The sequence below is a fragment of the Promicromonospora sp. Marseille-Q5078 genome, from assembly GCF_050315395.1.
GTDB lineage: Bacteria > Actinomycetota > Actinomycetes > Actinomycetales > Cellulomonadaceae > Isoptericola.
In genome coordinates this window covers 1750585-1862799 of sequence record NZ_JBNPQG010000001.1, presented here as the reverse complement: position 1 = coordinate 1862799, position 112215 = coordinate 1750585, and the positions used below count along the sequence as shown (strand labels likewise).

Genomic DNA, 112215 nt, shown 5'->3' with positions numbered 1-112215 from the left:
GGTCGTCGGCGCGGGCGAGCCCGACGAGGCGCCGCAGCACGGCCTGGTGGCCGCGGTGCACGCCGTCGAAGTTGCCGATCGTGACGACCGACGGGCCGAACCCGTCGGGGACCTGGTCCAGGTCCGTGAACACCTGCACGGGTCGCGCTCCGTCTCGTCGATGGCCGGCTGGTCGGCACCCGCGCCGGGTGCCGACCGTCAAGGATAGACCGACGCCGGCCGCGCGGACCGCCTCACCCGGGGAGCATCGCCGCGGCGGCCCGGAGGTACCGCTCGGGTCGAAGTCGTCGAGCAGGGCACGCTGCATGAGGAAGCCCTGGCCGAGGCCCAGCATCACCGGGATAGGCAGCCCCGCGGCGGGCCGGGTGCGCAACCACGCACGGAGGGCGTCCCTCTCACCCGGAGACCGCCATGTCGTCGACCACCGACGCCCCCGCTCCCGCACCGGCCGGCCCGCCGCGCCCTGTCCCGCACACGCCCTGGGGCCGGGTCGTCGCTCTGGCGCTCGGCGTCTCCGCCGTCGTCGGCGTCCTGGTGCTCGCCTTCTCCTGGCCCGCCGTCACCGCCGAGCCGAGGGACCTCCCCGTCGCCGTCGCGGGGCCGCCCCAGGCCGTCGCCGGGCTGGGGGCGACCCTCGACGAGGCGCAGCCGGGCGCCGTCGACCTCCTGCCGGTCGCCGACCGGGACGCCGCCGTCACCGCGGTCGAGGCCCGCGACGCCTCCGGCGCGATCGTCCTCGGCACGTCGCCCGAGGTGCTGACCGCCTCGGCCGCGAGCTCTGCCACGAACCAGCTCCTCACTTCGGTCGCCGCTCAGCTGCAGGCCGGGCTCGCCCAGCAGACGCAGGCCGCCGGCCAGGACTCGGGCCAGGGCGCCGCGGCCGCCCCGCCCACCGTGACGGTGACCGACGTCGGCCCCCCTGTCCCCCGACGACCCGCGCGGCACCGGCCTGACGGCGGCCATGTTCCCGCTCCTGCTCGGCGGGCTCGCCGGCGGCGTCGCCATCTCGCTCCTGGTCGTCGGCGCGCTGCGCCGCGTCCTCGCCGTGGCGGTCTACTCGGCCGTGGGCGGCCTCGTCCTCGTCGCCGTGCTGCAGTCGTGGTTCGGGGCGCTGCAGGGCGACTGGTGGACGAACGCGGCGGCCGCCGCGCTCGCGCTGGCCGCCGTCGCAGCGCCGATCACGGGCCTCGTCGCCGTGCTCGGCCGCGCGGGGATCGCCTTGGGCGCGGTGACGATGATGCTCGTGGCCAACCCGATCTCCGGAGCCACCGTGCCGCCCGAGTTCCTGCCCTGGCACTGGGGCGCGATCGGCCAGTGGTTCCCGCCCGGGGCGGGCGCCACCCTCCTGCGCGACCTGTCCTACGTCCCGGCCGCCGACGCGGGCGCCGCGTGGCTGGCCCTCGGCCTCTGGGCCGGCGCCGGCGTGGTCCTGTCGCTCGTGGGACACCTGCGGACCGCCGGCGGCGCCGAGCCCGACGAGGACGCCGCGCGCGACGAGGCCCTGGAGCGCGGTGCTCGGCACCGCGAGCCCGCCCTGCAGGCCTGAGGCGGCGAGGTCAGCCGCCCGCGGGCGCGAGGACGAGCACGGGCTTCGCCAGCGCCTCGCCCCGGCGCCGGGTGTCCTCCAGCAGCGCGACGAGCGCGCCGTCCGGCCCGATCGCCGCGACGGTGCCGCGCTCCCCGCTCTCGGGCACCCACTGCCCGTACCCGAGCGCACGGGCCTCGTCCTCGGTGAGGTCGCGCACGGGGAACGTCGCGCGGGCCGCGTCGGCGAGCGGCAGCGTGGCGAGCACGCCGTCGGCGTCGGCCTGCGCCTCCAGCTGCTCGAGCGTGCGAGCCCCCGCCAGGTCGTAGCCGCCCACCCGGGTGCGCCGCAGGGCCGTGAGGTGGCCGCCCGTGCCGAGCGCGGCGCCCAGGTCGCGCGCGAGCGCGCGGACGTACGTCCCCGAGGAGACGACGACCGACACGTCGACGTCGAGCACGGCGACGCCCCCCGCCGTCGTCCCGGCCCGCGTCGCGAGCACGTCGAAGCGGCTCACCGTGACGGGGCGCGCCTCGAGGACGACGTCCTCCCCCGCCCGGGCGCGCGCGTAGGCCCGCTTCCCGTCCACCTTGATCGCGCTGACCGTGGTGGGCACCTGCCGGATGTCCCCGGTGAGCACCGCGACCTCGCGCGCGAGGTCCTCGCCCGGCACGCCCCCGCCGACGCCGGCCGAGGCGACGACCTCGCCCTCCGCGTCGTCGGTCGTGGTCACCACGCCGAGCCGGATCGTCGCGTCGTACGCCTTGTCGGCGCCGACCACGTACGTCAGGAGCCGGGTGGCCCGGCCCACCCCGACGACGAGCACGCCCGTCGCCATGGGGTCGAGCGTGCCGGCGTGCCCCACCTTGCGCGTGCCCGCCAGGCGGCGGCAGCGCCCGACGACGTCGTGGCTGGTCCAGCCCGAGGGCTTGTCGACCACCAGGAACCCGTCGGGCGCGGTAGGGCGGCGGTGCGGCGCGGGGTGTGCCGGAACGGTCATCGGGTCTCCGTCGTCATGGATCGCGTGGTCGTGGACCGGGTGGTGGTCGCGGGTCGGGCCCGCACGGCGTCGAGCTGTGCCCTGATGAGCACGGCCCGTACCTCGAGGCCCAGGTCGGCCAGCGGCGCGACGTCGGCCGGACTGCGGTCGATCGCGCACAGCACCGTCTCGACGACGGCACCCTCGGCACGCAGCGCGAGGGTCGCATCACGGACGGCGCCGCCCGTGGTGATGACGTCCTCGACCAGGGTGACCCTCCGCCCGGCGACGGGCGGCCCCTCCACCAGCTTCGCCGTGCCGTAGCGCTTGGCCTCCTTGCGCACGAACAGCGCCGGGAGGGCCGTGACCGAGCTGAGCACCGTCACGATCGGGATGCCGCCGAGCTCGAGGCCGCCGAGCTGCTCCGTGCCGGGCGGGACGAGCGGCGCCATCTGACGCGCCACCCGGGCGAGCAGCGCCGGGTCCGTCTCGAACAGGTACTTGTCGAAGTACTCGGTGGCCTGCCGGCCGCTGCGCAGCGTGAAGGTGCCGGTGAGCCGACAGGCCCGGTCGACGTCGCGGGCGAGGTCAGGATCGGGATCGGTCATGACCCCATCCTGGCCCAGGCCCGCGACGGCGACGGGAGCGGGTCAGACCTCGCCGGCGTCGTCCTCGCCCGGCTTGCGGTACGGGTCCGCCTCGCCGGCGAAGCCCTTGCCCTCGCGCAGCGCGGCGAGCTCGGCGTCGCGGCGCCGCGCCTCGATGAGCGCGGCGTCCAGGTGCGCGGCGTTCTCCGGCATCGAGTCCAGGAAGAACTCGAGGGTCGGTGTGAGCCGCACGCCCGTCTGCTTGCCGACCTCCGAACGGATCACGCCCTTGGCGCTCTCCAGCGCCGCCGCGGTGCCCGCCCGCTCCTCGTCGGTGCCGAGCACCGTGTAGAACACCGAGGCGTTCTGCAGGTCCCCCGTCACGCGCACGTCGGTGACGGTCACGAACCCGAGGCGCGGGTCCTTGATCCGGGTGTCGAGCATCTGCGCGACGATCTCCTTGATGCGGTCCGCCAGCTTGCGGGCGCGCGGGTTCTCGGGCCTGTCGCCCTTCTGACCAGGCATTGCGTCTCCCTCTCTCACGCCGACGGCGCCCCGCCCCGCCCCCTGCTCGTCTCGAGCGGGGCGGGGCGGGGCGCCGTCAGGCTGTACCTAGCAGCGCGACCGTCAGGCGCGCGGCTTCTCGCGCATCTCGAAGGTCTCGATGATGTCACCCTCGGTGACGTCGTTGAACGACCCGAGACCGATACCGCACTCGAAGCCCTCGCGGACCTCGGTGACGTCGTCCTTCTCGCGGCGCAGCGACTCGATCGTGAGGTCGTCCCCGACGATCTTGCCGTTGCGCAGGACGCGCGCCTTGGTGTTGCGGCGGATGGTGCCCGACCGGATGATCGAGCCCGCGATGTTGCCGAACTTCGAGGAGCGGAAGACCTGGCGGATTTCCGCCGTGCCCAGCTGGGCCTCCTCGTACTCCGGCTTGAGCATGCCCTTGAGGGCCGCCTCGACGTCGTCGATCGCCTGGTAGATGACCGAGTAGAACTTGACCTCGACGCCCTCGCGGTCCGCGAGGTCCTCGACACGCTCACCGAACTTCACGTTGAAGCCGATGATGATCGCGTTGTCGACCGTGGCCAGGTTGACGTCGTTCTGCGTGATCGCACCGACACCGCGGTGGATGACGCGCAGCTCGACCTCGTCGCCGACGTCGATCTTGAGCAGCGCGTCCTCCAGCGCCTCGACGGCACCGGAGACGTCGCCCTTGAGGACCAGGTTGAGGGTCTCGACCTTGCCCTGCTCGAGCGCCTTGGTGAAGTCCTCCAGGCTGATGCGCTTGCGGCGCTTGGCCAGGAGGGCGGCACGCTCGGCAGCCTCGCGCTTCTCGGCGATCTGACGGGCGGTGCGCTCGTCCGGCGCCACCAGGAAGGTGTCGCCGGCGCTCGGCACCGAGGCGAGGCCCAGGACGAGGACCGGACGCGCCGGGCCTGCCTCCTTCAGCGACTCGCCGTGCTCGTCGAACATCGCACGGACGCGGCCGTGGGCCGTGCCCGCGACGATCGCGTCGCCGACGCGCAGGGTGCCCGACTGGACGAGGACGGTCGCGACGGCGCCGCGGCCCTTGTCGAGGTTGGCCTCGATGGCCACACCGCGCGCGTCCTTGTCCGGGTTCGCCCGCAGGTCGAGCGACGCGTCGGCCGTGAGCAGCACGGCCTCGAGCAGCTGCTCGATGCCCTGGTTCTGCTTGGCGGAGACGTCGACGAACATCGTCTCGCCGCCGTACTCCTCGGCCACCAGGTTGTACTCGGTGAGCTGCTGGCGGATCTTGTCGGGGTTGGCCCCCTCCTTGTCCACCTTGTTCACCGCGACCACGATCGGCACGTTCGCCGCCTGGGCGTGGTTGAGCGCCTCCACCGTCTGCGGCATGACGCCGTCGTCGGCGGCGACCACGAGGATCGCGATGTCCGTCACCTGGGCACCACGGGCACGCATGGCGGTGAACGCCTCGTGACCCGGGGTGTCGATGAAGGTGATCGGGCGGTCGACGCCCTCGTGCTCGCGGCGCACCTGGTAGGCACCGATGTGCTGGGTGATGCCGCCGGCCTCGCCGGAGACGACGTCGGTCTGGCGGATCGCGTCGAGAAGACGCGTCTTGCCGTGGTCGACGTGACCCATGACGGTGACCACCGGCGGACGCGGCATGAGGTCCTCGTCCGACTCCTCGGCCTGCTCGGCCTCGAGGTCGATGTCGAAGGCCCCGAGCAGCTCCCGGTCCTCCTCCTCGGCCGACACCATCTCGATGACGTAGCCGAGCTCCGTCGCGAGCGTGCCGAACGTGTCCTCGTCGAGCGACTGCGTGGCGGTGGCCATCTCACCGAGGTGGAACAGCACCGTCACCAGGCTGGCGGGGTTCGCGTCGATCTTGTCCGCGAAGTCGTTCAGGGACGAGCCGTGACGCAGACGGACGACGGTCGTGCCGTTGCCGCGAGGGACCTGCACGCCGCCGAGCGACGGCGCCTGCATCTGCTCGAACTCCTGGCGCTTCGCCCGCTTCGACTTGCGGCCGCGGACGGGACGACCGCCCGCACGACCGAACGCACCCTGCGTGGCGCCACGGCCGGCGCCACCGCGCCCGCCGGGACGGCCGCCGAAGCCGCCGCCGCCACCGGGGCGGAAACCACCGCCGCCGCCGGGGCCACCACCGGGGCCACCGCCACGGCCGCCACGGCCGCCGCCGGCAGGTGCCGGCCGCTCACCGGGACGCGGCATCGAGGTCTTGCCGGGCATCATGCCCGGGTTCGGGCGCGGACCGCCCGGACGCGGCGCCGCGGGGCGGGGACCGCCCGGACGGGGACCGCCGGGACGGGGACCGCCGGGACGCTCGCCCGTGCGCTCGGTCGCGGCGGCGTCGCCGCCGCGCTCGGGGCGCTGCCCCGGGCGGGGCATGCCCTGGCTGGACGCGAACGGGTTGTTGCCCGGGCGCGGCGCACCGCCGGAGCCGGCGCCGGAGCGCTGACCCTGGCGCGGCATGCCCTGGCTGGACGCGAACGGGTTGTTGCCAGGACGCGGGGAACGACCGCCCTTGCCGTCACGGCCGTCACGGCCGTCACGGCCGTCACGGCCGTCACGCTGCTCGCGTGCGGCCGGGGCCGGCTTGGGGGCCGCAGGGCGCGGACCGGGGGTCGGAGCGCCGGGGCGCGAGGCCGCCGGCTGCGCGGGCGCCTGCTCGGCGGGCGCGGCCGGGGCTGCCTCTGCCGCCGGAGCGGCGGGCGCCTCTGCCACGGGAGCAGGGGTGGCCTTCGGGGCCGGCTTGGGAGCGGGCTTCGCCGGAGCGGCCTTCTGCTCGGCGCGCGGCGCCGCAGCCCTGGGCTCGGCAGACCTCGCCCCCGAGGACGCGGGAGCCGCGTCCTTGTACTTGTCGCGCATCATGCGCTCGACCGGTGCCTCGAGCGTCGAGGACGCCGACCGGACGAACTCACCCGACGTCTTCAGGTCGGCCAGCAGGGTCTTGCTCTCCACTCCGAGCTGCTTTGCCAGCTCGTGAACGCGGATCTTCGGCACGTCTCTCCTGTCTCGGCCCTCCTGCGGGACAGGGAGGCCGTCGTTAGTGCTGAGTACTCATCGCACGGAACTCATCGGGTGCCCATCGGCTTCTGACCCGCTTCCTTGTCGACATGGTGTGTGTGCGGCCGAGCAACGCTCGGTCGCGATGGCCCGTCCGCCGGGCGGCGGCGCGGGCCGGAGGGACTCAACGGTCCTGCTGCTCCAGGTGTTCCCGGACGTCCGTCAGGTCGACCGGTCCCGTGACGCGCAACGCGCGCGGCACGGCCCGACGACGCTCGGCGAGCGCCAGGCAGGCTGGCGTCGGATGGATCCAGGCGCCACGCCCCGGCAGACACCCTCGCACGTCGACCGCGAGACGTTCCTCGCGTCCCGACGGCTCGAGCACCAACCGCAGGAGAGCGGACCGCTGGTCACGCCCCCTGCACCCGACGCACGTCCGTACCGGTCCGGCGCTTTCCGGCGCGGTACGTGGGGAGGTCGAGGGCTGGGCGCGTGGCCCGGTCCCCGACAGTCTAGCGCGACGACCCACGTGCCGTGACCGGCCTCAGCCCACGGCGCCGCGGGACACCGCGGCGCCACCTGCGTCGTCACCCGTCGCGCCGCCGTCGGCCGGGGCCGCCTCGTCGGAACGGATGTCGATCCGCCACCCCGTCAGCTTCGCGGCGAGGCGGGCGTTCTGCCCCTCCTTGCCGATCGCGAGGGAGAGCTGGTAGTCGGGCACGACCGCCCGGGCCGCCTTCGCGTCCGCGTCGACCACCGTGACCGAGCTCACACGGGCGGGCGAGAGCGCGTTGGCCACGAACCGGGCAGGGTCGTCGCTGTGGTCGACGATGTCGATCTTCTCGCCGTGCAGCTCCGCCATGACGGCGCGCACACGCGCTCCCATCGGGCCGATGCAGGCGCCCTTGGCGTTCAGGCCGGCCACCTTGGAGCGGACCGCGACCTTGGAGCGGTGCCCCGCCTCGCGGGCGATCGCGGTGATCTCGACGGCGCCGTCGGCGATCTCCGGGACCTCCAGCTCAAAGAGCTTGCGCACGAGGCCAGGGTGGGTGCGGCTCAGCACGACCTGGGCGCCCTTCATCCCGCGGGAGACCTCGACGACGTACGCGCGCAGCCGCTCGCCGTGCACGTAGTCCTCGGTGGGCACCTGCTCGTGCGGGGGCAGCACGGCCTCCGTGCCGCCCACGTCCACGAGCACGACGCGCGGGTCGCGGCCCTGCTGGATGACGCCCGCGAGGACCTCGCCCTCCTTGCCGCGGAACATGCCGAGCACCTGGTCGTCCTCGGCGTCGCGCAGGCGCTGCACGATGACCTGGCGGGCGGTGGCAGTGGCGATGCGGCCGAAGTCGGCGGGCGTGTGGTCGAACTCGGGCCCGAGCTCGATCGTGGGCCGCGCCTCCGGGTCCTCGGGGTCGGGCGTGCGGATCTCCTCGCGGGCCCACACGGCGACGTGGCCGGACTTGCGGTCCACCTCGACGCGGGCGTGCTGGTAGGCGTCCGGCGTGCGGTGGTAGGCCGACAGCAGCGCCTGCTCGATGGCCGCGACGAGGACGTCAAGGCTGATGTCCCGCTCCCGCTCCAGCAGCCGAAGCGTGCTCATGTCGATGTCCATGGTCAGCCCTCCTCGTGACGGGCGGTGCCCGTGGTGTCGTCCCGGGCGTCGCCCGCGTCCGTGTGGTCCTCGTCGAGACGCTTGAGCTCGACCTCGATCTTCCCCTTGCGCACGTCGGCCATGGGCAGCCGCGCGCCGCCCTCGAGCACGAGCTCGGCCCCGTCGGCCCCGTCGGCCTCTCGGGCGTCCGTGAGGTCGACGTCGACCAGCCGGCCGGCCGCCGTCCCGCCGTCGCGCAGCTGCAGCGTCACGAGGCGGCCGCGGGCGCGCCGGAAGTGGCGCAGCTCCGTCAGCGGCCGGGACGTGCCGGGGGTCGAGGTCTCGAGCGTGTACGCGCCGGGCACGACGTCGTCGGCGTCGAGCGCCGCGGAGATCGCGCGCGAGGCGTCGCCGAGCGTGTCGGAGTCGAGGCTGCCCACCTGGTCCTCGGGCAGGTCCACCGTGATGCGCACGACCGACTTCTTGCCGGCCTGCGTCACGACCACGTCCTCCAGGAACAGGCCCGCCGCGTCGACCGCCGGGGCGACGACCCGCCGCACCGCCTCGGCCTTGGACCCGGCCGCCGTCGTGCGGCCGTGCTGCGCTGCCATCGCTGCCTCCCGTGGGTCACGTCGTTGAACTGCCGTGTGCTCCCCGCGCCGGGACGTCCCGCGGCCGGTGTGTCGTTGTGTGTGCAGCGTCAAGCGTAACGAACGACCGGCCCGGCTCGCGCCGCACGGCGTCCTGCACCGCCGGGCGAACGTCACACCGGCGGCGGCGCCCGCGTGGCATCATCGGCCACGATGGAACTGCACCCCGCTCCCGCCCGGACCACCGCGGCCGCGCCCCTGGCGCGACGCCGCCGCCGGACCGCCGTTGCAGGGGCGGTGCTCGCCGCCGGGCTGCTCGCGGGGTGCGGCGTGCGGCTGGAGGCGCCTCCCGCGGCCGAGCCCGTGCCCGACTCCCTCGAGGTGGTGCGCCGGACCGCGGTGTCCGACGCCCTGCTCGTGGCCGACGGCGCGGAGGCCGCCCTCGAGCAGGTCCCGGCCAGGCGGGAGCGGCTCGTCACGGAGCTCACCCGCATCGCCGCGTCGTCGCGCGCGCAGGCGGAGGCGCTGGGCGGCGAGTACGACTCCGGGCTCGTGACCGACGAGCCGACGAGCACGCAGTCCTCCGCCTGGGACATGGCCTCGCCGGCCGACGTGGTCCTGGCTCTCGACGACGCCGCGGCGCGCTCGCGCACCGCGGCGGGCACCACCACCGACGGGCCGCTCGCGCGGCTGCTCGCGTCGGTGGGCGCGGCCCAGACCGTGTCGGCCGAGCGCCTCGCCGCCCTGGCGGACGTCGCCGGGCCCGACGTCGTCGACCCCGAGGTCCCGGCGCCGACCGGGACCGGGCGCGCGGCCGAAAAGGCGTCGCCCTCCCCGTCGGGGTCGCGCACCGAGGACGCCGGGCAGGACGGCGCCGACGGCGCCGACGGGCAGGACCGCGACGGCGTCGTCCCCGAGGGGCTCTCCGCGCACGACCTGAGCACGCTGGTGGTGTCCGAGGACGCGACCCGGTACGCCCTGCAGCTGCGGGCGGCGCTCGGCGAGGGCGACGAGCGCGAGAAGCTGCTGGTGCGCGTCGCGGAGCACGCCGAGCGCGCCGACGCGTGGGCCGCGGTCGCGGGCACGCAGGCCACCGCGCAGGACCCGCGGCGCGCGGCCTACGCGGTGCCGCGGGCGGCCGACGTGCAGGACGAAGCCCTGGTGGTCGACCTCGAGAACGACCTCGCCACCGACTACGCCACCCTCGTCGGCACGACGACGGCCGGCACCCGCGGGGTGCTCGTCGACCTGCTCGTCGACGCGGCCGTCACGCTCGACGACTGGGGCGCCGACCCGGTGCCGTTCCCCGGCCTGCCGGAGCAGGCCGAGGACGACGCCGCGAAGGGCTAGCTGTGATGTCCAGGGAGGTTGGTCAGCCGGGTGATCGGTGGCTGGCCGCCGATGGCGGAGTGGGCTCGATGGTGATTGTAGAAGTGGAGCCATCCGGGCAGGGCAGCGTTGCGCTGGCTGGTTGAGTCGTAGAAGCGGGCGTAGGCCCATCCGTCAGCCAGGGTCCGGTGGAATCGCTCGATCTTGCCGTTCGTCTGCGGGCGGTAGGGGCGGGTGCGCTTGTGCACGATTCCGAGGTCCGTGCATGCGTGGGCCCAGGCGTGGGACTTGTAGGCGGCGCCGTTGTCGGACAGGACTCGCTCGATGGTGATGCCGTGATCGGCGAACCAGGTCTGGGCGCGTTGCAGGACGCCGATCGCGGTCGGGGCCTTCTCGTCGGCGTGGATCTCGGCGTAGGCGACACGGGAGTGGTCGTCGATCACGGTGTGCACGAATGCGGTGCCGACCAGCGGTCCCCGCACGCGACCCTTGCGGCGTTCGGTCACGGTCGCGGCACGGTTGCGGTCGCCCTGCGACTTGCCGACATACCGCCACCCGCCGCCGTCGGGGATGTTGCCGAACTTGGTCACGTCCACATGGATCAACGATCCGGGGTGATCGTGCTCGTAGCGGCGCAACGGTTCTCCGGTGACCCGGTCGATGCGCCAGAGCCGGTTGATCCGGCAGCGCACGAGGACGGCATGCACGGTCGCGGCCGGGATGCCGAGCCGGCCAGCGATCTGAACCGGGCCGAGCCGGTGGCGCCAACGCAGTCGCACGATCGCCTTGACGACCGGCTGCGGAGTGCGGGTCGGGCTGTGGTGCGGGCGCGAGCTGCGGTCGGCCATGCCGGCCGTGCCCTCGGCCCGGTATCGATCGGCCCATTTCTTCGCAGTGCGCGGCGAGACCATGAACATCTTCGCCGCGGCGGCGTGGGTCCAGCCCGACTCGACGATCAGCAGCGCCAGACGCAGCCGCGTCTTCGGAGTCAGCAGGGCGTTAGCGTGGGACACGAAGGCCTCCGGTGGGTGGAAGTGGTTCCTCGACAGCTCCACTTCACAACCGGAGGCCTTCGTCTGTCAGACAGGCTCACCGGATCCGAACGGGACAACGTCCCTGGACATCACAGCTAGCCGGGCCGACGTCGCCGACGTCGAGCCGGGCCCCAAGAGTCAGCCGGCCAGCAGGTCCGCCACGCGCTCGGTCACGACGCGCGCCGCGTCGGCCACCGGCACCTGCTCGGACGCGCCGGCGCGCGGGCGCACCTCCACGACGCCGTCCGCCAGGCCCCGGCCGACCACGACGATGAGCGGCACGCCGAACAGCTCGGCGTCGGCGAACTTCACGCCCGGCGACACCTTCGGGCGGTCGTCGTAGATGACCTCGACCCCGGCCTCGACGAGCGACGTGGCGAGCTTCTCGGCGGCATCGAAGACCTCCGCGCCCTTGCCCGTCGCGACGACGTGCACGTGCGCCGGGGCCACCTGGACCGGCCAGGCGAGGCCCTTCTCGTCGTGGTTGTCCTCGGCGATCGCGGCGACGGCGCGCGTGACGCCCACGCCGTAGGACCCCATGGTGACGGTGACGGCCTTGCCGTTCTCGTCCAGCACCTTGAGGTCGAGCGCCTCCGCGAACTTCCGGCCGAGCTGGAACACGTGCCCCATCTCGATGCCGCGGGCCGTCTCGAGGATCCCGTCGCCGTTCGGGCACGGGTCGCCGGGGAAGACCTCGGCCACCTCGATGGTGCCGTCGGCGCCGAAGTCGCGGCCGGCGACGAGGTCGAGCACGTGCTGACCGGGCCGGTTCGCGCCGGTGACCCAGCGGGTGCCCTCGACCACGCGCGGGTCGAGCAGGTAGCGCACCTTCGAGGGGGACTCCTCGCCCAGCGCGCCGGGGCCGATGTAGCCCTTGACCAGCTCCGGGTGTGCGGCGAAGTCCTCCTCGCCGAACGGCGTGAACTCGGCCGGGTAGAAGGCCGCCTCCATCCGCTTGACGTCCACCTCGCGGTCGCCGGGGACGCCGATCGCGACGGCGTCGGAGGTGCCGTCGGGGTGGTCCAGCCGGAAGAGGACGTTCTTCAGCGTGTCCCCGGCCTGCCAGGGCCGGTCGTCGCGCGGGAAGCGCTCGTTGAGGTGGTCCACGAGCGACTCGATCGTGGGCGTGCCCGGCGTGTCCTCGGCGTGCGCCTCGGCCGTCCCCTCGAAGGGGATCGGGTCCGGCACGGGCGCCCGCGCGGCCTCGACGTTCGCCGCGTAGCCGCAGGCGCGGCACTCGACGTACGTGTCCTCGCCGATCGGCGACTTGGCGAGGAACTCCTCCGACTTGGAGCCACCCATCGCGCCGGCGTGCGCCGAGACGATCACGTACTCGAAGCCGAACCGGTCGAAGATCCGCTGGTAGGCCGCGCGGTGCTTCGCGTAGCTGGCGTCGAGGCCGGCGTCGTCCACGTCGAAGGAGTACGAGTCCTTCATGATGAACTCGCGCCCGCGGATGAGACCCGCGCGGGGCCGCGCCTCGTCGCGGTACTTCGTCTGGATCTGGTACAGCGCCAGGGGCAGGTCCTTGTACGAGGAGTACAGGTCCTTCACCAGGAGGGTGAACATCTCCTCGTGCGTGGGCGCCAGGAGGTAGTCGGAGCCCTTGCGGTCCTGCAGGCGGAAGATGTTCGGGCCGTACTCGGTCCAGCGACCCGTGGCCTCGTAGGGCTCGCGGGGCAGGAGCGCCGGGAAGTGCACCTCCTGCGCGCCGATCGACGCCATCTCCTCGCGCACCACGGCCTCGACCTTCGCGAGGACGCGCAGGCCGAGCGGCAGCCAGGAGTAGACGCCGGGGGCCGCGCGGCGGATGTAGCCGGCGCGGACGAGCAGCCGGTGGCTCGCGACCTCGGCGTCGGCCGGGTCCTCACGCAGCGTGCGGACGAAGAGCTGGGACAGGCGGAGCAGGTCGCCCTGGGGCTGACGGGCGGACACGATCGACATGGGGGCCAGCCTAGCGGCGCCGGGCCCCTCCCCCGCCCGCACGCCCGGCCGCACCGGCCGCACGCCTGGTCGCACGCCTGGTCGGCGTCGTGCCCTGCTGGCACCATGGCGGCATGCCCGAGCTTCCCGAGGTGCAGGCACTGGCGGAGTTCCTCGACGCGCGCGCGTCGGGACACCGGGTGGTCGCCGCCGACGTCGCGGCGATCGCCGCGCTCAAGACGTTCGACCCGCCCGTGACCGCCCTCGTCGGGCGCGAGGTCCGCGGCGTGGCCCGCCACGGCAAGTGGGTGGACGTGCGGCTGTCGGGGGCCGGGGAGCGGGGTGACGACGGCGCCGAGTCCCCGGGCCTGCACCTGCTGTTCCACCTCTCCCGCGGCGGGTGGGTGCGCTGGTCGGACCAGGCGCCGACGACCCCGGTCCGCCCGCGCATGGGCGGCTCGTCGCGAGGGGCCGCGCTGGCGCTGCGCGTGCGGCTCGACGACGGCTCCGGCTTCGACCTCACCGAGGCCGGCACCCGCAAGCGCCTGGCGGTGCACGTGGTGCGCGACCCGCAGGAGGTGGAGCAGGTCGCCACGCTGGGGGTCGACCCGCTGTCGCCGGGCTTCACGGTCGAGGCCCTGGCCGAGCTCCTGCGGGGGAAGAACCAGCAGGTCAAGGGCCTGCTGCGCGACCAGCACGCGATCGCCGGCATCGGCAACGCGTACTCCGACGAGATCCTGCACGTGGCGCGCACGTCGCCGTTCAAGCTGACCCGGTCGTTCACCGAGGCCGAGGTCGCCGCCCTGCACGAGGCCGTCGTCGCCACCCTGCACGACGCCGTCGCGGCGTCGACGGGCAAGCCCGCCAAGGAGCTCAAGGACGCCAAGCGTGCGGGCATGCGGGTGCACGGCCGCACGGGCGAGGCGTGCCCGGTGTGCGGGGACGTCGTGCGCGAGGTCAGCTTCGCCGACCGGTCGCTGCAGTACTGCGCGACCTGCCAGACCGGCGGCCAGGTGCTCGCCGACCGGCGGATGTCGAAGCTGCTCAAGTAGCCGGTTCCGCGCCTGTCAGGCGCTCGCGACCGCCTCCCGCGACGCCACGAAGGCGTCCACGCACGCCCGGACCTGCTCGGGCGTGTGCGCGGCGGAGAGCTGCACCCGGATGCGGGCCTCGCCGCGCGGCACCACGGGGAAGCTGAACGCGGTGACGTACACGCCGCGCTCCCCCATCGCCGCGGCCACCCGCGCCGCGAGGACGGCGTCGCCGAACATCACGGGCACGATCGGGTGCTCGCCCGGCAGCAGGTCGAAGCCGGCCTCGGTCATGAGGCGCCGGAACAGCTCCGCGTTCGCGACCAGGCGCTCGCGCAGGTCGCCCGCGCGCTCCACGAGGTCGAGGGCGGTGAGCGTGCCGGCCACGATCGTCGGCGCGAGCGTGTTCGAGAAGAGGTACGGCCGGGCCCGCTGGCGCAGCAGGTCGACGATCTCCTGGTGCGCCGCGACGTAGCCGCCCGACGCGCCGCCGAGCGCCTTGCCGAACGTGCCCGTGAGGATGTCGACCCGGTCGGCGACGCCGCACAGCTCGGGCGTGCCCCGCCCGTGGGCGCCCATGAAGCCCACGGCGTGCGAGTCGTCGACGAGCACCAGGGCGGAGAAGCGGTCCGCCAGGTCGCAGATCTCGCGCAGCGGGGCGAGGTAGCCGTCCATCGAGAAGACGCCGTCGGTGACGATCACGACGTGGCGGGCGCCGCCGTCGCGCGCCGCGCGCAGCTGGTCCTCGAGGTCGGCCATGTCGCGGTTGCGGTACCGGAACCGCGACGCCTTCGACAGCCGGATCCCGTCGATGAGCGAGGCGTGGTTGAGCGCGTCGGAGACGATCGCGTCCCCGGCGCCGAACAGCGTCTCGAAGACGCCGCCGTTCGCGTCGAAGCAGGACGAGAACAGGATCGAGTCGTCCGTCTCGAGGAAGCCCGCCAGCCGCTGCTCGAGGGCGCGGTGCTGGTCCTGCGTACCGCAGATGAAGCGCACGCTCGCCAGCCCGTAGCCCCAGGTGTCGAGGGCGTCGCGCGCCGCCGTGACGATGCGCGGGTCGTCGGCGAGGCCCAGGTAGTTGTTCGCGCAGAAGTTGAGCAGCTCGGCGCCGTCGGCGCGGATGAGCGCGCCCTGCGGCCCGGCGATGCCGCGCTCGTGCTTCGTCAGGCCCGCGCGCTCGATCTCGGCGAGCTCCCCCGCCACGTGCTCCCGGAACGTCCCGTACATCGCTATGCCTCCGTTCCCGCGGCCACCCCGTCGTGCGGGCCGCCGTCCGTCCAGCCCGTCCAGTCGAGGACCACCTTGCCGCCGTGCGCCGAGGCCGCGGCCTCGAAGCCCTCGCGCCACCGGCTCGCGGGGAGCCGGTCCGTCACGACCGACGCGATCGCCGCGCGCAGCGTCCCGCTGGTGCGCAGCATGGCGTCCATCGCCTGCCACGTCTCGAACATCTCGCGGCCGTAGATGCCCTTGAGCGTGAGCATGTGCGTCACCACGGTGCCCCAGTCGACGGCGATCGGCTCCGACGGGAGGCCGAGCATCGCGATCCGGCCGCCGTGGTTCATGTTCGCGATCATCTCGGGCAGCGCGCTCGGCGCGCCGCTCATCTCGAATCCGACGTCGAAGCCCTCGCGCAGCCCGAGCTCGCGCTGGGCCTCCGCGACCCGCGCCGTGCGCACGTCGAGGGCCGCGTCGGCGCCCATGGCGCGCGCCATCTCCAGCCGGGCCGGGCTCACGTCCGTGCCCACCACCAGGTGCGCGCCCGCGTGCCGGGCGACGGCGATCGCCATGAGGCCGATCGGCCCGCAGCCCGAGACGAGCACGTCCTCGCCGATCACCGGGAACGCCAGCGCGGTGTGCACCGCGTTGCCGAGCGGGTCGAAGATCGCCGCGACGTCCAGGTCGACCGCGGCGTGGTGCACCCACACGTTGGTCGCGGGCAGCACCACGTACTCGGCGAACGCCCCGTCGCGGTGCAGGCCGAGGCCCTCGGTGCGGATGCACATCTGCCGGCGCCCGGCGCGGCAGTTGCGGCACGTGCCGCACACGACGTGCCCCTCACCGGACACGAGGTCGCCCACCGCGACGTCGTGCACCAGCTCGCCGACCTCGACGACCTCGCCGACGAACTCGTGGCCCGGCACCAACGGCGCCTTGATCGTCGAGGCGGCCCAGTCGTCCCAGCGGTCGATGTGCAGGTCGGTGCCGCAGATGCCGGTGCGCAGCACGCGGATCTTCACGTCGCCGATCCCGGCCTCCGGCTCCGGCCGGTCCACGAGCTCCAGGCCCGGCCCCGGGCCCGGCTTGAACAGCGCCTTCACTCAGCTCTCCTTGACACCTGTCGTCCCCCGGCCGCACGCGTCGTCGCGCGCACCGTCACCGCGGGAACTGTCTCACGATTCGGAACCCCGGCGGCAACTCGCGGGGGCGTCACACCGCCGGGAGGGGGCGGGCGGGCGACGCCCGTCCGCCCCTCCCGGATCGCTTGCTCAGGAGCAGGTGACCTCGGTGCGGTAGATCTGCATGTCGCCGCCCGCAGCGTGCGGGGTCATGCACTCCGTGTGCGCGACGTACATCACCTGCTGGTACAGCGGCTGGATCACCTGGTCGGCGAGGATGCGGTCCTCCGCCTTCTTCCAGAGGACGTCGGCGTCCTCCTGGTTCGGCGCGGCGAGCGCGGCGTCGACGGCGGCCTGCCCCTCGGGATCGGTGTACTTCAGGCGGTAGTTCGCGTCGACGTACACCGAGGCGATCCACTCGGACGCCGCGGGGAACGACGAGCCCCACAGCTGGATCACGGGGCCGTCCAGCTCGTAGGAGTTGATCGTCTCCGACAGGGCTGCGGCGGGCACCGGCTTGGGCTCGACGGACAGGCCGATCTCCTTGGCGGAGTTCGAGACGGCGAGGGCGGTCGCCGCGTCCGTGGTGCTGTCCGCGGAGTAGCTCAGCGGGATGGTCCCGGTGAAGCCCGACTTCGCGACGAGGTCCTTGGCGGCCTCCGGGTCGAACGTGCAGTACTGCCCGCAGGCGTCCTCCCGGTACGCCGACACCGAGTTCGGCATCAGCGACCCGGCCGGGACGGTCGCGTCCTTGAACAGGTCCTTCGAGATGGTCGCCCGGTCGACGATCATCGAGAACGCCTGGCGGACCTCGAGCGGGTACTTCTTGTCGAGGTACGTCGGCCAGGTGAAGTACGTCTCCAGCGTGTTGCGGTCGATGGCGGTGAGCCCGTCCTCTCCCAACGCGTTGCGCCCCTGCGCGATGAGCCCCGGCGGCAGGCTGCGCAGCACGTCGGCGTTGCCCGCGACCACGTCCTGGTAGGCCGTGTTGGTGTCGGTGTAGACGCGGAAGGTGATCTGGTCGGCCGCACCGTCGGGCACCCAGCCCTGGTACTTCGGGTCCTTCGTCAGCACCGCCTCGACCTGCGGGTCGAGCTTCTCCAGCGTGTAGACGCCGTTGCCGACCGGCTTCTTGTCGTACGCGACCGGGTCGGCGAACGCGCTCTGGGGCATCGGGCAGAAGGCGAGCTGCGACAGGATGAACGGCACGTCGTTGTTGGGCGACTTCATCTCGATCGTGAACGTGCTGTCGTCGACGAGCGTGATGCCGGAGAGCTTCGTCGCCTTCGCCTTGCCCTGGGCAGGGTTGAGCTCGTCGTAGCCCTTGATCGGCCCGTACGCGTAGTTCGACGGCATCGCGTTCGCCCCGGCGCCGACGAAGTTGAACGTGTCGACGTACGTCTTCGCGGTGATCGGAGTGCCGTCCGAGAAGGTGTGGCCGGCGGCCACCTTCACCGTCCAGGTGACCTGGTCGTCGCTCTCGAGCGACTCGGCACCGCGCATGAAGACCGCACCGTCCTCGTCGATGCCCGTCAGCGGCTCGCACAGCGCCATGGCGATCTGGCTGCCGGGGTTCTGGGCGCCGGTGATGCGGCCGATCTCGCCGTCGTTGACGGCGACGATGGACGTCGTCCCGTCGGCGGACTCGGCGGGATCGCCGAGACAGCCGGACAGGGTCGCTGCGCATGCAGCGGCGGCGACGATGCCGACCGCGATGCGGGTGCTCCTTCGGTTCATCAGTGGTTCCTTTCGGACAGGGTGAGGGGGGAGGGAAGGGTGGACACGGTGGAGACCATGCCGACGCGCGAGCGGGTGATCTGCTCGGCGAGGTGGCAGGAGGCGCGGTGCGCGGGCCGCGCGCCCGGGACGGGCGCGAGGTCGGGTACGTCGGTGGCGCACCGCTCGACCGCCGCGTAGCAGCGGGTGTGGAACGGGCAGCCCGGCGGCGGGTCGATCGGGGACGGCGGGTCGCCCTCGAGCACCACCCGCTCGAGGTGCTCGCCCGGCGCGAGCTTGCGCGGGATCGCCGAGAGCAGCGCGCGGGTGTAAGGGTGCGCGGTGGCGGCGTACACGTCGTCGCAGCCGCCCTGCTCGACGACCTTGCCGAGGTACATCGTCACGATCCGGTCGGACATGTGCTGGACGACGTCGAGGTCGTGCGCGATGAAGACGATCGACAGCCCCAGCTCGCGCTTCAGCCGGTTGAGCAGGTTGAGCACCTGCGCGCGCACCGAGATGTCGAGGGCCGAGACCGGCTCGTCGCACACCAGCAGCTTCGGCTCGACGGCCAGCGCCCGCGCGATGCCGATCCGCTGCAGCTGCCCGCCGGAGAACTCGTGCGGGTACCGGTGCGCGTGCTCGGGGTTCAGCCCGACCTGGGTGAGCAGCTCGCCCACCCGCGCGTCGACCCCCGACGCCGGCAGCAGCCGGTGGGTCGTGACACCCTCCGCGATCGACTGACCGACCGACCGCCGCGGGTCCAGCGAGGCGTGCGGGTCCTGGAACACCATCTGCACCTCCCGGTGCAGCAGCGTCTTGCGGTCGGCGTGCGACATCGCGGCGACGTCGGCGCCGTTCCAGCGGACGGTGCCCTCACTGGGCGCCTCCAGGCCGCAGATGATGCGCGCGAGCGTGGACTTCCCGCACCCCGACTCCCCCACCAGGCCCACGGTCTCGCCCTCGGCGACCGTGAAGTCCACGCCGTCGACGGCCCGGACCTGCCCGTGCGCCCCGCGCGAGAACATCGTGTGCTTCTGCTTGTAGAAGCGGCGCACCGACTCAAGCTCCAACAGCGGCACCGGCGATCACCTCCTCCTTGTGGTGGCAGGCGGCGGCCCGGTCCGGCGCGAACGGATCGAGGACCGGCAGCACCGTGCGGCACTCCTCGGTGGCGTACCCGCAGCGCGGGTTGAAGCTGCAGCCGGGCGGACGCCGCGCGATGTCGGGCGGCAGCCCCTGGATCGTCGGCAGGTCGCCGCCGCGGTGCGCGGCGCTCGGGATCGAGCCCAGCAGGCCCTGGGTGTACGGGTGCGCGGGGCTGTCGAACATGCTCCCGATCGGGCCGGACTCGGCGACCCGCCCGGCGTACATCACCAGCGCGCGGTCCGCGAGCTGCCCGGCGACGCCCAGGTCGTGGGTGATCATCAGCAGCGCCATCCGGCGGCGCTCGGTGATCTCGCCCAGCAGCTCCAGGATCTGGGCCTGGACGGTCGCGTCCAGGGCGGTGGTCGGCTCGTCCGCGATCAGGACGTCGGGGTCCAGCGCCAGCGCCATCGCGATCATGATGCGCTGCCGCATCCCGCCGGAGAACTGGAACGGGTAGTCGTCGGCGCGGTGCGCTGCGTCGGGGATCCGCACCACGCGCATCATCTCCACCGCGGCCGCGTGCGCCTGTTTCTTCGCCATCCCGCGGTGCACGCGATAGAGCTCGGCGATCTGGGTCGACACCGTCTGCACCGGGTTGAGGGCGCTCAGCGCGTCCTGGAACACCATCGCGATGCGGGCACCCTGCACCCGGCGCAGCCGCGGTGCGGGAAGGGAGAGCAGGTCGTCGCCGTCGAACATGATCCGGCCGCCGGTGATGCGCGACGCCGGCTTGGGCAGGATGCCCATGATCGCCTTGGCGGTGATGCTCTTGCCGGACCCCGACTCGCCGAGGACGGCGAGCGTCTCTCCCCGGTCGAGCGTGAAGCTCACGTCCTGCAGCGCGGCGATCGGCGGGTTCCCGGGCGAGCGGAACTCGAGGGAGAGGTTCTGGACGTCCAGGAGGGCGGTCATCGGCGGGCCTTCGGGTCGAGGGCGTCGCGCAGGCTCTCGCCGAGCACGACGAAGGCGAGCGTGGTGAGCCCGAGCATCAGCGCGGGGAAGAACATCAGGAGCGGCGCGATCTGCCAGTTGCCGTCCTGGCTCGCGAGCGCGATCTGGATGCCCCAGGAGAACGCGGGCAGCTTGAGCCCGACGCCGAGGATGGAGAAGCCCGCCTCGGCGGCCATGCCCGCGCCGACGGAGAGGGTGGTCATGACGATCAGCGGCGTGACCGCGTTGGGGATCACGTGCGAGCCGAGGATGCGCCACGGGCCGACACCCAGACCACGGGCCGCCTGGATGTACTCCAGGTTCTTGACCTGCATGACCGAGCTGCGCATGTAGCGCATGGTGGCGGCCCAGCTGAACAGCACGAGGACCAGGACGATCGTCCACACCGTGCGGGAGCGGAACTGGTACAGGATCACCAGGCTGGCGATGCCGACCGGGATGCCCAGGATCACGTTCGAGGTCCAGGAGATGACCGAGTCCACGACGCCGCCGAAGTAGCCGGCGAGCGAACCGGCGACGAGGGCGATCAGGAACGAGATCGCCGCGGTGTAGACGCCGACCTCGAGCGAGGTGCGCGCGCCGTAGACGATGTTCGACCAGTAGTCGCAGCCCTGGATGTCGAAGCCCATGACGTGGCCGGGCTCCGGCCCCAGCCTGGACATCGACAGGTCGCAGTCGCGCGGGTCGATCTGCGTGAACAGGGACGGGAACAGCGCCATGAGGGTGACGACGACGATGATGAGGGCCGCGAGGTCGAACCACGGGCTCTTCCACAGGGCGCGCAGGCCGCTTCTCGGACGGCCTCGGCGTGCCCTCGCCGCAGGCATCGCGATGGTGGACTCAGGCATGGCGCACCCTCGGGTCGATGATCGGGTAGAGCAGGTCGACGACGAGGGCCGCGACCAGATAGAAGAGCAGCAGGAACACGGAGACGCCGACGACGACCGGACCGTTCTGGGTGTCGATCGCCCGGGCGAGCGTGCCGCCGAGGCCGGGCAGGTTGAAGATCGTCTCGATGAGCACCGAGCCGCCCAGCAGCGCCGCCATGCTCAGCCCGAGGTACGTCACGACCGGCATGAACGCGTTGCGCAGCGCGTGGACCCACATGATCCGGCGCGGGGCAAGCCCCTTCGCCGTCGCGGTGACGATGTAGTCCGACCGCATCGTGTCGACGAGGCTGGTCCGGCTCAGCCGCGCGAGCGGGGACGCGGTCTCGAGCGCGAGCACGAGCGCCGGCATGACGAACGCGAGCGGGAACCCCGCCTGCACCCCTGAGATCGGTAACCAGTGCAGCTTGATGCCGAACACGTACTGGGAGAAGTACGCGATGATGAAGCCGGGCACCGCGAGGAAGAAGATCGTGAAGAACAGGTTGAACTTGTCCGGCAACCTCCCCTGCCGCAGCCCCGCCCAGACGCCGAGGCACACGCCGATGGCGAGCTTGAGCACGAATGCCGACAGCGCCAGCACCACGGTGTACGGCAGGGCGGTCGCGATCAGCGCGGAGACGGAGTTCCCGTTGAAGTCGTGCCCGAAGTCGCCGTGCAGCACGCCCCACAGGTACTTCGCGTACTGGACGACGAACGGGTCGTCGAGGTTGTACTGGTCCCGGATGGCCGAGATCGTCGAGTCCGAGAGCCGCTTCTCGCCACCCGCCAGCCGGGTGACCGGGTCCCCCGGGATGAGGAACACCAGCAGGTAGACCAGGAACGTCGACCCGACGAGCGTCGGGATCATCATGAGGATGCGCCGCAGCGCGTACCGGAACATCAGCGCCGGGAGGGCTGGTGCGCCGCGTAGTAGTCGAGCAGCTCGGCGGGCAGCTGGGGGATCTCGAAGGGCGTGGAGTCCGCGCGGATCGACAGCGCGCCGCCGATGCCCGCGGCGACCGCGTCGCGCGCCGCGACCGGGCTCGTGTCGGTCGGGGTGCCGCGCCGCACGAACTCGACGAACTCGGCGACCGTGAGCGGGTCGGCGCCGCCGTGCCCGCCATCGCCGCCGTCCTCGATCGGGTAGCGCACGTGCCCCTTCTCGAGGTAGTCGCTGCGGGCGTTCCACACCCGGATCTCGCCGCCGGCGTCGTCGTCGAAGTTCTCGATGCGCCCCTCGGTGCCGATCACCGTGTAGTTGCGCCAGTAGTCCGGGGTGAAGTGGCACTGCTGGTAGCTCATCAGCACGCCGGAGTCGGTACGCATCATGATCATCGAGATGTCCTCGACGTCGATGACGGGGTTGAGGTCCTGCTGCGCCGCGGGCGGCCAGTTCTGCATGGAGAACCAGTCCCCCATGCGGCGGTCGGAGTTGTCCCGACGGGACTCGACCTTGTCGTAGACCGCGAGGTCGCCGACGCCGACGACCGAGCGGGTGGCCGTCCCGGCGATCCAGTGCATGACGTCGATGTCGTGCGCGCCCTTCTGCAGCAGCAGGCTCATCGCCTTGTCGCGCTCGGCGTGCCAGTCCTTGAAGTAGTAGTCGCCGCCGTGCCCCACGAAGTGCCGGCACCAGATCGCCTTGACCTCGCCGATCTCGCCCCGGTCGACGATGTCCTTCATCATCCGGACGACCTGCATGTGCCTCATGTTGTGGCCGACGTAGACCTTGGCCCCGGTGCGGTGACCGGCCTCGAGGATCCGGTCGGCGTCCTCGATCGAGATGGCGAGGGGCTTCTCGATGTAGGTGGCGACACCGGCTTCGAGCAGCTCGACGGCCACGTCCGCGTGGGTGAAGTCCGGCGTGGTCACGAACGCTCCGTCGACCTCGATACCGGACGCCAGGAGCTCCTTGACCGACGAGAACATCGGGACGTCCCCGAACAGGCGCTCCGCGCGGGCTCGGGTTCGCTCGTCGGGGTCGACCGTCGCGACGATGCTCCCGCCGGCCTCCTTCACGTGCAGCGCGACGCCGGCTCGGGCGCCGACGCCGATCACGGCTGCTCGGAACGGGTTCGTCTCGGGGGCGGTGCCGGTAGTCATCAGGTCGTTCTCCGGATCGATGGTGACGACGGGTGCCGGGACGTCCGGCACCCCGTAGATACGGGTGGAGTGCTGGGTGAAGGCCAGGCCGAGGGCCCCGAGGACCGCGGCGTCCGCGCCCAGCTCGCCGCCGCGGATGAGCCGCTGGCCGGTCTCGATGCCGGTCACCGCGGTGCGGATGCCGTCGGCGAGGGGTCCGGCCACGAGGTCGGCGTACTCGCCGAGCTCGCCGCCGAGGACGATCACGTCCGGGTCCACCGTGAGCAGCAGGGCCGCCAGCGCCGGCGCCATCGCCGCGCTGAGCGCCTCCAGCGCCGCGAGCCCGGACAGGTCGGCGGGGTCGTCGCGCAGCCGGCGCAGCTGGGCGCCCACCTTCGGGGCCGCCTCGAGCAGCGTGCCGGCCGGCACCTCCACGTCGCTGAACGCGCGGAGCAGGCCGACCTCCCCGGCGCGACCGCGGCGTCCGCGGAGCACGTGGCCGTCCGCCGTGACCCGTGCGGACACGTGGTGCCAGGTGAGCGCGTACACGCCCGTCTCGGCGTCGGCGAGCGCGCCGCCGCGGGACTCGGCCTCGGCAGCGAGGGACAGGTCGTTGTCCACCACGACCGGCGCCCCGAGGTACTCGGTGAACATCGCGGAGAGGTTCGCGCCGTTCCAGGCGGTGGTCTGGGGGGCGGAGATCAGGATGCCCTCCTCGTCGATCAGCCCGGCGACGGCGACGCCGATCGCCGCGACGTCGGACGGCCGATGGCCGACCCGCTCGAGGGTCTGCCGCAGGAGGGCTCGGACCGGTGCGAGCGAGGCCTGGCCGGTGGTCGGCGGCGCGATCTCGGAGACCTGGTGGCCGAGCACCCGCCCGGTGCGGTCGGCGACCACGATGCGGACGGTGCTGCGGGTCAGGTCGATGCCCACGACCACCGGCGCACCAGCGACCGGCGAGAAGGCGCGCGCAGGTCGACCCGTGGAGGCCCGGGCCGGGAGCTCGACGGCGAGCCCGGACTCCATCAGCGCGGTGAGCGCCGCGGTGACCGTGGGACGTGACAGGCCGGTGTGCTCGACCAGGTCCGAGATGGTCGCCAGCCCTCGGTCCCGCACGCTCGCCAGGCACTGAGCGACGAGCTTCACGTCGATGGCGGACATCGTCGAACCCCATTTCCAAAACAGCTTTCATCTCCGTTGTGAAAGCAGTTTCGCCATTCTGGAGCCGCACCACAGCGGTGTCAAGACCGTCGATGACTTATTTCTGGCCCAAACGATCACGACCGATCATCGGCCTGCGCGGGACCTGGCGAGCGGGGCGGGGGCGCGACCGCCCCCCCTCGCGGCGGACGACCCGTCGTCGCCCCGCCGCGCCTCAGAAGAGGACGGTCGTGAAGGTCCCGACCTGCTCGAAGCCGACGCGGCGGTACGTGGCCAGGGCCGGCGCGTTGAACGCGTTGACGTACAGGGACACGACCGGCGCCACGTCGCGCCGCGTCGCGACCACGACGGCCGCCATCCCGGGCGCCGCCAGGCCGCGGCCGCGGCGCAGCGGGTCCACCCACACGCCCTGCACCTGCGCGACCCCGCCGGCCACGGCCCCGAGCTCCGCCTTGAACGTCACGAGCGGATCGGCGCGCGGGCCGGCGTCGGGGGCGGGCTGCTCCGTCCGCACGAAGGACCGGCCCTCGGCGACGAGCGAGCGCACGCGCAGCGCGTACGCGCTCCCGGGCGACGCCGCCGGCGCGTACCCGACCTCCTCGGCGAACATCCGCACGCACGCGGGCAGCACCACTCCCACCTCGTCGAGGGTGGAGCGGCGCACGAGCAGGTCCGGCTCCACGTCGGGATCGCGCGCGATGGCGAGCGACGGCTGGTCGGCGCGCACCTCCCGGGCCGGCGGCCAGCGGGGGGCGAGCAGGTCCCACAGCGCCAGCGCCGCCGCCCGGTCGCCCACGATCGACGACGACCGCCGGCCCTGCGCCCGCGCCATCGCGGCGAAGGCGGCGACCGCGTCGTCGGCGTCGCGCCCCGCCAGGTCCGGCGCGAGGACGGGGACGAGGTTGGCCCCCGACCAGCAGACCGCGACGAGCGGCCCCGCCGCGGGGAAGCCCCACGCCTGCCCGCCCGCGGCGGCGAACCCTGCCCGGGCCACGACCTCGAGCCGCGCGGCGGCGAGCACCGACGTCACCGGGTCCAGGGCGCACAGGGCGCGCGCCTCGTCGACGTCCTCCTGGCCGAGCACGCGAGCTCGGGGCCGCCGCGCGTCCAGGCCGCGCGCGGACTCGCCGCGCGCCCGCACCGCCGGTCGCCAGCCGCCCATCACGCCCCCTTCGCCGTGGGCCCCACCCTCATCGTGCCCGGATGCGGCGCCGTCAGCCGACCGAGACCACGGGGGTGCCGGCCTGCGCGTCGTTCTCGGGGGCCGGCATCGTCTCCGCGATGCGCATGGCCTCCTCGATGAGGGTCTCGACGATCATCGCCTCGGGGACGGTCTTGATGACCTCGCCCTTGACGAAGATCTGGCCCTTGCCGTTGCCGGACGCGACGCCGAGGTCCGCCTCGCGTGCCTCGCCCGGACCGTTGACGACGCAGCCCATGACCGCGACGCGCAGCGGGACCGTCATGCCCTCCAGGCCCGCGGTGACCTTCTCCGCCAGCGTGTAGACGTCCACCTGGGCGCGGCCGCACGACGGGCAGGAGACGATCTCGAGCTTGCGGGGGCGCAGGTTGAGGGCCTGCAGGATCTGCGTGCCGACCTTGACCTCCTCGACCGGAGGCGCGGACAGGGAGACGCGGATCGTGTCGCCGATGCCCTGGCTCAGCAGGGCCCCGAACGCCGTGGCCGACTTGATGGTGCCCTGGAACGACGGCCCCGCCTCGGTGACGCCGAGGTGCAGCGGCCAGTCGCCGCGCTGGGCGAGCAGCTCGTAGGCGCGCACCATGACCACCGGGTCGTTGTGCTTGACGGAGATCTTGAAGTCGTGGAAGCCGTGCTCCTCGAAGAGGCTCGCCTCCCACACGGCCGACTCGACGAGCGCCTCGGCGGTCGGCTTGCCGTACTTCTCGAGCAGGCGCTTGTCGAGCGACCCGGCGTTGACGCCGATCCGCAGCGAGACCCCGGCGTCGGAGGCCGCCTTCGCGATCTCCTTGACCTGGTCGTCGAACTTGCGGATGTTGCCGGGGTTGACGCGCACGGCCGCGCAGCCGGCGTCGATCGCGGCGAACACGTACTTGGGCTGGAAGTGGATGTCGGCGATGACCGGGATCTGCGACTTCTTCGCGATCGCGGGCAGCGCGTCCGCGTCGTCGATGGTCGGCACCGCGACGCGCACGATGTCGCAGCCCGCGGCCGTCAGCTCGGCGATCTGCTGGAGCGTCGCGTTGATGTCGGTGGTCGGGGTCGTCGTCATGGACTGGATGCTGATCGGCGCGTCTCCGCCGACGGCCACCTTGCCCACCTGGATCTTGCGGGACTTGCGGCGCGGGGCCAGCGTGGGCGCGGGCGGGGTCGGCATGCCGAGGTTCACTGCAGTCACGGTGCCAGTATCGCGCGTCCCGGGCCGAGTGCCGCACCCGGAGGCCGGACACGCACCGGATCGCCGCATCCGCTGCGCACGAAGGCCATCCGCTTCCCCGGCACCCGCTGGGGCGGGACCTGGCATCACGCACGAGGTCGGCGACCATTCGTGCGCGGTTCATGGCAGACTTGATCATGTTCACGCACTCTCGGGGAGGATCACAGACATGACCGGATTCCACGTCGACGCGGAGATCGCGAGCCAGCCGCACATCTGGCGCCGGGTGGCGGCCGTCGCCCGCGAACAGGCCGAGCTGCTGCCGTCCGCCGGCGCGCGCGTCGCCGTCGTCGGGTGCGGCACCTCGTGGTTCGTCGCCCAGGCCTACGCGGCGCGTCGTGAGGGGCTCGGCCTCGGCGAGACCGACGCGTTCGCCGGGAGCGAGTTCCCGTACGGACGGCAGTACGACCTGGTCGTCGCCGTCACTCGCTCGGGCACGACGACGGAGGTCCGCGAGCTGCTGGACCGCGTGCGCGGCACGCAGCCGACGCTCGTGATCGCCGGGGACCCCGGCTCCCCCGCCGTCACGGAGGCGGACCACGCCGTCGTCCTCGACTTCGCGGACGAGGCCTCCGTGGTGCAGACGCGTTTCGCCACCTCCGCCCTCGGTCTCCTGCGCGCAGGGCTGGGAGACGACCTCGAGGCTCTCGCCGACGCGGCCGAGCCCGCGGTCGCCGAGCCGCTGCCGGCCGAGTGGGTCGGCCGCCGGCAGTACGTCTTCCTGGGGCGGGGGCCCGCGGTCGGGATCGCGAACGAGGCCGCACTGAAGATGCGGGAGGCCTCGCTCGCCTGGGCGGAGTCCTACCCGTCGATGGACTATCGCCACGGGCCGATCTCCGTCGCGGACGCCGACAGCGTCGTGTTCCTGCTCGGCGACGAGGTCCCGGGCCTGGCCGAGGACGTCGCCCGGACCGGCGCGCTGGTCGTGCGCCTGGACGAGGACCCGCAGGTCGCCCTGGTGCGGCTGCAGCGACTCGCCGTCGCGAACGCGGCGCACCAGGGCCTCGACCCCGACGCCCCCCGCAACCTCACGCGGTCGGTCGTCCTGGGACCCGTCGCGCCATGACCGGGGCGGCACGCGAGCCGCTCGTCGTCGCGCTCGACGTCGGGGGCACGGACATCAAGGCGGTGCTGGCAGGCCGCGACGGCGTCCGCGAGCGCCGCACCGTCCCCACGCGCGCCGACAAGGGCCCCGACGCGGCCGTCCGGTCGGTCCTCGACGTGGTCGCCGACCTGCGCGCGGCCGCACCCGGCGACGGCGAGGTCGTGGCCGTCGGGCTCGCCGTCCCCGGCGCCGTGGACGACGCCCGGGGGTTGGTGCTCCAGGCGGAGAACCTCGGCTGGACCGACCTCCCGGTGCGCGACCTCGTCGCGAGCGCGACCGGCCTGCCGGTCGGTTTCGGGCACGACGTGCGCGCGGGCGCCCTCGCCGAGTGGCGGTCGGGCGCGTCGCGCGGCGCCGCGGACCACGCGTACCTGTCCGTCGGCACGGGGATCGCCGCCGCCCTGGTGCTGCGCGGCCAGCATTACGCGGGCGGCGGGTACGCGGGCGAGGTCGGGCACGGCGGGCCGCAGCGCGGCGCTCCCTGCGCCTGCGGCGGGCGTGGCTGCCCGGAGACCGACGCCTCGGCCGCGGGCATCGCCCGGCACTACCGCGAGCGCACCGGGGCGAGCGTCACCGACGTCCGCGGGTCGGCCGAGGTGCTCCGGCGCGCGAAGGCGGGTGACGAGGTCGCGCGTCAGGTCTGGGACCACGGCGTCGAGCGGCTCGGCGGAATCGTCGCTGACCTCGTCCGCGTGCTGGCGCTGCCCCTCGTCGTGGTCGGCGGCGGCCTCGTCCGCGCAGGGGACGACCTCTTCGACCCGCTGCGCGCCGTCGTGGGTCGGCGCCTCACGTACCACCCGTTGCCGCAGGTGGTTCCCGCGCAGCTCGGCGCCGAGGCCGGCGTGCGCGGCGCGGAGCTGTTGGCGTGGTCCGCGGCCCCGGAGGCCCGGCCGTGACCCGCGTGGTCGCGGTGACCCCCAACCCTGCCTGGGACGTCACCTACGGGGTGGCCCGGCTGGTGCCCGGCGAGTCGCTCCGCGTGCGGACCGCGACGGGGCGCGCCGGCGGCAAGGGCGTGAACGTCGCCCGCGTCGTGCGTGCTCTCGGCCACGACTCCGTCGCCGTGAGCACCGCGGGCGGCCCACTCGGTGCGGCGTTCCGGGACGACCTGGCCGACGGCGGGCAGGACGCGGTCCTGGTCCCGGTCGCCGGGCACACCCGGCAGAGCGTGACCGTCGTGCCCGACGACGGCGCGCACCCCACGGTCCTCAACGAGTCCGGCCCCGCGCTGGACGCCGCGGAGTGGTCGGCCCTCGTCGCCGCGGTGACCGGGGCTGCCGGCCCCGACGACGTCGTCACGGTCTCGGGCTCCCTGCCCCCGGGCACCACGCGGGACCGGTTCGTGGACCTGGTCGCCGCGGCCCGCCGCGGCGGCGCCCGGGTCGTCGTCGACACGTCCGGCGCCGCCCTGTGCTGGGCCGCGCAGGCCGGCGCCGACCTGCTCAAGCCCAACCGCGCCGAGCTCGCGGCCGCGACCGGGCTGGACGACCCGGCGGGCGCCGTCGCCCTGCTGCAGTCACTCGGCGCCCGGGACGTGGTCGTCACCGACGGGGCCGCCGGGATGACCGCGTACGGCCCCGGCGCCGAGGGGCCGCGCGTCGTCGGCCGGGCCCGGCTCCTCGGGCCTCCGCTCGCCGGCAACCCGACCGGTGCCGGGGACGCCGCGACCGCTGCGCTCGCGGTCAGCCTCCGGGACCCCTGGTCCGAGTGCCTCGCGCTCGCCGTCGCGACGTCCGCCGCCGCCGTGCTGCGCCCGGTCGCGGGCGACGTCGACCCGGCGGACGTCGCGACGCTGCGCGAGCGCCTGGCCCCGCCGGGCTGACCCTCCCGGCGACGATCGTCGTCATGCCTCCCCCGACCCCCGACCTCCACCCGAGAATCGAGACCCCGTGCCCCTCGTCACCACCGACGCCCTGCTCGCCCCCGCCCGCGACGCCCGCCGGGGCGTCGGCGCGTTCAACGTCGTCCAGCTCGAGCACGCCGAGGCGTTCGTCGCCGCAGCCGAGCGCGTCGGCGCGGGTGTCGTGCTGCAGGTGAGCCAGAACGCGGTCCGTTACCACGGGTCGCTCGCGCCGGTGGGCGCGGCGTGCCTCGCCCTCGCCCGGGACACGACGGCCCTCGTGGCGGTCCACCTCGACCACGCGGACGACCGCGCCCTGGTGGCGGAGGCGATCGGCCTCGGGTTCTCGTCGGTCATGTACGACGGCTCCGCCCTGTCCTACGACGAGAACGTCGCGTCCACCGCCGAGGTCGTGCGCGCCGCGCACGCCGAGGGCGTCGTCGTGGAGGCGGAGCTCGGCGAGGTCGGCGGCAAGGACGGGGTGCACGCCCCCGGGGTGCGCACCGACCCGGGCGAGGCCGCCGCGTTCGTCGCCGCCACCGGCGTGGACTCGCTCGCCGTCGCCGTCGGGTCCTCCCACGCGATGACGACCCGGACGGCCGCGCTCGACCTCGAGCTGATCGCGCGGCTGCGCGAGGCCGTCGACGTCCCGCTCGTGCTGCACGGGTCCTCGGGGGTGCCCGACGACGAGCTGGTGCGCGCCGTGCGCGCCGGGATGACCAAGATCAACGTCTCCACGCACCTCAACGGCGTGTTCACCCGCGCGGTGCGCGACCGCCTCGACGCGGACCCGCACCTGGTCGACCCGCGCAGGTACGTCGGGCCGGCGCGCGACGCCGTCGCCGACGAGGTGGCGCGCCTGCTGCGGCTGCTCGGGGGCACGGCCGACTGACGGCGGGCGTCAGACGACGGCCACCTCGATGCCCGCGGCCCGGAGCGCGGCGACCTGCTCCGGGTCGGCCTCCGTCGTCGTGACGACGAGGCCGATCGCCCCGGCGTCGACGAACGGCGCCAGGGCGCGCTCGCCGAGCTTGGTCGAGTCGGCGACGACGACCGTCCGGCGCGCCGCCCTGCTCATCAGCCGGCTGATCTCCGCCTCGCCCTCGTGGAAGGCCATCCCCCCGTGCTCGGCGTCGAGCGCGTCCACCCCGAGGAAGGCCACGTCGATCGTGACCTGGGAGAGCGTGTGCACGGCGAGCGGGCCGACGAGCTCGTAGGAGCGCGTCCGCGCCGTGCCGCCGGTCACGATGATCCGCACGTGCGACCGGACGGTGAGGTCGTGCGCGATGTTCACCGCGTTCGTCACCACGGTGAGGCGCTCGCCGTCGCGCAGCCCCTGCAGGTCGGGGTCCGTGGCGATCCCTTCGGCCACCATCGTGGTCGTGGTGCCGCCGTTGAGGCCGACGACGTCACCCGGCCGCAGCAGCGACACCGCGTGCGCGGCGATCCGGCGCTTCTCCTCGGCGCGGCGCGCCGTCTTGTACCGCAGGGGCAGGTCGTAGGCCACGGCGGTGGTGCGCGCGCCGCCGCGCGTGCGGGTCACGAGCTGCTGGTTGGCCAGCTCGACCAGGTCGCGCCGCACCGTGGCGGGCGACGTGTCCAGCTCGGTGACGAGCTCGTCCACCGTGACCTCGCCCCGTTCCGCGGCGAGCTCCAGGATGCGTGTGTGGCGGCTGTGCCGTGTCATCGGTCCCCATCCTTGCTCCCAGCCGTTCGACGGCACGGCGCGGCCGCAGCGGCACGGTGCCGCTCCGGACCCTACTGGACGACAAGCCGTCACATGAGGCGGACGGGGTCCACGAGGTCGGCGACGATGAGGATCGCGCCGGTACCGACCAGCACCACGAACATCACGTAGGCCACCGGCATCATCCGCGCGACGTCCGCCGGGCCCGGCCGCGGCAGGCCCCGCAGGCGCGCCACGCTGCGCTTCGCGCCCTCGTACAGGGCGTTCACGACGTGCCCGCCGTCCAGCGGCAGCAGCGGGATGAGGTTGAAGACGAACAGTGCCACGTTGAGCGCGGCGAGGATGCTCAGCAGGTACTGCAGGGTGGTGACGACCGGGGCGTCCGCCGCGACGACGTCCACCGCCATGCGACCCACTCCGACGACGGAGACGACGGAGTCCTGCGACCGCGGCTCGTTCGTGAACGCCTGCACCGCGGCGTCGCCGACCCGCACCGGCAGCGTGACGATCATGCCCGCCGTGCCCGAGACCTGCTGCCACACCGCCTCCGGCACCGTGGACACCGGCATCGGCTGGTACTCCTGGGTGGGGGTCACGCCCAGGAACCCGGCCGTCTCGGTCACGGGCTCGCCGTCCGCGCCCACGGTCGCGTTGCCCTCCGCGTCCACGACGGGGACCTGCCGGTCCGCCGTCGTGACGGTCAGCGGCACCTCGGCGCCGTCGCGCTCCACGACCACCGGGACCTCCTGGTCGGGGGCGTCGGCGATCGCGCCGGACAGCTGCTCCCACGACGTCGCGGCGGCGCCGTCCCACTCCACGATCTCGTCGCCCGGCTGCAGGCCCGCCTCGGCGGCGGGCGACGCCGGGTCGCCCGCGCCGCACACGGGCGCGCCCTCGGTCGTCGTGGACGTCGGGGTGCACGCCGTCACGGAGCCGACGGTGGTGGTGACGGTCGCCTGGCCGATCCCCACGAGCACGACGAAGGTCAGCACGATCGCGATGAGGAGGTTCATCACCGGCCCGCCGAGCATGACGACGAGCTTCTTCGGCGTGGACAGGTGGTAGAAGGCGCGGCGCTCCTCGCCGGGGAGGATCTCGCTCACGGACTGGTCGCGCGCGTCGGCGATGACCTGCCCGAAGAACCCCCCTCGCCGGGGCGTGCCCTCCGGCGCGGGCGGCATCATGCCGACCATCCGCACGTAGCCGCCCAGCGGGATCGCCTTGACGCCGTACTCGGTCTCGCCCTTGACCCGCGACCAGAGCGTCGGCCCGAAGCCCACCATGTACTGGCTCACCCGCACGCCGAACTTCTTGGCGGGCACCATGTGACCCACCTCGTGCAGGCCGATGGAGACGGCGAGGCCCACCACCATCACGGCGATGCCGACCACCCAGGAGAGAACGTCCACGTCGTCGAGCCTAGGTCACCGGGGACCTCCCGCCGCACGGCCGACGGCGGGCGCCCGTGGAGGGTTCGTCAGGAGCGCGCGAGGATCTCGTCGGCGCGTGCGCGCGCCCAGCGCTCGGCGCCCTCGACCGCGTCCAGCGTGACGTCGGCGGCGGCCACGCCCTCGTGCTCCGCGAGCACCCGCTCCACCGTCTCGACGATGTCGAGGAAGCCGATCCGCCCGGCGAGGAACGCGGCCACGCCCTGCTCGTTCGCCGCGTTGTACACCGCGGGGTGGGTGGCCGACGCCGCGGCCGCGGACCGGGCGAGGCCGACGGCGGGGAACGTGGCCTCGTCGAGGGGCTCGAACGTCCACGACGCGGCGCGCGTCCAGTCGCACGGCGGCGAGACGACGTCGAGCCGCTCGGGCCACGACAGGCCGAGCGCGATGGGCAGGCGCATGTCCGGCGGGGAGGCCTGCGCGATCGTCGACCCGTCGCGGAACTCGACCATGCTGTGCACCACCGACTGCGGGTGCACCACCACGGTGATGTCGTCGACCGGGACGTCGAAGAGCAGGTGCGCCTCGATGAGCTCCAGCCCCTTGTTCATGAGCGAGGCGGAGTTCACGGTGACGACGGGGCCCATCGACCAGGTGGGATGGGTGAGCGCCTCGTCGGCGGTGACTTTCTTGATGTCGTCGCGGCTCCGCCCTCGGAAGGGCCCGCCCGACGCCGTGAGCACGAGGCGCCGCACCTCGTCGCGCGCCCCGCCGCGCAGCGCCTGCGCGATCGCCGAGTGCTCGGAGTCCACGGGCACGATCTGCCCGGGGGCCGCCGCGGCCTTGACCAGCGAGCCGCCCACCACGAGCGACTCCTTGTTCGCGAGCGCGAGCGTGGAGCCGCCCGCGAGCGCCGCGAGCGTGGGTCGCAGGCCGACGGACCCGGTGATGCCGTTGAGCACGACGTCGCTGCCGCGCCCGGCGAGCTCGGTGGCCGCGTCGGGGCCGCCGAGCACCTCGACGTCCGCCGCCGCCGGGCCGGGCCGGGCGTCCAGCGCCGCCCGCAGGTCGTCGGCGCGCGAGGCGTCGGCCACCGCGACCGCCCGGACCCCGAGCGTCGCGGCCTGCTCCGCGAGCAGGCCGACGTCCGACCCGCCCGCGCTCAGCGCCTCCACCCGGAACCGCCCGGGATGCGCCAGGACGACGTCGATCGCCTGCGTGCCGATGGAGCCGGTGGAGCCGAGGAGGGTGACGGTGCGGGGGGTCGTGGCGGGCATGGCGTCCATCATCCCAGGCGCCGCCGCGCGGGCGGCGCGCCGCGGAGATCACCGGAATTCACCCGCGTCGGTGCTTGACTTCGTCTCGGCGCGCACTCCCGCCCGGTCGCGCCCCTGTGTGAGGCCGGTTACGTTCGCACACATGCGTACTTATCGCGCGATAGTCGGAAAGCGACCCGTGGCCGCTCTCGCCGGGCTCGTCGCACTCGTGACCGGTGCGGTCGTGGGCGTGGCGTCGCCGGCCGCCGCCGACGGTGACGGCGAGACGCACCGGATCTACGCGACCCGCGAGGGACTGGTGGGCAAGCACACCGCCAACGGGCACAAGATCACCAAGCGCGACCACTTCGTCGCCCTCCCCTCGCGCCGGGCGCTCTCCGCGAAGGGCTCCGGCGCCTACAGCGTCCGGGTCTGCCGGGCGGGCACCACCCGCTGCGAGTACGCGCCGGTGTGGGACGTCGGCCCGTGGAACACGACCGACGACTACTGGAGCGCCACCCGGCACGCCGCCCGGGACCTGCCGAAGGGCACGCCCCAGGCGTCGGCCGCGTACCGGCTGGGGTATCACGGCGGCAAGGACCTGTTCGGCCGCAAGGTCACCAACCCGGCGGGCATCGACCTGGCGGACGGCACCTACTGGGACGGCCTGGGCCTGCGGCAGAACGCCTGGATCGACGTGACCTACCTGTGGCAGGGATCCGCCCGCACCGGGATCGTCGTGACCGACGGCCGCACCCTCAACGTCCGTAGCGGACCCAGCACGACGAAGGCCCGCGCCGGGCTGGCCGCGAACACCGCCCGGGTCCCGCTGCTGTGCGCGAAGCGCGGGCAGTGGGTCACCGGCAGCCGCGGCACGACCAACCTCTGGTACCGGGTCGGGGCCGGGAACTGGGTGTCGGACGCCTACCTGAACACCGGCACCGGCGCGGCGGTCGCGCCCGCCTGCTGATCCCGGCCGGCGGCGCTCAGACCCCGGCGGCGAGCGCGACCGCGGTCACCGCCACCACGACGGCCGCGGGGACCGGCAGCGACGCGACTCCCCCGCGCGCCACGACGAGGGACGCGAGCGCCGCCCCGACCGCGATCCCGCCGTTGAAGACGACGGGGATGAGCGCGGCCGCCGTGGACCGCCGCGCGGGTCCGCCGAGGCGCAGGATCAGGGTCTGGGCCAGGGGCGGCAGCGCGCCGGAGGCCACGCCCCAGAGCACGACGACGGCCGCGCCGAGCGCCGGGTGCACGTCGACCACCAGGAGCCCGAGCAGCGCGAGCGCCGTGCCGGCCGCGCTCACCGCGAGGGCGGGCGCGGTGCGTGCGCCGAACCGGCCGGCGAGCACCACGCCCAGCGCGGACGAGAGGCCGAACACCAGGAGCAGCGCGCTCACCCCGCCGGGCAGCGCGGCCGCCGGGGCCTCGACGATCCGCGTCACGTAGGTGTAGGCGCCGTAGTGCCCCACGAGCAGCACCCCGACGACCGCCGTGACCGCGATCATGGGCCCCGGCCCGGCGGGCGGTGCGGCGGGGCCGCCCTCGCCTCCCGGCTCGCCCTGCCGGACGTCCGCGGCCGCGGCCCGTGCGACGACGGCACGCACGAGGACGGCCACCACCAGGGTGAGCGCGGCGAGCCCGCCGAACGCCGCCCGCCAGCCGACGGCGCGGGCCACGAGGCTGGCGAGCGGGGTCCCGAGCACCATCCCGAGCGTGGCCCCGCCGAGCACGACGGCGATGGCGCGGGCCAGCAGGCGGTCGGGCACCAGCTCGGCGACGTGCGCGTTGGCGGTGGCCCACAGCAGGCCGACCGCGGCGGCCCCCGCGAGCCGCGCGCCGACCGCGACAGCGTAGGTCGGCGCGAGCGCGGTCGCCGCCGCGGAGGCGGCCAGGACGACGAGCGCGACGGCGATCACGGACCTGCGGTCCCGCCGGGCCACGAGGCGCACCAGCGGGAAGCTGGCGACCACCACGACGGCGGCCCAGACGGAGACGAGCAGGCCCGTGCGGGACTCGTCCACCCCGAGCCCCGCGCTCATCTGGGGCAGCACGGCGGTGGGCAGCATCTCGGCCGTGACCATCGTGAACGTGGCGGAGCCGAGCACCAGCAGGGACGGCCACGGGAGCGCCTTCGTGGAGGCTTCTGTCGTCATACCGTCGACGCTAGAGTTTGACATTGATGTCAATGTCAAGCGTGGCCCACGTCATAGCCGGCCGCGAGACGGGAGCGGTGCGATGAAGATCGGCGAGGTCGCCCGGCGCACGGGCGTGGTGCCGCGCCTGGTGCGCTACTACGAGCAGCAGGAGCTGCTGACGGCGGAGCGCGCAGCGAACGGCTACCGCACCTACACCGAGGCCGACGTGGAACGGGTGTCCCGCGTGGCGAGCATGGTGCGCGCGGGGATCCCGACCCGGCTCGTCAAGGTGCTGCTCGACATGGAGGAGACGGCCGCCGAGGACCACCCGACGTGCCCCCGCACCGTCGCGGAGCTCCTGGCCGCCGAGCTGGGCGGCATCGAGGACCGCCTCGCGTGCCTCACGCGCAGCCGCGACACCATCCGCGAGTTCCTCATGCGCACGGAGCACGCCGCCCTCGTGTCGGAGGCGGCGGCCGGCGTGGCGGTGAATGGCGCAGCGCGGTAGACGACGCGGGGCCGCCGACGTGTCGTCGGCGGCCCCGCGTGGACCCGTGCGCTCGCGCGCCCGGAGGGTCATTCGACCCCGAGCAGCACCTCGATCGCACGGGCGAAGAACCGGTCCACGGGCGCCTCGGCGTACCCGTCCGAGCCCTTGGCGCGGCCGAAGGTTGCCGAGCGGATCTCGGCGGACGTCAGCGGCTCCTGCCGGTCGAAGTACGCGACGAGGCGGTCGCACAGCGCGTCCACGTCGTCCGTGTCGTAGCCCTGCGCGCCGCGCTCGGCGGGGGCGAACTTCTCACCGTCGGGCCGCCCCAGACGTCCGTACATGGAGCGGGCACGGTCGGCCAGCGCGGCCATCCAGGCCTCCTGCCCGTGGGCCGCGACGTACTCGGCCCGCTGGCGCGCGATGAACGCCGCCTCCAGCCGGTCCAGCGCCGCGTCGACCTCGTGGGTGTCGTAGCCCCCGCGCACCAGGTCGAACGTCGACACCTGGATGTCGGCGTGCGACAACGGCTGCGCGGTGCGGCCCTCGTAGGCCTGCCGGGCGTGGTCGAAGAACTCCTCGACCTCCTCCCGCTCGTACCCGCTGCGCATCGCGGACACCGTGCTGAACAGTGCGCTCACTCGTCCTCCTCGGCCGCCAGCTGCCCGCAGGCGCCGTCGATGTCGCTCCCGCGGGTGTCACGGATCGTGGTGGGGATGCCGTGCCCGCGCAAGCGTGCCACAAACTCTTCCTCGACGGCACGGTCGCTCGCGGTCCAGATCGACCCGGGCGTGGGGTTGAGCGGGATGGGGTTCACGTGCACCCAGCCGCGCCCGCGGGCGTTGAGCTTCTCCCCCAGCAGGTCGGCGCGCCAGCCGTGGTCGTTCATGTCCTTGATGAGCGCGTACTCGATCGACACGCGCCGGCCCGTGACCTCGTAGTAGTGCCGGGCGGCGTCGATCGCCTCGTCGACGCTCCACCGGGTGTTGATCGGCACGAGCTCGCTGCGCAGGTCGTCGTCGGGTGCGTGCAGGCTCAGGGCGAGCGTCACGGGGATGCCCAGGTCGGCGAGCTTCAACATCGCCGGCACCAGGCCCACCGTGGACACGGTGATGTTGCGCGCCGACATGCCGAAGCCCTCGGGCTGCGGGGCCACCAGCGCCTTGACCGTCTCGATCACGGCGCGCGGGTTCGCCAGCGGTTCGCCCATGCCCATGAACACCAGGTTGTTCAGCCGCGTCGGGCCGCCGGGGATCTCGCCCGCGGCGAGCGACCGGTTCGCGGCCCGCACCTGCTCGAGGATCTCGGCCGTCGACAGGTTGCGCGTGAGGCCCAGCTGGCCGGTCGCGCAGAACGGGCAGGCCATGCCGCAGCCCGCCTGGGACGACACGCACAGGGTGGTGCGCTGCGGGTAGCGCATCAGCACCGACTCGACGCGCGCGTCGTCGAACAGGTGCCACAGCGTCTTGACCGTGGTGCCGCCGTCCGCCTCCAGCCGCCGGGTCGGGCGGATGAGCTGCGGGAACATGGTCGTCGCCATGGCCTCGCGGGTCGCCGCCGGCAGGTCCGTCATCTCCTCGGGGTCCGAGGTGTAGTGCTGGAAGTAGTGCGTCGCGAGCTGCTTGGCCCGGAACGGCTTCTCCCCCATGGCCTCCATCGAGGCCACCCGCTCGGCCGGCGTGAGGTCCGCGAAGTGCTTCGGCGGCTTGCCGCGGCGACGGGGCGCCATCTGCAGCGGCATGGGCGCGGTCTCGTCGCCCGGGCGGACCGCGGGGATCCCGAGGTCGGCGCCGGACGTCGCGGGACGGGCGGGGGTGGCAGGCATGGCGATTCCTTACAGGGCGGTCGACGGCGCCATGGTGAGCACGAGGTACACGAACGGGGCGGTGACGACCAGCGAGTCGAGGCGGTCCAGCACGCCCCCGTGACCCGGGAGCAGCGAACCCATGTCCTTCAATTCTAGGTCCCGCTTGATGAGCGACTCGGCGAGGTCGCCCACGGTGGCCGTGATCGCGGTGAGCACGCCGAGCACCACGCCGAGCAGCGGGCTGGCGTCGAGGGCGAGCACGGCGCCCGCGACGCCCACGGCCGTCGCGAGCACGACCGAGCCGGCCAGGCCCTCCCAGGTCTTCTTCGGGCTCACGGTGGGGGCCAGCGGGTGGCGCCCCATCGTCACCCCGGCGACGTAGCCGCCGGTGTCGTTCGCCACCGCGAGCAGGACGAACAGGGCCACCCGCAGCTCGCCGTCCGGCTGCGCGAGCAGCAGGAGCACGAACCCGGCGAGGAACGGCACGTACGTGGCCGCGAACACCGCGGCCGCGGAGTCCCGCAGGGCCTGCGGGCCCGGGCCGTCCAGCACCCGCCACACGACGACGGCGCCGACGGTCAGGACGTACGCGACCAGCAGCGCCTCCGGGCCCGACGTGTAGGCCGAGACCACCATCCCCGCCCCGCCGACGAGGAGCGGCAGCATCGGGAGGTGGATGTCACGCCGCGCGAAGGCCTGCCGCAGCTCCCAGAGCGCGGCGCCCACGGCGACCGCCGCGACCGCCACGAACGGCTCCGGCCGGAACCAGAGGGACGCGGCCACGCCGACGAGCAGGAGCACGCCGACGGTGATCGCCACGGGCAGGTTGCGGCCGGCGCGTGACGCGCTCGGGCCGACCGCCCCGCCGGTGGACGGATCGAGCGGGGACGCGTCCTCGCCCGGTTCGAGGGGATGGGTCACCATCAGACCTCGAGCAGCTCGCTCTCCTTGCCGGCGAGGAGCTGGTCGACCGCCTCGACGTGCTTCTTCGTCAGCGACTCCAGCTCCTTCTCGGCCCGGGCCACCTCGTCCTCGCCGGCCTCGCCGTCCTTGACGATGCGGTCCAGCTCCTCCTTGGCCTTGCGGCGGACGTTGCGCACGGAGATGCGGGCGTCCTCCGCCTTCGTCTTGGCCATCTTCACGTAGTCGCGGCGCCGCTCCTCGGTGAGGGCGGGCATCACGATGCGGATCGAGTTGCCGTCGTTGGACGGGTTGACGCCCAGGTCCGACTCGCGCAGCGCCTTCTCGATCGTCGTCATCGAGCCCTTGTCGAACGGGGAGATGAGCACCGTGCGCGCGTCCGGGATGTTGAACGACGCGAGCTGCTGCAGCGGCGTCGGGGCGCCGTAGTAGTCCACGGTGATCTTCGAGAACATGCCCGAGTTGGCGCGGCCCGTCCGGATCCCCGCGAACTCCTCCTTGGCGACCTCGATCGCCCTGTCCATCTTCTCCTCGGCCTCGAGGAGGGTGTCGTCGATCACCGGTGCTCCATTCTCGTCGTGATGCTCGTCGTGCTCGTGGTGTCGTGCTCGGCCGCGGGGACCACCGCCTCAGTGGGTGGTGACCAGCGTGCCAATCTTCTCGCCCAGCAGCGCGCGGGTCACGTTACCCGGCTCCTCGAGCCCGAACACGCGCATGCGCACGTCGTTGTCACGGCACAGGGACAGGGCGGTGGCGTCCATGACGTTCAGGCCGCGCACCAGCGCGTCCGTGTAGGTCAGGTGCTCGAGCCGCTGCGCGTCGGGGTCCGTGCGCGGGTCGGCCGAGTAGACCGCGTCCACGCCGTTCTTGCCCATGAGGACCTCGTCGCAGTGCGTCTCCAGCGCGCGCTGGACCGAGACCGTGTCCGTGGAGAAGTACGGCATGCCGGCGCCGGCGCCGAAGATCACGACGCGGCCCTTCTCCAGGTGCCGGATCGCGCGCAGCGGGATGTACGGCTCCGCCACCTGGCCCATGGTGATCGCGGTCTGGACACGTGTCTTCACGCCGTCCTGCTCCAGGAAGTCCTGCAGGGCGAGGCAGTTCATCACGGTGCCGAGCATGCCCATGTAGTCCGCCCGGGCGCGGTCCAGGCCGGCGCGCGAGAGCTCGGCGCCCCGGAAGAAGTTGCCGCCGCCGGAGACGATCGCCACCTGCACGCCCTGGCGCACCGCGTCGCCGATCTCCTGGGCGATGCGCCGCACGACGTCGGTCGCGAGGCCCACGTTGCCGCCGCCGAAGGTCTCGCCGGAGAGCTTGAGGAGCACCCGGCGGGCGGGCACGGGCTCGTCCGCGGTGATGGTCGGCTCGGTCTGGTTGGTCTCGGTCACGTGCGTCACCGTCGCTCTCTCGGTCTGTTCCGCATGCCCTGGGCATGTCCCGCGGCCGCCACGCTCGGCGTCACGGGCGAGGTCGGGCGTGCTCCACCCGGTGGTTCTGTGGTCACCCTCCGCGCATCCTGGCACCGGACGGCGGTTCCCGCCCCGTCAGCCGGGTGCGGGTGGGTATGCGACAGGCCCGACCGCACCGCGCACGGTGCGGTCGGGCCTGGACGCAGGCGGTGTCAGCTGCCGACGCGGAAGCGGACGAAGCCCAGCAGGGAGCCGCCGGTGGTGGCGACGTGCTTGGCGACCGTCGTCTTCGTGTCCTTCGCCAGCGGCTGGTCCACGAGCACGGCGTCCTTGAAGAAGCCGTTCAGGCGACCCTCGACGATCTTCGGCAGGGCGGCCTCGGGCTTGCCCTCGGCGATCGAGACCTCGCGGGCGATCTCGCGCTCCTTCTCGACGACGTCCGTCGGGACGTCCTCGCGGGACAGGAACCGCGGCGCCAGGGCCGCGATGTGCTGCGCGACGTCCTTGGCGACCGGCTCGGCCGCGTCGTCCGTGGCGACGAGCACGCCGATCGACGGCGGCAGGTCCTTGGCCGTCTTGTGCAGGTAGGTCGTCACCTTCGGGGCCTCGAGACGGGCCACGCGGCGCAGCACGACCTTCTCGCCCATCGTGGCGCCCTGGGCGGCGATGGTGTCGCCCACGGTGCCCTCGGCGGCCGGGGCGGCGAGCGCGGACTCGGCGTCCGTGGCCCCCGCGGCGGCGGCGGCCTCGAGGACCGTGTCGGCCAGCGCGATGAACTGCTCGTTCTTGACGACGAAGTCCGTCTCGGCGTCCAGCTCGATCATCGTGGCGACCTGGCCGGCGGCGGAGTCCTCGACCTTGACGGCCACGAGGCCCTCGGTGGTCGCGTTGCCCTCGCGCTTGGCGGCACGCGCCAGGCCCTTCTTGCGGATGATCTCGATGGCCTGCTCGGCGTTGCCGTCGGCCTCGTCGAGCGCCTTCTTGACGTCGAGCATGCCGGCCCCGGTGCGCTCGCGCAGCGCCTTGATGTCAGCGGCGGTGTAGTTCGCCATGGATGTCCTCCGTGCTGGTTCGAGATCCGCCCGGCCCCGGTCGGGGTGCCGGGCGGAAGGGGACGTGCGGTGGTCCGCGGGCCGGTCACACGACGGCGACCGGCCCGCGGGGCCTCACTCGGACTTCTCGGCGCCCTGCTCGGCCTCGGCGGCCGGCGTCTCCTCGGCGGCCGGGGCCTCCTCGGTCGCGACCTCGGCGGCGGGGGTCTCCTCGGCGGCGGCCTCGGCGGCCGGGGCCTCCTCGGCGGCGGGGGCCTCGGCCTGCGCAGCCTCGGCACCGGCCAGGAGCTCGCGCTCCCACTCGGCCAGCGGCTCGGCCTCGGTGGTCTCCGCGGCCTCGCCCTTCTTGCCGGAGTGGCGCTGCAGCAGGCCCTCGGCGGCGGCGTCCGCGATCACGCGGGTGAGCAGCGTGACGGAGCGGATCGCGTCGTCGTTGCCCGGGATCGCGTAGTCGACGTCGTCGGGGTCGCAGTTGGTGTCGAGGATCGCGACGACCGGGATGCCCAGCTTGCGCGCCTCGTTGACGGCCAGGTGCTCCTTGTTCGTGTCGACGATCCAGACCGCGGACGGCGTCTTGGCCATGTCGCGGATGCCGCCCAGCGTGCGGGCGAGCTTGTCCTTCTCGCGGCGCAGGACGAGGAGCTCCTTCTTCGTCAGCGCGGAGCCGGCGACGTCGTCGAAGTCGATCTCCTCGAGCTCCTTGAGGCGCTGGAGACGCTTGTGCACGGTGGTGAAGTTGGTGAGCATGCCACCGAGCCAGCGGTGGTTCACGTACGGCATGCCGACGCGGGCGGCCTGCTCGGCCACGGGCTCCTGCGCCTGCTTCTTGGTACCGACGAAGAGGATGCTGCCGCCGTGGGCGACGGTCTCCTTGACGAACTCGTAGGCGCGGTCGATGTACGACAGCGACTGCTGGAGGTCGACGATGTAGATGCCGTTGCGCTCGGTGAAGATGAACCGCTTCATCTTCGGGTTCCAACGGCGGGTCTGGTGTCCGAAGTGGACACCGCTCTCGAGGAGCTGGCGCATGGTCACGACGGCCATGACACGTCCTTTCGCCGCGTGCGCCGGATCCTCCGGGCTGCACGCGCGTCGGGCGACCGGCCTGCAGCGTGGGCAGGCGTGCGGTCGCGGTACTCGGTTCGTCGGTGACGGGCATCTGGCCCGGCACCCCTGGCGTCACGCCGGGTCGGCACCGCTCCCGGTCGCCCGGGCTCGGACCGCTGCCGACGCGGCCACGCCCTGCGGGCCGGCGGACCGGGACGCGGGGCGCGTACGTGACGCGCGATGTCGACCTGCTCGCGGCCGCTCCCCCGCCCGTCGGGCCCGCGGCACGTCGAGGACGACCGTGGGATTCCACCGGGAAGAGTGGGGAGCGAGGCACAAGCCGATCGCGGCACCAAGTCTACCCGACGCGGCGGGGGCGCTCGGCACCACCGAAAGACGCCCGGTGGGCCGCCCTCGCGGGCACCGGTCGCGACGCCGCGTGCACCGTCCTGGCCGCCCGGACGCTGCCCCCAGGGAGCTCGCGTCCACAGGCCTGCGAAGCGGGACGTACTCGCGCCGCGCACACCGCGAGCATGACGCCATGACCGACTCGACATCGCCCCCGGCCGCCCTCCCGCCGGCTCCGCGAGCTTCCGCACGTGGTCGCGCCGGTGCGTGCACGAGGGTCCTCGCGACGGCGCTCGCGATGCTGCTCGCCGGCATGCTCGCCGTCGGGGCGGGCCTCGGCGGGCTCGCCCCCGCCCTGGCGGCCGACGGTGACGCGGCTCTCGACCCGTCGGTCCAGGCGCCGGCCGACGGATGGCAGCGCCCCGTCCCGGGCGACGTCGTGCACCCGTTCGACCCGCCTGCCGAGAACTGGCTGGCCGGCCATCGCGGCGTCGACCTTGCCAGCGGTCCAGGAGAGCAGGTCCGGTCGCCCGCCGCCGGGACCGTCTCGTTCGCCGGCCAGGTCGCAGGCAAGCCCGTCGTCGTGGTCACGCACGCCGACGGGCTGCGCTCCACCTTCGAACCCGTGACCGCGGCCGTCGGTCGTGGCGACGCCGTGGGCCCGGGCGACGTCGTGGGCGCCCTCGCCGGCACGCCGGGCCACTGCGCCCCTGCGGGCTGCCTGCACTGGGGCGTCCTGCGCGGCGACGTCTACCTCGACCCGCTCGCGCTGCTCGGGGCGGCGGCACCGATCGTGCTGCTTCCGGGAGGCCCCTGACCGCCGGCCCCCGGCCAGCTGTCCCGCACCCGTGACCTGCCCGACGACCGGCCCGACGACCGGCCCGACGACCGGCCCGGTGCACGGCACGGTCGCACGGGCAGGGTCTCAGGCGCGGGGGAACGCCTGCACGAACACCTTTCGCAGGCGCTCGTCGTCCACGTGCGTGTAGCGCTGCGTGGTGCCGAGGTCGGAGTGACCGAGCACCTCCTGCACCGAGCGCAGGTCGGAGCCGCCCTGGAGCAGGTGCGTGGCCGCGGAGTGCCGTAGCGCGTGGGGCGCGACGTCCTCGACGCCGGCCTGCGCCGCCAGCGCGTGCACGGCGTCACGCACCTGGCGCTGCCCCCACCTCCCGCCGCGTGCGCCGAGCAGGAGGGCCGCGCCCGACGACGGCCGCACCAGGGCGGGGCGCCCGTGGGCCAACCACTCGGCGACCGCGCGGGCCGCCGGGACCCCGAACGGTACGACCCGCTCCTTGCCCCCCTTGCCGAGCACGCGCACGAGGCGCTCCGTGAGGTCGACCGCCGGCACGTCCACCTGGACCAGCTCGCCGACGCGGATACCGCTCCCGTACAGGAGCTCCGCGGCGGCCCACGCGCGCAGCGCGACCGGCCGGTCGTCGGGCTCTGCCGAGTGCGCCGCCTCGCGGGCGGTGTCGAGCAGCGCCGACGCCGCGTCCGCGCTCAGCACGGTGGGGAGTGTGCGGGGCACCTTCGGGCTCGCGAGACGCGCGGTGGGGTCGGCCGAGATCAGTCCCACCCGGTAGGCCCAGCGCAGGAACGTGCGCGCGGCCGCGCCGCGCCGCGCGATGGTCGCACGGGCCAAGCCCCGTTCCGTCTGCGTGGCGAGCCACCCGCGCAGCACGCCGACGTCGACCCCCGAGAGCCCCTCGGCCCCGTGCCGCACGGCGTACCGCAGCAGCGACCCGACGTCGGCCCGATAGGCACGGCGCGTGTGATCCGAGTGCCCCCGTTGCACGGCCAGATACTCGTCGAAACGTGTGAGCGCCTCGTCGAGCGGCGCCGGCAGCGGCGGCAGGTCCGGATCGGTGTCCATCCAGGTCAGTGTGCCCCTCGGGCACCGGACGACCCGTGAGGGCGGCGCGCGTGTCGAGCTCGTCGCCGGTCCCACACCACCGGGCGCGCGGGACTCGGGTGCACGGGACTCGGGTGCGCGCCGGTGCAGGCGGCCCGGGTCGGTCACGCGCCCGACGGACGGCTCCTCGGCCGCACCGGCCGCCCCGTCCCCCGGCTCCACCTGCCGCCCGCCTGCCCGACGAGCCCGGCCTGCTCCAGCGACCCGAGCCCGGCCAGCGTCTCCGCGGCCGAGAGCCCCGCTGCCCGGGCGAGGGAGTCCAGCGCGGCGGAGGCCCGCGCGGGCAGCGCGTCCCACACCTGCCGCGGACGCTCGCCGAGGGCGTCCACCTCGGCCGGACGGCCCCCGCGGGGTGCGCGCGCGCCGCCACGGCCCGCCGAGACCACCGACCCCGGGTCGACCGGCGGGGGCGCGGCCGCGGCGTCGAACGGACCCGCGAGCTCCGCCACCTCGGCGGCGTCGGTCACGCACACTGCGGCCCCGTCGCGCAGGAGCAGGTGGCACCCGGTCGACGTCGCCGACGTCACGGGCCCCGGCACGGCTCCCAGCGGGCGCAGCAGGCGGGCCGCGTGCCGCGCCGTGGACAGGGCACCCGACCGCCACGCGGCCTCCACCACGACCGTCGCGCACGACGCCGCGGCGATGAGCCGGTTGCGTGCGAGGAACCGCTGCCTGAAGGGTGCCGAACCCGGCGGCACCTCGCTCACCACCGCGCCCGCGCCGTCGGCCAGGCGGCGCAGCAGGTCCTGGTTGCCCGGCGGGTAGAAGCGGTCGACGCCCCCGGCGAGCACCGCGACGGTGGGCGCACCGCCGGCGACGGCGCCCCGATGGGCCGCCGCGTCGACGCCGTACGCGCCGCCCGACACCACCGTGAAGCCCCGGTCGGCCAGGCCCGCGGCCATGTCGGCCGCCACGTGCTCCCCGTAGGCGCTGGAGGCGCGGGCGCCGACCAGCGCGACGGACCGCTCCGCGAGCGCCGCCAGGTCGGGCTCGCCACGGACCCAGAGGGCGAACGGCTCCTCCGGCCCGAGGTCGGAGAGGCGCGCCGGCCAGCGCGGGTCGTCGGGGACGAGCAGCACGCCCCCGAACCGGTCGAGCACGCGCAGCTCGCGCCGGGGGTCCAGACGGTCCAGGCGTGGCGCCCACCGGGCGACCGCCTCCATCAGCCGGTCGCCCGCGACCTCGGTGCCGAGCGGCTCCAGCGCCGACCCGCGCAGGGCCCTCGCCGGGTCCCGGACCGCGTCGACGAGCCAGGCGAGGGCCTCGGCCGGCCCGAGGTGGGACACGAGGGTGCCCGCGACCACGTCGCCGGGCTCCACGAGCCTGCTCCAGGCCGCGCGGGCGAGCACGGGGTCCGCGACGTCGAAGGACACGGCCCCCGCCCCCGGGAGCGCGACCACGGTCGGTTCAGCCATGGTGGCCCCTGGTGCGCATCGTCACGGCCGTGGAGACGTCGTCGGCCGTCGGGGCGTCCCGCCCGCCCAGGTCGGCGACAGTCCAGGCGATCCGCAGCACCCGGTCGGCGCCGCGCAGGCTCAGCACCCCGCGGTCGACCATCCGTTCGATCGGCCCGAGGACGTCCCCGCCGCCCGACCGCTCACGCAGCCATCGCCCCGGCACCTCGGCGTTCGTCGACCACGGTGTGCCGGCCAGCCGAGCGCGCGCCGCCGCGCGCGCCACCGCGACGCGGCGGGCCACGGCGTCCGACGACTCCCCCGACGCCCGCGCCGTGCGCTCGGCGCGGGTCACCGGCAGCACGTCCACCTGGAGGTCCACCCGGTCGAGCAGAGGGCCGGAGAGCCGGCCGAAGTACCGGCGCTTCGCGGTGGGGGTACAGGCACAGTCGAGCCCCTTGTTGACCGACGCCATCCCGCACGGGCAGGGGTTCGCCGCCAGCACCAGCTGGAACCTCGCGGGGTAGCGAGCGGCTCCGCCGGAGCGGTGCAGCACCAGCTCCCCCTGCTCGAGCGGCTGCCGCAGGGTCTCCAGCACACGGGAGGGGAACTCGGGCGCCTCGTCGAGCAGCAGCACGCCCCGGTGCGCCCGGGAGACGGCGCCGGGCCTGGCCAGACCGCTGCCGCCCCCGACGATGGCCGCCGGGGTGGCGGTGTGGTGCGGGTCCTCGAAGGGCGGCCTCGTCAGCAGGCCGTTCCCCGGGTCGAACGTGCCGGCCACCGAGTGCACCGAGGTCACCTCGACCGCCTCCGCGGGGGTGAGGTCGGGGAGGATGCCCGGCAGCCGCGCGGCCAGCATGGTCTTCCCGGCCCCCGGCGGCCCCACGAGCATCAGGTGGTGCCCGCCCGCGGCCGCGATCTCCAGCGCCACCCGCGCCTGCGCCTGGCCGACCACCTCGGCCAGGTCACCGGGCTCGCGACGCGCCACGGCCTGCCGGGCGGGGCGCACGGGGTCGAGCACCGGCACGTCCGCGAGCTCGCCACCGTGCAGCAGCACCACCTCCGCCAACGTCGCGGCCGCGTGCACCCGCGCCCCCGGCACCAGGCGCGCCTCGTCCGCGTCGGCGACCGCCACCACGACGTCGGCGCAGCCCGCCTCGACGGCCGCGGCGACCGCCGGTAGCACGCCCCGCACCGGCTGGAGCCGGCCGTCCAGGCCGAGCTCGGCCAGGTGCACGACGCGCTCCAGACCGGCGGCGGGCACCACGCGGTCCCCGGCGAGGACGGCGACCGCGATCGCGACGTCGAACGACGACCCCGACTTCCGCAGCGACGCAGGTGAGAGGTTGACCGTGATCTTCCGGTGGGGCCACTTGATGCCCGTGGAGAGCACGGCGGCCCGCACCCGCTCGCGCGACTCGTGCAGCGCCGCGTCGGGCAGCCCGACCAGGGTGAACCCGGGGACGGACGCCGCGAGCTGGGCCTGCACCTCCACCACGTGCCCGGTGAGCCCGGTCAGCGCGACCGCCGCCGTCGTCCCGAGCCCCATCAGAGCACCCCCACCAGGTGCTCGACCTCGGCGGCACCGGACCGCGGGAGCACCACGGCCACGACGTCCACCCGCACCTCGCGGCAGCGCACGGCGGGATGCTCGGCGAGCCACTGCCCGGTGAGCCGCCGGATGCGGGCGAGCTTCGCGGCCGTGACCGCCTCCGCGGGGTGCCCGAACGCGGTGCCCCGGCGCGTCTTCACCTCGATCGCGACGAGCACGGCCCCGTCGAGGGCGACGAGGTCCAGCTCCCCGCCGGCCCCGCGCCAGTTGCGCTCCAGCACCTCGAGGCCGCTCGCCTCCACGTGGCGCGCGGCCACCCGTTCCCCGTACCGCCCGACGGCGTCCTTCGCCCGCATCGAACCACCTCCGCGGGAAGCCTCGCCCCTGGCGGGGCGGCCGCGGTGGCGGTGTCGGCGAGCTGTGGACGGGCGCGACCTGGGGGCAGCGTCAGGGCGGCGTCACGCCGCGCGACGGCGTGGCTACAGCGCGAGCTCGGCCTTCGCCAGCTCCTCCACGTTGACGTCCTTGAACGTCACGACGCGCACGGACTTCACGAACCGTGCCGAGCGGTAGACGTCCCACACCCAGGCGTCGGCCAGGCGGAGCTCGAAGTAGACCTCCCCGGCCGCGGAGCGCACCTGGAGGTCCACCTGGTTGGCGAGGTAGAACCGCCGCTCCGTCTCGACGACGTACGAGAACAGCCCCACCACGTCTCGGTACTCGCGGTAGAGCGCGAGCTCCATCTCGGTCTCGTAGTTCTCGAGGTCTTCGGCGCTCACGTGGTCATCATCCCATCGACCAGGCCGGGGTCGAGGGTGGCGGCCGTGGGCGCGCCGCCGTCCCCCGCCGGGCCCTCGTCGGCGAGCGCTCGCAGGTTCCACGAGCGTCGGTGCTGCGGCGTCGGCCCGTGCCGGCGCAGCGCGTCCAGGTGCGCCGGCGCCGAGTAGCCCTTGTTCTGGTCCCAGGCGAACGCCGGGTACTGGCGCGCGAGCCGCACGAGGAGCCCGTCGCGTTCCACCTTGGCGAGCACGCTCGCGGCGGCGACGGAGGAGCACTGCAGGTCCGCCTTCACGAGGGTGCGGACCGCGGGCTGGGGCACGTCGGGACCGAGCACGGGGTCGAGGGCCGCCGCCTCGAACAAGTCGACCTCGCCGCGGCTCAGCCAGTCGTGCGAGCCGTCGAGCAGCACCACGTCCACGTCGCCGCAGGTGCGGCGCACCTGGGCGAGGGCCCGGCGACCGGCGAGACGCAGCGCGGCCACGATGCCGTGCGCGTCGATCTCCGCGGGGCCCGCGTGACCGACCGCCCACGCGACGCCCCACCGCTGCAGCTGGGGCACCATCGCGACGCGAGCCGCCGGGGTGAGGAGCTTCGAGTCGGTCAGCCCCTGGGGCGCGGTGCGGGTGGCGGCGTCCACGACCACGACGCCGACGCTCACCGGACCGGCGAGCGCCCCGCGGCCCACCTCGTCCATGCCGGCCACCAGGCGGGCGCCGCCGGTGAGCAGCGCCCTCTCCTGGCGCAGCGTCGGGCTCTTGCGCTGCTTCGCCCCGCTCGCGGCGCGGCGCCGCGGTGGCGTCGGACGGCGGACCGTCTCCGGCTCGGGCGTCACGCGGGCCGGCTGCCCCGAGTCCTGCTCGACGAGCGAGGTCACGGCTCCGGCACCTTCGCGAAGACGTCACCGGGGTTGCGCAGCAGGGTGGCGTCGCCCAGCGGCCAGACGGTGGCGAACGCGGACCCGACCACGTTGTCGATCGGGACGAACCCGCCGCCCGGCTTGCTGGTGTTGTAGCGCGAGTCCTGCGAGTTCTGGCGGTTGTCCCCCATGACGAACAGCATGCCCTCGGGCACGACCGTGTCGAACGGGTCCTGGCTCGGCACGGAGCCCGGCCTGATGTACGACTCCTCGTCGATCGGCTCGCCGTTGATGCTCACGCGGCCCTGGTCGTCGCAGCAGGTCACGTGGTCGCCCGGCGTGCCGACGACGCGCTTGATGAGGTGGTCGCCGGTCTCCTGCGGGAGCAGGCCCACGAAGGTCAGGACGTTCGTCACGGCCTGCCCGACCGGCGTGCGCTCCGGCGGCTCGTACGGGGGCAGCCAGCCGCCCGGGTCCTTGAACACCACGATGTCGCCGCGGTGCACGTCGAACACGTCCGGCACCATGCGCGAGACCATGACGCGGTCCCCGATCTCCAGGGTGTCCTCCATCGACCCGCTGGGGATGTAGAACGCCTGCACGAGGAACGTCTTGATCAGCCACGACAGGACCAGTGCGCTCACCACGATGATCGCCGTCTCCCGCAGGACCCCGAGCCCGCGGCTCGGCGTCGGCGCAGAGGCGGCGTTCCCGGAGCCGACCACCGCGTCGAAGCCCTCGGGCCCGGCGCCCGCGCCCTCGTCGGCGTGGCGGTGGGGTCGGGGCTCGTGCGCACTGGGCCGGTCGGTCACGGGATCGGAGTCTGCCACGCCCTCACTCTTTCACTCGCCACCGTCCACGGCGAAACCGCGCGCCCTCCCCCGTGAGCACGACGGACGGGCGGCCCTGCCGTGGCAGGACCGCCCGTCCGGGGCGCGGTGCGCGTCAGCGCGACGTGGTGCGTGGCGCCACGTCGCGGTGCCTCACTTGGCGGTGGGCGTCTCGCGCTTCTCGCGGATCTTCGCCTTCTTGCCGCGCAGGTTGCGCAGGTAGTACAGCTTGGCGCGGCGGACGACGCCGCGCGAGACGACCTCGACCGAGTCGATGGTCGGGGCGTGCAGGGGGAACGTCCGCTCCACGCCGACGCCGAAGCTGATCTTGCGGACGGTGAACGTCTCGCGGACGCCGCCGCCCTGGCGCGCGATGACGATGCCCTGGAACGCCTGGACGCGAGAGCGGTTGCCCTCGACGACCTTGACGTTGACCTTGACGGTGTCGCCGGCGCGGAAGTCCGGGACGTCGGAGCGCAGCGAGGCTGCGTCGACGGAGTCGAGCGTGTGCATGATTCTCTCTCCGCCCTGCCACAGGTCAGGAACAAGATCGTGGCGCGCCCGCGGCGCGCGGTGTCTGACGTTTCGGGTGGTGCGTCGACTCCTCGACCGGACGGGCTGACCAGCAACCCGCCGTGACCTCCCCTGTGGCAGAGGCCGGGTCGGCGAAACACACCAGCACCCTATTCTGCCACAGGTTCCGCCGCGGCCCCCGCCGGGAGCTCCGTCGGGGGCTCCGCCGTCGTCGACCGCAGCCGCCCGTCCTGCACCTGCCAGCCGAGATCGGCGAGCACGGCGAGGTCTGCCTTGTCGAGCGAGGCCACGTCGAGCGCGGCCACCATGTCCGGTCGACGCGCCGCGGTGCGCTCCAGCGCCAGGTCCCGCCGCCAGCGCTCGATCCGCGCGTGGTGCCCGGACAGCAGGATCTCCGGCACCTCCAGGTCCTCCCAGGAGGGCGGCTTGGTGTACACGGGGTACTCCAGGAGGCCGGCCGCTCCGTGCGACTCCTCGACCAGCGAGTGCGGGTTGCCGACGACCCCCGGCAGCAGGCGCCCGAACGCCTCGATCATCACGAGCGCCGCGACCTCGCCGCCGTTGAGCACGTAGTCGCCGATGGACAGCTCGCTCACCCGGTGGCCGGCAGCGCGGGCACGATCGGCGACCCGCGCGTCGATGCCCTCGTAGCGGCCGCACGCGATGACCACCTGCTCCTCGAGCGCCAGCGCCTCCGCGTGCCGCTGCGTGAAGACCTCGCCGGACGGTGTCGGGATCACCAGGTGCCCGCCGCCGTCCGCCGGCAGCACGTCGTCGAGGGCACGCCCCCACACGTCGGGCCGCATGACCATGCCCGCTCCCCCGCCGAACGGGGTGTCGTCCACGGTGCGGTGCCGGTCGGTGGTCCAGTCCCGCAGGTCGTGCACCCGCAGGTCGAGCAGCCCGGCCCTGCGCGCCTTGCCGACCAGGGAGAGGTCGAGGGCGGCGAGGTAGTCGGGGAAGATCGACAGGACGTCGACGCGCACGTCAGGCCTCGTCCGCGGTCTCGGCGGGCCCGTCCTGCGCGGGTCGGTCGACGACGACGGCCTCGGCGTCGCGGGCGAGCAGTCCCCCGGGCGGCGTCAGGACGACCCGCCCTCCGGGCACGTCGACCACGGGCACGATCGCACGGACGAACGGGACGAGGGTGCGCTCCCCGCCCGGCTCGCGCACGACGAGCGCGTCGTGCGCCGGCAGGTGCTCGAGCCCGACGACCTCGCCCACGACGACGCCGTCCTCGAGCTCGGCGCGCAGACCCTGCAGCTCGTGCGGGTACCAGGCGTCGTCCTCGTCCGAGTCGTCCGCCTCGACGACGATCTCGACGCCGCGCAGCGCCTCGGCGGCCGTGCGGTCCGCGACCCCCGCGAACGACAGGAGCCAGCGGCCCTGGTGCACGCGCGCGCCGGTCACGGTCAGCGGCCCCGCGGACGGCGGATCGGTCGCCAGGGTGAGGCCGACCGCCAGCCGGTCCTCGGGGTTGTCGGTGCGCAGGTCGAGACCGACCTCGCCGCGGAGCCCGTGCGCACGCCCGACGCGTGCCACCACCAGCTGCATGTCTCTCCCGTCTCGATCTCTCTCGAGGGACCCACCACCGGTCCCAGCATGCACTGCCGCAGACGACGAGGCCCGGCCCCCCGGTCGTGATGACCTGTGGGGACCGGGCCTCGTCGACGCTGCGGCAGCGGGTGCGGCGGGCGTCAGCGCCGGTCGACGTCCACGACGTCGACCCGCACGGGGCCGTCCGTCGCGAGCGCGCCGACGACGGTGCGCAGAGCCTTCGCCGTCCGTCCGCCCCGGCCGATCACGCGGCCGAGGTCTTCGGGGTGCACCCGCACCTCGAGCAGGTCGCCCCGGCGCTGCGTCCGCGAGGCCACCTGGACGTCGTCCGGGTGGTCCACGATGCCGCGCACCAGGTGCTCGAGGGCCTCGGCGAGCATCAGGCCTCGGCCTCAGCCTCGGTGGCCTCGGCCGCCGGCTGCTCGGACTTCTTCTCGGCAGCCTTCGCCTTGGCCTTCTCGGCCTCGGCGGCGACGGCCTCGATCGCGGCGGCGCTGTCGGCCTTCGCGGCCTTGGTCCTCAGGGTGCCCTCGGCACCCGGGAGGCCCTTGAACTTCTGCCAGTCGCCGGTGATCTTGAGCAGCGCGGCGACCTGCTCGGTCGGCTGCGCGCCGACGCCGAGCCAGTACTGCGCCCGCTCGGACTTGATCTCGATGAACGACGGCTCCTCGGTCGGGTGGTACTTCCCGATCTCCTCGATGACGCGACCATCGCGCTTGGAGCGCGAGTCCGCCACGACGACGCGGTAGTACGGGGCCCGGATCTTGCCGAGACGCTTCAGACGAATCTTGACGGCCACTTGGGTGGTGTCTCCTGGTTCTGGTGGGGCGACCTTGCGCGCTGCCGGGTGGGGTCCTGGCGGCGCATGAGGTCAGGACACGGTCTGCACAGGTGAGAGGGGCCTGGGCACACCGAGTACCCGCCCATTGTGCCAGACCCCGGCGGCAGGCTCCAACACCGCGCGCGGGCCTCGCGGGAGGCCGGCGGCTCAGCCGCGCACGACCTGGCCCCGCAGCACGACGGCGGTCGGGTGGCGCAGCACCTCGATGTCCTCGCGCGGGTCGGCGGGGTACACCACGAGGTCCGCGCTCGAGCCCTCGACGAGCGCGCCGAAGCCGAGCAGCTCGCGGGCCCGCCAGGTCGCCATCGCCACGACGTCGGCCGCGGGGATGCCCGCCGCGACCAGCTCGGCGCACTCGTCGACGACCCGCCCGTGCGCGAGGGTCCCGCCCGCGTCGGTGCCGACGAGCAGGGGGACGCCGGCCTCGTGCAGGTCGCGGACGTGCTCGTGGCGGCGGGCATGCATGCGCCGCATGCGCGCCGCGTACACCGGGTACCGGTCCTCGGCCTGCCGGGCGATCTCCTCGAACCGGGCCACCTGGAGCAGCGTGGGCGTCACCGGGATGCGGCGGGCCGCGACCTCGTCCAGCAGCGCGCCCACGACGCCGGTGCCGTGCTCGATGCCGTCCACCCCGGCGGCGAGGAGATCAGCGACGACCTCCTCGGAGAACGCGTGCACCGTGACGCGCGCCGCCTCGGCGTGCGCGGCCGCCACCGCCTCGGCGAGGACGTCGCGCGGCCACAGCGGCCGCAGGTCGCCGAGGTCACGGTCGATCCAGTCGCCGACCAGCTTGACCCAGCCGTCCGCCCCGCGCGCCTGCGCACCCACGGCCGCCGGGAGCTGCGCGACGTCGTCGAGCTCCAGGCCGAAGTCGCGCAGGTAGCGCCTGGGCCGGGCCAGGTGCCGGCCGGCGCGCACCAGGCGCGGCAGGTCCGGTCGGTCCTGCACCCACGAGGTGTCGACGGGCGAGCCGGCGTCGCGGATCAGCAGGACGCCGGAGTCGCGGTCGGCGAGCGCCTGGGCCTCCGCCGTCTCCTGGTCGACCGGCCCCCCGGGGCCGAGGCCCACGTGGCAGTGCACGTCGACGAGGCCGGGCAGCACCCAGCCGTCGAGCTCGCGGGTGGCGCTGCCCTGCGGCGAGGGCCGCGTCAGGCTGACGCGTCCGTCGCGCACCCACATCTCGCCGACGTCGCGGTCCTGCCCGAGCAGGACGTGGCCGGTGACGTGCAGCGGGACGTGCGGGGCTGACATGGTCGAAGGCTACCGAGTCGGGGGCCGGCCGGGCGCTGCCGACCGGCCTCGGGTCAGCGGCCGCCGAGCAGCTTGTCGAAGCCGTCCGGCAGCTGGAGCTTCGACAGGTCCTGCTCGTCCGGCTCCGCGCCGCCGCCCATGCCGAAGGCCGAGCCGGGGGCCGACGGCTTCGCCGCGGGGCCGCCACCCAGGGCGCGCTGCATCGCCTCGCGCTCCTGCTGGGCCCGCTTGGCGGGGTTGCCGGACTTGCCCTTCTTCTTCTGGACCGGGGCCTGCTTGCCGCGCGACTTCTTGCCGCCGCCCGGCATGCCGGGCATCCCGGGGACGCCGCCGGGCATGCCAGGCATGCCGCCGCCCTTGCTCATCTGGCGCATCATCTTCTGCGCCTGCGTGAACCGCTCGAGGAGCTGGTTGACCGCCGTCGTCGTCTGGCCCGAGCCGCGGGCGATGCGCGCCCTGCGCGACCCGTTGATGAGCTTGGGGTTGTCGCGCTCGGCCGGCGTCATCGACTGGATGAGTGCCTGGACGCGGTCGACCTCGCGCTCGTCGAAGTTCTCGAGCTGCTCGCGCATCTGCCCCATGCCCGGCATCATCCCGAGCATCTTCTTCATCGAGCCGAGCTTCTTCATCTGCTGCATCTGCACCAGGAAGTCGGAGAGGGTGAAGTCTTCGCCCTTCTCCACCTTGGCCGCCATCTTGGCGGCCTCGTCGGCGTCGAACGCCTTCTCGGCCTGCTCGATGAGGGTGAGCACGTCACCCATGTCGAGGATGCGCGAGGCCATGCGGTCGGGGTGGAAGACCTCGAAGTCGGTGAGCTTCTCGCCCGTGGAGGCGAACATGATCGGCCGGCCGGTGATCGTGGCCACCGACAGCGCGGCACCACCGCGGGCGTCGCCGTCCAGCTTCGACAGCACGACGCCGGTGAAGTCGACGCCCTCCTCGAACGCCTTCGCCGTGGCGACGGCGTCCTGACCGATCATCGCGTCGATGACGAACAGGACCTCGTCCGGCTGCACGGCGTCGCGGATGTCCGCGGCCTGTTGCATGAGGACGTGGTCGACGCCGAGGCGGCCGGCGGTGTCGACGATGACGACGTCGTGCTGCTTGGTCTTCGCCTCCGCGACGCCGTCGCGGGCCACGCCCACGGGGTCGCCGATGACGGCCTCGGTCTCGGCGCCCTGGTTGCCCGGGTGCGGGGCGAACACGGGCACGCCCGCGCGCTCGGCGACGACGGACAGCTGGGTGACGGCGTTCGGGCGCTGGAGGTCGGCCGCGACCAGCAGCGGCGTGTGCCCCTGCTCCTTGAGCGCCAGCGCGAGCTTCCCGGCCAGCGTGGTCTTGCCGGCGCCCTGGAGGCCGGCGAGCATGATGACCGTCGGCGGCGTCTTGGCGAACTGCAACGGGCGGGTCTGGCCGCCGAGGATCGCGACGAGCTCGTCGTTGACGATCTTGACGACCTGCTGCGCCGGGTTCAGCGCGCCCGACACCTCGGCGGACAGCGCGCGCTCGCGCACCGCGGCGGTGAACTCGCGCACGACGGGGACCGCCACGTCGGCGTCGAGCAGCGCCCGGCGGATCTCGCGCACGGTCGCGTCGATGTCCGCCTCGGAGAGCCGGCCCCGCCCGCGGAGGTTCTTGAACGTCGCGGTGAGCCGGTCCGACAGGGAGTTGAACACCAGGCAGGTCCTTAAGGGAAGTCTCGATGGGTGCGGCTACCTACCCTACCGGTCGCCGGCGAGCGCTCGGCGGGCCCGCCCGGTGAGGTCGTCCACCAGGCTCGCGCGCCACGCGGTCCAGCCCGCGGGCCCCAGCGACGACGCGTCCGCCTCGGTGAGCGCGCGCACCGTCTCGAGCAGGTCGGCGCGGTGCTCGAGCGCGTCGAGCAGCTCCGCCACCGTGGCCGGGTCCTCGAGGTCGGCCGTCGTCGCCAGCCGCGAGAGCGTGAGGTGGTGGCGCACCACCACCTCGACGTCGTGCGCGACCGCGTCCCCGAACCCCGCGCGCCGCACGACCCCCGGCGCGAGCCGCGCCCCCTCGACGGAGTGGTCGGTGCTGATCGCGCCGCGCCGCTTGCCGATGTCGTGCAGGAGCGCGGAGAGCAGCAGCAGCTCGGACGGCGCGGGCGCGACGCCCGCCTCGGCGGCGACCTGCCGCCGCACCTTCGCGGCGCGGGCCGCGGTCTCCACGAGGTGCCGGTCCACCGTGTGCCGGTGGACGGCCGCCCGCTGGGGGCGGTTGCGCACCCCGGCCCACTCCGGGATCCAGGTGGTGACGACGCCCGCGAGGTCGAGCGCCTCCCAGACCGGCACCTGGGCCGGGCCCGCGCCGAGCACCGTCAGCAGGGCCGTGCGCGCGTGCGCCGGCCACGGCTCGGGCGGCGGCGGGCACTGCGCCAACGAGTGCACGGTCACGGGCGAGAGGACGAGCCCCGTGCGCGCCGCGGTGGCCGCCGCCCGGAGGGAGAGCAGCGGGTCCTCCGCCGGCTGCGCACCCACGGCCAGCACCAGCTCGCCGTCGTGCTCCACGAGCCCGTCGCCCACCGAGCGCAGCCGCGGAGCGGACCGCCGGCCGCGGACGACGACGGGGCGACGCACCGCGGGGCGCTGCAGGGCCTGACGGGCCCGGCGCACGGTCGAGTCCAGCGCGTAGGAGATCTCGCGGCCGGCCTCGGCAAGGCTGGCGAGCAGCTCGTCGGGGTCGTCGTGGCCGCACCGCTCGGCGACCTCGTCGAGGTCGGCCAGCAGCAGCCGGGTGGACCGGCGCCGCGTCACGACGTGCACCGTGTCGCGCACGTCCAGCAGGTGCGCGTACGCCCGGTCGACCCGCCCGTGCGGTCGGTCGGTGAGCCAGGTGGCCGCCAGCGCCGACAGGAGCACCGCGTCGCGGATGCCGCCGCGCGACTCCTTGAGGTCCGGCTCGATGAGGTAGGCGAGCTCGCCCGCGCGCTCGGCGCGGTCGCGGGCGCTGTGCAGCAGCTCCGGCAGGCGGCGGCGGGACGCCGAGCGCCAGTCGGTGAGGATCGCGGAGGCCGCCCGGTGCACGACGACGGCGTCGCCCGCGATCGGGCGCACGTCGAGCCAGCCGACGGCGGCCGGGAGGTCGGTGGAGGCGAGCCGGCGGGTCTGGCTCAGGGAGCGCACCGCGTGGTCGATGTCGACGCCCGAGTCCCACAGCGGGTACCACAGGGCGTCGGCGACGCGGGCGAGCTCGTCGGGCTTGTGGGTGCGGCCGTCGTGCACGAGCACGAGGTCGAGGTCGGACAGCGGGCCGAGCTCGCCCCGGCCCAGGCTGCCGACCGCGGCCAGCGCGATGCCCGCCGGGTCGACGTCGGCCGTGGCCGCCTCGAACAGCGGCGTGACCCGGTCGGTGACGAGCTGTTGCAGGGCGGTCCGGCGCGCGACGCCCGACCGCCCGGGACCCGTGAGCCCGTCGGCGGTGGCGAGCAGGTCCGCGCGCAGGGCGCCGACCGTGACGCGCGGGCCCCGCACCCCGGTGTCCGGGGTGCGGGGCCCGACCTCGACCGGCGCGGCGTCCGACAGGCCGTCAGGCAGGTCGTCCGGCACGGTCAGAGAGCCGCGTCGCCGTGCTCGCCGGTGCGCACGCGCACCACGTCGTCGAGCGCCGTCGTCCACACCTTGCCGTCGCCGATCCGCCCGGTCTGGGCGGCCTTGACGACGACGTCCACGACGGTGGGCGCGTCCTCGTCCGCGACGAGCACCTCCACGCGCACCTTCGGGACCAGGTCCACCGTGTACTCCGCGCCGCGGTACACCTCGGTGTGGCCCTTCTGGCGGCCGTAGCCGCTGGCCTCGCTGACCGTCATGCCGCGGATGCCGGCGGCCTCGAGCGCGGACTTCACGTCGTCCAGGCGGTGGGGCTGGATGACTCCGGTGACGAGCTTCATGCGCGGATCTCCTTTGCGACCGAACCCTGCTGGATCGTCTCGTACGCCGACTCGCTGTGCACGGCCAGGTCGATGCCGCCGACCTCGGCCTCCTCGCTGATCCGCCAGCCCATGGTGGCCTTGAGGATCAGGGCGATGATCGTCGTCATCACGAGGGAGAAGACGACCGCGATCACGGCGATGATCACCTGGACGGCCAGCTGCGCCGCGCCGCCGCCGTAGAACAGGCCCGTCTCGGTGGCGAGAAAGCCGATGGAGACGGTGCCCCACAGGCCGGCGACGAGGTGGACGCCCACGACGTCGAGCGAGTCGTCGAAGCCCAGCTTGTACTTGAGGCCCACGGCGAGAGCGGAGAGCACGCCGGCCACGGCCCCGAGGACGAGCGCACCGACCGGGCTCACCGCGCCGGCGGCCGGGGTGATCGCGACGAGACCCGCCACGACGCCGGACGCGCCGCCGAGCGAGGTGGCGCTGCCGTCCCGGATCTTCTCGGTGACGAGCCAGGCGAGCATCGCGGCCGCGGTGGCGGACGTCGTGTTGACCCAGGCCAGGCCCGCGGTCTCGTTGGCCCCGAACGCCGAGCCGGCGTTGAACCCGAACCAGCCGAACCACAGCAGGGCCGCGCCGAGCATGACCATCGTGAGGTTGTGCGGGCGCATCGGCTCGGTGCCGAAGCCCTTGCGCTTGCCGACCACGATCGCCAGCACGAGGGCCGCCGCACCGGCGTTGATGTGCACCACGGTGCCGCCGGCGAAGTCGATCGGCGCCGCGATGCTCCCGAACGGGCCGTCGGCGGAGAGCAGGCCGCCGCCCCAGACCATGTGGGCCATCGGGAAGTAGACGAAGGTGGCCCAGACACCGGCGAAGACCATCCAGGTGCCGAACTTGACGCGGTCGGCGATCGCGCCGGAGATGAGGGCGACGGTGATGATCGCGAACGTGACCTGGAACGCCACGTCGATGACCTGCGGGTAGTTGCCCAGCGGGCTCACGACCGCGGCGCCCGCGTCGTCGAAGAGGGTCCCGCTCAGCCCGAACTGCTCGAACGGGTTACCGACGACCCCGCCGACGTCCGAGCCGTAGGACATCGACCAGCCCCACAGCACGTAGATCACGCCGACGACGCCGATGGCGCCGAACGACATCATCATCATGTTCAGTACCGACTTGCCGCGCACCATGCCGCCGTAGAACAGCGCCAGGCCGGGCGTCATGAGGAGCACGAGCGATGCCGATGTCAGCATCCACGCAGCGGCCCCGGTGTCCCATTCCATGGTGATCTCCCCTCGCCAGCCCGGGCGGCTGGTCGGGGTCCACCGTCTCGACGGCCCGTTTCCCCCGCGCACTGGTTGCGTTACGCGGCGGTGACAAGGTCGTCCCCGATGTAAACGTTCTGTTGCCGCGTCTCGGCACGCGGGACGGAGCGCGATCCTGTGACCAAGCCGTGATCCGGGTCACGGCTCGGCGGGCGTGCTCAGCCGAGCAGGCCGTCGACGAACTGCTCGGGGTCGAACGGCGCCAGGTCGTCCGGCCCCTCCCCCAGCCCCACGAGCTTCACCGGGACGCCCAGCTCGCGCTGCACGGCGACGACGATGCCGCCGCGGGCGGTGCCGTCGAGCTTGGTCAGCACGATGCCCGTGACGCCCGCGACCTCGCCGAACACGCGGGCCTGGTTGAGGCCGTTCTGGCCCGTGGTGGCGTCCAGCACGAGCAGCACCTCGGCGAGCGGGGCCTCGCGCGTGATGACGCGCGTGATCTTGCCGAGCTCGTCCATGAGCCCCGCCTTGTTCTGCAGGCGGCCGGCGGTGTCGACGAGGACGACGTCCGTGCCGTCCGCGCTCCCCCGCTTCACGGCGTCGAAGGCGACGGCGGCGGGGTCGGCCCCGTCGCGGTCGGCGCGGACGGTCTCGACCCCCACGCGGGCGCCCCACGTCTGGAGCTGGTCGGCCGCGGCGGCGCGGAAGGTGTCGGCGGCCCCGAGCACGACGGTGCGGTCCTCGGCGACCAGGACGCGCGCGAGCTTGCCGACCGTCGTCGTCTTGCCCGTGCCGTTGACCCCCACGACCAGCACGACCGCGGGCAGTCGCGTGCCGTCCGCGCCGACCGGTCCGGTGGTGGCGACCTCGCGGTCCAGCGACGGGTCGACGACCTTGAGCAGCTCCTCGCGCAGCAGGTCGCGCACCGTCTTCGGGTCGCGCACGCCGAGCACGCGCACGCGGGTGCGCAGGGCGTCGAGCAGCTCCTCGGCGGGGCCGGCGCCGATGTCGGCGAGCAGCAGCGTCTCCTCGAGCTCGTCCCAGTCGTCCTCGGTGAGGTGGTCGCGGGAGAGCACGCTGAGCAGGCGCGCGCCGAACGGCGAGCCGGACCGCGCGAGCCGGTCGCGCAGGCGCACCATGCGGCCCGCCACCGGCTCGGGGGTCTCCAGCGCGGGCGCCGCCGGCTCCGCCGTCGCAGGCTCGGAGGCGGGCCCGCCCGCCGCTTCCGGCGCTGTCCCGGGCTCGGCCGCGCGCCCACCCTCGACGGGCGGGGCGACCGTCGTCGCGCCCTCGCCGCGGCGTCGCCGCGACCGCGGGACGAGCAGGGCGGCGCCGCCGCCGACCACGACGACGACACCGAGAAGGATCCAGAGCCAGAGGAGATCAGTCACGCGCACAGTCTCCCAGAACCGCGCGACCGCGCCGCCCGGCGAGGGTCGTCGGGCGGCGCGTCATCGGGCGCCGGCCGCGCCGCTCACTCCGGCTTGCGGACGGTCCCCACGTGCCAGGTGCTGCGCGCCTGCAGGCGGGCGCGGTGCAGGGCGTCGGTGAGCTCCTCCGGGTCCACGTACCCGGGGGCGTCCTCGATCGTCGCGGCGAAGAACTCGTCCATGCCGGTCTCGACGGGGGCCGGGGCCGCGGCCCGCCGGCGGCTGAGGCCGGACCGGAAGTCGCGCAGGAAGCGACGCAGCCCGGGGGCGTCCTCGTCCTGACCCTCACGACGCTCCATGACGTTGGCCACGAGGAACACCACCGCGGCGAGAACGAGGGACCCGAGGACCCAGAGGACGAACGTGAGCATGGCGTTATTCTCCCAGCGCGTCGGCGGTCTCGCGCATCCGCTGGGAGATGACGGTGGTCACACCGTCGCCGCGCATCGTCACGCCGTACAGCGCGTCCGCGACCTCCATCGTGCGCTTCTGGTGGGTGATGACGATCAGCTGGGAGTCCTCCTGCAGCTCGCGGAAGATCTGGAGCAGCCGGCCCAGGTTGACGTCGTCCAGGGCGGCCTCGACCTCGTCCATCACGTAGAAGGGGCTGGGGCGGGCCTTGAAGATCGACACGAGGAACGCGACCGCCGTGAGCGACCGCTCCCCGCCGGACAGCAGGGACAGCCGCTTGACCTTCTTGCCCGCCGGCCGCGCCTCGACCTCGATGCCCGTCGTGAGCAGGTCGGCCGGGTCGGTGAGGACCAGGCGCCCCTCGCCGCCCGGGAAGAGCCGGCCGAAGACCCGCTCGAACTGCTCCGCGGTGTCGCGGAACGCCTCCGCGAAGACCTGCTGGACCCGCTCGTCGATCTCCTCGACGATGTGCAGCAGGTCCTGCCGGGACTTCTTGAGGTCGGCGAACTGCTCCGTGAGGAACTGGTGCCGCTCCTCGAGGGCCGCGAACTCCTCCAGCGCGAGCGGGTTGACCGCCCCGATCCGCGCGAGGGCGCGCTCGGCGGTCGCCAGCCGCTTCTCCTGCTCGGCCCGCACGTACGGGACCTCGCTGGTTGAGCCGGTCGAAACCCCGTCGTCATCGCTCGTGCTGGCTTCGACAGGCTCAACCAGCGGAATCATGCGGTGCGGGCCGAACTCCTCGACGAGGACGTCGGGGTCGCTGCCCACCTCCTCGACCGCCCGCACCCGCAGCTGCTCGAGCCGCGCCACCTGCTGGGCCCGCGCCACCTCGTCGCGGTGCGCGACGTCGGTGAGGTCGCGCAGCTCACCCGCGAGCCGGTCGGCGTCGGCGCGGACCGCCTCGAGCTCCTGCTGGCGCGCGGCACGCTGCTCGTCCGCGGCCGCACGCTCCGCCTGCGCCCGCTCGATCGACCGGGCGAGAACGGCGAGCGCCGCGCCCGCGTCGTCGCGCACGGAGGCGGCAGTGCGCGCCTCGGCGGCGCGCTGCACGGCGCGCCGCTCCGCCTTCTCGCGCGCGGCACGCTCCTGCGCCGCCGCGCGCGCGAGGCCCTGGGCGCGGCCCGCGACCGCGCGCGCCCGCTCCTCGCTGGTCCGCAGCTCGAGCCGCGCCTCGGTCTCCGCGCCGCGTGCCTCGGTGGCCGCCGCCTGCGCCGCCTCCCGGCCGGCCTGTGCCGCGCCCACCTGCTCCTCCGACTGCGTGGGCTCGGCCTCGGCGACCTCCAGACGCTTGGCCAGCTCGGCGAGCTCGGCCTCGTCCGCCTCCCGGCGCCCGGTCGCCTGCGCGAGCGTGGCCCGGTGCCGCTCGGCCTCCGCGAGGGCGGAGCGGTGCGCCGCGCCCAGCGTGCCGAGCTGCTCCGCGACCGCGGCCAGCGCCGCGTCCGACTCGTGCAGGCGCGCCAGCGTCTCGTCGTGCGTCGCCTGCCCCGCCTCGAGGCGCTCGCGCGCCCCGACCAGCTCGAACCGGCACCGCTCGCCGCGCGCCGACGCGTCGTCGAGCCCCTCCTTCGCCTCGTCGAGGGCGGCCGTCAGGTGCAGCACGCTCGGCGCGGCCGCCGAGCCGCCCCACGCCCGCGACGCACCCAGCAGGTCGCCGACGCGGGTCACGGCCACCACCTGCGGGGCGTCGCGCACGAGGGCGCGCGCCTGCGCCAGGTCGTCCACCACGACGACGTCGCGCAGCAGCGCGCGCAGCGGCGCCGCCGCCGGGCCCGCCACCGTCACGACGTCCGTCGCCCGGCGCGCGCCGTCGGGGAGGTCGACCTCGACGAGCCCGCCCCCGTCGTCGGCCGTGCCGCCGCCCACGACGAGCCCCGCGCGGCCCGCGTCGTCGTCGCGCAGCCGGCGCAGCGCGTCCACCGCCGCGTCGACGTCGCGCACCGCCACCGCGTCCGCGACCGGGCCGAGCGCGGCCGTCACCGCGTCCTCGTAGCCCGCCTCGACCCCGAGGAGCGCCGCGACCGAGCCCAGGACGCCCGCCGCGTCGTCGGCGAGGAGGGCGCCCGCGCCGTCCTTGCGGTCGAGGCTGAGCTCGAGGGCCTCCACGCGCGCGCTCCACGTGGCCCGGTCGCGCTCGGCCTCCGCCGCGCGCGCCTCGAGGTCGCGCACGGCGGCCTCCGCCTCGGCCACGGCCGCCGTCGCCTCCTCGTGCCGGGCGTCGAGGTCCTCCTCGCCCTCCTCGGCGCCGACGACCTGGACCTCCAGCGCGCCGAACTCGCGCGCCGCCTCCTCGGCCCGGCGCTCCGCCTCGGCCACCACCTCGCGCACGCGCTCCAGCTCGGCGTCGCCCGCCTCCACGCGGCTGCGCCGGGCCGCCACCTGGCCCGAGAGCCTGGCGAGCCCCTCGCGCCGGTCGGCGGCGCCGCGGTGCAGGGTCGCGAGCTCGCGCTCCGCGGCGTCCGCGGCCTTCTCGGCGTCGGTGCGCGCGGCCACCGCGCTCTCGAGCGCGGCGCGGGCGAGCTCGACCTCGCGGGTCAGCTCGGCCTCCGTGGCCCGGGCGCGCTCCGCCTGCGCCTCGAGGTCCGCCGGGTCCTGGCCCCGGTGCTCGGGCTCCGCCGCGCCGAGCAGCCGCACGCGCTCGTCGGCCAGCGTCGCGAGCCCGCGCAGCCGCTCGCGCAGCGCGCCGAGCGCGTGGAAGGCGTCGGCGGCGCGGCCCGCGTCCGCCACCGCCCCGGAGGCCGCGACCTCCAGCCGGGCCAGGTGCTCCCGCGACCGCTCCAGCCCCTGCTCCGCGGCCTGCTGCCGCTCGCGCAGGGCGGCCTCGTCGGCGCGCTCCTGCGCCATCTGCGCCGTGAGCTGGGCCAGGTCGTCCGCCAGGAGGCGCGACCTCGCGTCGCGCAGGTCCGCCTGGACGGTGCGCGCCCGGCGGGCGGCCTCGGCCTGCCGCCCGAGGGGGCCGAGCTGGCGGCGCAGCTCCGCCGTGAGATCCGTGAGGCGGGCGAGGTTGCCCTGCATCGCGTCGAGCTTGCGGAGCGCCTTCTCCTTGCGCTTGCGGTGCTTGAGGACGCCCGCGGCCTCCTCGATGAAGCCGCGCCGGTCGTCGGGGGTGGCGCGCAGGACGGCGTCGAGCTGGCCCTGCCCCACCACGACGTGCATCTCGCGCCCGATGCCCGAGTCGCTCAGCAGCTCCTGGATGTCGAGCAGGCGGCACGAGCTGCCGTTGATCGCGTACTCCGAGCCGCCGCTGCGGAACAGCGTGCGGGAGATCGTCACCTCGGTGTACTCGATCGGCAGCGCGCCGTCGGTGTTGTCGATCGTGAGGGACACCTCGGCCCGCCCGAGCGGCGGACGGCCGGCGGTGCCGGCGAAGATGACGTCCTCCATCTTGCCGCCGCGCAGCGACTTGACGCCCTGCTCACCCATCACCCACGCGAGGGCGTCGACCACGTTGGACTTGCCCGAGCCGTTCGGGCCGACCACGCAGGTGATGCCCGGCTCGAGGCTCAGCGTCGTCGCCGAGGCGAACGACTTGAAGCCTCGGAGCGTGAGCGTCTTGAGGTGCACCCGGCGAGCCTAACCGCCGGACGGCGCGGATCCGCGGAACTCCGCCGGTCCCGCACGTCCCGGGAACGGATCGAGCGTGCTGGCTTGCTCCTCAAACCGCGCGTTTGAGGAGCAAGTCAGCACGCTCGATGCTCCGGGGGGGGTGGGTCAGAGGTTCGGGAACCAGAGGCCGATCTCGCGCGCGGCGGACTCCGGCGAGTCGGAGCCGTGCACGAGGTTCTGCTGCACCTTCAGGCCCCAGTCGCGGCCGAGGTCGCCGCGGATGGTGCCGGGGGCCGCCGCCGTCGGGTCGGTCGCGCCCGCCAGGGAGCGGAACCCGGGGATGACGCCCTGCCCCACGGCGACGACGGCGAGCGTCGGGCCGGAGAGCATGAAGTCGACGAGCGGCTGGTAGAACGGCTTGCCCTCGTGCTCGGCGTAGTGCGCGGCCAGGAGCTCGGGCGTCGCCTGCTTGAGCTCCACCGCGGCGAGCGTGTACCCCTTCGCCTCGATGCGCCGCAGCACCTCGCCGGACAGGCCCCGGCGGACGCCGTCGGGCTTGACGAGCACGAGCGTGCGCTCGACGGCGTCGGTCTGGTCGAGCGAGGCGGGCTCGGCGGGCACGTTGTCTGCGACGTCGGTCATGCCGGAAAGCCTATCCGCGCGCGACCCGTGCCCTGCGCAGACCTCCCCCCGGTCTCCCCCACCCCCTTCGAGCACGCGATCTGTCGCGCCAAGGTTCGGCTTCCCGCGACAGATCGCGTGCTGGAGGGTCAGGTCGCCGCGCCGCCCGATGCTGCCCCCAGGCCTGGCGATCGTGACGTTGTCCACAGGAGGGCCGTTCGTCGTCGCCGGAAGGCTCAACCCTCGTGGTCGCGTACTCGCATGCGACCCCTCACGCCGCCGCCCGCCGACCTCCTCACCCTCGCCGCGCGACAGGAGTACCTCGTCACGACCGGCCAGTGCGAGGCGGCGGGGATGTCGGCCGATCGGCTCACGCGCATGGTTCGCCAAGGGCGCTGGGTTCGCCTGAGCAACGGCGTCTACGACACCGACCCCGTCCCGGTCGACGACCGCGAGCTCGACGACCTCTTCGACCACCGCCGCCGGCGCAAGGCCTGGCTCGGACTGCTGGCGTTCGGCCCGAACGCGATGGCCGTGGGCCAGTCGGCACTGGCTCTGCACGAGGTCCAGGGCCTGCCCGTGGACATCACGTCCGAGGTGATGCTGCCTGGAGGGTCGGCCCGCCTCTCACGCGACGGCGTCCTGGTCCGGCAGTACGAGCCGGGGCTGTCGACCGAGCACCGCGCCGGACGACAAGTGGCCACCGTGCTGTACGCCCTGGCACAGGCCGTGCCGACACTCGACCGGCGGCATGCCGTGGCCGTCCTGGACAACGCCGTCCATGCTCGGCGGATCTCGAGGGCGGAGGTGGAGGTCGCCCACGACCTCGCCCGCGGCCGACGCGGTGTCGACCGCACGCATCCCTGGTGGCGGCTCGTCGACGGCCGGGCGGAGTCGCCGCTGGAGACATGGGCGCGACTGGAGTGCATCGACGCCGACGCCGAGCCCGACGACCTCCAGCGCGACCTGTTCGCCCCCGACGGGCGGTTCCTCGGCCGCGGCGACCTCGTGTGGCTGCTGCCGGACGGCCGCTGGTTCCTCCTCGAGGTGGACGGGGCGAGCGTGCACTCCGCGCCTTCGGCGATCTACGCCGACCGTGCGCGCCAGAACGCGCTCGTCGCAGACGGGGACGTCGTCGTCCAACGCACCACGTCCGCGGAGCTCCAGGTTCCGGGGCGGCTCGGCGACGATGTCGCTCGCCGGCTGCACCGCGCCGGATGGCGCCCCGGAGCTCCGCTCCCCGAATCGGCCCTGCCTGACCAACGAGCACGGGATCTGTCGCGTCATCCGGTCGGATGACGCGACAGATCCCGTGCTGGAAGGTAGTTCCGGTCAGAGGTTGGGGGCCGTCTCCGGGTGCTCCGCGTCGTAGGCGGCGCGCTCGCGGTCGATCCGGCCGCCGAGGCGCAGCGAGACCACCCACATGGCGACGAACACCACGCCGACGAGGAACATCATCGGCAGCAGCAGCCCCATCGCCAGCACCGGGACCTGCACGGCCGTCCCCGCGTAGTACCCCATCGAGGTCCCGACCATCCGGGACATCACCAGCAGCACCACGAACAGCACGCCGATGACGGTCCAGAGGGCGACCGGGGACTCGATGACGAGGGGCCCGCGCTCGTAGCCGGTGTTCCGCAGCCCGAAGAGGGCGACGCCGGCGAACAGCACCACGAACGCCTCCAGCTGCAGCATCATCGACGTGAACTGCACCTTGGCGGGCTTGCGGGGCTTGATGCGGTCCCCCGGGCGGGGACGGTCGTCCTTGCTCACGAACCCACGATATCCGCGCGCTCGCGGGTGCCGGGACCGTCGTCGTCGGAACCCACGCCCGCCGCGACGCCCTCGGGCGCCCCGTGGGCCGCGACTCCGACCTCGTCCACGACCACGCCGTCGGCCGCGACGGCCTTCGCGGGGTCGGCGACCGCCTCACCGCGCGCCACCATGCCGGCGACGTCGGAGAGCTTGATCACGGGCAGGAAGATCGCGAGCACCAGGCCCACGGCGACGAGCGGCACGAGGTACCAGAACGACGGCGCCAGGGAGTCGGCGTAGGCGTCGATCACGCCGGACTTGAACGGCTCCGGCATCTGCTGCACCTGCGCCGGGGTGAGCCCCGACTCGGACGCCCCGCCGGTCCCTCCGGGGACCCCCGCGAACACGTCGCGCAGGTTGTCCGTGAGCCGCGTCGTGAAGATCGTCGTGAACAGGGCGGAGCCCACGGCCGCGCCGATCTCACGGAAGAAGTTGTTCGCGCTGGTCGCGGTGCCGAGCTCGTGCGGGTCCACCGCGTTCTGCACGGCGAGCACGATGGTCTGCATCACGAGGCCCATGCCGGCGCCGAGCGTGAAGATCATCGCGCCGAACACCCACATCGACATGTCGCCCGACAGGGTGGTCAGCCAGACCATCGAGAGCCCGACGATCAGGAGGCCCGCCACCGGGTACATCTTGTAGCGCCCGGTCTTCGAGATGGCGATGCCCGAGACGATGGAGGTCAGCATCATGCCGGCCATCATCGGCAGCATCAGCCAGCCGGACTCGGTCACGCCGGCGCCCGTGGACATCTGCAGGAACGTCGGGATCATCGCCATCGCCGAGAACATGCCCATGCCGAGCACCAGGCCGATGAGCGTGGTGATGGTGAAGGTCCGGTTCTTGAACAGCCGCAGCGGGATGAGCGGCTCCGCCACGCGCGTCTCGGCCACGATGAACGCCGCCACGGCCAGCAGGGTCAGGACGACGAGCCCGGAAAGGCGCCAGTTGCTCCAGTCGTAGCCGCCCGAGGAGAGCGACTCCCAGCTGGTGACCAGCACGATGCCGGTGGTGGCGACCGCCATGGTGACGATGCCGGCCCAGTCGACGGGGCGCGACGAGCGGTGCGACGGGAGCTTGAGCGCCACCCACGCGATGGCGAACGCCGCGATGCCGATCGGGATGTTCAGCCAGAAGGTCCAGCGCCAGCCGGGGCCCTCGGTGAGCCAGCCGCCCAGCAGGGGGCCGAGGACGGCGGAGATGCCGAAGAGGGCGCCCAGGGGGCCCATGTACTTGCCGCGCTCGGAGGCGGGCACGATGTCGGCGATGATCGACTGCGACAGGATCATCAGCCCGCCGCCGCCGAGGCCCTGCACGGCGCGCCAGACGACGAGCTCGGGCATGTTCTGCGCGAACCCGGCGCCCGCGGACGCGAGCGTGAACAGGCCGATCGCGACGAGGAACGGCCAGCGGCGCCCGTACAGGTCACCGAACTTGCCGTACAGCGGCATGCCGATGGCGACGGCCAGGATGTAGGCCGTGATGACCCACCCCTGGTGCTCGACGCCGTTGAGCTCGCCGACGATCGTGGGCATCGCGGTGCCGACGATCGTCTGGTCGAGCGAGGACAGGAACATCGACGCCATCAGGGCGCCGAAGATCAGCCAGACGGTGCGCTGCGTCAGGACGACGAGCGGCTTGTCCGGCGCGGCAGGAGCGGCGTGGCTCATGGGACACCTCGGTTCGGCGGCGCGCGGGGCGCCGGGTAGTGACGGGGGCTGGGGCTTCGGGGGGACGACGTCCGCGGGTGCCCGGGGGCACCCGGCGGTCAGGACGTGAGGATCGCGGCGAGCTGACCGACGACGCGCGGCACGTGGTCGCCGACGTCGCCCTCGTGGCCGGTGCGACCCCAGTCGTCCATCGCCGCTCGCGTGAGGACGAAGACGACCATGGCGCACGTCTCGGGGTCGGCCGGCAGCGGGGCGGTCTCGTGCCGCCGCTCGAACAGGGCGACGACCTGGGTCTTGTGCCGCTCGAACCAGGCGAAGTGCCGGCCGAGCAGGCGCGGCTCGAGCTGCAGGATCTCCAGCACCTGCTCGGCGCTGTGCTGGCCGGTCCCGGCGAAGGCGCCGAGCAGCGCCCGGACGAGCACCTCGAGGTCCGCCACCAGGCGTCCGTGGGGCCCGCCGGCCGCGAACGCCTCGCGGGTCTCGGCGCTCAGCTCGAACGAGCCCTGCCCGAGCACCGCGTCGTCCTTCGACTCGAAGTAGTTGAAGAACGTGCGGGGCGAGATCTGGGCCGCCTCGGCGATCTCCTCCACCGTGACCGCGTCGAGCCCGCGCTCGAGCACGAGGCGCTGCGCGGCGTCGACGATCGCGTCCGTGCGCGCGCGCTTCTTGCGCTCACGCAGTCCGAGGTCGCCGGAGGCGGGTGAAGGAGTCACCGGACAATGATGCACCCGCTGCAATTTTGCACCAAGTGCAATTTCGTGTGAGCGTGCTCACACCTCGCCGAAGCCGCCTTCGATCAGCCCGACGACGGTCGCGACCGCCTCCTGCGCGTCGGCGCCTCGGGCGGCCACCTCGACCTCCGTGCCCGTCGCCGTCCCGAGCGCCATGAGCTGCAGCACGCTCGTGGCGTCCACGCCCTGGAGCGTCACCGGGCCGCCGAACGCCGCCGCCGCTCGCGCGACCACGGCCGCCGGGCGCGCGTGCAGGCCCAGCGGGTTGCGGATCACGACCCGCGCCGTCACCGCGTCGGCGTCCGCCGCGGGCGCGACGACCTCCGGCTGCGGGGCGCCGCCCGCCACCCCGCCCGCTGGAGCCGCGCCCGCCGCGGCCGGCCCGCCGGCCCCCTCCGCGGCCGCGAGCACCGCGTCCACGGCCGCGCCCTGCTGGGCGGCGACGGCCGCCGCGACCGCCCCCTCCACGAACGGCGCGTCGGCCAGACGCACTCGGCCGGCGAGGTCGTCGTCGAGCTCGAGCACCGTCTCGACGGTCAGGACGGCGGAGCCCAGGTCGGCCAGCACCACGACGCCGTCGGCGCTGTCGCCGAGCGCGCGGGCGAGAGCCTCCTGCACGACCTCCAGCGACGTCCCCAGGCCGCCGTCGGCGTCCCCGGCGCCGCACGCCAGGACGACGTCCGGCGCCATCTCGCGGGCCAGCTCGGCCGCCCCCTCGGCGAGGCGCACCGAGTGGGAGACCAGCAGCAGCCCGACGCTCACTCCGGGTCCGCCCCCGGCCCTCCGCCGTCCCGCGAACCGTCCGACGCGCCGTCCAGCGCGGCGTCCAGGGCCGCCCGCAGGAGCAGCGCCGTCGACCGGGCGCCCGGGTCCTCGTGGCCGGCGCTCCGCTCGCCCAGGTAGGACGCGCGCCCCTTGGTCGCCACGAGCGGGATCGTGCCGGTCGCGCCGGCGTCGGCCGCGTCGGCGGCGGCGCGCAGCACGGCGACCGGGTCCTGCCCGGCGTCGGCCGCGACCGTGGCCGCGTCCACCGCCGGCGCGAGGGCGTCGACCATCGTCTTCTCCCCCACGTGGGCCTTGCCGCGGGACGTCACGCCCTCGAGCGCGGCGTCGAGCAGGACGACGACGCCCGACTCGTCGACCGTCGCCCGGGCGGAGCGCTTCGCCGCCCGCAGGAACGCCGTCCCGTACAGCGGGCCGGACGCTCCCCCGACCTTCGACATGAGGGTCGTGGCGACGAGCATGAGCACGTCACCCACCTCCGTGCGCTCCGGGGCACCCGGCTCGTCGAGCTTCGCGACCACGGCCTGGAACCCGCGGTACAGGTTCTCCCCGTGGTCGCCGTCCCCGATCTGCCGGTCGAGCTCGGTGAGCTCGTCCCTCGCCCCTGCCACGACGTCGGCGGTGCGCCGCATCCAACGCTCCGCCCAAGCCACGTCGAGACCCATGCCCGCACGCCTCCTCGCCTCGGGGCGCTCCACGGCGCCCGTCACCAGTGCAACGCCGCCGTGCGCACCGGCGCGTCCCACAGCTCCCGCAGCTCGTCGTCCAGCCGCAGCAGCGTGATCGACGCCCCCTGCATCTCCAGCGACGTCACGTAGTTGCCCACGAGCGACCGGGAGACGGTGACACCGCGCTCCTCGAGAAGCCCGCGCGCTCGACCATAGACGACGTAGAGCTCCGACAGCGGCGTGCCGCCCATCCCGTTGACGAACAGCAGCACGTCGTCGCCGCCGTCGAGCCCCAGGTCATCGGCGACCGGGTCGAGCAGGCTCCGCGTGATCTCGGTGACGCCGGTGAACGGCACGCGGCGGCGGCCGGGCTCGCCGTGGATGCCGATGCCGATCTCGACCTCGTCGTCGGGCAGGTCGAACGACGGCTTGCCCACGTGCGGCACGGTGCAGGCGGTGAGCGCCACGCCCATGCTCCGCACGTTCGCGACCACGCGTCCGGCCACCTCCGTGACCGCGCCGAGGTCGTCGCCGCGCGCCGCCGCCGCGCCCGCGATCTTCTCCACGCAGACCGTGCCGGCCACGCCGCGCCGGCCCGCCGTGTACAGGGAGTCCTCCACGGCGACGTCGTCGTTCACGAGGATGGTCGCGACCTGCGACCCCTCGGCCTCGACGAGCTCCACCGCGGTCTCGAAGTTGAGCACGTCGCCCGTGTAGTTCTTCACGATCGCGACGACGCCGGCGCCCGAGTCGGCGCCGAGGACCGCGGGGACGATCTGGTCCGGCGTCGGCGACGTGAACACCGCGCCGGGCACCGCCGCGTCGAGCATCCCGTCGCCCACGAAGCCGGCATGCAGGGGCTCGTGCCCGGCCCCGCCGCCGCTGACGAGGCCCACCTTGCCCGGGACCGGGCCGCCTGCGCGGGACACGTAGACGGGCTCCGTGTGCACCTCCACCAGGTCGGCGTGCGCCAGACCGAAACCCGTGAGCGAGTCGGTCACCGCGTCCGCGGGATCGTCGAGCAGCTTCTTCATGTCGTGCCTCCTCGCGTCACCGCCGCGCACCGCCGGGCGGCCTGCCCCCATCCAACACCCCGCGCGCAGGCCACGCAGCGCCCGAGGGGGTGACGGGCGGGTGATCGTTCGAGCGCCCCGGTCAGCCCTTGCCGAGCAGGATCCGCGCGTCCGCCACGGTGATGACCGAGCCCGTGACGAGCACCCCGCGGCCGGTGCCGACGCCCACCTGGTCGCCGCTCTCGGCGAGGTCGGCCGCGACCTGCAGCGCCTCGTCGAGGCGCGCGGCGGTGCGCACCCGGTCCTCGCCGAAGACGTCCCGCGCCACCTCGGCCAGGTCCTCCGGGTCGGCGGAGCGGTCCGACGAGTTCCGCGTGAGGACGATCTCCGTGAGCGCGGGCTCGAGCGTCGCCAGGAGGCCCTCCACGTCCTTGTCCGCCATCACCGCGACGACGCCGACCAGCCGCGGCAGGTCGAACTCCTCCTCGATCGCCTCGACGAGGGCCTCGGCGCCGTGCGGGTTGTGCGCGGCGTCCACCAGCACGGTCGGGCTGGAGCGCACCACCTCGAGGCGGCCCGGCACGACGACGTCGGCGAACGCCGTCTCCACCACGCCGCCGTCCAGCGCGCGTCCGCCGAGCAGCGCCTCCACGGCGGCGAGGGCGAGCAGCGCGTTGTGCGCCTGGTGCACGCCGTGCAGCGGCACCAGCACCTCGGTGTACAGGCCGGCCGGCGTGCGCAGGTCGACGAGCTGGCCGCCCACGGCCACCCGCCGCCCGGCGACCTCGAGCTCCACGCCCTCGCGCAGCAGGTGCGCGGACACCTCGGCGGCGCGCTCGCGGACGATCTCGTCCACCACGACCTGCTGCTCGGCGCTCACCACCGTGGCGTGCTCCTTGATGATCCCGGACTTCTCCGTGGCGATCTCGGCGAGCGTGGAGCCCAGCCAGCGCTCGTGGTCGATGCCCACCGGGGTGAGCACGGCGACCTCGCCGTCGACGACGTTGGTGGAGTCCCACCGGCCGCCCATGCCCACCTCGACCACCGCCACGTCGACCGGCGCGTCCGCGAACGCCGCGATCGCCATCACGGTGAGGACCTCGAAGAAGCTCAGCCGCGGGCCGCCCGCCTCCTGCGACTCGCGGTCGACGACGCCGACGTACGGGGCGACGTCCTCCCACACCTCGACGAACCGGGCGGCGCTCAGCGGCTCGCCGTCCACCTGGATGCGCTCGGTGACGCTGGTGAGGTGGGGCGAGGTGAACAGGCCGGTGCGCAGGCCGTGCTCGCGCACGAGGCGCTCGGTCATGCGCGCCGTGGAGGACTTGCCGTTCGTGCCCGTGAGGTGGATCGCGCGGAACGCGTGCTGCGGGTCGCCGAGCAACTCGAGCACCCGCTGCACGCGGTCGAGCGTCGGGTCGATGTCGTGCTCCGGCGCCCGGGACATGATCTCCGCGTAGACCTCGCGCAACAGCTCGACCGCGACGGCGTCCTCCGCCGCCGCGCGGGCGGCCTGACGCTCCGCCGCACGGGCCGTGCGCGCATCGGACGAGGGCTTGTTCTCAGCGTCGGGGGTCACCCCCGAAGGATAGGCGCTGCGCGCCCGTCGTCCCCTCGCTGCGGCGACCGCCGTCAGCGCGGCGCGAGCACCACGACCGGGGTCTCGCCGGCGCGGTGCGCGGCGAACCGGTCGATCTCGCCCCAGCCCTGGTGGCGGCCGACGAGCGCCCACAGCCGCTCGCGCTCGCTCCCCTGCGCCGCCGTCCCGTGGACGCGTAGCGGACCGTCGACCGTGTCCACCTCGGCGTCCGGGTGCGCGCGCAGGTTGAGCCACCACGCCGGCGGCGGGTCGCCCCAGCCGTTCATCGCCAGGGTGACGTACCGGCCGTCGTCCTCGACGTAACCGAGGATGACCGCGCGCTCCTCGCCGCTGCGACGCCCGACCACGCGCAGGCGCAGCATGCCGAACTTGCCGCCGGGTGTGGGCCGGCGCAGCGGCCACCGCCCGCCGCTGACCCGGTAGCCGGCCCGCTGCACCGCCCACGCCGACCGGACGAACCAGCGCGGCGGGACGAAGGGCGGGCGGGACTCGGGGGCGGGTGTCGCGTGCGTGCTGCCCATGGCGGACTCCTCGCGAGGACCGGCGCCGACCCGCCGGGAAGCATCAGCGTAGTCGGCTGCCCCGCGGCCGCCCAGGCCCGAGCGTCTCTGTCGGTCAGGATTCACCCCCGGAATCCTGACCGACGGAGACGCTCGAGACGCGGGTCAGCGCTTGGCGACCCGCACCGCGCGCTCGCCGTCGCCGGCGGCCACGGCCAGGTCGAGGGCGAGCGTCTCGCGCGCGATGAGCTCCCGGTGCGCCTCGACGACCGCGACGTGCTCCGCCGGGACGTCGAGCTCCAGCGCGATGCGGTCGCTCACCTCGAGGCCGGCGGCCTTGCGGGCGTCCTGCACGTCGCGGATGACGTCGCGGGCGTAGCCCTCGGCGCGCAGCGCGTCGTCCAGCCCGAGGTCGAGGACGACGAACCCGCCGCCCGGCAGCACGCTCGCGGCGACCTCGCCGCCGGCGCCCTCCGCCACGACCGTCGTCAGCTCGTACTCGGGCTCGAGCAGGGGCTCGTCGCCGGCGTCGGTGGTCACGACCACCGTGCCGTCGTCGTCGCGCCGCCAGGCCCCCGACTTGGCGGCCTTGATGACTGCCTGCACGCCGCGGCCCAGCCGCGGCCCGGCCGCGCGGGCGTTGACCGCGAGGCGCTCGGTGATCCCGAACCGCTCGGACGCGTCGGCGTCGGCCTCGACGAGGTCGACGGCCTTGACGTTCAGCTCCGACGTCAGCAGGCCCACGTAGTCGGCGAGCGCCGCCGGGTCGGGCACGGCGACGGTGAGGCGGGCCAGCGGCTGGCGCACGCGCAGCTGGTGGGCCTTGCGCAGCGCGAGGGCGCTGGACACGACGGCGCGCACCTCGTCCATCGCGGCGACGAGCTCGTCGTCGCGCAGGAGCCCACCGTCGGTCGAGCCTGTCGAGACCACCCCGGTTTCGACAGGCTCGACCAGCGTGGGCCAGTCGGTGAGGTGCACCGAGCGACCGCCGGTGAGCCCGCGCCAGACCTCCTCGGTCAGCAGCGGCGCGAGCGGCGCCATGACGCGGGTGAGCGCCTCGAGCGCCGTGTACAGCGTGTCGAAGGCGTCGGCGTCCTCGCCCCAGAACCTCATCCGCTGCGTGCGCACGTACCAGTTGGTGAGGACGTCGAGGTGCTCGCGCACGGACTCGCAGGCGCCGGAGATGTCGTAGGCGTCGAGCTGCCCGGTCACCGTGGCCACGAGGTCGTGCGTGCGCGCCAGCAGGTAGCGGTCGAGGGCGGGCAGCCCGGCGGCGCGGTCGGCCGTCACCGGCGTCGCCGTGTAGCCGGCGCCGTCAGCCGCGCTGTTCGCGTACAGGGTGAAGAAGTAGTAGGTGCTCCACAGCGGCAGCAGCACCTGGCGCACGGAGTCGCGGATGCCGTCCTCGGTGACGACGAGGTTGCCGCCGCGCAGGATCGGGCTGGCCATGAGGAACCAGCGCATCGCGTCGGAGCCGTCGCGGTCGAAGACCTCGGAGACGTCCGGGTAGTTGCGCAGCGACTTGCTCATCTTGCGGCCGTCGGAGCCCAGCACGATGCCGTGCGAGACGGCGGTGCGGAACGCGGGCCGGTCGAAGAGCGCGGTGGCGAGCACGTGCAGCAGGTAGAACCAGCCGCGCGTCTGGCCGATGTACTCGACGATGAAGTCGCCCGGGTAGTGGTGCTCGAACCAGTCCGCGTTCTCGAACGGGTAGTGCACCTGCGCGTACGGCATGGAGCCGGAGTCCATCCACACGTCCATGACGTCCTCGACGCGGCGCATCGTGGACTTCCCGGTCGGGTCGTCGGGGTTGGGGCGGGTGAGCTCGTCGACGAACGGCCGGTGCAGGTCCGGCTCGCCGTCGGGGCCCAGCGGCAGGCGGCCGAAGTCGCGCTCGATCTCCTCCAGCGACCCGTAGACGTCGAGGCGCGGGTGCGCGGGGTCGTCGCTCTTCCACACCGGCACCGGGGAGCCCCAGAACCGGTTGCGGCTCAGCGACCAGTCGCGCGCGTTCGCGAGCCACTTGCCGAACTGGCCGTCCTTGATGTGCTCCGGCGTCCAGGAGATCTCCTGGTTGAGCTCGACCATGCGGTCCTTGAACTTCGTGACCTCGACGAACCACGACGAGACGCCCATGTACATCAGCGGTTGCCGGCAGCGCCAGCAGTGCGGGTACGAGTGGGCGTACGACTCGCGCCGCAGCAGCACCGTGCCCGCGGTGGCGGATCCGGCCTCCGCCTCCCCGCGGGTGCGCGCCTTGAGGTGGTCGATGATCGGCAGGTTGGCGTCGAAGACCTGCAGGCCCGCGTACTCGTCGACGGGGTGCGTGAACTTCCCGTCCGCGCCCACCGGCATCACCGAGGCGACGCCCTCGCGGTCGCAGACGACCTTGTCGTCCTCGCCGAACGCGCCGGCGCTGTGCACCAGGCCGGTGCCGTCCGTCGTCGTGACGAAGTCGGCCTCCACCACGCGGTGCGCGCGCTCGCGGCCCTCGTAGTACGAGAACGGCGGGGTGTAGGTGGTCTGGAGCAGGTCGCGTCCCGAGAGACGCCCGACGACGCGGGGCGCGTCGGCGCCCTCGTCGGTCAGCTCGCGGGCGTACGCGTCCACCCGCGCCCCGGCGAGCACGTACCGCTGGGGCGTACCGGTGAACGACGACTCCACGACGGCGTACTCGATGTCCTCCCCGACCATGACGAGCAGGTTGGAGGGCAGCGTCCACGGCGTGGTGGTCCACACGAGGAGCTTGTCGCCGGGGCGCACCACGTCCTGGCCGGCCGGCACCGTCGCGACGTCGAACCCGACCGTCACGGCCGGGTCCTGGCGGGTCTGGTAGACGTCGTCGTCCATGCGCAGCTCGTGGTTGCTCAGCGGCGTCTGGTCGTTCCAGCAGTAGGGCAGCACGCGGAAGTCCTCGTACACGAGGCCGGCGTCATAAAGCTTCTTGAAGCCCCACAGCACCGACTCCATGTAGGTGACGTTGAGCGTCTTGTAGTCATGGTCGAAGTCGACCCAGCGCGCCTGGCGGGTGACGTAGTCGCGCCACTCCGACGTGTACCTGAGCACCGACGCGCGGCAGGCGGCGTTGAACTTCTCGATGCCCAGCTCGAGGATCTCGTCCTTGGTCTTGATGCCGAGCTGGCTCATGGCCTCGAGCTCGGCGGGCAGGCCGTGCGTGTCCCAGCCGAACCGTCGCTCGACGTGCTTGCCACGCATCGTCTGGTAGCGCGGCACGACGTCCTTCGCGTAGCCGGTGAGCAGGTGGCCGTAGTGCGGCAGGCCGTTGGCGAACGGGGGACCGTCGTAGAAGACGAACTCGTTGCTGCCGTTCTCACCCGCGGGATTCTTCGCGACGGAGGCGCGGAACGTGTCGTCGTCCGCCCAGAAGTCCAGCACCTCGCGCTCGATGGCGGGCAGGTCCGGCGAGGCGGGCACTCCGGCGATGCCGAACGCGGCGCCGGGCTGCGGGTCGGACGAGCGGTGCTGGGGATAGGCCATGGGTGGGCTCCTGTGCGGGCGGTGGTACGGGCCGACGGTGGACAGCGATCGTGCTGCTGCCCGTGCGAGGACGACTCCCCCGCCCCGAAGGACGAGGGCACCGCGGTACCACCCCGCTTGCGGACGCCGATGGTGCCGGCGACCGCCGCTCGTTCACGGCTGTGACGGGCCTACCCGTCCGGTTCTACTGAGAGCGGGGTCCGCTCCGTTCTTCCGGAGGCTCGCCGGTGATGTCCGGGTCGACGCCTGTGCGTCCATGGTAGCCAGGCGCGCAAGCGTGATGTCATCGCGACGTCGCCGCGACGGTCACGCGGACGCGTCCGCGGCCCGGGAGCTCAGCTCGTCGAACGCGGCCGGGCCCGTGAACCGCCCCCGCACGGAGGCCGCGTACGCGGCGAGCGGCCGGGCCTGGACGACGCTCGCCAGCGCCGGGTCGTCCGGCTCGACGCCCAGCGACGCGCCGGGGACGAAGCCGAAGCGCGAGTAGTACCGCGGGTCGCCGACGAGCACCACGAGGGCCTCCCCCAGCGCGGCGGACCAGGACGGCAGGAGTGGACATGGCGCGATGGTGGCACCGCGCTCCCCTCGCCGTCCCGGGAATTCCCGCCGCCGGCGTCGCGGGCTAGGGTCCGTGGCATGCGCCGCGGACCGCTCGTCGCCCTCACCGGGCTCACCGGGCTCGCCGCCGCGCTGGCGTGGAGCGAGTGGCTGAACCGCCGCTGGTCGCGCACCCTCGTGGGCGACGCCACCGGGCCGACCCAGGCCGTCGTCGTGCTGGGGTTCCGCAACCGAGGCCCCCGGGCGAACGTCGTCAACCGGTGGCGGGCGCGCGCGGCGCTGCGGTCCCTCGACCCCGCGGCACTCACCCGGCTGGTCCTCAGCGGCGGCCCGACGACGTCGGCCCGCTCCGAGGCGCGGGTCCTGGCCGACCACGCCGTCGACGTCCTGGGCTACGACGGGCCGGTGGTGCTCGAGGAGGAGAGCCGCACGACGTGGGAGAACGTCGCCCGCGTGCTGCCGCTGGTCGAGGACGCCGACCGGATCACGGTCGTGTCGCAGCCGGCGCACGCGCTGAAGGCCCGGGCGTACGTCCTGCGTCAGCGTCCCGACCTGGCCGGCAGGCTGACGCGCGGCGACGACCACCGGTGGGGCGAGTGGCTGCTCCTCAAGCCCGTCCTCGCCGCGTACGGGCTGTGGACGCTGCGCGGCGTCCGGGACGACCTGCGGCGCCTCGTATCGTGACGCCGTGACCATCCACGAGGCGCTGCTCGCCTTCGCCCTCGTCGCGGGGCTCCTCACCCTCGTCCCCGGCCTCGACACCGCGCTCGTGCTGCGCAGCACGGTGACCCGCTCGCGCTCGCACGGGTTCGCGGCGCTGCTCGGGATCCAGGTCGGCACGCTCGTGTGGGGCGCGGCGGCCGCGGGCGGCGCGGCCGCCCTGCTCGCCGCCAGCCAGACCGCGTACCGGGTGCTCACGCTCGCCGGCGCCGCGTACATGGTGTGGATGGGGGCGTCGATGCTCTGGCGGTCGTTCCACGCCCCGCGCGACGCGTCCGACGACGTGGACGTCCCGCTGCCGGTCGGCGGCCGCGGGCGCGACTTCGCCCTGGGGCTGAGCACCAACCTCATGAACCCCAAGGTCGGCGTGTTCTACGTCGCCGTCATCCCCCAGTTCGTGCCCGACGGCGTGAACCCGATGCTCATGGGCCTGCTGCTGGCGCTCGTGCACTGCGTGCTGGGCACCGCGTGGCTGTCGGTCGTCGTGCTCGGAGCCGGATGGGCCGGCCCGCGGCTGCGGCGCTCCAGCGCCGTGCGGTGGGTGGACCGCGTCACCGGCGGCGTGCTCGTCCTCGTCGGCGCGCGCCTCGCGGTGTCCGCGCGCGTCTGACGACGGGACGGCCGAGGTGCGGAAACCCCGCCACACCGTTGTCGCGCGGCCGCGCCACGGTGGCCCCATGACGACCACGACGCCACTGACACCACTGACCGTGACCGACCTGCTCGACGGATGGGGCCGCCTCTGGAGCGGCGAGCTCGACCTGGCCCCGTCCCTCGTCACCGAGGACTTCGGCGTCCGCTTCGGCAACCCCGCGTTCGCCGCCGACGGCGACGCGGTCCGCGGCCCCGACGGCCTGGCGGCGTTCGTCGGCGCCTTCCGCACGGGGCGCGCCGCGCTGCGCTACGCCACCGTCCTGGCGCGGTCGGGGCCGGGCCACGCCGTCTCCGTGTGGAGCGCCGACGACGACGGCGCGGGCCTGCACGTCGGGGGCATCGACCTGCTCGACCTCGCTCCCGACGGGCGGGCGCGCCGGGTCTGGTCCGTGACGGCGGGGAGGCCCGTCGCCGCGGACGACGTCCCGTCGGCCTGATGTCGCCGGCAGCTGGCAGCCTGGGGCGGGTGAAGCGGTCCGAGCGTCTGCACGCCGTCGTCGACCACCTGCGCGCCCGGGCCCCGCGGCCGGTGCCCGCCGCGCGGCTGGCCGCGGAGCTGGGCGTGTCGCTCCGGACGACGGAGCGGGACCTCGCGGCGCTGCGCGCGGCCGGCGTGCCGGTGTACGGGACGGACGGCCGCGCCGGCGGGTACTCGATCCTCCCGGACTACTCGCTGCCGCCGCTCCACCTCCGCGCCGACGAGGCGCTCGCCGCGGCGGTGGCCCTCGACCTGCTCGCCGGGTCGCCGCTCGCGGGCGCGGCCCGGCGGGCGCGGGACCGCATCCTCGCCGGCGCGCCGGAACCGGTGCGGGCGGCGGTGTCCGGGGGCGTCGTCCCGGTGGACGCCGTCGCGCCCGCGGGCGCCGCGCGGGCCGGCCTCCCCGACCCGGGCCCGCCGAGAGGGCTCGACCTGCTCCCGGGCGCGATCGCCGGCAGACGGGTGGTGCGCCTGCGGTACCGGGGGACGGACCGGGAGGTGGAGCCGCTGCGCCTGCTGCGCGGTGACGGCCACTGGTACCTCGTGGCCTGGGCCCGGCCCGGCGGCGGGGTGCGCGGCTTCCGCGACGACCGCATCGAGTCGGTCGAGCCGACCAGCGACCGGTTCGACTCGCTGCACCGCGCTGAGGTCGACGCCGACCTGTCCCGGTGGGACCTCGCCCCGCTGACGCCCTGAACCGTGCCCCGGATCCCGCGCGATGGTCGTCGCGTCAGGCGATCGTCAGCTCGATGGTGTGCCAGCCGGTGGAGCCGTCGGGCGCGGGCGGGGCCTGCGCCTCGACCTGCACCTCGCCGTCGGCGTCGGTCGCGCGCACGGCGACCATGTGGTCGCCGGGGGTGGCGTCCCAGTCGTGGCGCCACTGGCGCCACGTGTCCGGCTCGACCGTCTCGGCGAGCTCGGCCGCGACCCAGTCGCCGTCGTCCACCCGCACCTCGACGCCGGAGACCCCGGTGTGCTGCGCCCACGCGACCCCGGCGAGCGTCACCGTCCCGGCGGGCAGGTCGTCGCCCGGGCGCGGCACGTCGATGCGCGAGGACAGCTTGATCGGGCCGAGCGCCGACCAGCCCCGCGGCGTCCAGTAGCCCTGCTCGTCGGCGAACCTGGTCACCTTGAGCTCCGTGACCCACTTGGTGGCCGACACGTACCCGTACAGCCCGGGCACGACGAGCCGGGCCGGGAAGCCGTGCTCGGCGGGCAGGGGCTCGCCGTTCATCCCGATCGCGAGGAGGCACTGACGGTCGTCCTCCTGCAGCACCTCCAGCGGCGTGCCCGCCGTGAACCCGTCCGTGCTGCGCGACAGCACCATGTCGGCGCCGGACTGCGGCTTCGCCCGCGCGAGGAGCTCGCGCACGGGGTAGCCGAGCCACAGCGCGTTGCCGATGAGGTCGCCGCCCACCTCGTTGGACACGCACGCCAGCGTGACGTGGTGCTCCTCCAGCGGCAGGGCCAGCAGGTCGTCCCAGGTGATGGTGAACGGCTCGTCCACGAGCCCGGTGACGGTCAGGCTCCAGTCCACCGGGTCCACCTGCGGCACGATCAGGGCGGTGTCGATGCGGTAGAACTCCGGGTTCGGCGTGACGTACGGCGCGGCGCCCTCGACGCCGAGGTCCGCCCCGGCGGGCACCGCGGGCGCGGTCGTCGCGGGGCGGGGCAGGCGGATCGACTCCCGGACGGCCTGCACCGCCCGCCCGCCGGCCGAGACCGCGCGCGAGACCCCGAGCGCGACCACGGCGCCGGCGACCGTGAGGCCGGTCCACTGCAGGAAGCGGCGGCGGTCCACGACGTCCCCCGGCTCGGCGCCCGGACGCTCGTCCGCGGCGGGCCCGCCGACGAGGCGCAGCAGCGCCCGGAGCAGGCCGCCGGCGACGGCGACCCCGACCAGGCTGGGCACCGCCCAGACGACGTTCGCGCCGGGGCGCCCCGCGGCGAGGAACGCCGCGACGACCCCCACGGCCAGGATCAGTGCGACGCCCCACGGCGGGCGACGACGCTCGAGGAACCCGGCGAGCGCGGCGCCCGCGAGGGCGACCACGGCCATCGTGGCGAGCAGCACGGCCTTGTCCGCGGTGCCGAACCAGGAGACGGCGAGGTCCTTGAGCCAGCCGGGCACGCCGTCGACCACGGTGCCGCCGACCACCACCACGGGGCTGGACGCCGGGTCGACGAAGGCCGCGACCAGCTCCGCGACCGCCAGCCCCGCGCCCGTCGCGACGACGCCCGCGAGCGCCGCCCACCAACCGTCCCGCCGCCGTGGCGGGGCCGGCACCTCCGACGCGGGATCCCGGGTCACCGTGCTGTCCATGCCCTCAGCGTCCCACCCGGCGCGCCCGGACGGCGGAATCGTTGCGAGCCCGTAAGAAGTCCGGCGTCATCCCTCCGCCGGGGCGAGCTCCGGCCGGGGCACCTGCGCGAAGGTCGACTGCCCCAGCCACCAGGGCACCTCGCGCCGCACGTCCTCGGGCCCGTCGAGCGCGACGTCGCCGGAGCGCAGGGCCCCGACCCACGACACGTCCCCGCGCCACAGCCGCGTGAGGGTGCGCAGCGGCGTCGTCACGACCACCGACGCCACGAACCCCGGGTCGTCGTCGCACACCTCGACCTGGCCGTCCCGCACGACGATCCACCAGCGCGACACCCGCGGGGTCACGTCGGTGAGCACGAACGCCACGGCGGTGCGTTCCCGCGGCCAGGTGGCGACGTCGATCGTGCGCCGCATGTCCCACAGCAGCAGGTGCGGGTCGAGGTCCGCCTCGCCCAGCGTGCCGACCCACCGCGTGCCCCACGCCCCGAGCGCCTCGACCACGGGGCGCAGCTCCTCGCCCGCCGGGGTGAGGAGGTAGCGGACGTGCCCCTCCTCGCCGGTGCGCCGGACGACGCCCGCCCGCTCCAGGCTGCGTAGCCGCTTCGACAGCAGCGTGGGCGACATCCTCGGGTTCCCGCGCCGCAGGTCGTTGAACCGGGTGCTGCCCAGCAGCAGCTCGCGCACGACGAGCAGCGTCCAGCGTTCGTCGAGCACCTCCATCGCCTTGGCGACGGGGCAGAACTCGCCGTATCCGGCCATGGGTCCAGTGAACGCCCGCCGCACGGCGACCCGCCAGTACAGATCCAGGACTTCGCCCGGTCCAGATCCGGCACTGGATCGCGCGCCCGTCCGCGCGGATCTTGGAGGGGTCAGCACGACCGCAGGAGCGAAGGAGCCCTCATGAGCGTCACCGAACCCGGGACCGTCCCCGTCGAGCTGCTCGACGCGGTCCGCACCAAGCACCGCGCCCTCTGGGAGTCGGGCGACTACCCGGCGGTCGCGGACCAGGTCATCCCCGCGCTGGGCGCCGTCCTCGTGGACGCCTGCGGCGTCGGCCCGGGCGACCGGGTGCTCGACGTCGGGGCCGGCTCCGGCAACGCGGCGATCCCGGCGGCGCTCGCCGGCGCGGACGTCGTCGCCGCCGACCTGTCGCCCGAGCTGCTCGACGTCGGGCGCCGCCGCGCCGAGGAGCGCGGCGCCGTCCTGCGCTGGGAGACCGCGGACGCGCACGCGCTGCCGTACGACGACGGCGCGTTCGACGCCGTCCTGTCATGCGTGGGCGTGATGTTCGCGCCGTTCCACGGCCTCGCCGCCGACGAGCTGGTCCGTGTCACCCGCCCCGGCGGCCTGATCGGGAACGTCGCGTGGACGCCGACCGGCTTCATCGGCGAGATGTTCGCGACCCTGAAGCCGTACGCTCCCCCGCCGCCGCCCGGCGCGCTCCCGCCGCCGCTGTGGGGCGTGGACGAGCATGTGCGGCTGCTCCTCGGTGACCGCGTCACGGACCTCCGGTCCGAGGTGCGCGGCCTCGTCGTCGACCGGTTCGCCGACGGCGTCGAGTTCCGCGACTTCTTCAAGGCGACCTACGGCCCGACGATCGCGACCTACCGGAACCTCGGGGACGACGCCGCCCGCGCGGCCGAGCTCGACGAGGCGCTCGCCGACCTCGGCGACCGGCACCTGCGGGACGGCACGATGACGTGGGAGTACCTGCTGGTGCGCGCGACCCGGGCCTGAGCCGGGGCCGCGGACGCGGTCCGCACGGTCAGTCGAGCAGGCGGCGGCGGACCCGGTCGAGCTCTGGGTCCGTCAGGCCGTGCGCGCGCAGGAAGCCCGGGACGTCCACGCCGTCGAGGAACGCCTCGAGCGCGCCGGCGACGTCGTCGCACCAGGCCGCGAGCTCCTCGGGCCCCCGGTGCGGCTCGTCCCACCCGGGCTCGACGGCGGCGCGCGCGTTGTTCGCGCGCACGGCCAGCAGGTAGTCCTCGACGATCGCGCGCCGGGGCACGTCGGCCAGCGTCAGCAGGAGGGCGGTGACCATGCCGGTCCGGTCGCGCCCGCCGGCGCAGTGGTAGACGACGGCGCCCGCGGGCGCCGCGGAGAAGGCGCGGAAGACGGCGGCGACGAGGTGCGGTCAGGTCTCGAGCACCGTCGGGTAGTAGCGCGGGGTGTCGAGGTGCGGGCCCCAGGCCCGCATGAACTCCTCGTCGTCGGGGTCCTCGACCGGGCACGCGTGCCGCGTCACGGACGCCGGCAGCCCGAGGGGCCCGACCTCCGCGGCGTTGCGCAGGTCGACCACGGTGCGGACGCCGGCGGCGGGGGTGGTTCCGGTCGGGGCGGTCACGCGGGCCAGGCAACCACACGCCGGCGGTGCGTACTAGGCTCGACACGGATCACGGGCACGACTCTGGCCCGTCGGCGCGACCCGGACTGTGGGCCGCGGTTCCACCGGCGCGAGATGGCGCGCCGTCCTGGACCTTCGACGCCCCTGCCCCGCGACACCCCTGGAGCCCCCGCGTGCCCCGCCGCACCCCCATCACCGTGCCCCTCGCCGTCCTGACCGCCCTGTCCCTTGCCGCCCTCGCGGGCTGCGCGCAGGGCTCCGAGGCCGACGCCGCGGCCTCCCCCGCCGCGTCGGGAGGGGCGGACGCCTCGGGCACGTCCTATCCCCTGACGCTCGACAACTGCGGCGTCGAGACGACCCTCGACGCCGCGCCGCAGCGCGTCGTGACGATCAAGTCGAGCACCACCGAGATGCTGCTCGCCCTCGGCCTCGGCGACCGCATCGTCGGCTCGGCGTTCCTCGACGGCCCGGTGCCCGACTCGCTGGCCGACGCCGCCGCCGACGCGCCCGCCGTCGCCGAGCCCATGGCCGAGCAGGTGCCCGGCGCCGAGGCCGTCCTCGGGCTGGAGCCCGACCTCGTGTACGCGGGCTGGGAGTCCAACCTCACCGCCGACGGCGCGGGCGACCGCGGCACCCTGGCGAAGCTCGGCGTCGCGACGTACGTCTCCCCCGCCGCCTGCAAGGCGCCCGCGTCCATGCCCGACCCGCTGACGTTCGACGACGTCTTCGCGGAGATCGCCGAGGTGGGCGAGATCTTCGACGCCTCGGACGCCGCGGCCGACCTCGTCGCCGACCAGCGCGACACCCTCGCCTCGGTCGCGCCCGACGACCGCGGGCTCACCGCCCTCTGGTACTCCTCCGGCGACGACATCCCGTACGTCGGCGCCGGCATCGGCGCGCCGCAGATGATCCTGGACGCCGTCGGCCTGGAGAACGTCGCGGGCGACGTGCACGACACCTGGACGTCGTTCTCCTGGGAGCAGGCCATCGAGGCCGACCCGGACGTCATCGTGCTGGTCGACGCCACCTGGAACAGCGCGGAGCAGAAGATCGAGCGGCTCGAGTCCAACCCCGCCACCGCCCGCATGACGGCCGTGCGCGAGGGCCGCTACCTCACCGTGCCGTTCCCCGCGTCGGAGGCCGGCGTGCGCAACGTCGACGCCGTCGTCTCCCTCGCCGCGCAGCTCGACGACCTGGAAGGGCTCGACCGATGACCACGGCGGTCGAGTCGCACCCGTCGGCCGGGCCGCACCCGTCGGTCGAGCCGCACCCGTCGGTCGAGCCTGACGGGACCACCGCCCGCCGCGGCGCGGCCTGGTGGCTGCCCGCGTCGGTGGTCGTGCTCGTCGCGACCGTCCTCGTGACCGTGACGATCGGCCCGGCCGACCTGTCCGTCGCGGACGTGTGGCGCTCGATCGCGACGCACGTCGGCCTCGGCGGCGCGCTCGGCCTCGCCCCCCTCGACGCGCTGCCCGACGGCATGGTGTGGGAGCTGCGGCTGCCGCGCGTGCTCACCGCGGCCGCCGTCGGCGCCGGCCTCGCGGTCTGCGGGGTCGTCATGCAGTCCCTCACGCGCAACCCGCTGGCCGACCCCTACCTGCTGGGCCTGTCGTCGGGGGCGTCGCTCGGCGCGGTGCTCGTGCTCGTCGCCGAGCTCACCGTGCTGCTGCCGGTCGCGGCGTTCGGCGGCGCGGTCGCGGCCCTCGCGGCCGCGCTCGGGCTCGCCGGCGCGATCGGCACGATCACGCCCACCCGCACGGTGCTGGCCGGCCTCGCCGTGAGCCAGCTCGCGGCCGCCGCGACCAGCTTCGTCATCTTCTGGTCGGCCACCGGCGACTCGTACCGCGAGATCCTCTCGTGGCTGATGGGGTCGGTCGCCGGGGCGACCTGGACGTCCGTCGCGATCACCGGCGTGGCCGTCCTCGTGCTCGGCACCCTGCTCGCCTCGACCGGCTCGATCCTCGACGCCTTCACGTTCGGCGACACGGCGGCCGCCGCGCTCGGCGTCCCCGTGGCGCGCGTGCGCTGGCTGCTGCTCGTGGGCGTCGCGCTGCTCACCGGCGCCCTGGTCTCCCAGTCCGGCTCGATCGGCTTCGTCGGCCTGATCCTGCCGCACGCGGTGCGGCTCCTCACGGGGGCCCGGCACCGGCTGCTGCTGCCGCTGTCCGCGCTGTGCGGCGCGTCGTTCCTCGTCTGGGCGGACACCCTGGCCCGCACCGTCTTCGCGCCCCGCGAGGTGCCCGTCGGCATCGTCACCGCGGCGATCGGCGCGCCCGTGTTCGCCCTCCTGCTCTGGCGCGGACGGAGGATCGCATGACGGCGCACCCGTCGGTCGAGCGCGCCCCCGCGCCGGTCGAGGCTGTCGAGACCACCAGCCAGGCCTCGGACCCGGCCGGCGGCGACGGCCTCGACGCCGCCCGCATCTCGTGGTCGGCGCAGGGACGCCTGATCCTCGACGGGGTCGACGTCACCGCGCCTGCCGGCGCCGTGAGCGGCCTGCTGGGCCCCAACGGCTCGGGCAAGTCGACCCTGCTGCGCGTGCTCGCGGGGGTGCAGCCGCCGTCCACGGGCCCGGCCCGCCCGGCCGGCACGACCGGCCCTGCCCGCGTGGTGTTCGCCGGGACGGACCTGCTCGCCCTGCCGCGCCGCCGCCGCGCGCGCACGCTCGCGTTCGTCGAGCAGGAGGCGTCGACCGACCTCCCGGTCACCGTGCTCGACGCCGTGCTGCTCGGCCGCATCCCGCACCGCTCGCTGCTCGCCGGGGACTCGCACGACGACCGCGCGGCCGCCCGCCGGGCGCTCGCGACCGTCGGCGTGGCGGACCTCGCCGACCGTGAGGTGACGACCCTCTCCGGCGGGGAGCGCCAGCGGGTGCACATGGCGCGCGCCCTGGCGCAGGAGCCCGCGCTGATCCTGCTGGACGAGCCCACCAACCACCTCGACATCGCCGCCCAGCTGGATGCGCTGCGCGTGCTGCGCGACCTCGCCGGCCGCGGCGTCACCGTGCTCGCCGCCCTGCACGACCTGCAGCTCGCCGCCCAGCACTGCGACCACGTCGTGCTGCTGTCCGACGGGCGCGTCGTGGCCGCCGGCGACGTGCGCGACGTCCTCGTGCCCGACGTGCTCGACCCCGTCTACGGCGTCCGCACCGAGGTGCTCACGCACCCGCGCACCGGCCGCCCGGTGCTGACGTTCGCCCCGCGGGGCTGAGCCGCTACCGGCGCCCCAGCTCGATCGCCGGGCAGCGGTCCATGACCATGTCGAGGCCGGCGGCACGCACGCGCGCGGCGGCGTCCTCGTCGATCACGCCGAGCTGGAACCACACTGCCCTGGCGCCGATGGCGATCGCCTCGTCGGCGACGGCGCCCGCGAGCTCAGACCGGACGAACACGTCGACGACGTCGACCGGGAACGGGATCTCCGCGAGGGACGCGTAGCCCTGCTCGCCGTGCACGGCCTCGGCGCTCGGGTGCACGGGCACGACCCGCTTCCCCACGCGCTGCAGGGTGCGCCCGACGCCGTACGCGGCGCGCTCGGTGTTCGTGGACAGCCCGACGACGGCCCACGTCCTCGTGCCGTCGAGGACGCGGTCGATCGTGGCGGTCGCGTCGGTGCCCGTGGTCCCCGTGCCGGTGTCGTCGTCCGTGGTCATGTCGTGCGCAACCACCGCGTCGAGCGGCCTGTTCCAGTCCCGCGGGTCCCTGATCCTCATGCGTGCCCCCTCGTCGTCGAACCGCCCTCCGATCGCCCCATCCAACCAGCGGGGCGGCTCCGGGCGCAGCAGGATGGTCGGCATGCCGATGCCTGCCGCCGCCGTCAAGGCCACCCGACGCTTCAACCCCTACGCCCTGAAGGTGTCCTCCCGCGTGCCGCCGTGGGCCACCCTGCACCACGTCGGGCGCAAGAGCGGGCGCGAGTACCGCAACCCGGTGGTCGCCTTCGCGGCGCGCGCCCCGATCGCCCCGGTCGCCCGCCCCGGCGCCCCGGTGGAGATCGCCGCGCAGCGCGACATCCTGGTCCTCACCCCGCTGCCCTGGGGGCCCGACGTCGACTGGTGCCGCAACGTACGCGCCGCGGGGTCGTTCACGCTCACCCGCAAGGGCGTGGACTACCGCGTCGACGGGCTGCGCGTCGTCGACGCCGAGGAGGCGCGCGGGCTGCTCAGCGGGTTCGTCGGCGCCGCGTCGAAGCTGGTGGGCATCGACCAGTTCCTCGTCGGCCGGCTGCGCCGGGCGTCCCGCGGCGCCTGAGCCACCGGCGCTCTCCACGCGTCGGCTCGCCGGGGTCGGGTCAGGCCGGCTCAGCGGCCGGTGCGAGCGTGGCCGCCAGAACCTGCCACCCCTCCTCGGCACGCACCCAGAGGCGCGTGTAGATCAACCGCGCGGACACCGCGGTGCCGCCCTGGATCGCATCCACCGCCGCGACCAGCCTGGTCACTCCGCTCATGGCGTCCTCCTGGACGTCCAGCGACTCCTCCTCCAGGCGGGTGATCTGCAGCAGACCCGAGCGGTAGCTCTCCAGGTCGTCGTCCTTGGAGAACACGGACCCGTCGGGTCCGGCGCCGACGCAACGGGGATGCAGCAGCGCCTCCAGCGCGTGGACGTCGCCGGCGCGCTGGGCGGCCTGGAGCGCGTGCTCTGCAGCAAGAAGACTCATCGCCCGAGTCTAGGGACCGGGACCTGTCCCGGGGCGCGCGGACGGCGCTTCCCGGACCGGCGGCCGGGTCAGCCCGACCGCGCGACCCGCCAGGCCCACGCGACGAGGGGCACCTGCAGGGGCAGGCGCCCCCACGCGATAGCGGGGTTCCGCGCCCAGGACCGCGCACCGGGGTGCGAGTCGAGGGCCATCTTCACGTTGCCGGGGAACACCGCCACGAACAGCCCCGCCGCGGCCAGGCCGCCCGCGCGGCGCGTGCTCGGCACGGCGACCGCCGCGGCGCACGCGAGCTCGGCGACGCCGCTCCCGTAGACCCACGCCCGGGACGATCCGAGGGCACGAGGGATCAGCCCCTCGAAGACCTCGGGGCGGGCCAGGTGCACGACCCCGGCCGCGCCCAGCAGACCCGCGAGGGCACCGGCAGTGAGGTGCTGACGACGACGCATGCGGCGAGGCTATCGGCTCCTCCCGCGTCGGCGCCGACCAGGGCGGCTCGGCGCGCCCGAGCGTCGCAGTCCGTCGCCTTCCCGGTCCGGGATGACGACGACGTACGACGCTCGCGCAGGAAGGCGCCGGTGGCGGCGAGGCACAATGACGTTATGACCGCACAGCTCTGGATCACCGGCGACCCCGAGACCGACACGCTGCTGAGCGACGACATGTTCGCCCTCCTGGTCGGCATGCTGCTCGACCAGCAGTACCCGATGGAGCACGCGTTCGCGGGGCCGCGCAAGATCCGCGAGCGGCTGGGCAGCATCGACCCGCACGCGGTGGCGGACGCGGACCCGGACGAGTTCGTGACGCTGGCGACCACGCCCCCCGCGATCCACCGGTACGGACGGTCGATGGCGGGACGCGTGCAGGCCCTCGCCCGCGCGGTCGTGGACGACTACGACGGCGACGTCGCGAAGATCTGGACCACGCCCGGCGCGGAGGGCCCGGCCACGGGCGCGGAGGTGCTCTCCCGGCTGCGCGCCCTGCCGGGGTTCGGGGAGCAGAAGGCCAAGATCTTCCTCGCCCTGCTCGGCAAGCAGCGGGGCATCCGGCCAACCGGGTGGCAGGAGGCCGCCGGGCACTACGGCGACGAGGGCTCGCGCCGCTCGATCGCGGACGTCACGAGCGCGGAGTCGCTCGTCGAGGTGCGGGCGTTCAAGAAGGCGCAGAAGGCCGCCGCGAAGGCGGCGAAGTCGGGCTGACGCCCCGGCGCTCGGCGTCGAGGGCTCACCAGTGGCGCCTGCCGAGAGCGCGACGGCCCTCCGCGCGGTGCGTTTGTCACACGGGTGCGGGGTCGGGCTCGGCGCCGTCGCCGCCGCCCGTCGCCTCCGGTGACCAACCCGCCGCACGCAGGCGTTCGAGCGCCCGGTCGACGGGCAGCCCGTGCCGGGTGCCGCGGTGCCCGACCGTCGTCGTGGCGGTGAAGACCGACGCCAGCAGCGCCTCCTCCACCGCGTCCATGACCGCCCGGAACAGGGGGTCGAGCGCGCCGTCGGGCACGAGGCCGGCGCCCGGGTCTGCCGTCGTGAACGCGATCGCGTAGTCGCCGCTGCCCTGGGCGAAGTCGGAGCCCACGCGCGCCATCGCGAACACCGCCCGCCGCGCCACGCGCTCCAGCCGGCGCGCGTCGAGCGGGACGTCCGTGGCGACGACGATCATGCACGAGTTGCCGTCGGTCGCCTCGCCCTCGCCGGTGCCGCCGGGTTCGGCGAGGTCGGCGAGCAGCTCGGCCGCGGGCAGCGGCACGCCCCGCACGGTGAGCGTGCCGGAGAAGTTCGACTGCACCAGCGCGCCGACGGTGCGCGTCTCGCCCGCCACCTCGACCCGACGCGACGACGTGCCGATGCCGCCCTTGTAGCCCAGCGCGGAGGTGCCCGCCCCGGCGCCGACGCACCCCTGCGCCACGGGGCCCGACGCCGCGCCGTCGAGTGCGGCGAGCACGTGCGCCTCGGTGATCGGCCGGGCGCGGATGTCCGAGAGGAACCCGTCGTTGGTCTCCCCGACCACCGGGTTGAGCGTCCGCACCTCCTCGTGCCCCGGCTGCGCCAGCACGTGCGTCACGAGCGCGTCGGCGGCGCGGAAGGCCGACAGGGTCGCGGTGAGGACGACCGGCGTCTCGAGCTCCCCGAGCTGCTCGAGCTGCGTCGCGCCCACGAGCTTGCCGAAGCCGTTGCCGACGAACAGCCCGCACGGCAGCGAGCGCCGCTGCCCCGGCCCGGCGCCCAGCGCGTCGGGGACGACGGCGGTGACCCCCGTGTGCAGGCGCGCGCCCTCGTGCATCGTCGTGTGGCCGACGCGCACGCCCGGGACGTCGGTGAGCGCGTTCGCCGCGCCCGTGGGCAGGTCGCCGACGACGACGCCGAGCTCACGCGGCGTGGCCCGGGCAGTCACGACCGTGCCTCCTCGGAGCCGGCCCCGGAGCCGGCCGGCACGAGCCGCGCGGGGTGCACATCGCGCCAGGTGCGGGTGCCGTCGACGAGGTCCTGCACGTGCTCGCGGAACCGCGGGCACGTCGCGATGTCGTGCGCGCGGCACGACAGCGCGTGCTCCGTCATGTGCCGGGAGCGCTCGATCTCCGCCTGCCGGCGGTCCAGCTCCGCGAGGTGGGCCGCGAGCACGCGGTGCCGCTCGGCGGCGCCGGTCTCGTGGCCCCCGGCGTCGAGCAGCACCTGGATCTGCTCGAGGCTCATGCCCGCCACCTTGGAGCTGAGGATCGTCGCGACGCGCACCACGTCGTCCGACCCGTAGCGGCGGCGGCCGGCCCCGTCGCGCGCCGGCGCCAGGAGCCCGACGTCCTCCCAGTAGCGCAGCACGTGCGTCTCCAGGCCGAACCGCTCGGCGAGCTCGCCCACGCTCCAGGTCCGTTCCACCACCCCGCTTGACTTCATGTCGACATGAAGTCACACCCTGGGTGCGGACCGCAACCCCTGTGAGGAGACCCCCATGCTTGACGCGATCATCGTCGGCGCCGGCCCGGCCGGCCTGTCGGCCGCGCTGATGCTCGGCCGCACCCACCGCGACGTCGTCGTGCTCGACTCCGGCACCTACCGGAACGACCCGACCGACGCGATGCACAACGTGCTCGGCTTCGACGGCGCCGCCCCCGCGGACTTCCGTGCCGCGGCGCACCGCACCCTGGCCGCGTACGACACCGTGGAGCTGCGCCGCGCGGCGGCGCACGAGGTCGCGCCGCTCGACCCCGGCTCGCCGTCCGACGGGTTCGTCGTGCGGACCGACGACGGCGACCTCACCGCCCGGCGCCTGCTGCTCGCCACCGGCGTGCGCGACGAGCTCCCCGCGACGCCCGGGCTGTCCCCGCTGTTCGGCACCGTCGCGGCGCACTGCCCGTACTGCCACGGCCACGAGTTCACCGGCACGCCGGTGGCGATCCTCGGCGCCGGCCCGCACGCCCCGCGCGTGGCGGGCCTCATGGCGCGGATCGCGAGCCGGATCGTCGTCCTGGCCGACGGCGCGGACGTCGACCCGCAGGTCCGCGCGGCCCTGGACGCCCAAGGCGTGGCGGTTCGGCCCGAGAGGGTGCAGCGCCTCGAGCCCGCGGACCTGGCCGACGGCCGCCCGGGCGCCCGGGCGGTGCTCGGCGACGGCGACCCGGAGACGCTCGGCGGGATCATGGTCGCGCCGACGATGCACCAGGCCGCGCCGTTCGCCGACCAGCTCGGTCTGGAGCTGCGGGAGTCGGGCTGCGTGGCCGTCGACGCCATGGCGCGCACCAGCCTGCCCGGCGTCCTCGCGGCCGGCGACCTCGCGCACACGGCCGACTTCCCGATGCCGATGAGCTCGGTGACCGCGGCCATGGCCGCGGGGCAGCTCGCGGCCGCCTCGATCGACGGCGACCTGCTCGGCCTCGGGCGCTGACCCGCGCGGAGCGCGGTGGACGACGGGCAGGATGGCGGCCATGACCCGCCACCTGTTCGTCGTCGCGCACCCCCACGCCGAGCACACCGCCCGCGACCTCGTCGGCGGGTGGTACGACTCCCGGCTCACCGACCGGGGCCGCGCGGACGCGCACCGCGTCGCGGCCGAGCTCCACCGCCGGCTCGCCCGGCGCGAGGACGCGAGCCGCCCCGTGCGGGTCACGACCTCCGACCTCGCCCGCGCCGCCGAGACCGCGGACGTGGTGGGCGAGGCGCTCGGCGCCGGCGTGACGCGCGACCCGCGACTGCGCGAGATCAGCTTCGGCGTCGCGGAGGGGCGCCCGAACGCCTGGCTGGCCGCGCGGCACGTCACCGCCCCCGACGACGACCGCCTCGATCACCGCGGCCCGGTGCCCGGGGCGGAGTCGCGGCGCGAGGTCGCCTCCCGGGTGGGCGGCTGCGTCGGCGAGCTGATGGCCGACGAGGCGCACGACCACGTGGTCGTGACGCACGGGTCCGCCCACACGTTCGTCGTCACGACCTGGCTGCGCCTCCCCGTCGAGGCCGTCGGGTTCGCCACGTTCGCCACGTCGCCGGGCGCGATCACGCACCTCGTGCACGACGACCGCTGGCGCAACCGCACCCTGGCCGCCCTGGCCGACACCGCCCACCTGAGTCGGTAGCCGGGGACGCGCACGGGGCAGGATGGGTCCGTGAGCACCGACAGCCCGGCCCGCCCGTACCACCACGGCCACCTGCGGGGTGCGCTGCTGGACGCCGCGCGGGCCACGATCGACGAGCAGGGGCCCGCCGGGGTGAGCCTGCGCGACCTGGCCCGCCGCGCAGGCGTGTCGCACGCCGCTCCGACCCACCACTTCGGGGACAAGCGCGGGCTCATGACCGCGCTGGCGGCGGAAGGCTTCCGCGCACTGGCGGATCGGCTGGCCGACGCCCCCGCCGACGACATGGTCGGCCTGGGGCTCGCGTACGTCGAGGTCGCGACCTCCCGGCGCGCGGACTTCGCCGTGATGTTCCGGCCCGACCTGCTCGACGCCGACGACACCGCGCTGCGCGCCGCGCAGCAGGCGGCCTGGGACGCGCTGCTGTCGGGCGTCGCGGCGCTCCCGCCGTCGGCCCGGCCCGGCGGCGACCTGCTCGCGGCGCGCTCGGCCTGGTCGTTCGCCCACGGCTTCGCGACGCTCTGGAACGCCGGGGCGATGCCGCACGACGGCGGCTCGGCGACCGACGTGGCGGGCCCGATGCTGCGACAGCACTTCGGCTGACCCCCGAGACCCCTATCTTGTCACCGTCAAGTTCGCGTGGGACGATGAACTTGTCACTGACTAGATCGGAGCCGTTGTGGAACCCTTGATCGCCCTCGTCCTCGTCACCGCCGCCGTCCTCGCCGCGGGCCGACGCCGGCCGGCGCCCGCCCGCCCGACCGTCGCCCTCCGCGCCGGGATCGCGGCCATGTTCATGCTCACGGGCGTCGCCCACTTCGTCGGCATGCGCGCCGAGCTCGTCGCGATGGTGCCCGACGCGCTCCCGGCGCCCGGGCTGCTCGTCACCGTGACCGGCGTGCTCGAGATCGCCGGCGCGCTCGCGATGGCGTCGGCGCGGTGGGCGCCGTACGCCGCGGCGGGCCTCTCGCTGCTGGTGGTGGCCATGTTCCCCGCCAACGTCCACCTCGCGCTCACCGGCACCGACCTGCCCTGGTGGGACCACCTGCTCCCCCGGACCCTGATGCAGCTCGTGTTCCTCGCCGCCACGACGAGCGTCGCGGTCGCGGGCCTCCGACGCCCGGGGCCCGAGCGGCACGGCGCCGCCCTCGCGCCGGCGCCTCGGCCCTGACGAGTCGTCGATCCGGGCCGCCCGGACCGCCCGATAGGCTCGCGCGCATGACCTCTGCGCAGCTCCTGCCGCTCGGCCCAGCCCCGCGTCCCACCTCGGGCGACGACCTCGCCGCCCGCCTGCGCGCCCTCGCCGCGCGGACCGCCGGGCCCGGGGCGACCGGGCTCGACCGGGCCGACGTCACGGCGGAGCTCGACGGCGCGGCCGTCACCTCGCTCGCCCTCGACCTCACGGGCGTGGCGTTCGGCGCCCAGCAGAAGGCCCCCGGCGTCTCGTGGGCGCCCGCCTCCGTGACGGCGCGCGAGGAGGGCACGGTGCGGCGGCTGCGCGTCGACGCCCACCCGCTCACCGCCGTCGACCTGCCCGTGGACGTCACGGCCGAGGCCGAGGGGCTCCGGTTCGCGTGGGTGGAGGGCTCGGACGGCCAGGTCGGGTTCGAGCCCGTCGAGCCCGACGACGCGCACCCCGTGAGCGGCCAGGCCCGGGTGGCGGTCTCCCGCGCCGGCCTGGTCGCGACCGTGCACGGCCTGCTCGCCGTGTCGCTGCAGTCGCAGGGGATCACCCTCAGCGACCTGGACGTGCAGGTCGACTCGCACGGCCCGCGCGCGGCCGGCCTGCGGATCGAGGCGAAGATCCGCAAGGGCTTCCTCTCGGCGGGCGTGTCCGCGACGGCGTCGGCGTCGGTCGACGCGGCCATGGTGCTCAGCGTCGGCGACGTGCGGATCTCCAGCGGCAACCCGCTGGTCGCCGCCATGCTCGGCGCCGTGCGCGGCCGCGTCGAGGCCGCCGCGCACCGGCGCGTCGACCTGGCCGCCGCGCTGCCGCCCGGGGTCCGCCTCACCGACGTGCGCCTCGACGTCGGTGAGGAGCTGGTGGTCAGCGCCCGCCTCGGCTGAGCCCCGCCCCGCACGGACCGGTGTCGGACGGCCGTGGCACATTCGTCGTGTGCCCGACCGCCCCGACGTCCCGCAAGAGCTCGTCGAGCGCCTCCGAGGCCTGCTCGGCTTCCCCGAGTGCGCCGAGGAGGACGCCTGGACGGGCGTGCGCTGGCGGGTGCGGCGGGCCACCGTCGCGCACGTCTTCGGCGGCGAGGACCAGCGGATCCGCGTCACCTTCCGGGCCGACCCGGAGGAGGTGCGGGCGTTCGAGCACCTCGGCGAGCCGTACTTCCGGGCCGGCTGGGGCGGCAACGTCGTGGGCGTGCTGCTCGACGGCCGCACCGACTGGGACGAGATGGCCGAGCTGCTCACCGACTCCTACTGCATCCAGGCGCCGCTGCGGCTGGCCGAGGCGGTCGGGCGGCCCGGGACGGGCCCCGTCAGAGCGTGACCGACGTGCCGACGAGCACCAGCTCGGACGAGTGCGAGCCGGCGGCGCCGACGTCGGCGGGCCGCGCGACGAACCCGGGCAGGTCCTCCAGCCCGCCGCCGGCGGCGACCACCCGCAGGTCGAGCGGCTGGCCCGCCGGCACGGTGACCTCGACGGCGAACCCGTCCGCGCCCGGGGCGTAGAAGCGGGTGTCGAGCGCCCCGCCGTCCACGGGCACCTCCCGCCCGGCCACGGTCGCGGACTCGACCCCGGCGGCGTTGAGCTGCACGTAGCGCAGGGCGCCCGCGGTGCCGATCGGCGCGCCCGCGCCGGGGCGCACCCGCAGGGTCAGGACGCGCGCGTCGCCGGCGGGGACGGCGTCGACCACGTCCACGACGGGCGCGGGCAGGTCGGCGGCCTCCGCGTCGCCCGCGTGCACCTCGTCGGCGAACATCGGGAACTGCTCGGACATGTCCGTCTCGGTGTCCACGTACTGCGCGGTCCAGTCGCTGGGCGTCGCCTCGTCGGACACCCAGTGCGCCGTCCCGGTGTCGGCGTCCAGCGCGTACGCGAGCCGCGTGGGCTCGGGGTGCTCGGCGTCGAACGGGTCGACGACGAAGCCCACGACCAGCGCCACGACCGCGACCGCGCCGCACGCGCCGACCAGCCCGAACGCGGTGCGCCGGCCGCGCGGCAGGAGCTCCGCGAGCACGGGCACGAGGGCGAGGCCGAGCAGGGCCGCCACGACCGCCGGGGCGGCGCCCGTCTCGAGGCCGAGCGCCGGGAAGAAGAGCAGCACCACCGGCACGATCACCACGACGCCCACCGCCGCGCCCAGGGTGACGGCCACCCGGCGCCCCACGACCCCGCGGACCGTGAGCGCCACCAGCCCGGCCGCCGCCCCCGCCAGCGCCGGCAGGGCCGCCAGGTAGGAGCCGCCCGGGGTGAGCGCGGCGAGCACCACGCCGAGGACGGCGAGCCAGCCGAGCGCCCCCACCGTGAGCGCCGGGCCGCCGATCTGCCGCCGCAGGGCGACGAACCAGGCGGTCAGGACGCCCGCGACGATGCCGAGCAGCGCCACGCGGAAGCCCCAGGGGCGCCAGGGGTCGATCAGCTCGTCGTAGCCGGGCCGCACCGCGACCATCACCCACCACAGCGCGATCGAGCCGACGACGGCCCCGACCAGCGGCACCAGCGCGGACGCGAACCCGATCGCGAGCCGGCCCGCCGACGTCCGCTCGCCGCGCACCTCCCCGCGACGCACCAGGACGACCGCGAGCGCAGCCACGGCGAGCAGCGCCGCCACGGCGAGCGGCCACACGAGCCAGCCGGGGTAGCGGGCGAGCACGCCCCCGGGGAGCGGGAAGTAGGTGGCGTCGAACGCCGACGGCCGCGCGAGCGCCGCGGCGTCGGCGTCCCCGAGCTCGCGCACCAGCGCGAGGGCGTTCGAGCCGTGGTGCTGCAGGCTCGCCAGGGACATCCGCTCGGGGGTGTCCTGCGGCGCGTGGTACGTGGCCGACCCGTCGATGTACGCCGAGTTGAGGCCGGTGAAGCGCCCGTCGGGGTCGTCGAGGAACGGCGAGAAGTCCGTGTCGTTCGGCAGGATGCGGTACACCTCGACGGCGAGGGAGCTGCCCACGGGGTACGGCACCGTCGCGTAGGCGTCGACGAGGGCGGAGTTGCCGTCGGACGTCTCGAACATGATCGCCGGGCCCGACGATCCGCGCGCCTCCACGTTGACCACGACGCCGCCGTTCGCCGCGCGCGGGTCCGCGTGCGCGAACGCCTCCGCCCCGCAGAGGCACGCCTCCTCCGCGTCGGTGAACACGAGCACGACGTCGTTGCGCAGCGGCTCGCCCTCGGCGAGCGCGCGGGCCGTCTCCAGCAGCGTCGCGACGCCGGCGCCGTCGTCGTTGGCGCCGTGCGACACCTCGGCGGAGTCGTAGTGCGCCATCAGGAACACCGGGCCGGTCGACGCCGTCCCGGGGATCGTCGCGACGACGTTGCGCACCCCGGCCACCCGTGACTGGTCGCCCAGGCGCCCGGACATGCCGACGCCGTCGGTGACCTCGGGGTCGAGGCCCAGGCCCTCGAGGTCGGCCACGATGCGGTCGCGCACGTCCGCGGCCGCCTCCGTGCCGTGCGGGTGCACCTCGGTGCCGATCGCCTCGACGGTGGCGAAGGCGCGCCCGGCGCTGAACTCGTCCGCGGGCGCGTCGGCCGTCGCCGGGGACGGCGGCAGGACCGACCAGACGGCGAGCGCGGCCAGGACGAGCAGGAGCAGGGAGCACGCGAGCGACGTCGCCCGCGACCGGGTCTGGGTCACGCGCGCACGCTAGCGGCGCGCGGGCCCCGTGGCCCAATCGTGACCCGCCGCCCGCGCGCCCCCGTGCGCACCCTCGTCAGCGGTCCGGCCGGGCGACGTTCAGCCGGCGGGTGTGCGGGCCCGTCCACTCCAGGCGCACGACGCCCGCGACCGCGCCGTCGGCGACGCGCGACGGGTCGGCCCAGTACCCGTGGGCCGGGTTGCGGAAGAAGGTCGCCCAGACGTCCCCGTGCTCGTCCACGAACATGTTGTTGTGCCCGGCCCCGACCCCGGCCGTGTACCGCTCGGAGTACGGCCCCTCGAACCGGTCGGCCACGGCGACGATCGCGTCGTACTGGTCCCGCGTCCCCGTGCCCGCCAGGTACGACCAGGCGGGGTCGTCGTCCGTGCCGGTGCGCCACGCCCACGCCGCGTGCACGAGGTAGTAGCGGCCCCGGTACTTCTGCACGTACGCGCCCTCGAGATAGGGCTCGGGCGCGTACGGCGTCTGGGCGAACTCGGGGAGGTCCGTGGGCGTGGTGATGTCCTCCATGTCGTCGGTGAACCGCGCGTACAGGTCGTTGTGCAGCACCAGCCAGGCGGCGTCGTCCTCGGTGAACATGCTGCCGTCGATGTGGTGGTAGGCGCCGGGCTCGATGAACGCCGGCCCGCCGATGAAGGACTCGCCGAACGGCTTCTCCACGTTGCCCTCGGCGAGCCGGTACGGGCCCTCGAGCCCGCCCTCGCTCACGAGCAGGAACGACCCGACCTTCGTCGAGTGGTCGCCCATGCACGCGACGATGTACCAGGTGTCGCGGAAGCGGTGCACCTCGGGCGCCCACACGTTGCCGCGCTTGCCGAACTGGCCGTCGTCGGTCCAGTACTCCTGCCAGGGCGCGACGACGGTCCGACCGAGGGCGTTCTCGCCCACGAACTCCGGCGACCAGACCTTGCCCCTCGTGTGGTCGGGGCGCAGGCCCGTCGTGTCGACGAGCGTCCACGGGCCCTCCAGCGCGGGCGCCGTCCAGAGGTACAGACCGTCGTTCCACGGCCCGGCGGCGGGCCGGCCCGCGGCGCGGGTGGTGCCGGTCGCCACGTAGACCGAGCGGCCGTCCACCTCGAACCGGTTGACGTACGTGTCCCGGATCCAGACCCGGCCCAGGTCGGCGTCCTGCGGCCGCAGCTCGAGGTCGAGCACGAACGAGTTGTCGTCGCGCAGCCACAGCTCGGAGCGGCCGTCGGCCGCGCCGTACGGCTCCGGGTCGGGCCAGGCCGGCGGGAACGGGCCGCCGTGCCCGCCGCCGCCCGCCGGGGACGGCGCGGGTGCCGGAGCCGCCGAGGCCGCCTGCCCGCCCAGCGCCACCGCCGACAGCGCCCCCGCTGCCGCCGCTCCCATGAACTCGCGTCGCTTCATGCCCTCGCTCCTGTTCCCTCGGTCGTGCGGTCGGTCGTGCGATCGGTGCCCGTGAGCCCCGCGGGGACGGGCTGGCTCGGGTGCGGGGCGTCGTCCACCGCGGCCTGGGCGTGCCAGAGGTCGACCTCGAGCCGGGCCCGCACCTCGGCGTACGCCGGGTCGTCGGCCACGTTGCGCAGCTCGTCCGGGTCGAGCTCCAGGTCGAAGAGCTCCCACTCCCCCGGGTAGGTCGACGACCCGGTGCCCGCGAGCCCGAGCCCGTCGTTGTAGTAGTAGACGAGCTTGTACCGCTCGTCCCGGTACCCGTAGTGCGCGGGCGCCCGGTGGTTCCCGTCGTCGTGCTCCCAGTACCGGTAGTAGAAGCCGCGGGGCGCGGGCCCCGGGTCCTCGCCGGCGGACCGGACGCCGCCCAGGTCGCCCCAGAACGAGCGCCCCTGCATCCGCGGGTGCGCGTCGACGCCGACGGCGTCGAGCAGCGTGCGGGCGAGGTCGACGTTCGTCACGATGCCGTCGAAGCCGCCGCCCGCGGGCAGGTGCCGCGGGTACGACAGGACGAACGGCATGCGGATCGACTCCTCGTACATGAACCGCTTGTCGAACCATCCGTGGTCGCCGAGGAAGAACCCCTGGTCCGAGGAGTACATGAGCAGCGTGTCGTCGAACTCGCCGCGCTCCCGCAGCCAGTCCGTCACGCGGCCCACGTTGTCGTCCACCGACGCCACGCAGCGCAGGTAGTCCTCCATGTACCGCTGGTACTTCCACAGCGCGAGCTCGTCGTAGGACAGCCCGGCCGGCGGGTCCGCCTTGAGGTCGGTCTCCGTCAGGTGCTCCGCGACCCGCATCGCCGCCCGCCGCGCCGACGACGTGCGCGTGGCGTAGTCGTCGGTGAACGTCGCCGGCACGGGGATCGGGTCGGCGTACAGGTCGGCGTGCTTCGCGTCGGGCTGCCACGGGCGGTGCGGGGCCTTGTGCCAGATCAGCACGCACCACGGGTCGTCGCCGTCCAGCGACTCGACCCAGCGCAGCGCGAGGTCGGTGATGACGTCCGTGGCGTACCCCGGCTCGGTGCGCAGCCCGCCCGCCGACAGGAACGTCGGGTCGTGGTACTCCCCCTGGTCGATGAGCACGTCCCAGTAGTCGAAGCCCTGCGGGTCGTGCCCCTCCCCGTCGCCCATGTGCCACTTGCCCACGACGGCCGTGCGGTAGCCCGCCGCGCGCAGCTGGGAGACGAACGTCGGCTGGCTCGCGTCGAGCGGCGTCGACAGCGTGGTCACGCCGTTGACGTGCGAGTACGTGCCCGTGAGGATCGAGGCGCGGCTCGGCGAGCACAGCGAGTTCGTCGCGAAGCACCGGTCGAGCCGGCGCCCGAGGCCGGCGATCTCGTCGATCCGCGGCGTCGTGTTCACGACCGACCCGTACGCTCCGATCGCGTGCGCCGCGTGGTCGTCGGTGAGGACCAGGACGACGTTGGGGCGCGTCATGCCGTCGCCTCCTCGCCCGCGTAGGTGGTCTCGTCCAGGCCGGACTGGGTGGGGTCGTGGTCCACCTCGCCCACGTCGTACATGGTCGTCATCCAGTGGTAGAAGTTGTCGCCGCGGTCGCGCAGCACCTGGTACAGGCGCCGCATCATGGCCCGGCGGACCTCGGACATCTCGGGGTGGGCGTAGACGTTGGAGAGCTCGTCCGGGTCGGTGTGCAGGTCGTACAGCTCGTTCGTGGAGTCCGGGTTGACCACGAGCTTGTGCCGGGCGGTGCGCAGCATCCGCTGCGGGTACGGGAAGTGGTGGCCGTGGAACTCGCAGACGATGTCCTCGGCCCAGCCCGCCTGCCCGTCCGGGTGCTCGCCCCGCGCGAGCGGGAGCAGGCTGCGCGAGTCCACCGCGGGCGCGGGGTCGATCCCGGCCAGGTCCAGGATGGTGGCCGTGCAGTCCAGCAGGCTGACGAACTCGGTGCGCACCTGGCCCGCGGGCCCGCCCGGCACGCACAGCAGCCCCGCGGTGCGGTAGATGTCCTCGTACATCGCCGGGCCCTTGTCGTGCAGCCGGTGCGAGCCCGTGAACTCCCCGTGGTCGCTGGTGAAGAACACGGCGGTCGAGCCGACCAGCCCGAGGCGCTCCAGCGCGTCCATGACGCGCCCGATCTCGTGGTCGATCATCGCGACGTAGCCCCAGTACACGGCGATGAGCTTGCGCGTGGTCTCGATCGGCATGGTGTCGAACGTCCAGTGCGCGCTGTAGTTCGCCTGCACCGGCGGTTTGCCCGCGAACGTCTCCGCGATCGAGCGCGGCAGCTCGACGTCCGCCGGGTCGACGAGGTCGAAGTACTCGTCGGGGAGGATGTACGGCAGGTGCGGCCCGAAGAAGTTCAGCTGCACGAAGAAGGGCCGCGCCCCGGACCGGAAGTCGTCCGCGTACCGCTCCAGCATCTCGATCGTGCGCGTCGCCAGGTAGTGCTCGAACGTCGCCTCCAGCGGCTGGTGCAGCCGCGCCGCCAGCAGGTTCCCCGGCCCGCCGTTGGGGAGCGTGCCGCGCACCCGGTCGCTGATCTCGTACGGCGGCAGCCCGCGCTCGGCGAGGTACTCCAGGTAGTCGGGCGCGTCGACCGGGTTGTGCCACGCCGACCCCGGCAGGTCCGGCCCGTCGAAGCCGAACTCCCCGGCGCCGCGCACCGTGCCCGCGTGCCACTTGCCCAGCAGCCCCGTGTTGTACCCGGCGCCCCGCAGCGCCTCGACGAACGTGAACGTCCCGGGCGCCAGGTCCTCCAGGTAGCCCACGTTGCGCTCGTGGTTCGCCAGCACCCGGTGCCGGAACGGCGCCTGCCCGGTGAGCAGGCTGGCCCGTGACGGCGTGCAGATCGCCGTCGGCGTGTACCACCGGTCGAACCGCGTGCCGCCCGCGGCGAGCGCGTCGAGCACCGGGGTCCGCGCCAGCGCGTTCCCGTACGCCCCGAGCGTGTCCGCCCGGTGCTGATCGGTCATGAGGAACAGGACGTTCGTCGGTCCCGCGTCGCCGTCGGTCCCGGCGGGGCGGGGCGCGTGGTTCGCGTCGGCCACGGGCGTCACTCCCCCGCCTTCAGGAACTGGTCGCCCGTGTAGAACTCGCTCGGGTCCACCGCCTCGGGCAGCTGGCCGGCCTGGACGAAGTAGTCCTCCATCCCCGACAGCCAGGTGTCGAAGGTCCCGTCCTTCGTGTACCCGTCGATCTCGTCCAGGCTCAGCACCTGGACGTTCTCGGCGTCGGACGCGACGTCCTCCACGGGGAGGTCGTTGAACTCGGCCGTGAGCTCGATCGTCTCGTCGAGGTGCTCGGCGCGGTAGTCGATGGCCTCGCGGAGCACGGCCAGCGCGCGGTCGACCTTCTCCTGCTCGTCCGCCACGACGTCGTTGCCCGCGACGAACGCCGTCGGGAACGCCACCGTGTCGTCGAAGTCGCTGTTCTTCGCGAGCTCCACCAGGTCCGGCACCTGCTTCTTCACCGTCGCGAGCGCGGGGTACCAGAACCCGGCGCCGTCGACCTTGCCCGCCGAGAGCGCCGCGACGATCGCCGCCGGCTCCATCGGCACGATCTCGACGTCGTCCTTGGTCATCCCCGCGTCCTGGAGGGCCAGGGTGAGGATCATGTCGCCGGACGTGCCCTCGGGGACGGCGACCTTCTTGCCCTTGAGCTCCTCGATCGAGTCGATGCCCGGCTGGGCGACCACGCGGTCGGCCTGGCCGAGGGTGTTCATCGCGACGACCTTGGCCTGGCCGGACGCCGGCAGCCAGAACGCGCCGGGCCCGATGTAGCCGAAGTCGAGGTCGCCGGTGCCGAGGGCCTGGATCTGCAACGGTCCGTTGGTGAACGACGTCGTCTTCACGTCGACGCCGTGCTCCTTCCACATGCCCTGGTCCTCGGCGACGGCGAGCAGGCTGGTGCCGTTGAAGTCCGCGATGTAGCCGAAGTTCACCTCGACGGTGTCGTCGTCGGCGTCCCCGCCCGCGGCGTCGCCGCCCGAGCAGGCCGCGCTCGTGAGGAGCGTGGCGGTGAGGACGGCCGACAGCGCGGCCGCGCGGCGTGAGGTACGGGTGAGTCGCATGAGGGATCGATCCTTCGCGGTGGGTGGGTGCGCGGTCAGCGCCCGGCCGGGGCCGGCGCCTGGTGGTAGACGGAGTGCCAGACCCGGTTGCGCAGCGCGGCGAACTCGGGGCTGAGGCGCACCTCCTCGGTGCGCGGGTACGGCAGGTCGACGTCGACGACGTCGTAGATGCGGCCGGGGCGCGCGGCCATCACCACGACGCGGCGGGCGAGGAAGACCGCCTCGTCGACGTCGTGCGTGATGAACATGACGGTGCGCTTCTCCCGGCTCCAGGTGTCCAGGAGCTGCTCCTGGAGGTTCACGCGGGTGAGCGCGTCGAGCGCCCCGAAGGGCTCGTCCATGAGCAGGATCGACGGGTCGACCGCGTAGGCGCGGGCGATCGCGCAGCGCTGCTTCATCCCGCCGGAGAGCATCTTCGGCAGGGCGTCGGCGAACTGCTCGAGCCCGACGAGCCGGATGAAGTGGTCGGCGCGCTCGCGCCGCTCCGCCCGGCCCAGGCCGGCGACCTTGAGGCCGAACTCGATGTTCTTGCGCACCGTGAGCCAGGGGAACAGCGCGTACTGCTGGAAGATGACGCCGCGCTCGGGCCCGGGGCCGAAGACCTCGGCGCCGTCGACGAGCGCGTGGCCCGACGTCGGCTCCTCGAGCCCGGCGAGGATGTTCATCAGCGTCGACTTGCCGCAGCCCGACGGGCCGACGACGGTGACGAACTCGTTGTCCGCGATGTCGAGCGACACCCCGTCGAGCGCGACGAACTCCTCGTTCCGCAGCGCGAACGTCTTGCGGACGTCGCGGACGGAGATCTTCGCGGTCGCGGCGGGCGCCGCGCCGGGGGCGGTGGGGGTCGTGGTGGTCATCGTCGCTCCTGCCATCCGGTGAGCTTGGTCTCGGCGAGCAGCAGCAGGCGGTCCATCACGAGGCCGAGGATGCCGATGACGACGATGCCGACGAAGATCGTCGCGATGTCGTAGTAGAGCTGCGCCTGCTGCATCCGGTACCCGAGCCCGGCCTGCGCGGCCAGCAGCTCGGCGGCGACGAGCGTCGCCCAGGCGGACCCGAGGCCCACCCGCATGCCGACGAGGATGAACGGGGTGGAGGCCGGCACCACGACCTTGAGGAAGATCGTGCCGTCCTTCGCCCCGAGCACCCGGGCGGCGTTGATGAGGGTGCGGTCGACGCCGACCACGCCCTGGTAGGTGGAGATCACGCAGGCGAGGAACGCCGCGAGGAAGATGACGAAGATCTTCGGCAGCTCGCCGATCCCCATGAGCACGAGCACCAGGGGCAGCAGCGCCAGGGGCGGGATGGTCCGGAAGAACTGGATCCACGGCTCGAGCAGCCCGCGCGCCACCGTGTACCAGCCCATGAGGAAGCCGACGGGGACCGCCACGAGCGAGCCGAGCAGGAAGCCGGTCAGCACGCGCCCGAGGCTGGCCAGCACGTCCTCGGGCAGGGTGCCGTTCGCCCAGAGCTCTGCCGCCTTGCTCGCCACCTCGGGCGGCGTCGGGAACTGGAAGCCGCCCAGGGCGAGCAGCCACCAGACGCCGATGCCTCCCACGATCGAGACGGCGTTCAGGAGCCGCAGCGTCGCGCGGCGCGACATCCTCCGGCGTGGCCGGCCAGCGCCCGAGGGCGCGGGCGACGCGGGTTCGGGGGCGCCCGCGGGAGGCCCGCCGCGGGTCAGGTCGGTGCTCGAGGCGGTCACAGCGCGCTCCTTCTCGGCAGGGGGCGGTCGGCCGCCTCGGGCTCCGGGTAACCGGCGAGCACGGGCGAGCGGTGGAAGAGGGCGGCGAGCGCGCCGAGCGCCCCGCCGCGGTCGCCGAGGCGGCTCGCGCTCACGACGTGCGAGGTGTCCGTCGGCACGGAGGACAGCTCGTAGCGCAGGGTGGCGGCGGCCTGCTCGACGAGGACGGGCGCGAGGTGCGCCACCTCGCCGCCGACGACGACGTCCACCGGGTCCAGCACCATCGCCGCGGCGCCGAGGACCCGCCCCAGCGCCGTGCCGGCCTGCCGCAGCACGGCGTCGACCACGGGGTCGCCCTTGTCGACGGCGGCCGCGAGGTCGCCGAGGTCGTGCACCGCCGCACCGCGGTCACGGCAGGACGCCAGGATCGCCGGGACGGACGCGACCGTCTCCAGGCACCCGCGCTTGCCGCACCGGCACGGCGCGCCGACCGGGTCGGCGGTGACGTGGCCGAGCTCGCCGGAGAAACCGCGGGCGCCACGGACCAGCCGCCCCGCCACGACCAGCCCGCCGCCGACGCCGTCGGACAGGCGCACGTAGAGCAGGTCGCTCGGCCCGTCCGGGCGGGACACGGCCTCCGCGAGCGCGGCGAGCCGGGTGTTGTTGTCGATCACGACGGCGGTGCCGAACCGCTGCGCGAAGGCCTCCTCGACGCCGTCGGGCGTCGCGTGCCGGTTCCAGGCCACCCGGGCGCCCCCCGGGACGCCGCCGGGGTGCGGCCCGGGCACCCCGATCCCGACCGCCTGCAGCGCGCCGAAGTGCAGCCCGTGCTCCTCGACGAGGCGGTCGACGAGGGCGAACGCCTGCTCCAGCCGGGACGGCCAGGGTTCGTCGTCGTACGGCTGCACGCCGGACGCGATGATCTCGTGCGACGCGTCGGCGACGGCGACGTGGACCCGCCGGTGCCCGAAGTCGACGCCCAGGTACTGGCCCGCGCCCGGGTCCAGCGCGAGCCGCTCGGCGGGCCGCCCGCTGCCGACACGGGTGGCGGCGTCGGTGTCCACCACCACGACCGCTCCGCGCTGCAGCAGCCTCGCCGTGATCTCGGACAGCGTGGTGCGGGACAGGCCCACCCGCTTCGCGAGCTCACCGCGGCTCAGCGCGCCACCGGTGCGCAACGCGGCGAGCACCCGCTCCTCGTGGGTGCGCCGCACCAGCGCGTGCACCCCTGTCGTCGTCGACATGGCGGCGACGCTACGAACCGCGGATTTTTCCGTCAATGACCCGACAGAATTCCGCCGCCGGAAGTCCTCGGTCTTGGCAGAATCCGACACACCAGCACCCCCTCCCGCTCGGCGGCCCACCGTCCTCGACATGCGCAAGACCGTAGGCGGGCCGCAATTCCTCCGGCTAGATCCCGACGGAATTCCCTAGTACTTCTATCGGATTTATACATTATGCCGCCGCGCGACGGCACCGCCACGGTGCCCACCTGGTGGTCAGCCCGGCTCGGCCCGGCTCGGCTCGGCTCGGCTCAGCGTGGTTGGATCGTCCCCGTGCGCGCCATGACGTTCGACCGGTTCGGCGGCCAGGTGTCGGTCCGCGAGGTCCCCGAGCCCTCCGCCCCGCGCGGCGGCGTGGTCGTGCGCGTGCATGCCAGCGGGCTGTGCCTCAGCGACTGGCACGCCTGGGCGGGCCACGACACCGACATCACCGTCCTCCCCCACGTGCCCGGCCACGAGCTCGCCGGCGTCGTCGCCGCCGTGGGCGAGGACGTCGAGGGCTGGCGCGTCGGCGACCGCGTGACGGCGCCGTTCGTCTGCGGCTGCGGGCGCTGCGGGTGGTGCCGCGCCGGGCAGTCGCAGGTCTGCCCCGACCAGACCCAGCCGGGGTTCACGCACGCCGGGTCGTTCGCGGAGCTCGTCGTGCTGCACGCCGCCGACGCCAACCTCGTCGCCCTGCCCGACGCCGTGGACGACGCCACCGCCGCGAGCCTCGGGTGCCGCTTCGCGACGGCGTACCGCGCGGTCGCCGCCCGCGCCCGGGTCCGGGCCGAGGAGTGGGTGGTCGTCGTCGGCGCGGGCGGCGTGGGCCTGAGCGCGGTGATGGTCGCCGCCGCGCTCGGCGCGCGCGTGGTCGCCGTCGACCGGCACGACGGCGCGCTCGAGGCCGCCCGCCGGGCGGGCGCCGCCCACACGGTCCGGGCCGACGAGGGCGTCGAGGTGGCGGCCGTCGTGCAGGACCTCACCGGCGGCTGCCACGTGAGCATCGACGCCGTCGGCAGCGAGCGCACCTGCGCCGACGCGATCGGCAGCCTGCGGCGGCACGGGCGGCACGTGCAGGTCGGGCTCCTGCCGCCGGTGGACGGCCACCCGCGCGTCCCGATGTCCCGGGTGATCGCCTGGGAGCTCGAGGTGCTCGGCAGCCACGGCATGGCCGCCGCCGACTACCCGGAGATGCTCGCGCGCGTCGCCGCCGGCACGCTGCGGCCCGGCGACCTCGTCGACCGCGTCGTCGACCTCGAGGAGGGGGCCGTCCTGCTGCCCGGGCTGCACGACGCGCCGCGCGCCGGGATGGTCGTCGTCGACCCGCGCCGCTGACCCGGCCGCCCGGCGTCGCGGAGATCACCCCGCGAACGGGCGCGACGGCGTGGCCCTCCCCCGCGCGCCCGGATATGCTGGCCGACGGCCTGAGCAGCAGCGGCGACCGCCGCAGACCACGAGGGAGGTGCACGCACATGACCCGTAGCGAGCCTCCCAGTAGTCCGAGCCGCGACTGACGGCTCCCGCCCGCGTCCGCGGGCGGTCACGGCGCGCGCGAGCACCGCTCCCCCGCGCCGACTCCTTCTCGAGCGCCCCAGGGCGCCGCGCCGCAGTCGCGGGACCGACGCACGCAGCCCGTCGCCCCTGCACGCCCTCGGAGTCCCTCATGTCCGTCACGCCTGCCCGCACGTCCACCCCCCGCACCCTGCGTGGCCGCCCGCTCCTCGGCGCGCTGCGCCCCCGTCGGCTCGACCCGGCGAGCGGTACCGGCGGCCGCCTCGGGCGCTCCCGCCACGACGCGGACCGCCCGGACGGCGACCCCACGGCCCGCCGCGGCCTGCCCGGCCGCTCGTCGATCGTCGAGTCCGCCCTGTACGACGCGGACGGCCGCCGCATCGCCGGCTTCACCCGGCTCGCCGACACCTTCCGCGAGCTGCGCTCGCACCCCGGCGGCATGGCCTGGATCGGCCTGGAGCGCCCCGACGAGAACGAGCTCGCGTCGCTCGCGCGCGAGTTCGACCTGCACCCCCTCGCCGTCGAGGACGCGATCGTGGCGCACCAGCGACCCAAGATCGAGCGGTACGGCGACACCCTGTTCGTCGTCCTGCACGCGGCGCGGTACGTCGACGCGACCGAGGAGGTCGAGTTCTCCGAGCTGCACGTGTTCGTCGGCCCGGACTTCGTCGTCACCGTCCGGCACGGCGCCTGCCCGGACCTCGCGGCCGTGCGTACCCACCTCGAGGCGCACCCGGCCATGCTGGCCCGGGGCCCCGAGTCCGTGCTCTACGCGATCGTGGACCGCGTCGTCGACGACTACGCGCCCGTCGTCGCCGGCCTCGACGGCGACATCGACGAGATCGAGTCCGAGGTCTTCGGCGGCGACGCGGCGGTGTCGCGCCGGATCTACGAGCTGTCCCGCGAGGTGGTCGAGTTCCAGCGCGCGGTGCGGCCGCTGCAGCGCGTGTGCCTGTCGCTCGCCAAGGGCGCCGAGAAGTACGGCGTCACCGAGGAGATGCAGGCCTACCTGCGCGACGTCGCCGACCACCTCACCGAGGTCGCCGACCGGGTCGAGTCGTTCCGCGCCGCCCTGCGGGACATCCTCACCGTCAACGCGACGCTCGTGGCCCAGCGGCAGAACGAGGAGATGACGCACCTCACCGAGGTGAGCATCCGCCAGGGCGAGGAGGTCAAGAAGATCTCCGGCTGGGCGGCCATCCTGTTCGCCCCCACTCTGGTCGGCACGGTCTACGGCATGAACTTCGACGTCATGCCCGAGACGCACTGGTCGTGGGGCTACCCGGCGGCGCTCGTCGCCATGCTCGGCGTCAGCGTGGCGCTGTTCGCGGTGTTCCGCGGGAAGCGCTGGATCTGACCGGCTGCGCGTCATGACGCACGCCGCGGGTGCGGTCGCTAGGGTCGCGGGGTGATCTCCACCCCGGCGCCCGCACCCGGCACCCCGACCACCGACCACGGCGGCCTCAACCCCGCGACCCGCACCCTGCTGTCCCTCGGCGCCGCCGTGCTGGTCCTCGCGGGGATGTACTGGGCGTCGGACGTCCTGTCGCCGGTGTTCCTCGCCGCGGTGATCGTCATCATCTGCCACCCGGTGCGGCGCCCGCTCGAGGCCCGGGGCTGGCCGCGGTGGCTGGCGACGACGGCCGTCATCGTGGTCGCGTACCTCATCCTGGCGGCGCTGCTCGCGATGCTCGTGTTCGCCGGCTTCCAGTTCGCCGGCCTCGTGCGCGAGTACCTCGGCGAGCTGCAGCAGTCGGTCGACGACGTCGCGGCACAGCTGTCCGCCCTCGGCCTCGACGCCCAGATCGCCGACGCCGCGACCTCGTTCCTGGAGCCGTCCCGCGTGCTCGCCGTGGCGGGGAGCGTGAGCAGCATGGTCCTGTCGATCGCGACCGCGCTCTTCTTCGTCCTGGCGTACGCGATCTTCATGGCCGCCGACGCCGCCCGGTACGCGACCGCCTCCCGCGTGTTCGGGGCCTCGCACGGCGCGCAGATCGCGCGGGCCACCCGGTTCAGCTCGGGGGTGCGGCGCTATTTCGTGGTGAACGCGTCGTTCGGCGCGGTCGTCGCCGTCGTCGACGGCTTCGCGCTGGCACTGCTCGGCGTCCCCGCGCCGGTCGTGTGGGCGATCCTCGCGTTCGTCACCAACTTCATCCCCAACATCGGCTTCGTGCTCGGCCTCATCCCGCCGGTCATCATGGCGTTCGTCGTGGGCGGCTGGCCGCTGGCCCTGGCGGTCGGGGCGGTCTACTGCGTGGTGAACGTCGTGCTCCAGGTGCTGGTGCAGCCGAAGTTCGTCTCCGACGCGGTGAGCCTGAGCCTCACGCTGAGCTTCGTGTCCGTGGTCTTCTGGACCTTCGTCATCGGGCCGCTCGGCGCGATCCTCGCCATCCCGCTGACCCTGCTGGTGCGGGCGCTCGTGCTGGAGGGCGACCCGCGCGCCGTGTGGCTGCGCTGGCTCTCCGGCGACGACGTGCCCCCGGCCGACGAGCTCCCCGCCGCGGTCGCGGTCCCGGCGCTCGCCGCGGCTCCCGCGGCCGGCACGGTGACGAGCGCTCCGGACCGCGCACCCTCGCACCCCGCCGTCGAGCGCGTCCGTGCGGCGCTCGACGCGGCCGGCGCCGACGGCGAGATCCGCTGGCTCGACGACCACGCCACCACGGCCGCCCGCGCCGCCGAGGCCCTCGGCGTGCCCGTCGCGGCCATCGCGAACTCGCTGGTCTTCACGCTCGACGACGAGGCGGTCCTGGTCATGACCAGCGGCGGCCACCGCGTCGACACCGACTTCCTGGGCGCGCGCCTCGGCGGGCGGCTCGCCCGGGCCGGCAAGGAGACCGTCCGCGACGCCACCGGTCAGGTGATCGGCGGCGTCGCCCCCGTGGGACACCCGGCCCCGGTGCGCACGCTCGTCGACGTCGACCTGCGCGACCACGACGTCGTGTGGGCCGCCGCGGGGCACGCGAAGACGGTCTTCCC

General features: G+C 74.4%; 109 protein-coding genes and 2 pseudogenes (2 of these 111 cut by a window edge). 31 read left to right on the top strand and 80 right to left on the bottom strand.

Annotation, left to right across the window (positions count from 1 at the left end; genetic code table 11):
- Together ACQFYA_RS08645 and ACQFYA_RS08640 are read right to left on the bottom strand one after the other, a co-directional pair.
- Positions 1-139, bottom strand: partial view of a bifunctional riboflavin kinase/FAD synthetase gene (locus ACQFYA_RS08645; protein WP_499123074.1) — the beginning only. It extends 836 nt beyond the left edge of the window; 139 of the gene's 975 nt are visible here — the first part of the coding sequence; it begins with the start codon at positions 137-139; the stop codon falls past the left edge of the window.
- Between the two features lie 256 nt (positions 140-395).
- Positions 396-785: a hypothetical protein gene (locus ACQFYA_RS08640; protein ID WP_499123071.1), complete on the bottom strand. Its 390-nt coding sequence runs from the start codon at positions 783-785 to the stop codon at positions 396-398.
- A 176-nt stretch (positions 786-961) separates the two neighbouring features.
- Between ACQFYA_RS08640 and ACQFYA_RS08635 the strand changes: the two genes are divergently transcribed.
- Positions 962-1546, top strand: a complete 585-nt coding sequence (locus ACQFYA_RS08635; RefSeq protein WP_499123068.1) for a hypothetical protein — start codon at positions 962-964, stop codon at positions 1544-1546.
- Between the two features lie 10 nt (positions 1547-1556).
- On the opposite strand, the gene truB is transcribed toward ACQFYA_RS08635, so the two are convergent.
- The 7 genes from truB to rimP all read right to left on the bottom strand — a co-directional run bounded on the left by truB (position 1557) and on the right by rimP (position 8809).
- Positions 1557-2522 (bottom strand): tRNA pseudouridine(55) synthase TruB, encoded by a 966-nt coding sequence (gene truB / locus ACQFYA_RS08630; RefSeq protein ID WP_499123067.1) that lies wholly within the window; start codon positions 2520-2522, stop codon positions 1557-1559.
- Positions 2519-3109: an orotate phosphoribosyltransferase gene (pyrE, locus tag ACQFYA_RS08625; RefSeq protein WP_499123065.1), complete on the bottom strand. Its 591-nt coding sequence runs from the start codon at positions 3107-3109 to the stop codon at positions 2519-2521. Before pyrE ends, truB begins: the two co-directional genes overlap by 4 nt.
- 42 nt (positions 3110-3151) lie before the next feature.
- Positions 3152-3613, bottom strand: coding sequence for a 30S ribosome-binding factor RbfA (gene rbfA / locus ACQFYA_RS08620; RefSeq protein ID WP_499123063.1), 462 nt, complete (start codon positions 3611-3613; stop codon positions 3152-3154).
- 102 nt (positions 3614-3715) lie between these two features.
- The gene (infB, locus tag ACQFYA_RS08615; protein ID WP_499123060.1) at positions 3716-6604 is read right to left on the bottom strand and encodes a translation initiation factor IF-2; all 2889 of its coding nucleotides are present in this window, start codon (positions 6602-6604) and stop codon (positions 3716-3718) included.
- Positions 6605-6791: 187 nt separating this feature from the next.
- Positions 6792-6992, bottom strand: a complete 201-nt coding sequence (locus ACQFYA_RS08610) for a YlxR family protein (protein ID WP_499123057.1) — start codon at positions 6990-6992, stop codon at positions 6792-6794.
- Between the two features lie 159 nt (positions 6993-7151).
- Complete coding sequence (gene nusA, locus ACQFYA_RS08605; protein ID WP_499123055.1) at positions 7152-8219, bottom strand: transcription termination factor NusA; 1068 nt, start codon at positions 8217-8219, stop codon at positions 7152-7154.
- 2 nt (positions 8220-8221) lie between these two features.
- The gene (gene rimP, locus ACQFYA_RS08600; protein WP_499123053.1) at positions 8222-8809 is read right to left on the bottom strand and encodes a ribosome maturation factor RimP; all 588 of its coding nucleotides are present in this window, start codon (positions 8807-8809) and stop codon (positions 8222-8224) included.
- A gap of 192 nt (positions 8810-9001) precedes the next feature.
- Between rimP and ACQFYA_RS08595 the strand changes: the two genes are divergently transcribed.
- Positions 9002-10138 carry a DUF4439 domain-containing protein gene (locus ACQFYA_RS08595; RefSeq protein WP_499123051.1) on the top strand — a complete coding sequence of 379 codons (1137 nt, stop codon included), beginning with the start codon at positions 9002-9004 and terminating at the stop codon, positions 10136-10138.
- On the opposite strand, the gene ACQFYA_RS08590 is transcribed toward ACQFYA_RS08595, so the two are convergent.
- Complete coding sequence (locus ACQFYA_RS08590) at positions 10135-11130, bottom strand: IS481 family transposase (RefSeq protein WP_499127484.1); 996 nt, start codon at positions 11128-11130, stop codon at positions 10135-10137. The two genes, ACQFYA_RS08595 and ACQFYA_RS08590, sit on opposite strands and share 4 nt — an antisense overlap.
- A 159-nt stretch (positions 11131-11289) precedes the next feature.
- Positions 11290-13095 (bottom strand): proline--tRNA ligase, encoded by a 1806-nt coding sequence (locus ACQFYA_RS08585; protein ID WP_499123049.1) that lies wholly within the window; start codon positions 13093-13095, stop codon positions 11290-11292.
- A 113-nt stretch (positions 13096-13208) separates the two neighbouring features.
- Here ACQFYA_RS08585 and ACQFYA_RS08580 point away from each other — a divergent pair, with 113 nt between their 5' ends.
- On the top strand, positions 13209-14126 hold the full coding sequence (locus ACQFYA_RS08580; RefSeq protein WP_499123047.1) for an Fpg/Nei family DNA glycosylase: 918 nt from the start codon (positions 13209-13211) through the stop codon (positions 14124-14126).
- Positions 14127-14141: 15 nt separating this feature from the next.
- On the opposite strand, the gene ACQFYA_RS08575 is transcribed toward ACQFYA_RS08580, so the two are convergent.
- The 10 genes from ACQFYA_RS08575 to ispG form a co-directional block, all read right to left on the bottom strand.
- Positions 14142-15332 carry a glycine C-acetyltransferase gene (locus ACQFYA_RS08575; protein WP_499123046.1) on the bottom strand — a complete coding sequence of 397 codons (1191 nt, stop codon included), beginning with the start codon at positions 15330-15332 and terminating at the stop codon, positions 14142-14144.
- 2 nt (positions 15333-15334) lie between these two features.
- Positions 15335-16423 (bottom strand): L-threonine 3-dehydrogenase, encoded by a 1089-nt coding sequence (gene tdh / locus ACQFYA_RS08570; protein WP_499123043.1) that lies wholly within the window; start codon positions 16421-16423, stop codon positions 15335-15337.
- Positions 16424-16591: 168 nt separating this feature from the next.
- Positions 16592-18178: an ABC transporter substrate-binding protein gene (locus tag ACQFYA_RS08565; RefSeq protein ID WP_499123041.1), complete on the bottom strand. Its 1587-nt coding sequence runs from the start codon at positions 18176-18178 to the stop codon at positions 16592-16594.
- Positions 18178-19239, bottom strand: coding sequence for an ABC transporter ATP-binding protein (locus ACQFYA_RS08560; protein WP_499123038.1), 1062 nt, complete (start codon positions 19237-19239; stop codon positions 18178-18180). Before ACQFYA_RS08560 ends, ACQFYA_RS08565 begins: the two co-directional genes overlap by 1 nt.
- Entirely contained in the window at positions 19220-20218 is a 999-nt protein-coding gene (locus ACQFYA_RS08555; RefSeq protein ID WP_499123036.1) for an ABC transporter ATP-binding protein, read from the bottom strand. Before ACQFYA_RS08555 ends, ACQFYA_RS08560 begins: the two co-directional genes overlap by 20 nt.
- A complete protein-coding gene (locus ACQFYA_RS08550; protein ID WP_499123033.1) occupies positions 20215-21105 on the bottom strand; it encodes an ABC transporter permease in 891 nt (296 codons plus the stop codon). The genes ACQFYA_RS08555 and ACQFYA_RS08550 overlap by 4 nt, the downstream gene beginning before the upstream one ends.
- A complete protein-coding gene (locus ACQFYA_RS08545; RefSeq protein WP_499123031.1) occupies positions 21098-22027 on the bottom strand; it encodes an ABC transporter permease in 930 nt (309 codons plus the stop codon). Before ACQFYA_RS08545 ends, ACQFYA_RS08550 begins: the two co-directional genes overlap by 8 nt.
- Entirely contained in the window at positions 22027-24369 is a 2343-nt protein-coding gene (locus ACQFYA_RS08540; protein ID WP_499123029.1) for an ROK family protein, read from the bottom strand. Before ACQFYA_RS08540 ends, ACQFYA_RS08545 begins: the two co-directional genes overlap by 1 nt.
- Positions 24370-24583: 214 nt before the next feature.
- The gene (locus ACQFYA_RS08535; RefSeq protein WP_499123026.1) at positions 24584-25531 is read right to left on the bottom strand and encodes a GNAT family N-acetyltransferase; all 948 of its coding nucleotides are present in this window, start codon (positions 25529-25531) and stop codon (positions 24584-24586) included.
- A 52-nt stretch (positions 25532-25583) separates the two neighbouring features.
- Positions 25584-26726 (bottom strand): flavodoxin-dependent (E)-4-hydroxy-3-methylbut-2-enyl-diphosphate synthase, encoded by a 1143-nt coding sequence (ispG, locus tag ACQFYA_RS08530; protein ID WP_499127481.1) that lies wholly within the window; start codon positions 26724-26726, stop codon positions 25584-25586.
- Between the two features lie 229 nt (positions 26727-26955).
- Here ispG and ACQFYA_RS08525 point away from each other — a divergent pair, with 229 nt between their 5' ends.
- The 4 genes from ACQFYA_RS08525 (at position 26956) to ACQFYA_RS08510 (ending at position 30623) form a co-directional block, all read left to right on the top strand.
- Positions 26956-27852: an SIS domain-containing protein gene (locus tag ACQFYA_RS08525; RefSeq protein WP_499123024.1), complete on the top strand. Its 897-nt coding sequence runs from the start codon at positions 26956-26958 to the stop codon at positions 27850-27852.
- Positions 27849-28787 (top strand): ROK family protein, encoded by a 939-nt coding sequence (locus ACQFYA_RS08520; RefSeq protein WP_499123022.1) that lies wholly within the window; start codon positions 27849-27851, stop codon positions 28785-28787. Before ACQFYA_RS08525 ends, ACQFYA_RS08520 begins: the two co-directional genes overlap by 4 nt.
- Positions 28784-29713 carry a 1-phosphofructokinase family hexose kinase gene (locus tag ACQFYA_RS08515; RefSeq protein ID WP_499123020.1) on the top strand — a complete coding sequence of 310 codons (930 nt, stop codon included), beginning with the start codon at positions 28784-28786 and terminating at the stop codon, positions 29711-29713. The genes ACQFYA_RS08520 and ACQFYA_RS08515 overlap by 4 nt, the downstream gene beginning before the upstream one ends.
- 67 nt (positions 29714-29780) lie before the next feature.
- Positions 29781-30623, top strand: coding sequence for a class II fructose-bisphosphate aldolase (locus ACQFYA_RS08510; protein ID WP_499123018.1), 843 nt, complete (start codon positions 29781-29783; stop codon positions 30621-30623).
- A 9-nt stretch (positions 30624-30632) separates the two neighbouring features.
- Here ACQFYA_RS08510 and ACQFYA_RS08505 read toward each other — a convergent pair whose 3' ends face one another.
- The 3 genes from ACQFYA_RS08505 to dxr form a co-directional block, all read right to left on the bottom strand.
- Positions 30633-31418, bottom strand: coding sequence for a DeoR/GlpR family DNA-binding transcription regulator (locus ACQFYA_RS08505; protein WP_499123016.1), 786 nt, complete (start codon positions 31416-31418; stop codon positions 30633-30635).
- 89 nt (positions 31419-31507) lie between these two features.
- Positions 31508-32827 (bottom strand): M50 family metallopeptidase, encoded by a 1320-nt coding sequence (locus ACQFYA_RS08500; protein ID WP_499123015.1) that lies wholly within the window; start codon positions 32825-32827, stop codon positions 31508-31510.
- Positions 32828-32895: 68 nt separating this feature from the next.
- Positions 32896-34083, bottom strand: coding sequence for a 1-deoxy-D-xylulose-5-phosphate reductoisomerase (gene dxr / locus ACQFYA_RS08495; protein ID WP_499123012.1), 1188 nt, complete (start codon positions 34081-34083; stop codon positions 32896-32898).
- Between the two features lie 178 nt (positions 34084-34261).
- On the opposite strand from dxr, the gene ACQFYA_RS08490 reads away from it, so the two are divergent.
- Positions 34262-35032, top strand: a complete 771-nt coding sequence (locus ACQFYA_RS08490) for a DUF8814 domain-containing protein (RefSeq protein ID WP_499123009.1) — start codon at positions 34262-34264, stop codon at positions 35030-35032.
- A 16-nt stretch (positions 35033-35048) separates the two neighbouring features.
- Here ACQFYA_RS08490 and ACQFYA_RS08485 read toward each other — a convergent pair whose 3' ends face one another.
- Complete coding sequence (locus ACQFYA_RS08485) at positions 35049-36221, bottom strand: MFS transporter (protein ID WP_499123007.1); 1173 nt, start codon at positions 36219-36221, stop codon at positions 35049-35051.
- Positions 36222-36303: 82 nt separating this feature from the next.
- On the opposite strand from ACQFYA_RS08485, the gene ACQFYA_RS08480 reads away from it, so the two are divergent.
- Positions 36304-36711: a MerR family transcriptional regulator gene (locus ACQFYA_RS08480; RefSeq protein WP_499123005.1), complete on the top strand. Its 408-nt coding sequence runs from the start codon at positions 36304-36306 to the stop codon at positions 36709-36711.
- Positions 36712-36779: 68 nt separating this feature from the next.
- On the opposite strand, the gene ACQFYA_RS08475 is transcribed toward ACQFYA_RS08480, so the two are convergent.
- The 7 genes from ACQFYA_RS08475 to rpsB form a co-directional block, all read right to left on the bottom strand.
- Positions 36780-37331, bottom strand: coding sequence for a DivIVA domain-containing protein (locus ACQFYA_RS08475; RefSeq protein ID WP_499123002.1), 552 nt, complete (start codon positions 37329-37331; stop codon positions 36780-36782).
- Entirely contained in the window at positions 37328-38515 is a 1188-nt protein-coding gene (gene rlmN / locus ACQFYA_RS08470) for a dual-specificity RNA methyltransferase RlmN (RefSeq protein ID WP_499123000.1), read from the bottom strand. The genes ACQFYA_RS08475 and rlmN overlap by 4 nt, the downstream gene beginning before the upstream one ends.
- Before the next feature lie 9 nt (positions 38516-38524).
- Entirely contained in the window at positions 38525-39421 is an 897-nt protein-coding gene (locus tag ACQFYA_RS08465) for a phosphatidate cytidylyltransferase (RefSeq protein WP_499122999.1), read from the bottom strand.
- Complete coding sequence (gene frr, locus ACQFYA_RS08460; RefSeq protein WP_499122997.1) at positions 39421-39978, bottom strand: ribosome recycling factor; 558 nt, start codon at positions 39976-39978, stop codon at positions 39421-39423. The genes ACQFYA_RS08465 and frr overlap by 1 nt, the downstream gene beginning before the upstream one ends.
- 69 nt (positions 39979-40047) lie before the next feature.
- Positions 40048-40806: a UMP kinase gene (pyrH, locus tag ACQFYA_RS08455; RefSeq protein ID WP_499127480.1), complete on the bottom strand. Its 759-nt coding sequence runs from the start codon at positions 40804-40806 to the stop codon at positions 40048-40050.
- A gap of 233 nt (positions 40807-41039) precedes the next feature.
- A complete protein-coding gene (tsf, locus tag ACQFYA_RS08450; protein ID WP_499122996.1) occupies positions 41040-41879 on the bottom strand; it encodes a translation elongation factor Ts in 840 nt (279 codons plus the stop codon).
- Between the two features lie 114 nt (positions 41880-41993).
- Positions 41994-42923 (bottom strand): 30S ribosomal protein S2, encoded by a 930-nt coding sequence (gene rpsB, locus ACQFYA_RS08445; RefSeq protein WP_499122993.1) that lies wholly within the window; start codon positions 42921-42923, stop codon positions 41994-41996.
- 544 nt (positions 42924-43467) lie between these two features.
- Between rpsB and ACQFYA_RS08440 the strand changes: the two genes are divergently transcribed.
- Complete coding sequence (locus ACQFYA_RS08440; protein WP_499122991.1) at positions 43468-44091, top strand: murein hydrolase activator EnvC family protein; 624 nt, start codon at positions 43468-43470, stop codon at positions 44089-44091.
- Positions 44092-44199: 108 nt separating this feature from the next.
- On the opposite strand, the gene ACQFYA_RS08435 is transcribed toward ACQFYA_RS08440, so the two are convergent.
- The 21 genes from ACQFYA_RS08435 to ndk all read right to left on the bottom strand — a co-directional run bounded on the left by ACQFYA_RS08435 (position 44200) and on the right by ndk (position 65967).
- The gene (locus ACQFYA_RS08435; protein ID WP_499122988.1) at positions 44200-45147 is read right to left on the bottom strand and encodes a tyrosine recombinase XerC; all 948 of its coding nucleotides are present in this window, start codon (positions 45145-45147) and stop codon (positions 44200-44202) included.
- A gap of 143 nt (positions 45148-45290) precedes the next feature.
- Positions 45291-46601 (bottom strand): DNA-processing protein DprA, encoded by a 1311-nt coding sequence (gene dprA / locus ACQFYA_RS08430; protein WP_499122986.1) that lies wholly within the window; start codon positions 46599-46601, stop codon positions 45291-45293.
- Complete coding sequence (locus ACQFYA_RS08425; protein WP_499122985.1) at positions 46594-48129, bottom strand: YifB family Mg chelatase-like AAA ATPase; 1536 nt, start codon at positions 48127-48129, stop codon at positions 46594-46596. Before ACQFYA_RS08425 ends, dprA begins: the two co-directional genes overlap by 8 nt.
- Positions 48129-48488 (bottom strand): YraN family protein, encoded by a 360-nt coding sequence (locus ACQFYA_RS08420; protein WP_499122982.1) that lies wholly within the window; start codon positions 48486-48488, stop codon positions 48129-48131. The genes ACQFYA_RS08425 and ACQFYA_RS08420 overlap by 1 nt, the downstream gene beginning before the upstream one ends.
- Before the next feature lie 123 nt (positions 48489-48611).
- Positions 48612-48911: a DUF2469 domain-containing protein gene (locus tag ACQFYA_RS08415; RefSeq protein ID WP_013838354.1), complete on the bottom strand. Its 300-nt coding sequence runs from the start codon at positions 48909-48911 to the stop codon at positions 48612-48614.
- Positions 48908-49657, bottom strand: coding sequence for a ribonuclease HII (gene rnhB / locus ACQFYA_RS08410; protein ID WP_499127479.1), 750 nt, complete (start codon positions 49655-49657; stop codon positions 48908-48910). Before rnhB ends, ACQFYA_RS08415 begins: the two co-directional genes overlap by 4 nt.
- 125 nt (positions 49658-49782) lie before the next feature.
- Positions 49783-50598 carry a signal peptidase I gene (lepB, locus tag ACQFYA_RS08405; protein WP_499122980.1) on the bottom strand — a complete coding sequence of 272 codons (816 nt, stop codon included), beginning with the start codon at positions 50596-50598 and terminating at the stop codon, positions 49783-49785.
- A 153-nt stretch (positions 50599-50751) separates the two neighbouring features.
- Positions 50752-51111 (bottom strand): 50S ribosomal protein L19, encoded by a 360-nt coding sequence (gene rplS, locus ACQFYA_RS08400; protein ID WP_499122978.1) that lies wholly within the window; start codon positions 51109-51111, stop codon positions 50752-50754.
- A 170-nt stretch (positions 51112-51281) separates the two neighbouring features.
- Entirely contained in the window at positions 51282-52118 is an 837-nt protein-coding gene (gene trmD / locus ACQFYA_RS08395) for a tRNA (guanosine(37)-N1)-methyltransferase TrmD (protein WP_499122975.1), read from the bottom strand.
- A 1-nt stretch (position 52119) separates the two neighbouring features.
- The gene (gene rimM, locus ACQFYA_RS08390; RefSeq protein WP_499122974.1) at positions 52120-52686 is read right to left on the bottom strand and encodes a ribosome maturation factor RimM; all 567 of its coding nucleotides are present in this window, start codon (positions 52684-52686) and stop codon (positions 52120-52122) included.
- A gap of 143 nt (positions 52687-52829) precedes the next feature.
- Positions 52830-53069: an RNA-binding protein gene (locus tag ACQFYA_RS08385; RefSeq protein WP_499122971.1), complete on the bottom strand. Its 240-nt coding sequence runs from the start codon at positions 53067-53069 to the stop codon at positions 52830-52832.
- Positions 53069-53488, bottom strand: a complete 420-nt coding sequence (gene rpsP / locus ACQFYA_RS08380) for a 30S ribosomal protein S16 (RefSeq protein ID WP_499122969.1) — start codon at positions 53486-53488, stop codon at positions 53069-53071. The genes ACQFYA_RS08385 and rpsP overlap by 1 nt, the downstream gene beginning before the upstream one ends.
- A gap of 189 nt (positions 53489-53677) precedes the next feature.
- Complete coding sequence (locus ACQFYA_RS08375; RefSeq protein WP_499122965.1) at positions 53678-54781, bottom strand: amidohydrolase family protein; 1104 nt, start codon at positions 54779-54781, stop codon at positions 53678-53680.
- Between the two features lie 53 nt (positions 54782-54834).
- Positions 54835-56457 (bottom strand): signal recognition particle protein, encoded by a 1623-nt coding sequence (gene ffh, locus ACQFYA_RS08370; RefSeq protein ID WP_499122963.1) that lies wholly within the window; start codon positions 56455-56457, stop codon positions 54835-54837.
- Positions 56458-56502: 45 nt separating this feature from the next.
- On the bottom strand, positions 56503-58344 hold the full coding sequence (locus ACQFYA_RS08365; protein WP_499122962.1) for a [protein-PII] uridylyltransferase family protein: 1842 nt from the start codon (positions 58342-58344) through the stop codon (positions 56503-56505).
- 2 nt (positions 58345-58346) lie between these two features.
- Complete coding sequence (locus ACQFYA_RS08360) at positions 58347-58685, bottom strand: P-II family nitrogen regulator (RefSeq protein ID WP_079576166.1); 339 nt, start codon at positions 58683-58685, stop codon at positions 58347-58349.
- A complete protein-coding gene (locus ACQFYA_RS08355; RefSeq protein WP_499122960.1) occupies positions 58682-59959 on the bottom strand; it encodes an ammonium transporter in 1278 nt (425 codons plus the stop codon). The genes ACQFYA_RS08360 and ACQFYA_RS08355 overlap by 4 nt, the downstream gene beginning before the upstream one ends.
- A 200-nt stretch (positions 59960-60159) precedes the next feature.
- A complete protein-coding gene (gene ftsY / locus ACQFYA_RS08350) occupies positions 60160-61332 on the bottom strand; it encodes a signal recognition particle-docking protein FtsY (RefSeq protein ID WP_499122959.1) in 1173 nt (390 codons plus the stop codon).
- An 83-nt stretch (positions 61333-61415) separates the two neighbouring features.
- Positions 61416-61742 (bottom strand): hypothetical protein, encoded by a 327-nt coding sequence (locus tag ACQFYA_RS08345; RefSeq protein WP_499122958.1) that lies wholly within the window; start codon positions 61740-61742, stop codon positions 61416-61418.
- A 4-nt stretch (positions 61743-61746) separates the two neighbouring features.
- Positions 61747-65343 carry a chromosome segregation protein SMC gene (gene smc / locus ACQFYA_RS08340; protein ID WP_499122955.1) on the bottom strand — a complete coding sequence of 1199 codons (3597 nt, stop codon included), beginning with the start codon at positions 65341-65343 and terminating at the stop codon, positions 61747-61749.
- Between the two features lie 147 nt (positions 65344-65490).
- On the bottom strand, positions 65491-65967 hold the full coding sequence (gene ndk / locus ACQFYA_RS08335) for a nucleoside-diphosphate kinase (protein ID WP_499122952.1): 477 nt from the start codon (positions 65965-65967) through the stop codon (positions 65491-65493).
- A gap of 240 nt (positions 65968-66207) precedes the next feature.
- Between ndk and ACQFYA_RS08330 the strand changes: the two genes are divergently transcribed.
- Positions 66208-67245 (top strand): type IV toxin-antitoxin system AbiEi family antitoxin domain-containing protein, encoded by a 1038-nt coding sequence (locus tag ACQFYA_RS08330; RefSeq protein ID WP_499122948.1) that lies wholly within the window; start codon positions 66208-66210, stop codon positions 67243-67245.
- Between the two features lie 33 nt (positions 67246-67278).
- On the opposite strand, the gene ACQFYA_RS08325 is transcribed toward ACQFYA_RS08330, so the two are convergent.
- From ACQFYA_RS08325 to ACQFYA_RS08280, 10 genes are all read right to left on the bottom strand, one after another.
- The gene (locus tag ACQFYA_RS08325; RefSeq protein WP_499122945.1) at positions 67279-67719 is read right to left on the bottom strand and encodes a DUF4233 domain-containing protein; all 441 of its coding nucleotides are present in this window, start codon (positions 67717-67719) and stop codon (positions 67279-67281) included.
- Positions 67716-69431, bottom strand: coding sequence for an MDR family MFS transporter (locus ACQFYA_RS08320; RefSeq protein WP_499122942.1), 1716 nt, complete (start codon positions 69429-69431; stop codon positions 67716-67718). Before ACQFYA_RS08320 ends, ACQFYA_RS08325 begins: the two co-directional genes overlap by 4 nt.
- A 98-nt stretch (positions 69432-69529) precedes the next feature.
- Positions 69530-70144 carry a TetR/AcrR family transcriptional regulator gene (locus tag ACQFYA_RS08315; RefSeq protein ID WP_499122940.1) on the bottom strand — a complete coding sequence of 205 codons (615 nt, stop codon included), beginning with the start codon at positions 70142-70144 and terminating at the stop codon, positions 69530-69532.
- Between the two features lie 57 nt (positions 70145-70201).
- Positions 70202-70924, bottom strand: a complete 723-nt coding sequence (dhaM, locus tag ACQFYA_RS08310) for a dihydroxyacetone kinase phosphoryl donor subunit DhaM (RefSeq protein ID WP_499122938.1) — start codon at positions 70922-70924, stop codon at positions 70202-70204.
- Positions 70921-71610, bottom strand: coding sequence for a dihydroxyacetone kinase subunit DhaL (dhaL, locus tag ACQFYA_RS08305; protein WP_499122937.1), 690 nt, complete (start codon positions 71608-71610; stop codon positions 70921-70923). The genes dhaM and dhaL overlap by 4 nt, the downstream gene beginning before the upstream one ends.
- Positions 71611-71651: 41 nt before the next feature.
- Positions 71652-72647: a dihydroxyacetone kinase subunit DhaK gene (gene dhaK, locus ACQFYA_RS08300; protein WP_499122934.1), complete on the bottom strand. Its 996-nt coding sequence runs from the start codon at positions 72645-72647 to the stop codon at positions 71652-71654.
- 121 nt (positions 72648-72768) lie between these two features.
- Positions 72769-74205: a bifunctional folylpolyglutamate synthase/dihydrofolate synthase gene (locus ACQFYA_RS08295; RefSeq protein WP_499122933.1), complete on the bottom strand. Its 1437-nt coding sequence runs from the start codon at positions 74203-74205 to the stop codon at positions 72769-72771.
- A 53-nt stretch (positions 74206-74258) separates the two neighbouring features.
- Complete coding sequence (locus tag ACQFYA_RS08290; protein WP_499122932.1) at positions 74259-74747, bottom strand: nitroreductase/quinone reductase family protein; 489 nt, start codon at positions 74745-74747, stop codon at positions 74259-74261.
- 144 nt (positions 74748-74891) lie between these two features.
- A complete protein-coding gene (gene ileS, locus ACQFYA_RS08285; protein WP_499122931.1) occupies positions 74892-78224 on the bottom strand; it encodes an isoleucine--tRNA ligase in 3333 nt (1110 codons plus the stop codon).
- Positions 78225-78530: 306 nt separating this feature from the next.
- Positions 78531-78737 (bottom strand): hypothetical protein, encoded by a 207-nt coding sequence (locus ACQFYA_RS08280; RefSeq protein WP_499122929.1) that lies wholly within the window; start codon positions 78735-78737, stop codon positions 78531-78533.
- A gap of 123 nt (positions 78738-78860) precedes the next feature.
- On the opposite strand from ACQFYA_RS08280, the gene ACQFYA_RS08275 reads away from it, so the two are divergent.
- The 4 genes from ACQFYA_RS08275 to ACQFYA_RS08260 all read left to right on the top strand — a co-directional run bounded on the left by ACQFYA_RS08275 (position 78861) and on the right by ACQFYA_RS08260 (position 81330).
- Positions 78861-79466, top strand: coding sequence for a YdcF family protein (locus tag ACQFYA_RS08275; RefSeq protein ID WP_499122927.1), 606 nt, complete (start codon positions 78861-78863; stop codon positions 79464-79466).
- Between the two features lie 4 nt (positions 79467-79470).
- The gene (locus ACQFYA_RS08270; RefSeq protein ID WP_499122926.1) at positions 79471-80112 is read left to right on the top strand and encodes a LysE family translocator; all 642 of its coding nucleotides are present in this window, start codon (positions 79471-79473) and stop codon (positions 80110-80112) included.
- Positions 80113-80179: 67 nt separating this feature from the next.
- A complete protein-coding gene (locus ACQFYA_RS08265) occupies positions 80180-80593 on the top strand; it encodes a hypothetical protein (protein WP_499122923.1) in 414 nt (137 codons plus the stop codon).
- A gap of 29 nt (positions 80594-80622) precedes the next feature.
- Positions 80623-81330, top strand: coding sequence for a helix-turn-helix transcriptional regulator (locus ACQFYA_RS08260; protein WP_499122921.1), 708 nt, complete (start codon positions 80623-80625; stop codon positions 81328-81330).
- Positions 81331-81364: 34 nt separating this feature from the next.
- On the opposite strand, the gene ACQFYA_RS08255 is transcribed toward ACQFYA_RS08260, so the two are convergent.
- Together ACQFYA_RS08255 and ACQFYA_RS08250 are read right to left on the bottom strand one after the other, a co-directional pair.
- The gene (locus tag ACQFYA_RS08255) at positions 81365-82957 is read right to left on the bottom strand and encodes a molybdopterin-dependent oxidoreductase (RefSeq protein ID WP_499122920.1); all 1593 of its coding nucleotides are present in this window, start codon (positions 82955-82957) and stop codon (positions 81365-81367) included.
- A gap of 66 nt (positions 82958-83023) precedes the next feature.
- A complete protein-coding gene (locus ACQFYA_RS08250; RefSeq protein ID WP_499122917.1) occupies positions 83024-83716 on the bottom strand; it encodes a winged helix-turn-helix transcriptional regulator in 693 nt (230 codons plus the stop codon).
- Positions 83717-83857: 141 nt separating this feature from the next.
- On the opposite strand from ACQFYA_RS08250, the gene ACQFYA_RS08245 reads away from it, so the two are divergent.
- Positions 83858-84694 carry a class I SAM-dependent methyltransferase gene (locus ACQFYA_RS08245; protein WP_499122915.1) on the top strand — a complete coding sequence of 279 codons (837 nt, stop codon included), beginning with the start codon at positions 83858-83860 and terminating at the stop codon, positions 84692-84694.
- A gap of 28 nt (positions 84695-84722) precedes the next feature.
- On the opposite strand, the pseudogene ACQFYA_RS08240 reads toward ACQFYA_RS08245, so the two are convergent.
- Together ACQFYA_RS08240 and ACQFYA_RS08235 are read right to left on the bottom strand one after the other, a co-directional pair.
- Positions 84723-85070: pseudogene (locus ACQFYA_RS08240) on the bottom strand (tyrosine-protein phosphatase); the annotation flags it as partial.
- Between the two features lie 21 nt (positions 85071-85091).
- The gene (locus ACQFYA_RS08235; protein WP_499122912.1) at positions 85092-85301 is read right to left on the bottom strand and encodes a hypothetical protein; all 210 of its coding nucleotides are present in this window, start codon (positions 85299-85301) and stop codon (positions 85092-85094) included.
- A 173-nt stretch (positions 85302-85474) separates the two neighbouring features.
- Here ACQFYA_RS08235 and ACQFYA_RS08230 point away from each other — a divergent pair, with 173 nt between their 5' ends.
- The 3 genes from ACQFYA_RS08230 to ACQFYA_RS08220 are packed head-to-tail and all read left to right on the top strand — an operon-like array spanning position 85475 to position 88511.
- Positions 85475-86515 carry a putative F420-0 ABC transporter substrate-binding protein gene (locus ACQFYA_RS08230; protein ID WP_499122909.1) on the top strand — a complete coding sequence of 347 codons (1041 nt, stop codon included), beginning with the start codon at positions 85475-85477 and terminating at the stop codon, positions 86513-86515.
- Entirely contained in the window at positions 86512-87618 is a 1107-nt protein-coding gene (locus ACQFYA_RS08225; protein WP_499122908.1) for a putative F420-0 ABC transporter permease subunit, read from the top strand. Before ACQFYA_RS08230 ends, ACQFYA_RS08225 begins: the two co-directional genes overlap by 4 nt.
- Positions 87615-88511 (top strand): putative F420-0 ABC transporter ATP-binding protein, encoded by an 897-nt coding sequence (locus ACQFYA_RS08220; protein WP_499122905.1) that lies wholly within the window; start codon positions 87615-87617, stop codon positions 88509-88511. The genes ACQFYA_RS08225 and ACQFYA_RS08220 overlap by 4 nt, the downstream gene beginning before the upstream one ends.
- Before the next feature lie 4 nt (positions 88512-88515).
- Here ACQFYA_RS08220 and ACQFYA_RS08215 read toward each other — a convergent pair whose 3' ends face one another.
- A complete protein-coding gene (locus ACQFYA_RS08215; protein ID WP_499122903.1) occupies positions 88516-89013 on the bottom strand; it encodes a CoA-binding protein in 498 nt (165 codons plus the stop codon).
- A gap of 82 nt (positions 89014-89095) precedes the next feature.
- Here ACQFYA_RS08215 and ACQFYA_RS08210 point away from each other — a divergent pair, with 82 nt between their 5' ends.
- Positions 89096-89551 carry a PNPOx family protein gene (locus ACQFYA_RS08210; protein ID WP_499122902.1) on the top strand — a complete coding sequence of 152 codons (456 nt, stop codon included), beginning with the start codon at positions 89096-89098 and terminating at the stop codon, positions 89549-89551.
- Between the two features lie 40 nt (positions 89552-89591).
- On the opposite strand, the gene ACQFYA_RS08205 is transcribed toward ACQFYA_RS08210, so the two are convergent.
- Both ACQFYA_RS08205 and ACQFYA_RS08200 read right to left on the bottom strand, forming a co-directional pair.
- Positions 89592-89957 (bottom strand): nuclear transport factor 2 family protein, encoded by a 366-nt coding sequence (locus ACQFYA_RS08205; RefSeq protein WP_499122901.1) that lies wholly within the window; start codon positions 89955-89957, stop codon positions 89592-89594.
- Between the two features lie 68 nt (positions 89958-90025).
- The gene (locus tag ACQFYA_RS08200; RefSeq protein WP_499122899.1) at positions 90026-90403 is read right to left on the bottom strand and encodes a DoxX family protein; all 378 of its coding nucleotides are present in this window, start codon (positions 90401-90403) and stop codon (positions 90026-90028) included.
- A gap of 153 nt (positions 90404-90556) precedes the next feature.
- Here ACQFYA_RS08200 and ACQFYA_RS08195 point away from each other — a divergent pair, with 153 nt between their 5' ends.
- A complete protein-coding gene (locus tag ACQFYA_RS08195; RefSeq protein ID WP_499122898.1) occupies positions 90557-91153 on the top strand; it encodes an HhH-GPD-type base excision DNA repair protein in 597 nt (198 codons plus the stop codon).
- Positions 91154-91229: 76 nt separating this feature from the next.
- On the opposite strand, the gene ACQFYA_RS08190 is transcribed toward ACQFYA_RS08195, so the two are convergent.
- Together ACQFYA_RS08190 and ACQFYA_RS08185 are read right to left on the bottom strand one after the other, a co-directional pair.
- Positions 91230-92342, bottom strand: coding sequence for a P1 family peptidase (locus ACQFYA_RS08190; protein WP_499122895.1), 1113 nt, complete (start codon positions 92340-92342; stop codon positions 91230-91232).
- Positions 92339-92839 carry a MerR family transcriptional regulator gene (locus ACQFYA_RS08185; RefSeq protein ID WP_499122894.1) on the bottom strand — a complete coding sequence of 167 codons (501 nt, stop codon included), beginning with the start codon at positions 92837-92839 and terminating at the stop codon, positions 92339-92341. Before ACQFYA_RS08185 ends, ACQFYA_RS08190 begins: the two co-directional genes overlap by 4 nt.
- A 55-nt stretch (positions 92840-92894) precedes the next feature.
- Between ACQFYA_RS08185 and ACQFYA_RS08180 the strand changes: the two genes are divergently transcribed.
- The 6 genes from ACQFYA_RS08180 to ACQFYA_RS08155 all read left to right on the top strand — a co-directional run bounded on the left by ACQFYA_RS08180 (position 92895) and on the right by ACQFYA_RS08155 (position 97006).
- Entirely contained in the window at positions 92895-93827 is a 933-nt protein-coding gene (locus tag ACQFYA_RS08180) for an NAD(P)/FAD-dependent oxidoreductase (RefSeq protein WP_499122892.1), read from the top strand.
- 40 nt (positions 93828-93867) lie between these two features.
- Positions 93868-94509, top strand: coding sequence for a histidine phosphatase family protein (locus ACQFYA_RS08175; RefSeq protein ID WP_499122891.1), 642 nt, complete (start codon positions 93868-93870; stop codon positions 94507-94509).
- Positions 94510-94539: 30 nt separating this feature from the next.
- Entirely contained in the window at positions 94540-95109 is a 570-nt protein-coding gene (locus tag ACQFYA_RS08170) for a TetR/AcrR family transcriptional regulator (protein ID WP_499122889.1), read from the top strand.
- Positions 95110-95185: 76 nt separating this feature from the next.
- Positions 95186-95677: a DoxX family protein gene (locus tag ACQFYA_RS08165; protein WP_499122887.1), complete on the top strand. Its 492-nt coding sequence runs from the start codon at positions 95186-95188 to the stop codon at positions 95675-95677.
- 47 nt (positions 95678-95724) lie between these two features.
- A complete protein-coding gene (locus tag ACQFYA_RS08160; protein ID WP_499122886.1) occupies positions 95725-96573 on the top strand; it encodes a hypothetical protein in 849 nt (282 codons plus the stop codon).
- 49 nt (positions 96574-96622) lie between these two features.
- The gene (locus ACQFYA_RS08155; RefSeq protein WP_499122883.1) at positions 96623-97006 is read left to right on the top strand and encodes an MmcQ/YjbR family DNA-binding protein; all 384 of its coding nucleotides are present in this window, start codon (positions 96623-96625) and stop codon (positions 97004-97006) included.
- Here the strand turns inward: ACQFYA_RS08155 and ACQFYA_RS08150 are convergent.
- From ACQFYA_RS08150 to ACQFYA_RS08115, 8 genes are all read right to left on the bottom strand, one after another.
- Complete coding sequence (locus ACQFYA_RS08150) at positions 96996-99311, bottom strand: M28 family peptidase (protein WP_499122881.1); 2316 nt, start codon at positions 99309-99311, stop codon at positions 96996-96998. The two genes, ACQFYA_RS08155 and ACQFYA_RS08150, sit on opposite strands and share 11 nt — an antisense overlap.
- A gap of 76 nt (positions 99312-99387) precedes the next feature.
- The gene (locus ACQFYA_RS08145) at positions 99388-100704 is read right to left on the bottom strand and encodes a family 43 glycosylhydrolase (RefSeq protein ID WP_499122880.1); all 1317 of its coding nucleotides are present in this window, start codon (positions 100702-100704) and stop codon (positions 99388-99390) included.
- On the bottom strand, positions 100701-102185 hold the full coding sequence (locus ACQFYA_RS08140) for a sulfatase family protein (RefSeq protein WP_499122878.1): 1485 nt from the start codon (positions 102183-102185) through the stop codon (positions 100701-100703). The genes ACQFYA_RS08145 and ACQFYA_RS08140 overlap by 4 nt, the downstream gene beginning before the upstream one ends.
- Positions 102182-103756: a sulfatase family protein gene (locus tag ACQFYA_RS08135; protein WP_499122875.1), complete on the bottom strand. Its 1575-nt coding sequence runs from the start codon at positions 103754-103756 to the stop codon at positions 102182-102184. Before ACQFYA_RS08135 ends, ACQFYA_RS08140 begins: the two co-directional genes overlap by 4 nt.
- A 5-nt stretch (positions 103757-103761) precedes the next feature.
- Positions 103762-104778: an aliphatic sulfonate ABC transporter substrate-binding protein gene (locus ACQFYA_RS08130; protein WP_499122874.1), complete on the bottom strand. Its 1017-nt coding sequence runs from the start codon at positions 104776-104778 to the stop codon at positions 103762-103764.
- Between the two features lie 35 nt (positions 104779-104813).
- Positions 104814-105635: an ABC transporter ATP-binding protein gene (locus ACQFYA_RS08125; protein WP_499122871.1), complete on the bottom strand. Its 822-nt coding sequence runs from the start codon at positions 105633-105635 to the stop codon at positions 104814-104816.
- Positions 105632-106483, bottom strand: coding sequence for an ABC transporter permease (locus ACQFYA_RS08120; protein ID WP_499122869.1), 852 nt, complete (start codon positions 106481-106483; stop codon positions 105632-105634). Before ACQFYA_RS08120 ends, ACQFYA_RS08125 begins: the two co-directional genes overlap by 4 nt.
- Complete coding sequence (locus ACQFYA_RS08115; RefSeq protein WP_499122866.1) at positions 106480-107706, bottom strand: ROK family transcriptional regulator; 1227 nt, start codon at positions 107704-107706, stop codon at positions 106480-106482. Before ACQFYA_RS08115 ends, ACQFYA_RS08120 begins: the two co-directional genes overlap by 4 nt.
- A gap of 312 nt (positions 107707-108018) precedes the next feature.
- On the opposite strand from ACQFYA_RS08115, the gene ACQFYA_RS08110 reads away from it, so the two are divergent.
- The 4 genes and pseudogenes from ACQFYA_RS08110 to ACQFYA_RS08095 form a co-directional block, all read left to right on the top strand.
- Positions 108019-109062: a zinc-binding dehydrogenase gene (locus tag ACQFYA_RS08110; RefSeq protein ID WP_499122864.1), complete on the top strand. Its 1044-nt coding sequence runs from the start codon at positions 108019-108021 to the stop codon at positions 109060-109062.
- Between the two features lie 328 nt (positions 109063-109390).
- Positions 109391-110596 (top strand): magnesium/cobalt transporter CorA, encoded by a 1206-nt coding sequence (corA, locus tag ACQFYA_RS08105; protein ID WP_499122862.1) that lies wholly within the window; start codon positions 109391-109393, stop codon positions 110594-110596.
- A 51-nt stretch (positions 110597-110647) separates the two neighbouring features.
- Positions 110648-111649 (top strand): annotated as a pseudogene (locus ACQFYA_RS08100) (AI-2E family transporter); the annotation flags it as partial.
- A 135-nt stretch (positions 111650-111784) separates the two neighbouring features.
- Positions 111785-112215: the 5' portion of a YbaK/EbsC family protein gene (locus ACQFYA_RS08095; RefSeq protein ID WP_499127478.1), read on the top strand. It continues 70 nt past the right edge of the window; 431 of the gene's 501 nt are visible here — the first part of the coding sequence; it begins with the start codon at positions 111785-111787; its stop codon lies beyond the right edge, outside the window.

Excerpts from the sequence above, each read along its gene's own strand:
- ACQFYA_RS08545 (WP_499123031.1), bottom strand. The coding sequence starts at position 22,027 with ATGTTCCGGTACGCGCTGCGGCGCATCCTCATGATGATCCCGACGCTC.
- ACQFYA_RS08485 (WP_499123007.1), bottom strand. The coding sequence starts at position 36,221 with ATGACGACAGAAGCCTCCACGAAGGCGCTCCCGTGGCCGTCCCTGCTG.
- ACQFYA_RS08175 (WP_499122891.1), top strand. The coding sequence starts at position 93,868 with ATGACCCGCCACCTGTTCGTCGTCGCGCACCCCCACGCCGAGCACACC.
- ACQFYA_RS08440 (WP_499122991.1), top strand. The coding sequence starts at position 43,468 with ATGACCGACTCGACATCGCCCCCGGCCGCCCTCCCGCCGGCTCCGCGA.
- ACQFYA_RS08580 (WP_499123047.1), top strand. The coding sequence starts at position 13,209 with ATGCCCGAGCTTCCCGAGGTGCAGGCACTGGCGGAGTTCCTCGACGCG.
- ispG (WP_499127481.1), bottom strand. The coding sequence starts at position 26,726 with ATGCCGACCCCGCCCGCGCCCACGCTGGCCCCGCGCCGCAAGTCCCGC.
- ACQFYA_RS08420 (WP_499122982.1), bottom strand. The coding sequence starts at position 48,488 with ATGCGGGCGAAGGACGCCGTCGGGCGGTACGGGGAACGGGTGGCCGCG.
- ACQFYA_RS08550 (WP_499123033.1), bottom strand. The coding sequence starts at position 21,105 with ATGCCTGAGTCCACCATCGCGATGCCTGCGGCGAGGGCACGCCGAGGC.
- ACQFYA_RS08425 (WP_499122985.1), bottom strand. The coding sequence starts at position 48,129 with ATGGGGCTCGGGACGACGGCGGCGGTCGCGCTGACCGGGCTCACCGGG.
- truB (WP_499123067.1), bottom strand. The coding sequence starts at position 2,522 with ATGACCGTTCCGGCACACCCCGCGCCGCACCGCCGCCCTACCGCGCCC.
- dprA (WP_499122986.1), bottom strand. The coding sequence starts at position 46,601 with ATGGCTGAACCGACCGTGGTCGCGCTCCCGGGGGCGGGGGCCGTGTCC.
- ACQFYA_RS08215 (WP_499122903.1), bottom strand. The coding sequence starts at position 89,013 with ATGAGGATCAGGGACCCGCGGGACTGGAACAGGCCGCTCGACGCGGTG.
- rimP (WP_499123053.1), bottom strand. The coding sequence starts at position 8,809 with ATGGCAGCGCAGCACGGCCGCACGACGGCGGCCGGGTCCAAGGCCGAG.
- ACQFYA_RS08225 (WP_499122908.1), top strand. The coding sequence starts at position 86,512 with ATGACCACGGCGGTCGAGTCGCACCCGTCGGCCGGGCCGCACCCGTCG.
- ACQFYA_RS08115 (WP_499122866.1), bottom strand. The coding sequence starts at position 107,706 with ATGTCGACGACGACAGGGGTGCACGCGCTGGTGCGGCGCACCCACGAG.
- nusA (WP_499123055.1), bottom strand. The coding sequence starts at position 8,219 with ATGGACATCGACATGAGCACGCTTCGGCTGCTGGAGCGGGAGCGGGAC.
- rplS (WP_499122978.1), bottom strand. The coding sequence starts at position 51,111 with ATGCACACGCTCGACTCCGTCGACGCAGCCTCGCTGCGCTCCGACGTC.
- ACQFYA_RS08540 (WP_499123029.1), bottom strand. The coding sequence starts at position 24,369 with ATGTCCGCCATCGACGTGAAGCTCGTCGCTCAGTGCCTGGCGAGCGTG.
- ACQFYA_RS08265 (WP_499122923.1), top strand. The coding sequence starts at position 80,180 with ATGACGACCACGACGCCACTGACACCACTGACCGTGACCGACCTGCTC.
- ACQFYA_RS08635 (WP_499123068.1), top strand. The coding sequence starts at position 962 with ATGTTCCCGCTCCTGCTCGGCGGGCTCGCCGGCGGCGTCGCCATCTCG.
- ACQFYA_RS08290 (WP_499122932.1), bottom strand. The coding sequence starts at position 74,747 with ATGGGCAGCACGCACGCGACACCCGCCCCCGAGTCCCGCCCGCCCTTC.
- ACQFYA_RS08345 (WP_499122958.1), bottom strand. The coding sequence starts at position 61,742 with ATGCTCACGTTCGTCCTCTGGGTCCTCGGGTCCCTCGTTCTCGCCGCG.
- corA (WP_499122862.1), top strand. The coding sequence starts at position 109,391 with ATGTCCGTCACGCCTGCCCGCACGTCCACCCCCCGCACCCTGCGTGGC.
- ACQFYA_RS08220 (WP_499122905.1), top strand. The coding sequence starts at position 87,615 with ATGACGGCGCACCCGTCGGTCGAGCGCGCCCCCGCGCCGGTCGAGGCT.
- ACQFYA_RS08595 (WP_499123051.1), top strand. The coding sequence starts at position 9,002 with ATGGAACTGCACCCCGCTCCCGCCCGGACCACCGCGGCCGCGCCCCTG.
- ACQFYA_RS08435 (WP_499122988.1), bottom strand. The coding sequence starts at position 45,147 with ATGGACACCGATCCGGACCTGCCGCCGCTGCCGGCGCCGCTCGACGAG.
- ACQFYA_RS08125 (WP_499122871.1), bottom strand. The coding sequence starts at position 105,635 with ATGACCACCACGACCCCCACCGCCCCCGGCGCGGCGCCCGCCGCGACC.
- pyrE (WP_499123065.1), bottom strand. The coding sequence starts at position 3,109 with ATGACCGATCCCGATCCTGACCTCGCCCGCGACGTCGACCGGGCCTGT.
- ndk (WP_499122952.1), bottom strand. The coding sequence starts at position 65,967 with ATGACCGACGTCGCAGACAACGTGCCCGCCGAGCCCGCCTCGCTCGAC.
- ACQFYA_RS08520 (WP_499123022.1), top strand. The coding sequence starts at position 27,849 with ATGACCGGGGCGGCACGCGAGCCGCTCGTCGTCGCGCTCGACGTCGGG.
- dhaL (WP_499122937.1), bottom strand. The coding sequence starts at position 71,610 with ATGGGTCTCGACGTGGCTTGGGCGGAGCGTTGGATGCGGCGCACCGCC.
- ACQFYA_RS08320 (WP_499122942.1), bottom strand. The coding sequence starts at position 69,431 with ATGAGCCACGCCGCTCCTGCCGCGCCGGACAAGCCGCTCGTCGTCCTG.
- ACQFYA_RS08245 (WP_499122915.1), top strand. The coding sequence starts at position 83,858 with ATGAGCGTCACCGAACCCGGGACCGTCCCCGTCGAGCTGCTCGACGCG.
- rbfA (WP_499123063.1), bottom strand. The coding sequence starts at position 3,613 with ATGCCTGGTCAGAAGGGCGACAGGCCCGAGAACCCGCGCGCCCGCAAG.
- rlmN (WP_499123000.1), bottom strand. The coding sequence starts at position 38,515 with ATGCCTGCCACCCCCGCCCGTCCCGCGACGTCCGGCGCCGACCTCGGG.
- ACQFYA_RS08355 (WP_499122960.1), bottom strand. The coding sequence starts at position 59,959 with ATGGAATGGGACACCGGGGCCGCTGCGTGGATGCTGACATCGGCATCG.
- ACQFYA_RS08130 (WP_499122874.1), bottom strand. The coding sequence starts at position 104,778 with ATGCGACTCACCCGTACCTCACGCCGCGCGGCCGCGCTGTCGGCCGTC.
- ACQFYA_RS08160 (WP_499122886.1), top strand. The coding sequence starts at position 95,725 with ATGACCTCTGCGCAGCTCCTGCCGCTCGGCCCAGCCCCGCGTCCCACC.
- ACQFYA_RS08360 (WP_079576166.1), bottom strand. The coding sequence starts at position 58,685 with ATGAAGCTCGTCACCGGAGTCATCCAGCCCCACCGCCTGGACGACGTG.
- ACQFYA_RS08480 (WP_499123005.1), top strand. The coding sequence starts at position 36,304 with ATGAAGATCGGCGAGGTCGCCCGGCGCACGGGCGTGGTGCCGCGCCTG.
- ACQFYA_RS08145 (WP_499122880.1), bottom strand. The coding sequence starts at position 100,704 with ATGAAGCGACGCGAGTTCATGGGAGCGGCGGCAGCGGGGGCGCTGTCG.
- ACQFYA_RS08535 (WP_499123026.1), bottom strand. The coding sequence starts at position 25,531 with ATGGGCGGCTGGCGACCGGCGGTGCGGGCGCGCGGCGAGTCCGCGCGC.
- ACQFYA_RS08185 (WP_499122894.1), bottom strand. The coding sequence starts at position 92,839 with ATGAAGTCAAGCGGGGTGGTGGAACGGACCTGGAGCGTGGGCGAGCTC.
- ACQFYA_RS08140 (WP_499122878.1), bottom strand. The coding sequence starts at position 102,185 with ATGACGCGCCCCAACGTCGTCCTGGTCCTCACCGACGACCACGCGGCG.
- ACQFYA_RS08275 (WP_499122927.1), top strand. The coding sequence starts at position 78,861 with ATGCGCCGCGGACCGCTCGTCGCCCTCACCGGGCTCACCGGGCTCGCC.
- tsf (WP_499122996.1), bottom strand. The coding sequence starts at position 41,879 with ATGGCGAACTACACCGCCGCTGACATCAAGGCGCTGCGCGAGCGCACC.
- ACQFYA_RS08205 (WP_499122901.1), bottom strand. The coding sequence starts at position 89,957 with ATGAGTCTTCTTGCTGCAGAGCACGCGCTCCAGGCCGCCCAGCGCGCC.
- ACQFYA_RS08575 (WP_499123046.1), bottom strand. The coding sequence starts at position 15,332 with ATGTACGGGACGTTCCGGGAGCACGTGGCGGGGGAGCTCGCCGAGATC.
- ACQFYA_RS08375 (WP_499122965.1), bottom strand. The coding sequence starts at position 54,781 with ATGTCAGCCCCGCACGTCCCGCTGCACGTCACCGGCCACGTCCTGCTC.
- ACQFYA_RS08250 (WP_499122917.1), bottom strand. The coding sequence starts at position 83,716 with ATGGCCGGATACGGCGAGTTCTGCCCCGTCGCCAAGGCGATGGAGGTG.
- ACQFYA_RS08255 (WP_499122920.1), bottom strand. The coding sequence starts at position 82,957 with ATGGACAGCACGGTGACCCGGGATCCCGCGTCGGAGGTGCCGGCCCCG.
- ACQFYA_RS08505 (WP_499123016.1), bottom strand. The coding sequence starts at position 31,418 with ATGACACGGCACAGCCGCCACACACGCATCCTGGAGCTCGCCGCGGAA.
- ACQFYA_RS08585 (WP_499123049.1), bottom strand. The coding sequence starts at position 13,095 with ATGTCGATCGTGTCCGCCCGTCAGCCCCAGGGCGACCTGCTCCGCCTG.
- ACQFYA_RS08555 (WP_499123036.1), bottom strand. The coding sequence starts at position 20,218 with ATGACCGCCCTCCTGGACGTCCAGAACCTCTCCCTCGAGTTCCGCTCG.
- ACQFYA_RS08195 (WP_499122898.1), top strand. The coding sequence starts at position 90,557 with ATGACCGCACAGCTCTGGATCACCGGCGACCCCGAGACCGACACGCTG.
- dxr (WP_499123012.1), bottom strand. The coding sequence starts at position 34,083 with ATGCCCGCCACGACCCCCCGCACCGTCACCCTCCTCGGCTCCACCGGC.
- ACQFYA_RS08385 (WP_499122971.1), bottom strand. The coding sequence starts at position 53,069 with ATGCTCGCCGAGGCCCTCGAGCACCTGGTGCGCGGCATCGTGGACCAC.
- ACQFYA_RS08210 (WP_499122902.1), top strand. The coding sequence starts at position 89,096 with ATGCCGATGCCTGCCGCCGCCGTCAAGGCCACCCGACGCTTCAACCCC.
- dhaK (WP_499122934.1), bottom strand. The coding sequence starts at position 72,647 with ATGAAGAAGCTGCTCGACGATCCCGCGGACGCGGTGACCGACTCGCTC.
- ACQFYA_RS08180 (WP_499122892.1), top strand. The coding sequence starts at position 92,895 with ATGCTTGACGCGATCATCGTCGGCGCCGGCCCGGCCGGCCTGTCGGCC.
- ACQFYA_RS08465 (WP_499122999.1), bottom strand. The coding sequence starts at position 39,421 with ATGGTGACCCATCCCCTCGAACCGGGCGAGGACGCGTCCCCGCTCGAT.
- rpsB (WP_499122993.1), bottom strand. The coding sequence starts at position 42,923 with ATGGCCGTCGTGACCATGCGCCAGCTCCTCGAGAGCGGTGTCCACTTC.
- rimM (WP_499122974.1), bottom strand. The coding sequence starts at position 52,686 with ATGCAGCTGGTGGTGGCACGCGTCGGGCGTGCGCACGGGCTCCGCGGC.
- ACQFYA_RS08200 (WP_499122899.1), bottom strand. The coding sequence starts at position 90,403 with ATGCGTCGTCGTCAGCACCTCACTGCCGGTGCCCTCGCGGGTCTGCTG.
- ACQFYA_RS08525 (WP_499123024.1), top strand. The coding sequence starts at position 26,956 with ATGACCGGATTCCACGTCGACGCGGAGATCGCGAGCCAGCCGCACATC.
- ACQFYA_RS08565 (WP_499123041.1), bottom strand. The coding sequence starts at position 18,178 with ATGAACCGAAGGAGCACCCGCATCGCGGTCGGCATCGTCGCCGCCGCT.
- ACQFYA_RS08330 (WP_499122948.1), top strand. The coding sequence starts at position 66,208 with ATGCGACCCCTCACGCCGCCGCCCGCCGACCTCCTCACCCTCGCCGCG.
- ileS (WP_499122931.1), bottom strand. The coding sequence starts at position 78,224 with ATGGCCTATCCCCAGCACCGCTCGTCCGACCCGCAGCCCGGCGCCGCG.